Annotated in this window: 108 protein-coding genes and 1 pseudogene (1 of these 109 running past the window's edge); 59 read left to right on the forward strand and 50 right to left on the reverse strand. The window is 40.8% G+C overall.

What is annotated here, in order from left to right; all coding sequences use genetic code 11:
• The first annotated feature begins 113 nt into the window (after positions 1-113).
• Complete coding sequence (locus AC04NP_RS10845) at positions 114-608, forward strand: ATP-binding protein (protein ID WP_482859953.1); 495 nt, start codon at positions 114-116, stop codon at positions 606-608.
• A gap of 69 nt (positions 609-677) precedes the next feature.
• On the opposite strand, the gene AC04NP_RS10850 is transcribed toward AC04NP_RS10845, so the two are convergent.
• Positions 678-914, reverse strand: a complete 237-nt coding sequence (locus AC04NP_RS10850) for a helix-turn-helix domain-containing protein (protein ID WP_482859768.1) — start codon at positions 912-914, stop codon at positions 678-680.
• A gap of 194 nt (positions 915-1108) precedes the next feature.
• Here AC04NP_RS10850 and AC04NP_RS10855 point away from each other — a divergent pair, with 194 nt between their 5' ends.
• A complete protein-coding gene (locus AC04NP_RS10855; RefSeq protein ID WP_482859769.1) occupies positions 1109-1339 on the forward strand; it encodes a hypothetical protein in 231 nt (76 codons plus the stop codon).
• A 76-nt stretch (positions 1340-1415) separates the two neighbouring features.
• Here the strand turns inward: AC04NP_RS10855 and AC04NP_RS10860 are convergent, their stop codons facing one another.
• The 3 genes from AC04NP_RS10860 to AC04NP_RS10870 all read right to left on the reverse strand — a co-directional run bounded on the left by AC04NP_RS10860 (position 1416) and on the right by AC04NP_RS10870 (position 4604).
• Entirely contained in the window at positions 1416-3665 is a 2250-nt protein-coding gene (locus AC04NP_RS10860; RefSeq protein WP_482859770.1) for a T9SS type A sorting domain-containing protein, read from the reverse strand.
• A 404-nt stretch (positions 3666-4069) separates the two neighbouring features.
• Positions 4070-4291, reverse strand: a complete 222-nt coding sequence (locus AC04NP_RS10865) for a hypothetical protein (RefSeq protein ID WP_482859771.1) — start codon at positions 4289-4291, stop codon at positions 4070-4072.
• Between the two features lie 19 nt (positions 4292-4310).
• Positions 4311-4604, reverse strand: coding sequence for a helix-turn-helix domain-containing protein (locus AC04NP_RS10870; RefSeq protein WP_482859772.1), 294 nt, complete (start codon positions 4602-4604; stop codon positions 4311-4313).
• Positions 4605-4749: 145 nt separating this feature from the next.
• Here AC04NP_RS10870 and AC04NP_RS10875 point away from each other — a divergent pair, with 145 nt between their 5' ends.
• On the forward strand, positions 4750-5325 hold the full coding sequence (locus tag AC04NP_RS10875; RefSeq protein ID WP_482859773.1) for a hypothetical protein: 576 nt from the start codon (positions 4750-4752) through the stop codon (positions 5323-5325).
• 183 nt (positions 5326-5508) lie between these two features.
• On the opposite strand, the gene AC04NP_RS10880 is transcribed toward AC04NP_RS10875, so the two are convergent.
• Positions 5509-5754, reverse strand: a complete 246-nt coding sequence (locus AC04NP_RS10880) for a helix-turn-helix domain-containing protein (protein ID WP_482859774.1) — start codon at positions 5752-5754, stop codon at positions 5509-5511.
• Positions 5755-5881: 127 nt separating this feature from the next.
• Here AC04NP_RS10880 and AC04NP_RS10885 point away from each other — a divergent pair, with 127 nt between their 5' ends.
• Together AC04NP_RS10885 and AC04NP_RS10890 are read left to right on the forward strand one after the other, a co-directional pair.
• Positions 5882-6160, forward strand: a complete 279-nt coding sequence (locus tag AC04NP_RS10885; RefSeq protein ID WP_482859775.1) for a hypothetical protein — start codon at positions 5882-5884, stop codon at positions 6158-6160.
• 160 nt (positions 6161-6320) lie between these two features.
• Positions 6321-6962, forward strand: a complete 642-nt coding sequence (locus tag AC04NP_RS10890; protein ID WP_482859776.1) for a hypothetical protein — start codon at positions 6321-6323, stop codon at positions 6960-6962.
• A gap of 6 nt (positions 6963-6968) precedes the next feature.
• On the opposite strand, the gene AC04NP_RS10895 is transcribed toward AC04NP_RS10890, so the two are convergent.
• The gene (locus tag AC04NP_RS10895) at positions 6969-7376 is read right to left on the reverse strand and encodes a DUF6146 family protein (protein ID WP_482859777.1); all 408 of its coding nucleotides are present in this window, start codon (positions 7374-7376) and stop codon (positions 6969-6971) included.
• Positions 7377-7538: 162 nt separating this feature from the next.
• Between AC04NP_RS10895 and AC04NP_RS10900 the strand changes: the two genes are divergently transcribed.
• A complete protein-coding gene (locus AC04NP_RS10900) occupies positions 7539-10778 on the forward strand; it encodes a PQQ-dependent sugar dehydrogenase (protein WP_482859778.1) in 3240 nt (1079 codons plus the stop codon).
• Positions 10779-11007: 229 nt separating this feature from the next.
• Here AC04NP_RS10900 and AC04NP_RS10905 read toward each other — a convergent pair whose 3' ends face one another.
• Both AC04NP_RS10905 and AC04NP_RS10910 read right to left on the reverse strand, forming a co-directional pair.
• A complete protein-coding gene (locus AC04NP_RS10905; RefSeq protein WP_482859779.1) occupies positions 11008-12579 on the reverse strand; it encodes a solute:sodium symporter family transporter in 1572 nt (523 codons plus the stop codon).
• Positions 12580-12735: 156 nt separating this feature from the next.
• Entirely contained in the window at positions 12736-12963 is a 228-nt protein-coding gene (locus AC04NP_RS10910; RefSeq protein ID WP_482859780.1) for a hypothetical protein, read from the reverse strand.
• Between the two features lie 68 nt (positions 12964-13031).
• Between AC04NP_RS10910 and AC04NP_RS10915 the strand changes: the two genes are divergently transcribed.
• From AC04NP_RS10915 to AC04NP_RS10930, 4 genes and pseudogenes are all read left to right on the forward strand, one after another.
• Positions 13032-13238 (forward strand): hypothetical protein, encoded by a 207-nt coding sequence (locus tag AC04NP_RS10915; RefSeq protein WP_482859781.1) that lies wholly within the window; start codon positions 13032-13034, stop codon positions 13236-13238.
• A 476-nt stretch (positions 13239-13714) separates the two neighbouring features.
• On the forward strand, positions 13715-14314 hold the full coding sequence (locus tag AC04NP_RS10920) for a hypothetical protein (RefSeq protein ID WP_482859782.1): 600 nt from the start codon (positions 13715-13717) through the stop codon (positions 14312-14314).
• A gap of 46 nt (positions 14315-14360) precedes the next feature.
• Positions 14361-14450 (forward strand): annotated as a pseudogene (locus AC04NP_RS10925) (hypothetical protein); the annotation flags it as partial.
• Positions 14447-14695: an ankyrin repeat domain-containing protein gene (locus AC04NP_RS10930; RefSeq protein ID WP_482859783.1), complete on the forward strand. Its 249-nt coding sequence runs from the start codon at positions 14447-14449 to the stop codon at positions 14693-14695. The pseudogene AC04NP_RS10925 and the gene AC04NP_RS10930, both read left to right, overlap by 4 nt.
• Here the strand turns inward: AC04NP_RS10930 and AC04NP_RS10935 are convergent.
• Both AC04NP_RS10935 and AC04NP_RS10940 read right to left on the reverse strand, forming a co-directional pair.
• A complete protein-coding gene (locus AC04NP_RS10935) occupies positions 14673-17552 on the reverse strand; it encodes an FAD-binding and (Fe-S)-binding domain-containing protein (protein WP_482859784.1) in 2880 nt (959 codons plus the stop codon). The genes AC04NP_RS10930 and AC04NP_RS10935 overlap by 23 nt on opposite strands.
• A gap of 325 nt (positions 17553-17877) precedes the next feature.
• A complete protein-coding gene (locus AC04NP_RS10940) occupies positions 17878-18366 on the reverse strand; it encodes a thioredoxin family protein (RefSeq protein ID WP_482859785.1) in 489 nt (162 codons plus the stop codon).
• A gap of 171 nt (positions 18367-18537) precedes the next feature.
• Between AC04NP_RS10940 and AC04NP_RS10945 the strand changes: the two genes are divergently transcribed.
• Positions 18538-18762 carry a hypothetical protein gene (locus AC04NP_RS10945; RefSeq protein WP_482859786.1) on the forward strand — a complete coding sequence of 75 codons (225 nt, stop codon included), beginning with the start codon at positions 18538-18540 and terminating at the stop codon, positions 18760-18762.
• Between the two features lie 5 nt (positions 18763-18767).
• Here the strand turns inward: AC04NP_RS10945 and coaE are convergent, their stop codons facing one another.
• The 8 genes from coaE to AC04NP_RS10985 form a co-directional block, all read right to left on the reverse strand.
• On the reverse strand, positions 18768-19388 hold the full coding sequence (gene coaE / locus AC04NP_RS10950; RefSeq protein ID WP_482859787.1) for a dephospho-CoA kinase: 621 nt from the start codon (positions 19386-19388) through the stop codon (positions 18768-18770).
• The gene (locus tag AC04NP_RS10955) at positions 19378-20358 is read right to left on the reverse strand and encodes a YbbR-like domain-containing protein (protein ID WP_482859788.1); all 981 of its coding nucleotides are present in this window, start codon (positions 20356-20358) and stop codon (positions 19378-19380) included. Before AC04NP_RS10955 ends, coaE begins: the two co-directional genes overlap by 11 nt.
• Positions 20359-20372: 14 nt before the next feature.
• The gene (gene yajC, locus AC04NP_RS10960) at positions 20373-20693 is read right to left on the reverse strand and encodes a preprotein translocase subunit YajC (RefSeq protein WP_482859789.1); all 321 of its coding nucleotides are present in this window, start codon (positions 20691-20693) and stop codon (positions 20373-20375) included.
• 17 nt (positions 20694-20710) lie between these two features.
• Entirely contained in the window at positions 20711-21262 is a 552-nt protein-coding gene (locus tag AC04NP_RS10965) for a DUF1573 domain-containing protein (protein ID WP_482859790.1), read from the reverse strand.
• Between the two features lie 67 nt (positions 21263-21329).
• Complete coding sequence (locus AC04NP_RS10970; RefSeq protein ID WP_482859791.1) at positions 21330-22331, reverse strand: isocitrate/isopropylmalate dehydrogenase family protein; 1002 nt, start codon at positions 22329-22331, stop codon at positions 21330-21332.
• 3 nt (positions 22332-22334) lie between these two features.
• Positions 22335-22640, reverse strand: a complete 306-nt coding sequence (locus AC04NP_RS10975; protein WP_482859792.1) for a YtxH domain-containing protein — start codon at positions 22638-22640, stop codon at positions 22335-22337.
• A gap of 10 nt (positions 22641-22650) precedes the next feature.
• A complete protein-coding gene (nusB, locus tag AC04NP_RS10980) occupies positions 22651-23814 on the reverse strand; it encodes a transcription antitermination factor NusB (protein WP_482859793.1) in 1164 nt (387 codons plus the stop codon).
• A 59-nt stretch (positions 23815-23873) separates the two neighbouring features.
• Positions 23874-24977: a Glu/Leu/Phe/Val family dehydrogenase gene (locus AC04NP_RS10985; protein WP_482859794.1), complete on the reverse strand. Its 1104-nt coding sequence runs from the start codon at positions 24975-24977 to the stop codon at positions 23874-23876.
• A 148-nt stretch (positions 24978-25125) separates the two neighbouring features.
• On the opposite strand from AC04NP_RS10985, the gene AC04NP_RS10990 reads away from it, so the two are divergent.
• A complete protein-coding gene (locus tag AC04NP_RS10990) occupies positions 25126-26913 on the forward strand; it encodes an ABC transporter ATP-binding protein (RefSeq protein WP_482859795.1) in 1788 nt (595 codons plus the stop codon).
• A gap of 8 nt (positions 26914-26921) precedes the next feature.
• On the opposite strand, the gene AC04NP_RS10995 is transcribed toward AC04NP_RS10990, so the two are convergent.
• From AC04NP_RS10995 to AC04NP_RS11010, 4 genes are all read right to left on the reverse strand, one after another.
• Entirely contained in the window at positions 26922-27446 is a 525-nt protein-coding gene (locus AC04NP_RS10995; protein WP_482859796.1) for a hypothetical protein, read from the reverse strand.
• A 106-nt stretch (positions 27447-27552) separates the two neighbouring features.
• Positions 27553-28209 (reverse strand): hypothetical protein, encoded by a 657-nt coding sequence (locus AC04NP_RS11000; protein ID WP_482859797.1) that lies wholly within the window; start codon positions 28207-28209, stop codon positions 27553-27555.
• A 128-nt stretch (positions 28210-28337) separates the two neighbouring features.
• Entirely contained in the window at positions 28338-30104 is a 1767-nt protein-coding gene (locus tag AC04NP_RS11005; RefSeq protein WP_482859798.1) for an ABC transporter ATP-binding protein, read from the reverse strand.
• Positions 30105-30207: 103 nt separating this feature from the next.
• Positions 30208-30978 (reverse strand): class I SAM-dependent methyltransferase, encoded by a 771-nt coding sequence (locus AC04NP_RS11010; protein ID WP_482859799.1) that lies wholly within the window; start codon positions 30976-30978, stop codon positions 30208-30210.
• A 102-nt stretch (positions 30979-31080) separates the two neighbouring features.
• On the opposite strand from AC04NP_RS11010, the gene AC04NP_RS11015 reads away from it, so the two are divergent.
• On the forward strand, positions 31081-32319 hold the full coding sequence (locus AC04NP_RS11015; RefSeq protein WP_482859800.1) for a GWxTD domain-containing protein: 1239 nt from the start codon (positions 31081-31083) through the stop codon (positions 32317-32319).
• Positions 32292-33119, forward strand: coding sequence for a 23S rRNA (guanosine(2251)-2'-O)-methyltransferase RlmB (gene rlmB, locus AC04NP_RS11020; protein ID WP_482859801.1), 828 nt, complete (start codon positions 32292-32294; stop codon positions 33117-33119). Before AC04NP_RS11015 ends, rlmB begins: the two co-directional genes overlap by 28 nt.
• Before the next feature lie 140 nt (positions 33120-33259).
• Here rlmB and truA read toward each other — a convergent pair whose 3' ends face one another.
• On the reverse strand, positions 33260-34006 hold the full coding sequence (gene truA / locus AC04NP_RS11025; protein ID WP_482859802.1) for a tRNA pseudouridine(38-40) synthase TruA: 747 nt from the start codon (positions 34004-34006) through the stop codon (positions 33260-33262).
• 120 nt (positions 34007-34126) lie between these two features.
• Between truA and AC04NP_RS11030 the strand changes: the two genes are divergently transcribed.
• Positions 34127-34630 carry a DUF4293 domain-containing protein gene (locus AC04NP_RS11030; protein ID WP_482859803.1) on the forward strand — a complete coding sequence of 168 codons (504 nt, stop codon included), beginning with the start codon at positions 34127-34129 and terminating at the stop codon, positions 34628-34630.
• A 56-nt stretch (positions 34631-34686) separates the two neighbouring features.
• On the opposite strand, the gene AC04NP_RS11035 is transcribed toward AC04NP_RS11030, so the two are convergent.
• Positions 34687-35322 carry a hypothetical protein gene (locus AC04NP_RS11035; RefSeq protein WP_482859804.1) on the reverse strand — a complete coding sequence of 212 codons (636 nt, stop codon included), beginning with the start codon at positions 35320-35322 and terminating at the stop codon, positions 34687-34689.
• Positions 35323-36191: 869 nt separating this feature from the next.
• Between AC04NP_RS11035 and htpG the strand changes: the two genes are divergently transcribed.
• Positions 36192-38081 (forward strand): molecular chaperone HtpG, encoded by a 1890-nt coding sequence (gene htpG, locus AC04NP_RS11040; RefSeq protein ID WP_482859954.1) that lies wholly within the window; start codon positions 36192-36194, stop codon positions 38079-38081.
• A gap of 208 nt (positions 38082-38289) precedes the next feature.
• The gene (locus AC04NP_RS11045) at positions 38290-39105 is read left to right on the forward strand and encodes a toxin-antitoxin system YwqK family antitoxin (RefSeq protein WP_482859805.1); all 816 of its coding nucleotides are present in this window, start codon (positions 38290-38292) and stop codon (positions 39103-39105) included.
• Between the two features lie 19 nt (positions 39106-39124).
• On the opposite strand, the gene AC04NP_RS11050 is transcribed toward AC04NP_RS11045, so the two are convergent.
• On the reverse strand, positions 39125-39475 hold the full coding sequence (locus tag AC04NP_RS11050; RefSeq protein ID WP_482859806.1) for a YraN family protein: 351 nt from the start codon (positions 39473-39475) through the stop codon (positions 39125-39127).
• Between the two features lie 145 nt (positions 39476-39620).
• Between AC04NP_RS11050 and pgi the strand changes: the two genes are divergently transcribed.
• Positions 39621-41273: a glucose-6-phosphate isomerase gene (gene pgi / locus AC04NP_RS11055; protein ID WP_482859807.1), complete on the forward strand. Its 1653-nt coding sequence runs from the start codon at positions 39621-39623 to the stop codon at positions 41271-41273.
• A 133-nt stretch (positions 41274-41406) separates the two neighbouring features.
• On the opposite strand, the gene AC04NP_RS11060 is transcribed toward pgi, so the two are convergent.
• Both AC04NP_RS11060 and AC04NP_RS11065 read right to left on the reverse strand, forming a co-directional pair.
• On the reverse strand, positions 41407-43845 hold the full coding sequence (locus AC04NP_RS11060) for a TonB-dependent receptor domain-containing protein (protein WP_482859808.1): 2439 nt from the start codon (positions 43843-43845) through the stop codon (positions 41407-41409).
• A 287-nt stretch (positions 43846-44132) separates the two neighbouring features.
• A complete protein-coding gene (locus AC04NP_RS11065) occupies positions 44133-45158 on the reverse strand; it encodes a hypothetical protein (protein WP_482859809.1) in 1026 nt (341 codons plus the stop codon).
• Between the two features lie 32 nt (positions 45159-45190).
• Between AC04NP_RS11065 and AC04NP_RS11070 the strand changes: the two genes are divergently transcribed.
• The 4 genes from AC04NP_RS11070 to recO all read left to right on the forward strand — a co-directional run bounded on the left by AC04NP_RS11070 (position 45191) and on the right by recO (position 49358).
• Positions 45191-45514: a 2Fe-2S iron-sulfur cluster-binding protein gene (locus AC04NP_RS11070; protein ID WP_482859810.1), complete on the forward strand. Its 324-nt coding sequence runs from the start codon at positions 45191-45193 to the stop codon at positions 45512-45514.
• Positions 45515-45735: 221 nt separating this feature from the next.
• A complete protein-coding gene (locus tag AC04NP_RS11075; RefSeq protein WP_482859811.1) occupies positions 45736-46344 on the forward strand; it encodes a thymidine kinase in 609 nt (202 codons plus the stop codon).
• Between the two features lie 31 nt (positions 46345-46375).
• Complete coding sequence (gene porZ / locus AC04NP_RS11080) at positions 46376-48667, forward strand: type IX secretion system anionic LPS delivery protein PorZ (RefSeq protein ID WP_482859812.1); 2292 nt, start codon at positions 46376-46378, stop codon at positions 48665-48667.
• 1 nt (position 48668) lies between these two features.
• On the forward strand, positions 48669-49358 hold the full coding sequence (recO, locus tag AC04NP_RS11085) for a DNA repair protein RecO (RefSeq protein WP_482859813.1): 690 nt from the start codon (positions 48669-48671) through the stop codon (positions 49356-49358).
• A 359-nt stretch (positions 49359-49717) separates the two neighbouring features.
• Here the strand turns inward: recO and AC04NP_RS11090 are convergent, their stop codons facing one another.
• Complete coding sequence (locus AC04NP_RS11090) at positions 49718-51427, reverse strand: Na/Pi cotransporter family protein (protein WP_482859814.1); 1710 nt, start codon at positions 51425-51427, stop codon at positions 49718-49720.
• Positions 51428-51598: 171 nt separating this feature from the next.
• On the opposite strand from AC04NP_RS11090, the gene AC04NP_RS11095 reads away from it, so the two are divergent.
• The 8 genes from AC04NP_RS11095 to chrA all read left to right on the forward strand — a co-directional run bounded on the left by AC04NP_RS11095 (position 51599) and on the right by chrA (position 59385).
• A complete protein-coding gene (locus AC04NP_RS11095) occupies positions 51599-52543 on the forward strand; it encodes a PstS family phosphate ABC transporter substrate-binding protein (protein ID WP_482859815.1) in 945 nt (314 codons plus the stop codon).
• A gap of 69 nt (positions 52544-52612) precedes the next feature.
• A complete protein-coding gene (gene pstC / locus AC04NP_RS11100; protein ID WP_482859816.1) occupies positions 52613-53491 on the forward strand; it encodes a phosphate ABC transporter permease subunit PstC in 879 nt (292 codons plus the stop codon).
• On the forward strand, positions 53484-54341 hold the full coding sequence (gene pstA, locus AC04NP_RS11105) for a phosphate ABC transporter permease PstA (RefSeq protein WP_482859817.1): 858 nt from the start codon (positions 53484-53486) through the stop codon (positions 54339-54341). Before pstC ends, pstA begins: the two co-directional genes overlap by 8 nt.
• A 32-nt stretch (positions 54342-54373) precedes the next feature.
• The gene (pstB, locus tag AC04NP_RS11110; RefSeq protein WP_482859818.1) at positions 54374-55126 is read left to right on the forward strand and encodes a phosphate ABC transporter ATP-binding protein PstB; all 753 of its coding nucleotides are present in this window, start codon (positions 54374-54376) and stop codon (positions 55124-55126) included.
• Positions 55127-55326: 200 nt separating this feature from the next.
• Positions 55327-56565 carry a Na/Pi symporter gene (locus tag AC04NP_RS11115; RefSeq protein ID WP_482859819.1) on the forward strand — a complete coding sequence of 413 codons (1239 nt, stop codon included), beginning with the start codon at positions 55327-55329 and terminating at the stop codon, positions 56563-56565.
• Between the two features lie 73 nt (positions 56566-56638).
• Positions 56639-57094, forward strand: coding sequence for a DUF4399 domain-containing protein (locus AC04NP_RS11120; RefSeq protein WP_482859820.1), 456 nt, complete (start codon positions 56639-56641; stop codon positions 57092-57094).
• A gap of 118 nt (positions 57095-57212) precedes the next feature.
• The gene (locus AC04NP_RS11125; RefSeq protein ID WP_482859821.1) at positions 57213-58184 is read left to right on the forward strand and encodes an isopenicillin N synthase family dioxygenase; all 972 of its coding nucleotides are present in this window, start codon (positions 57213-57215) and stop codon (positions 58182-58184) included.
• Between the two features lie 25 nt (positions 58185-58209).
• The gene (chrA, locus tag AC04NP_RS11130) at positions 58210-59385 is read left to right on the forward strand and encodes a chromate efflux transporter (RefSeq protein WP_482859822.1); all 1176 of its coding nucleotides are present in this window, start codon (positions 58210-58212) and stop codon (positions 59383-59385) included.
• 61 nt (positions 59386-59446) lie between these two features.
• On the opposite strand, the gene AC04NP_RS11135 is transcribed toward chrA, so the two are convergent.
• The gene (locus AC04NP_RS11135; protein WP_482859823.1) at positions 59447-60358 is read right to left on the reverse strand and encodes a S66 peptidase family protein; all 912 of its coding nucleotides are present in this window, start codon (positions 60356-60358) and stop codon (positions 59447-59449) included.
• Positions 60359-60484: 126 nt separating this feature from the next.
• Here AC04NP_RS11135 and AC04NP_RS11140 point away from each other — a divergent pair, with 126 nt between their 5' ends.
• Both AC04NP_RS11140 and AC04NP_RS11145 read left to right on the forward strand, forming a co-directional pair.
• Positions 60485-61525: a zinc-binding dehydrogenase gene (locus AC04NP_RS11140; protein WP_482859824.1), complete on the forward strand. Its 1041-nt coding sequence runs from the start codon at positions 60485-60487 to the stop codon at positions 61523-61525.
• A 443-nt stretch (positions 61526-61968) separates the two neighbouring features.
• Complete coding sequence (locus AC04NP_RS11145; protein ID WP_482859955.1) at positions 61969-63801, forward strand: ABC transporter ATP-binding protein; 1833 nt, start codon at positions 61969-61971, stop codon at positions 63799-63801.
• 312 nt (positions 63802-64113) lie between these two features.
• Here the strand turns inward: AC04NP_RS11145 and AC04NP_RS11150 are convergent, their stop codons facing one another.
• The 3 genes from AC04NP_RS11150 to AC04NP_RS11160 form a co-directional block, all read right to left on the reverse strand.
• Entirely contained in the window at positions 64114-67563 is a 3450-nt protein-coding gene (locus AC04NP_RS11150; RefSeq protein ID WP_482859825.1) for a PKD domain-containing protein, read from the reverse strand.
• Positions 67564-67756: 193 nt separating this feature from the next.
• Positions 67757-68980, reverse strand: coding sequence for a glycosyltransferase family protein (locus tag AC04NP_RS11155; protein ID WP_482859826.1), 1224 nt, complete (start codon positions 68978-68980; stop codon positions 67757-67759).
• Positions 68977-69924, reverse strand: a complete 948-nt coding sequence (locus AC04NP_RS11160) for a glycosyltransferase (RefSeq protein WP_482859827.1) — start codon at positions 69922-69924, stop codon at positions 68977-68979. Before AC04NP_RS11160 ends, AC04NP_RS11155 begins: the two co-directional genes overlap by 4 nt.
• Positions 69925-69945: 21 nt before the next feature.
• On the opposite strand from AC04NP_RS11160, the gene AC04NP_RS11165 reads away from it, so the two are divergent.
• Positions 69946-71205: a glycosyltransferase gene (locus AC04NP_RS11165; RefSeq protein WP_482859828.1), complete on the forward strand. Its 1260-nt coding sequence runs from the start codon at positions 69946-69948 to the stop codon at positions 71203-71205.
• Positions 71206-71393: 188 nt separating this feature from the next.
• Here AC04NP_RS11165 and AC04NP_RS11170 read toward each other — a convergent pair whose 3' ends face one another.
• The 6 genes from AC04NP_RS11170 to AC04NP_RS11195 all read right to left on the reverse strand — a co-directional run bounded on the left by AC04NP_RS11170 (position 71394) and on the right by AC04NP_RS11195 (position 78008).
• Positions 71394-72371, reverse strand: a complete 978-nt coding sequence (locus AC04NP_RS11170; protein ID WP_482859829.1) for a glycosyltransferase family 2 protein — start codon at positions 72369-72371, stop codon at positions 71394-71396.
• Positions 72368-73321 (reverse strand): NAD-dependent epimerase/dehydratase family protein, encoded by a 954-nt coding sequence (locus tag AC04NP_RS11175; protein WP_482859830.1) that lies wholly within the window; start codon positions 73319-73321, stop codon positions 72368-72370. Before AC04NP_RS11175 ends, AC04NP_RS11170 begins: the two co-directional genes overlap by 4 nt.
• 410 nt (positions 73322-73731) lie before the next feature.
• Positions 73732-74529, reverse strand: coding sequence for an FkbM family methyltransferase (locus AC04NP_RS11180; RefSeq protein ID WP_482859831.1), 798 nt, complete (start codon positions 74527-74529; stop codon positions 73732-73734).
• A gap of 17 nt (positions 74530-74546) precedes the next feature.
• The gene (locus AC04NP_RS11185) at positions 74547-75767 is read right to left on the reverse strand and encodes an ABC transporter ATP-binding protein (protein WP_482859832.1); all 1221 of its coding nucleotides are present in this window, start codon (positions 75765-75767) and stop codon (positions 74547-74549) included.
• 14 nt (positions 75768-75781) lie between these two features.
• On the reverse strand, positions 75782-76600 hold the full coding sequence (locus tag AC04NP_RS11190) for an ABC transporter permease (RefSeq protein ID WP_482859833.1): 819 nt from the start codon (positions 76598-76600) through the stop codon (positions 75782-75784).
• A gap of 61 nt (positions 76601-76661) precedes the next feature.
• Entirely contained in the window at positions 76662-78008 is a 1347-nt protein-coding gene (locus AC04NP_RS11195) for a hypothetical protein (RefSeq protein WP_482859834.1), read from the reverse strand.
• 89 nt (positions 78009-78097) lie between these two features.
• Here AC04NP_RS11195 and AC04NP_RS11200 point away from each other — a divergent pair, with 89 nt between their 5' ends.
• Complete coding sequence (locus AC04NP_RS11200; protein ID WP_482859835.1) at positions 78098-79174, forward strand: glycosyltransferase family 4 protein; 1077 nt, start codon at positions 78098-78100, stop codon at positions 79172-79174.
• Between the two features lie 202 nt (positions 79175-79376).
• On the opposite strand, the gene AC04NP_RS11205 is transcribed toward AC04NP_RS11200, so the two are convergent.
• Positions 79377-79853 carry an Lrp/AsnC family transcriptional regulator gene (locus tag AC04NP_RS11205; RefSeq protein ID WP_482859836.1) on the reverse strand — a complete coding sequence of 159 codons (477 nt, stop codon included), beginning with the start codon at positions 79851-79853 and terminating at the stop codon, positions 79377-79379.
• A gap of 887 nt (positions 79854-80740) precedes the next feature.
• Between AC04NP_RS11205 and AC04NP_RS11210 the strand changes: the two genes are divergently transcribed.
• From AC04NP_RS11210 to AC04NP_RS11220, 3 genes are all read left to right on the forward strand, one after another.
• Positions 80741-80914, forward strand: a complete 174-nt coding sequence (locus AC04NP_RS11210; RefSeq protein WP_482859837.1) for a hypothetical protein — start codon at positions 80741-80743, stop codon at positions 80912-80914.
• Positions 80915-81021: 107 nt separating this feature from the next.
• Positions 81022-82407 carry a tetratricopeptide repeat protein gene (locus AC04NP_RS11215; RefSeq protein WP_482859838.1) on the forward strand — a complete coding sequence of 462 codons (1386 nt, stop codon included), beginning with the start codon at positions 81022-81024 and terminating at the stop codon, positions 82405-82407.
• Between the two features lie 99 nt (positions 82408-82506).
• Positions 82507-83817, forward strand: a complete 1311-nt coding sequence (locus AC04NP_RS11220) for a tetratricopeptide repeat protein (protein WP_482859839.1) — start codon at positions 82507-82509, stop codon at positions 83815-83817.
• A gap of 103 nt (positions 83818-83920) precedes the next feature.
• Here the strand turns inward: AC04NP_RS11220 and AC04NP_RS11225 are convergent, their stop codons facing one another.
• Positions 83921-84136 (reverse strand): ATP-binding protein, encoded by a 216-nt coding sequence (locus tag AC04NP_RS11225; protein WP_482859840.1) that lies wholly within the window; start codon positions 84134-84136, stop codon positions 83921-83923.
• On the opposite strand from AC04NP_RS11225, the gene AC04NP_RS11230 reads away from it, so the two are divergent.
• Positions 84110-84352, forward strand: coding sequence for a hypothetical protein (locus AC04NP_RS11230; RefSeq protein WP_482859959.1), 243 nt, complete (start codon positions 84110-84112; stop codon positions 84350-84352). The two genes, AC04NP_RS11225 and AC04NP_RS11230, sit on opposite strands and share 27 nt — an antisense overlap.
• Positions 84353-84361: 9 nt before the next feature.
• On the opposite strand, the gene AC04NP_RS11235 is transcribed toward AC04NP_RS11230, so the two are convergent.
• The 4 genes from AC04NP_RS11235 to AC04NP_RS11250 form a co-directional block, all read right to left on the reverse strand.
• A complete protein-coding gene (locus tag AC04NP_RS11235) occupies positions 84362-84871 on the reverse strand; it encodes a helix-turn-helix domain-containing protein (protein WP_482859841.1) in 510 nt (169 codons plus the stop codon).
• Between the two features lie 573 nt (positions 84872-85444).
• Positions 85445-85960: a helix-turn-helix domain-containing protein gene (locus AC04NP_RS11240; RefSeq protein ID WP_482859842.1), complete on the reverse strand. Its 516-nt coding sequence runs from the start codon at positions 85958-85960 to the stop codon at positions 85445-85447.
• A gap of 342 nt (positions 85961-86302) precedes the next feature.
• Entirely contained in the window at positions 86303-87460 is a 1158-nt protein-coding gene (locus AC04NP_RS11245; protein WP_482859843.1) for a PH domain-containing protein, read from the reverse strand.
• Between the two features lie 90 nt (positions 87461-87550).
• Positions 87551-87967 (reverse strand): VOC family protein, encoded by a 417-nt coding sequence (locus AC04NP_RS11250; protein ID WP_482859844.1) that lies wholly within the window; start codon positions 87965-87967, stop codon positions 87551-87553.
• A gap of 75 nt (positions 87968-88042) precedes the next feature.
• On the opposite strand from AC04NP_RS11250, the gene AC04NP_RS11255 reads away from it, so the two are divergent.
• From AC04NP_RS11255 to gldJ, 5 genes are all read left to right on the forward strand, one after another.
• Complete coding sequence (locus tag AC04NP_RS11255) at positions 88043-88945, forward strand: patatin-like phospholipase family protein (protein ID WP_482859845.1); 903 nt, start codon at positions 88043-88045, stop codon at positions 88943-88945.
• Positions 88923-89543 carry a class I SAM-dependent methyltransferase gene (locus AC04NP_RS11260; protein WP_482859846.1) on the forward strand — a complete coding sequence of 207 codons (621 nt, stop codon included), beginning with the start codon at positions 88923-88925 and terminating at the stop codon, positions 89541-89543. The genes AC04NP_RS11255 and AC04NP_RS11260 overlap by 23 nt, the downstream gene beginning before the upstream one ends.
• A gap of 76 nt (positions 89544-89619) precedes the next feature.
• Complete coding sequence (locus tag AC04NP_RS11265) at positions 89620-89880, forward strand: hypothetical protein (protein ID WP_482859847.1); 261 nt, start codon at positions 89620-89622, stop codon at positions 89878-89880.
• Between the two features lie 343 nt (positions 89881-90223).
• Positions 90224-91660, forward strand: coding sequence for a pyridoxal phosphate-dependent decarboxylase family protein (locus AC04NP_RS11270; RefSeq protein WP_482859848.1), 1437 nt, complete (start codon positions 90224-90226; stop codon positions 91658-91660).
• Between the two features lie 659 nt (positions 91661-92319).
• A complete protein-coding gene (gene gldJ, locus AC04NP_RS11275) occupies positions 92320-93516 on the forward strand; it encodes a gliding motility lipoprotein GldJ (RefSeq protein WP_482859849.1) in 1197 nt (398 codons plus the stop codon).
• A gap of 174 nt (positions 93517-93690) precedes the next feature.
• On the opposite strand, the gene AC04NP_RS11280 is transcribed toward gldJ, so the two are convergent.
• Positions 93691-94374, reverse strand: coding sequence for a ComF family protein (locus AC04NP_RS11280; RefSeq protein ID WP_482859850.1), 684 nt, complete (start codon positions 94372-94374; stop codon positions 93691-93693).
• A gap of 135 nt (positions 94375-94509) precedes the next feature.
• Between AC04NP_RS11280 and AC04NP_RS11285 the strand changes: the two genes are divergently transcribed.
• Positions 94510-94860, forward strand: a complete 351-nt coding sequence (locus AC04NP_RS11285; RefSeq protein WP_482859851.1) for a hypothetical protein — start codon at positions 94510-94512, stop codon at positions 94858-94860.
• A 1217-nt stretch (positions 94861-96077) separates the two neighbouring features.
• Positions 96078-97256 (forward strand): FG-GAP repeat domain-containing protein, encoded by a 1179-nt coding sequence (locus AC04NP_RS11290; RefSeq protein ID WP_482859852.1) that lies wholly within the window; start codon positions 96078-96080, stop codon positions 97254-97256.
• 104 nt (positions 97257-97360) lie between these two features.
• Here the strand turns inward: AC04NP_RS11290 and AC04NP_RS11295 are convergent, their stop codons facing one another.
• Together AC04NP_RS11295 and ettA are read right to left on the reverse strand one after the other, a co-directional pair.
• On the reverse strand, positions 97361-98020 hold the full coding sequence (locus AC04NP_RS11295) for an FkbM family methyltransferase (RefSeq protein WP_482859956.1): 660 nt from the start codon (positions 98018-98020) through the stop codon (positions 97361-97363).
• A 1181-nt stretch (positions 98021-99201) separates the two neighbouring features.
• Positions 99202-100881 (reverse strand): energy-dependent translational throttle protein EttA, encoded by a 1680-nt coding sequence (gene ettA, locus AC04NP_RS11300; RefSeq protein ID WP_482859853.1) that lies wholly within the window; start codon positions 100879-100881, stop codon positions 99202-99204.
• A 387-nt stretch (positions 100882-101268) separates the two neighbouring features.
• Here ettA and AC04NP_RS11305 point away from each other — a divergent pair, with 387 nt between their 5' ends.
• Complete coding sequence (locus AC04NP_RS11305; RefSeq protein ID WP_346761274.1) at positions 101269-101490, forward strand: DUF2795 domain-containing protein; 222 nt, start codon at positions 101269-101271, stop codon at positions 101488-101490.
• A 70-nt stretch (positions 101491-101560) separates the two neighbouring features.
• Here the strand turns inward: AC04NP_RS11305 and AC04NP_RS11310 are convergent, their stop codons facing one another.
• Positions 101561-102259: a 2-C-methyl-D-erythritol 4-phosphate cytidylyltransferase gene (locus AC04NP_RS11310; protein WP_482859854.1), complete on the reverse strand. Its 699-nt coding sequence runs from the start codon at positions 102257-102259 to the stop codon at positions 101561-101563.
• Between the two features lie 48 nt (positions 102260-102307).
• Positions 102308-103354, reverse strand: coding sequence for a tRNA preQ1(34) S-adenosylmethionine ribosyltransferase-isomerase QueA (queA, locus tag AC04NP_RS11315; RefSeq protein WP_482859855.1), 1047 nt, complete (start codon positions 103352-103354; stop codon positions 102308-102310).
• 129 nt (positions 103355-103483) lie between these two features.
• Here queA and AC04NP_RS11320 point away from each other — a divergent pair, with 129 nt between their 5' ends.
• The gene (locus AC04NP_RS11320; protein WP_482859856.1) at positions 103484-104737 is read left to right on the forward strand and encodes an ABC transporter permease; all 1254 of its coding nucleotides are present in this window, start codon (positions 103484-103486) and stop codon (positions 104735-104737) included.
• A gap of 97 nt (positions 104738-104834) precedes the next feature.
• Here AC04NP_RS11320 and recA read toward each other — a convergent pair whose 3' ends face one another.
• Entirely contained in the window at positions 104835-105863 is a 1029-nt protein-coding gene (recA, locus tag AC04NP_RS11325) for a recombinase RecA (protein ID WP_482859857.1), read from the reverse strand.
• 191 nt (positions 105864-106054) lie between these two features.
• Between recA and AC04NP_RS11330 the strand changes: the two genes are divergently transcribed.
• The 12 genes from AC04NP_RS11330 to tsf all read left to right on the forward strand — a co-directional run.
• Complete coding sequence (locus AC04NP_RS11330) at positions 106055-107083, forward strand: aminopeptidase (RefSeq protein ID WP_482859858.1); 1029 nt, start codon at positions 106055-106057, stop codon at positions 107081-107083.
• Between the two features lie 116 nt (positions 107084-107199).
• Positions 107200-108009: a DUF3108 domain-containing protein gene (locus AC04NP_RS11335; RefSeq protein WP_482859859.1), complete on the forward strand. Its 810-nt coding sequence runs from the start codon at positions 107200-107202 to the stop codon at positions 108007-108009.
• 170 nt (positions 108010-108179) lie between these two features.
• Complete coding sequence (locus AC04NP_RS11340) at positions 108180-109427, forward strand: redoxin domain-containing protein (protein WP_482859860.1); 1248 nt, start codon at positions 108180-108182, stop codon at positions 109425-109427.
• An 11-nt stretch (positions 109428-109438) separates the two neighbouring features.
• Complete coding sequence (locus tag AC04NP_RS11345; protein WP_482859861.1) at positions 109439-110128, forward strand: response regulator transcription factor; 690 nt, start codon at positions 109439-109441, stop codon at positions 110126-110128.
• Between the two features lie 31 nt (positions 110129-110159).
• Positions 110160-111182, forward strand: a complete 1023-nt coding sequence (locus AC04NP_RS11350; protein ID WP_482859862.1) for a sensor histidine kinase — start codon at positions 110160-110162, stop codon at positions 111180-111182.
• A gap of 305 nt (positions 111183-111487) precedes the next feature.
• Complete coding sequence (locus AC04NP_RS11355; RefSeq protein WP_482859863.1) at positions 111488-111742, forward strand: hypothetical protein; 255 nt, start codon at positions 111488-111490, stop codon at positions 111740-111742.
• The gene (locus tag AC04NP_RS11360) at positions 111723-111848 is read left to right on the forward strand and encodes a hypothetical protein (protein WP_482859864.1); all 126 of its coding nucleotides are present in this window, start codon (positions 111723-111725) and stop codon (positions 111846-111848) included. The genes AC04NP_RS11355 and AC04NP_RS11360 overlap by 20 nt, the downstream gene beginning before the upstream one ends.
• A gap of 249 nt (positions 111849-112097) precedes the next feature.
• A complete protein-coding gene (locus AC04NP_RS11365; protein ID WP_482859865.1) occupies positions 112098-112811 on the forward strand; it encodes an RluA family pseudouridine synthase in 714 nt (237 codons plus the stop codon).
• Between the two features lie 133 nt (positions 112812-112944).
• Positions 112945-113388, forward strand: a complete 444-nt coding sequence (rplM, locus tag AC04NP_RS11370; protein ID WP_482859866.1) for a 50S ribosomal protein L13 — start codon at positions 112945-112947, stop codon at positions 113386-113388.
• Between the two features lie 11 nt (positions 113389-113399).
• Positions 113400-113786 carry a 30S ribosomal protein S9 gene (gene rpsI, locus AC04NP_RS11375; protein WP_482859867.1) on the forward strand — a complete coding sequence of 129 codons (387 nt, stop codon included), beginning with the start codon at positions 113400-113402 and terminating at the stop codon, positions 113784-113786.
• 21 nt (positions 113787-113807) lie between these two features.
• Positions 113808-114683: a 30S ribosomal protein S2 gene (gene rpsB, locus AC04NP_RS11380; protein WP_482859868.1), complete on the forward strand. Its 876-nt coding sequence runs from the start codon at positions 113808-113810 to the stop codon at positions 114681-114683.
• Positions 114684-114805: 122 nt separating this feature from the next.
• A protein-coding gene (tsf, locus tag AC04NP_RS11385) for a translation elongation factor Ts (RefSeq protein WP_482859869.1) crosses the window boundary here: on the forward strand, positions 114806-115343 show its 5' portion. The gene runs 296 nt beyond the window's last position; the window shows 538 of its 834 coding nt (coding positions 1-538); it begins with the start codon at positions 114806-114808; the stop codon falls past the right edge of the window.

Below are 115343 nucleotides of genomic sequence, written 5' to 3' on the forward strand. Positions count from 1 at the left end.
AGGTGACGGTAATTGTAGTGCTAAGCTTATATGTAATATATTTGAAAGTACTAGTTTACATAATATTTTAGTTTACATAATCTATAGTTCATAAAAATTATACCGGGCCAGGTATCCAGCTTATTGTATATGACAACAAAATTGTCCTTTGGAATCCAGGTCGTCTGCCGGATGAATTGAGCGTTGAAATGCTTAAAGATAAACACCCATCATATCCCCGTAATAATAACATGGCCGAGGTTTTTTTCAAAGCCGGTTATATTGAGGCCTGGGGACGTGGAATTTTCATGATTATGGATACATGCCGTAAAGCCGGGCTACCAGAGCCAGCTATTGAAGAAGTAGCAGGTGGCATTCAAATTACTTTCTTGAAAAACACGCTCCCAGGAGAATACTTCAAAAAGTTTAAACTAAATGAGCGACAAATAAAAGCGTTAGAATTTGTAAAGGAGAAGGGAAGTATTACTAACACTGCCTATCAAACAATTAATAATACAACAAAAAAAACTTCTACCAGGGATTTACAGGACTTAGTTGAAAAAGGTTTGTTAGAAAAATCAGGAACAACGGGAAAAGGGACTTTTTATACCGCATCTAAGCGGAAGTAAAGGGGACATAGGAGACATAAAGGGGACATAAAGGGGACATCGTGTATTCAGCCAATAAGTCACAAATTCTCAGTAGTTTCCAGCTTCCAGGGTAGCTTTTAGACGGGTGACCAGGTATTCGGCTTCAACATTTAACGCCTTAGCGAGTTCGAGCAGTGTTTTTATCGTGGGTTGGCGAAGACCCCGTTCGTACATGCTAATGGTTTGAACATCCAGGTTGCAATATCCTGCAAGTTGAAGTTGTGTTATATCCTGTTTCTCCCTTTCCTCCTTCAACACAATGCCGAAAGCCTGTTTTATGGTCATGGACGAAACTAGCTATCCGGCAGATTAATTTACTAGAACTATAGTATGAGTTATTGTGATTTTTAGTTATATTAGACTATTAAATATTATTATTTAAATAAATGAAGTTTAAAATTTTTCCTTTTAAATATAGTGGATCTTTGATTTAACCAGGCCCGGCCATTAGTGCCGGGTCTGAATTTTTACCAGGAAATATGAACAAAAACAAATACTTACATCAAGGGAACCTTGAATTATTGAAAGATGCTTACGAGGTTCAAAATTATTATTGCCTCTTGCTGAAGAGGAGAGTTTCCAAAGAGGCCGGTACTTACGAAAAAAGCAAATATTACCAGGACATGTTGGAGGTCATTAGCAGTACTGACGAACTATGCAGCCACGTAAAAAATCTCAGGAAAATGGGTTTATTACAACCCGAACCCTGATCCCCCGAGATAAGTAACACGGGGCGACAATGCGTTTAAACAGAAAAGGGGAGCCTGGTGCTCCCCTTTTCCCTGGCTACTCTCTTTCTACCACTATTCGCCGGGTTAAGATTCCATCCCGGTAAATTATCTTAAGTATATAATGCCCTCCTGGTAAACTCCCCGTATCAAGATGAACCTGCCTGTTTGAAGTACTGATAGTAGTTACCCTTTCGCCGTAATTGTTATACAGCTCAATGGAGTAGGGTCCGACATCCCTTGCTTGACCTGTCTGCTCCACGGTCAGAGTCCCGGTACTTGGATTAGGATATTGATTAAACAATTCAACACCTGGGGAAGTTACCGCACTGAAACGGCGGCAAGGAAGAGGATAGGCTGTAAAACCAGTAAAACCACTGGAACCACATCCGTTGTTTACATTAACTTCCAACGGGCCACCCGCAGGTTGACTTGAGGATGGAGTCAACAATCTTATGGTATTGTCATTTTGAGATACAAATATCCAGTTACTCGGGTAATTCCAGCTATAAGTGTACCCGGGCTGATGACCCAGGGGAACCTTGGCAGTGTAAACATATTCCGTGCCACGACATACGCCGGCAGTCCCCAAAACGGTAATTTGGCTTGTCCTGAATAGTCCAGCCTGGACGTCCTTGGAGAATGTAGCAGTTGTACTGCAGAGACCAGTGTCTACATTTGATATGGTAGCAGTAATCGTTCCTGTTCCATTTCCAGAGCCTGCGTATCTTACCGAAACAGAACTGTGCGTTGAGGAAACAATGGTAAGGTTAGGGGTAGTACTCCATACAATGTTATGAGGTGCATTGGTCAAACTGAATGTCCTGGTGGTATTACAAACGACAAAAACATCATCCTGAAAGAAGTATGGGGCATTGATTGTATTAGTTGTTGTCACATTAGGATCAATGGTAAGCCAAATACCTAATAGTTCATCGTTGTCTATAAACAGATTACCATCCTGATCGGAACCATTCCAAGAAACATCTAACCGCCCACTCCAACTAATTGTGGGTGCGCATCCGGTACGAGCACCCGTCAAATGGCCCACCACTCTTCCGTTTTGATCAAATGTTGGTCCTCCCGAAAATCCACCTTCACCAGTACCGGAATTGACTGAAAGTTGCCAAAGGCTCCCTCCAGGATAAGCAACTAAAATCCCACTGCATCCCGTACCAAGGCCAACAGGATTATTATTGGTTAGGGCATTATTGTAGGTAGAAACTTTCATTACATCACCTGCAGGATGACCAATATATGCGCCTGATGTTGGTACGTTATTGCCTCGATCCCATCCCAAATACTTCATACCAGTGTTAACATCTCCTCTGCGTCTCTGGGTCATTTCAACCAGTATTGCGTCCGAGGGGAAATGTCCGGCTCTAAATGTACTTCCCTGAAAGGTAAAGTAAAGACTGGGATTTGGCTCGCTGACCGGGCAGGCAGGACTTTTATACTGAAAGCGAAACATCCAATCTTCAACCTGGTTAATTTCACCATTGCTCAGAACTCCATTGGAAAAGTCACCTTCGCTGCAGGGATCTGTCATATTGGTACTAATGTCAGCGCAATGAAAGGCGGATAAAATGTTGGGGGTGTAGTCCTGGCAGCCATGGTTAAGTAAGCTTCCGGAGCATATCCGGGTATAGTCTGCCAAGAGTATCATGGCCACACCGTCTGACTCATCCTGCCAATTGCTACCTTCGGCAGAACAATTTATATCATTATTACACGACTGGGCATCACCAAAAAATGCCAGTTTATAACCATGAATGACTTTGGAAACTTCCAATACACTTTTGTTTTTGCTAGCCTTGGGCTCAAGTAACTCCAGTATAATAGATTGTCCGTAGATCAGATCGGAACTGAACTTTCCGGAGGGTGTCATATCCCTGGAAGTAACCGGACCATATATGACAGTTCTTTCTTCATTATAAATGTACAGCTCACCGTTTCCAGGTATGAACAGTTTTTTAAAAATAAGATTAAGGGAGAGGGCCTTCTTCGATGTAATTTGCAATTTCCAGATCCTGGCACCTTCCATGTCATGCCATTCCCCTGAGTTGGCCAGGTTGTAATTGACATCTACCGCTTTCCCAAACCTGTAAGGCATTCCGGATCCTTTTTCTTTTTCATCATCCCTCAAAACCTGTGTGAGGTCAACATTTAATTCTTTTTTTGCTTTGACCTTTTCAGTACTGAAAACTCCTTTTTCAGCAATTTGGCTGGCCTTGAAAATCCTGGTCGGCACCTGTGCGGTGGTCCCCAATGGTACTAGGAAGATAAAACAGAGGTATAACTTTTTCATAACTGGAAGGTTTAATAGGTGAAAGGTTAATTATTGAATTTTAAAATCCACCAGCAGATCAAAGGGCATGAAGTGTTTATTTTCAATTCGTAGTGAATGGGTGAAAGAGGAAAATAACCATCAACCAAGCTTCATCAACCGTTAAACACAAGGTCTTTATATCTGACTTCAAATTTATGATGTTAAATCTGATTTAGCAACTATCAAACCTGACTCACAAAACGAAGGAATAATCTTCACCAACATCAGTATTCACCCACCCACCTTGCTTTTGTAAAACGTGCTTATTTTAACGTTGTACCAGCCCAGTTCGTTCACCGGCATTTGCTAATGCCGCATCTTTGAAGGGAGCATTGCCCGGGAAGAAATAAGCCAGGTTTAGCATGAAAGTGGGGAATTCACTCTTAGGCAATAAATTTCAATAAAGTAGCTACCAACCCATTAGCGATTATGCCGCCTACAATCCATTTCACAAGGTCGTATTTAGCTTTGGTTACTACTGCTTCTACGTTTTCCTTAGTCGCTAATTCAGAATGCGTATCTTCAAAAATTTCGGCAATCACCCGGGCTTGTTGTTCTGAAAATTTTACGCTTTCTAATCTTGTAAGTATCTCTGTTGTTTTCATTCAATGTTATATTTTTCTATCAATTCCCACTTGGAGAAGATTCAATTTTCACACTATCACTACCGTCCATGAGCTCAGCCAGTCCATGACTTGTTCCTGATTCACCGTTGTTTACTTTCGCCACAAGTTCATTAACACCCAGCCCCTGCAGATACTTTAAAAAATTGCCAATTGTATAATTAGTCTGTCCTTTTTCAATTGCAATGATCTGGTTGCGTTTTAACCCGCACTTAAAAGAAAGGGCATCTTGTGAAAGATTCCTTTTTTTACGAAACATCTTAAGGCGTTGGCCGATGGATTTTCTGTCGAACATAATGCAAAGGTAGTAAAAATAAGGGAGTGTTACAATAAATGAACGTAACAGTATTATAACCTTTGGAGAGGGGGGAGAAAAAACACCTCATCGCTGAAGCCGGTGAACTTACTCATCCACAAGACCCGGAAAAAGGTTATGCCGCATGGCGTTCCTGCTAATGGCTCAGTCAGATAAACGGGAAGTATTCGAATGGCTCCTTCGCGAAAAGATCATCGATGCGCGAACGGGCTGCCATAAAACTTCGCTGCTTAGCCAGGCTATTGAGTGGGACGAGCCGGAGCTCGTGAAGCTTTTGTTACAACACATGCCGGCTCCCGGAGAAAAACACGAACCGGTACAATCAATGCCTTATACCCCTACCAATGTGGAAGAAAGCATTATTTATACTATCCGCTTGAATGCGTCACAATGCTTTTTTGAATTGGTCAAAACACATGATTTCGATCCTACCCGGCTCCCTGTTGATGATGTAAGGTGGATAGAAGGCCTCAAAATTCAACAATGGTTCTTGGAAAAAGGTCTAAAACCGGAATCTGTCAATCATTTTCATAACTTCCTGCAAAATGCCCTCATGGCAGGAGATAACAAACACTTTCTCGAGTTATTGAATGCTTACGATACCAAAGACGTGAGGGTTGTCGGAGAAGAGATGATTTGTTTGCGAGGAAAGCTCAGGTATAATCATTACACAAAAACTGCCAAACATTCTCTTTTTTAAAAAATTGCTTTCGGTAAGGAAACATTCAGAGACCTGTAAAGGTAACCAGACCAAACCAGTTGTTTGAGTATTTGTTTTTCCAGGTGCCTCTATTTGGCTCAAAGGCTAACTTAAAATGTTTTTTTACGGTCCGGATGGGCCGTATTTGATTTTGAGCCAAACTTCAGATCATTTTTCTGCAATTTACAAAGTAGCCAGCTTTACTGTCTGCTTCAGATGACCGCAGACGTACTCCAGTAGTGCACAAGGATCTGCTTCAATAGCCACGGCGATCTGGTATAACTCATCGGCCCGGAGCTTGGTTGCCGTATTAATAGAAAGTTCACTTAGTCTTTGCTTGCTGATTCCGGTTCTTCGTGATATCTGGGACTTGTTCACAGCTCTTTTGTTCAGGTATTCGCCCAATTTGGTCAATTTTTGTTCCGCCATAGTTTTAATAGTTAAAAATCATAATCTGTATAATTATATAGGTTTTTTGGACTAACATGAATATTTTCTTTACAAAAATTTTTAATAGTCAATATTTTATGTATATTTGACACGAATATTATTAAAGATGATTGAGTATAATCAAAAAACGAATCAATTAAGCATCAAAATTCCGATTTCGGGAATACATGAATTATATGCCTACCAAAAAAGTATCCTGGCGGTATTGAGTCACATAGAAATCGACGATTGCAGTCCGGCTTTTCTCGAAAATCTAAAGGCAGTCTACCGGCTTTTAAACCATCTCACCATTGACCCGGCGTTTTTATCTGAGCATAGTGAACTTTTTCCCGAACACAGCGACTTGCACAAAAGACACCTTCAGGAAAAAGCCAAAGAGCCATAAGAGCATGTCTGCCAAAACGTTGCAGACACGTCGGCATTGACGGCTTTTCCACCAAAAAGGCCAATGTGCCCTATAAATTGAATCCGGCTTACTGAGGCAGGATCAGCTTACATTATTAACCAGCTCAATCAACCGGCAAAAAGGTATACACGCAATTTTCATGAATTTACAAGCTTACATTTTTAGCCAACAGAGATGGTGGTATACAGTACTGATTTCGCCCCTGCTGTTTTCCTTTTGCCAAAGCACCACGTCAACAGAGGATACTGAAACCGAAGAGGCGACACCGGAATTTCATTGTGACCCGGATTACTTCGATTTTACCTTTGGGGAAGTCTCCTTTAAATCAAACCCAAAGGACTCGATACCACTAAAATGGGAGTATTTTAATGATGAAAGGTATGACCATGATAATTTTGATATGGATTGTGAGTGCCCGGAATTTCTCATTGACGAGGATGACGTGCATTACTTCTCTTTTTTTCTGCATCCGGAGCAAGACCTGCAGATAACCATCCGCAAATATTGGGTCAACTGGTCAGGGCATGAGTTTCACACCGGAGGTTATGACTTTAACGCGAAAAAGCTGTTTGAAAACCCCAGGATACGGTTTCAGCTCACTGATAAAAAGACCGGGTGCCAATATCTGACAAAACAGGGCCGGATCTATATCAGGCATTTTAGATTTGAAAAATGCATAAAAGCGGAACTTACTGCCGAATTGGAAAGTCAGGATTGTGGTATGGTGGTTCTCAAAGGAACATTTAACGCCAATTATACCGGGCTTACCCGTTCTGAATAAAACCGGCTAATTAGGAAAGGTATAGCGGGGCCCATATTTTTGATGCATGAACTTAAAGTAATAGAATAGTTTATAGTTTAATTCTATGCCATAATCGATTGTAAAATCATAATTGATGATTTCTGTAAACGGGCTTCGCCGCCTGTGTCTGAATGCTGTCACTTTATCATTCCAGTCTGACACATAAATTCTGTTTTTGGTTTCATAATAGGATTTAGTGTAAAATCCTATGGGCCGGGCATTGGTAACCATCCAGCTTTCAAAGCCAGGCTCATCCACAATGAGTTCATATTGCGGTGCTTCTTCCTCTCTTGGCCCCACAATATTACTGTCCTGTACATAGAACCTCGATGGACCTGTACCCACACATCCAGTCATAAAAACCAGTAACCAAAAGCTTAATAAATACTTCATATCATTCACCGCTTCACGCTATTACAAAAGTGAAGCTTTGGCATGAATTAAACAATGATTGAAATCACCATCCTGAGCAACAACCCTCCACTTTTGTGCATTTTGTCATACCTACAGGTCATATAATTACTTATTTTTGCAAGGTATTATTATGCTTTAGTTATGTTTAAAAGGGGTTGTTACGCTTTCGGGAGTATTTTGTTAAAGTTATTTGTTTTTACCGTTGCTTTATCCATTTTCTATGCATGTGGCACCGGTGAGGTCGTCAGGACAGAAAAACGTGTATTATTGGTGAGTCAACCGGCAGGCAACTCATCAGTAAACACCGGGCAATGGAAAAAAGTGATGATGGAAAATAAGGGGGACCTGTTAATTTACCATGTCAATAATTTTGACAGCATTCCTGAAGATAGCATCAAACAATACAGTGCAGTGTTATTCTTTGGGCTTCAGCCACAGCAATTTAACAAGCAGCAACAGGCGGAGGTACAACGCTATGTACAGGCAGGGGGTGGTTTGATACTGATTAATCCTGAAACCAATCATCAATATTACTGGCCCTGGCTCGATGGCATGAGCCAGGCTTTTAAAGCAACCACCGTACAAAACAGCAAAAACCTTGTAAACGATGAAGACCCGGGGTATGGGCTAAAACACTATGACGGAGGCCGTGTTGGCTTCATGTACGTTGAGGACAACGCTACACTATCGGCCGAACTGAAAGATCAACTGTTTAAAAACCTCGAATTCGTTATAGGCGACAATACTTACAACTACGAAAATGCCCGCACCGGCAGGGCGCCTTCGGAAATGAGATTCGTAAAAAAGGTATTGGACGATCAGGTAAATGAACCAATGGATATGACCATTTTACCGGATGAAAAAGTGCTTTTTATTGAAAGGGAAGGGGCTATCAAATTGTATAACCCCCAAACCCGGTCTACCAAACAAGTGGATCGCTTCGAGGTAACGACAGCGGGCAATTATGAAGATGGCATGCTTGGAATTGCCCGTGATCCATTGTTTGAATACAACAATTGGATTTACATTTATTACTCACCGGTCGATCCGGTGCAAAAACAAAATCTTTCACGATTCAAATTCGTGGGAGACTCCCTCATCAGATCCACAGAAAAAATCGTACTGGAAGTGCCGGTGCAAAGGGAAACTTGCTGTCATTCGGGAGGAGGTATTGTGTTTGACGACCAGGGAAACCTTTATCTTTCAACAGGTGATAATACCAGCTCCAAAGAATCAGATGGTTACTCTCCGCACGATGAGCGGCCGGGAAGGGGGCCCTTTGATGCGCAGAAATCTTCTTCCAATACCCACGATCTCAGGGGCAAGATTCTTAAGATCACCCCTACCGCCGACGGCGGTTATACAATACCGGATGGCAATCTGTTTCCAAAAGACGGTTCAAAAGGACGGCCGGAGATTTATCTGATGGGGTTGCGTAATCCATTCCGTTTTACCGTGGATCCTTACACAAACTTTGTGTATTGGGGAGATGTGGGCCCTGACTCGGGACGTGATAGCAGGCTCGGCCCTCAAAGCTATGATGAATTCAATCAGGCTCGTGAACCCGGATTTTATGGCTGGCCTTATTTTGTGGCAGATAATAAGGCTTATCCCAAACTTGACTTTGCCACCGACAAGATAGGGCCCGCCTGGGACCCTGAGCGTCCTGTTAACAATTCACCCAACAATACAGGAAATACCATATTGCCGCCAGCCCAAAAACCTATGATCTGGTATCCCTATGGCAGGTCCGATGAATTCCCAATGCTGGGCAGGGGTTCGAGAAGCGCGATGGGTGGGCCTATCTTTTACACAAAGCGGTATGATCAAAATTCAAAAGTTAAGTTTCCGGAATACTATAATGGAAAATGGTTTATATACGATTGGGCACGGAGTTGGATAATGGTAGTAACCATGGATGAAAACCATGACCTGGCAAGTATCGAGCCCTTTCTCTCCGGGGTACGATTCGACAAGCCCATTGATATCGAATTTGGACCGGATGGGGCTATGTATATACTTGAATATGGAGCTAACTACTTTACCGACAATGACGATGCCCGGCTTTCAAAAATTGAATACAACCCCCTCAACACAGCACCTGTTGCCATAGCCACTGCCGACAAGCTGGTGGGTGCGGCGCCCCTCAGAGTCAGCTTTTCAGCCCACAAATCATTTGACTACGATGCCGAAGATTCCTTGAGCTATGCATGGCTGTTTACCGGTGAAAATGAGGAGCATAGCAATGGCATCAGTACTGATTTTACCTTTGAAACACCCGGAAGCTACATCGCTAAATTAATTGTAACGGACTCTAAAGGTGAGTCCGAGACGGCCGAATTGAAAATTGAGGCAGGCAATGAAATGCCGGTCATTGCGATTAACTTTTCAGGTAACCGGTCTTTTTATTTCGGCAGCAGTACCATTAATTATGAGGTCAAAGTAAATGACAAGGAAGATGGCTCTACGGAAGGCCGGCAAATTGCAGCCAGCGACGTAGGCATACAATTCAGTTATCTGCCTCATGGCAAAGATCTGGCACTATTGGGACCGGAGCAGTTTTCCATTCCTTCACCATTTACCAAAGGCAAAAACCTGATTGAAAACAGTGATTGCCGATCTTGTCATTCCAGGGATCAGCAGTCAATCGGGCCGACTTATCTGGACATTGCCGAAAGATACCAGGGCGATAAAAATGCCATTGATTACCTTGGCAAAAAAATTATTGAAGGAGGCAATGGAAACTGGGGACATAGCCTGATGGCTGCCCACCCCCAACATACGCTTGAGGAAACGGGTGAAATGGTAAGGTATATACTCTCTTTGCCTGGTGAGGGGGAGAAGAACACAGGAGGCCTGCCACTTACAGGTATTGTGGAAACCAAAGCCCCTACCGAACAGGAGGAAGATGGTGCCTATGTGTTCAGCGTAACTTACCAGGACCAGGGCAGTGGTACAATTAGTCCGCTAACTGCAAGGAAATCTATCCTTCTCCGTCATCCTAAAAAACAGGCGGAGGATTATGATGAAATCTCAGGAGCTAAAAAAGAAAGGCCCGGCGGAGGCAACTTGTCATATGTCAAAACTTCAACGAAGGGGAGCTATCTGACCTTTCATCAAATCGATTTGTCCCAAATTAATACAATGACTTTCCACACAAGATCGAACACCGCCTCCCATATCAGTGTAAGAACCGGTAACAGCGAGGGCATTAAGGTAGGTAACATTCTCATTGAACCTGCCCATGACCAGAGCTGGAAACCCAAAACACTAAACATTAATCCGACCGAAGGTATTCATGACATCTACATTGTCTTTGACGGACCAGTGGAAGATCAGCATTGGTTTATGTCATTGGACTGGATCAGATTTGGGCGATGAGCGTGTTCTAAGACAAATGTAAACAAGTAAGGGCTATTTTTTTATAAGTAGGCGCGATGGAGAATGGGCAATTGACAGTTGAAAATTGACAATCATTTTAGGGTATGCACCCTTGGTTCCGCGATGATGAAATCATTGTATCCTCTTATCATTGAGGGTATGGGATAGGGCAAGCTTCGGTGGTTTTTGTGTAAGGTTTTCAACAAAGTTCTTTGTGTGTCTTGGTGTGTTAACTCAACAGCAAGTAAATCAAAATAGTAATTATCACCAATCCTATGGCCATGTGCCGGGTATACCGCCAGGGCGTAAGTTCTACCTTTCCGGCATCGGCGGGCTGGTAAAAGTTTTTATTCGGATAAAAGTAGGAGACGAGGTACATCACCCCTATGTTTAGCAAAAACTCTATTCCCCAGATGTGAACAAAGTGCAGGTCAATCTCAAGAATAAAAGTTGTGATGAGATAAAAAGCCATGCCAGTAATCAGGGCTACCTTGGCGGCCATTGCCGAAATGTCTTTAAGAAAAAACCCCGCCAAAAGAACAGAGGCTATAGGAATAAAAAATATGCCATTTAATTGCTGCAACAGTTGATACAACCCATCAGGGGCATTGGCCATCATCGGCGCTACCCGGATCGCAACAATCGCCAGGACTGCAGAAGTTACCCGGCCTATCCATACCAACCTTTTTTCACTGGCATGTTCGTTTATATGCCTTTTATAGATTCCCACACTAAACAGCGTAGCCGCACTGTTAAGTACGCTGTTGAAAGTACTAAGCACCGCACCCATGACTACCGCGGCAAAGAAGCCAACCAAGCCGACCGGCAACACTCTTTTTACCAGCTCCGGATAAATATGATCCTGATTGTTATAATAGCTGTCCTGAAAATAATAGAATCCGATCACCCCGGGTAAAATGATAATTAATGGGACAAGGATTTTAAAAACACCGGTCAGTAGTAAACCTTTCTGTGCCTCCTTCAAATTGGCAGCCCCTAACGCACGCTGAACGATGGCCTGATTCATACACCAAAAATAGAGCTGATTAATAATCAACCCGGTAAACAACACCTCAAAAGGCATAACCGAATCAGGCGCTCCCATTACATTGAACTTATCCGGGCTATGTTCATATACGCTTACCAGTCCTCTCCAGATATTGTTATCTCCAATGTCCAGGAGCGCGAAAACCGGAACGAGCAGCCCTCCAATCAATAAACCGTAACCGTTGATGGTATCGGAAAATGCCACGGCCTTCAACCCTCCGAAAATGGCATATACCGAGCCAACTATGCCAATCACCAACACTGTCAGCCGAAGTCCCCATGTATTGTTAACATTCAACATGGCGGATATGTCAAAAATACTTTCCATATTAATAGCCCCTGTGAATAAAACTATTGGCAACAAGGTCACCACAAAGGAAATGATCAGAAACAGGGCAACTAATGTACGGGTTATGCCGTCAAACCGGTACTCCAGGTATTGCGGAATGGTGGTAAGGCCCATCTTGAGATACCTGGGCACGAAATAAACCGCACAAACCACCAGCGCCAGTGCTGAAGTCACCTCCCAGGCAATGACAATAAATCCATTTCTGTATGCGGCGCCATTCATGCCTACTAAATGTTCAGTGGAAATGTTGGTAAGCAACATCGAACCGGCAATGATTACGCCTGTGAGACTTCTTCCCCCTAAAAAATAACCGTCAGATGAGTTGAGTTTTTCCTTCCGGAGTCTGTACCAGGAATAAATGGCCACAAATCCAGTGAAAGCCAGAAATGAGAGGAGTTTTAACATGCTGGAGTTAATTTATTAAAAAATTCATCCACAGAAAAATTAACAGGTAAAATTACCAATCAGTCTGAAAGCCGAGTCCCGGGCCGGGGGTATTGATTTACGTTTTCCGGTGCCTCGTGCCTCTATCGGTAGTCCATGAAACAAATTTCACCGAAGTCATAGTATGACTTTGCGCCATGCCATGACTGCTTTCTGAGCATTAGCCGGAGAAATCATTAAAAACCAAGTACCGGAAATTAACCAGGTCCGTTCAAATAACTGACGAGATAAAAAGCTTATCAGCCGGTCTACCTGGGATTCACTAAGCTTTTCAAGGGCCTGATCAATTTCTTCCTGTTGGACTATCGGGTTTTCTGAATCCGGATCACTGTGGTAGGCTAACAATTTAGTACTATCTACGTCCAATTCAAAAGAACAACACAAAAATCAATGATTGCCAAACCAAAAACGGCGTGAAATTTCAGCAAAAAAAATTAAGAGATGTAGCGGGCTTTTACCTGCGCCTGATATTAGGTTTCACTTTACTATCAGCCCTGGCAGCAGGTGAGTCGGCAAAAAGGATATTCGCCCTAGGTGCCTGGGAGGAATCCCCTTATTTTTCTGAGGAAGAAAAGGCCGTTTTAAAACTTACAAAAGAGATTACGCCCATCTCGGATTAAGGGGTATCGGATGACGTCTACGGCAGGGTACGGAATTTGTTCGGGGAACAGTATCTGGCACATCTCATACTGGCCATCGACACCATCAATAGCTGGAACCGGATTGTTATTTCCACAAGACTAGGGCCCGAATAATTTCCCCATGAACTGCAAAGATCGATGGCAGGAATTGCAAGAAAGATCAGCCTTTAATAAATTTGATCATGTTGTTTGTAAAAAGGGTCCTTTGCGGGCCTCTTTTCGTCAAACGCCGAATGAATATAAAGGAAGTTTAGAAGGAACAAGACCTGCTTCTAAAGCCAGGTAATGAAACCTTTGACCAGATTGATTCTTACACAAGCCCGATGAGGTTCTTTTCGGTCTGATTCCTCAATTAATAGAAGGGCTGATTAAACTTAGGGGACAAGTTATTTGTAGTATCATTGGAGCTTTCCGCTGTTTCATGATTTTTTTGGTGGTACTAAAACAGAAGAACTATGAGGATCTTAAAAACTTTTTTCGTGGCAGTATTAATAAATCCGTGTTTTGATGCGTGGTCGTTCCAAAGTCAAAATAACTCATGGTACCTGGGAAAAATTAAACTTAAAGACAGCACCACTCTCTCCGGGAGGATAAATTATCAATTGAAATACAACGTTTTGATGCATAAAAGCCAAGGGCAGACCAAAACATATACCGCCAACATAGTAGATTATTTCGAGGTGCAGGACAAGGACTTCAAAAAAGTAAAACGCTATCATTCCATACCGGTAAAAATCAGGGAGAATAAAGTCATCCCGGAATTTTTTGAGGTGATTATCCGGGGCAACATGACTTTGCTTAAAAGGGAAGTGCAGGTGAGAAAAAGAATGGGAAAAAGGACTGTTGTCAGCACCGTGGACCGTTTTTATTATATGGATAGGTCCGGATTCGTTCAAAATCTGGTGCCTACGAAAAAGAATATCCTTAAATTAATGGAGGCCCACGCCCAGGAAGTGAATGAATTTATGGAAGACCTCGATCTTAATCCCAGCAAATCGGCTCACCTGAAACAACTATTTATATTCTACAACAGCCTGAGCCAATCTTCCGGCTGAGTTCGCTAATTCAGGTGTCCATCCTTTTACGAATAAAAAGGTATTTAAAGTGGAAACGGTAAAAAACTGTCTGACGATCACGTATTCGTGTGGTATGTACGGTTATTCAGGCGAAAACGGGATCCACGACGCATGAAATACCTTCAGGAAAACCGTACGGTTTCTTTGATCAACGCAGCGGCTAACGGTGACCTGGACGAAATTAAAAGACTTCAGGCCATGGGTGTGGATCTCAACCAGGCAGATTACGACGGAAGGACAGCCCTCCACCTGGCATCTACAGGAAATCAGTTGGATACAGTAACATACCTGAAGGATCGACTGCCCCGAACATTAGTCCGCCCCTTCCGGGTAGTAATCATTCAGGCACCCTTGGCCTGACTTTCACTGTTTCTACCCAATGCTTTGCTTCCACGCCGGTAAAGTGCTTAATCTGGTGCCTGCAACTAAAACCGCAGGCCACAATCGTATGATCGGCTTTCAGCTCATTTATAGCGGGGAACAAAACCGAAGCTCCAATTTTTTCCGAAAGGTCATAGTGTTCCTTTTCGTAACCAAAAGAGCCTGCCATTCCGCAACATCCCGATGGTATTTCCATAGCTGTGCCCCCTGTTTTATCATAAACAGCCATCATGGCACCTGTTCCATATAATGCTTTCTGATGGCAATGGCCATGTACGGCAACCTGACTGGCTGTTGACTCAAAAACCACATCCAGTTCACCCGATGCAAGGGCCTGCGCAAGAAATACATCGATCATCATTACTCCTTCTTTCAACTGCTTTCCCAACGTCTCGTCATCCAGCAGGTCCGGGAGATCATCGTTGAGCGCAGATGCACAGCCAGGATCGCAAACTACAACTTTCAGCCCCTGGTCGAGGTATTTTTTCAGGGCTGTAGCCGTTTTCTCCCCTTCCTGCCGGGCCTCTCTCAAAAACCCATGTGATATCCTGGGGCGCTGGCAACAACCTGCATTGGCAATGATCACCTCATAACCGCACGAGTTCAGCAATTGCAAAGCGGATCTGCCGATTTCCGGTTCGTGAAAGTTAAGATAGGTATCTGCAAACAATACCACTTTCCTGTTACCCCGGTTTTGCCCGTTAACATTTTTTTTGACCCAATGCATAAAAGGTTTACTGGCATAGGCCGGTAACGTTCTTCTTTTGTCAAATCCCGCCAGCTTTTCGAGCATAACACGAAACAGACCGGTGCGTTGTATTATGTTGACAACACCTGCTTTCCAGCCACCGATTTTAGCAGCCATTTTTGTAGAATCCCTGATTAGCCTGTCCCTCAGGGTGGTGCCATGGCTGTCATAATATATCTGCAATGTATCACTTTTCATTTTGGCCATATCTACATTGCTGGGACATTCGGATTTGCAGGCCTTGCAGGACAGGCAAAGATCCATCACCTCATGCAGCCGTTCACTCGCCAGCCCCGCATCATCGAATTGATTGGACATAGCCATCCTCAAAGCATTGGCCCTACCACGGGTGGAATGTTCTTCATCACGTGTGGCTTTAAAGCTCGGGCACATCGTACCGCCTAATAATTTCCTGCATTCCCCCACTCCCGTACACATGTGTACCGATCCTGCGAATCCGTTTTCTTCACGGTAATGATAGGCTGTTTTAACAGGTTCATCTTTGTACTGAGCCCCATAGCGAAGGTTTTCCTGAATACCCTGAGCCTCCACAATTTTTCCGGGATTCATCAGGTTATCAGGATCGAACAGTTGTTTTACCTGCAGGAAGGCCCCATAAAGTTGTTTCCCAAAAAAAGCCTGATTGTAGGCACTTCTTACCAAACCATCTCCATGTTCGCCACTCCATGAACCTCCATACTCCACCACCAGCCTGAAGGCATCGTCTGCAATATTTTTCAACTTTTCTATGTCCTCTTCCTGCCGCAGGTCCAGAATCGGCCGTACATGGATCACTCCAACGCTCGCGTGAGCATACATAGCAGCTTCAGCTCCGTGCTTTTTACATACTTTTAACACCCTGTCGATGTATTCCGGCAAATTTTCCTGCGGAATACCAGCATCTTCTATAAAAGGCAGCGGTTTCTTTTCACCCTTCAGACCAAGCATCAAACCCAGTCCTTTTTTTCGCACCACCCATACATCATCATAAGGTTTACCCTCAGGAAATAGCGGATAGGCATACCCGAGCCCTTTCGCCTTTTGATCCGCAATCATAGCTTCTGCCCGACTCATTACCTCCTCCCGTGTTTTCCCGTAGAATTCCACAATCAGTATGGCTTCGGGATCGCCTTCTATAAAATGGCAATGCCGTTGGGTAGTAAGATTCTTTTTGCTCAGGGTTATCACAGTGTCATCCAGAATCTCTACCGCTGAAGGCTTAAATTCAAGTATTGGCGCCACTGCTCCTATGGCCTCTAATAGCCGGGCATAGTGGACAACACAAACGGACTTAAACTTTGGTAAGGGCTCAAGGTTAAGCTTAAATTCCAGCGATGTGGCCAGCGTCCCCTCACTACCACAAATAAGCTTACTCAAATTCCAGTTACCATTATAAACAAACTCATCAAGGTTATAACCCCCGACCCTTCTCATCACCTTGGGAAACTTTCGCTCGATTTCTTCCCTATGTGCTTCAATAATTTGTTGAAAGCCTGTATAAATCTCCTCCTCACGCTTTGTTCTTCCTTCATTTTTGTTGACTTCGTCTTTTGTAAGCTCCCTGAAATGCAAACCGGTACCATCTGCCAGCAAAACTTTGGCTTCAAGGACATGGTCTATCGTTTTGCCGTACAAGATACTTTTAGTGCCAGAGGAATTGTTGCCTACCATACCTCCTACATTGGCCCTGCTGCTGGTAGCCGGATCGGGGGCGAAATGCAACCCATGTGGTGCCAGGGCCGCGTTCAGGTCATCCCTTGCCATTCCCGGCTGTACCCTCACCCATCTGTCCTTCACGTTTAGCTGTATAATTTCCTGCATATATTTGGAAAAATCCAATACCAATGATTTACCGACAGTTTGTCCGGCAAGGCTTGTCCCACCTCCCCTCGGTAGAATCGACACACGATGCTCCCTGGCTAGCGCCACCGCTGTTTTCACATCCTCCTCATCCCTGGGCAAAACAACCACCACAGGCCTGATTTGATAAATGCTGGCGTCTGTAGCATACATGCCCAATGAATATTCATCACTTAATACATCCCCTTTGATCCGGTGCGCCAATGCTGTTATTAAATCCTTACTCATAAATGAAATGAATTTAAGATTTCCAATTTAGTTTTCAGTTAGACCCGTCCCTCTGTCCGACAAGGTGGTAACTTCAGATTCACCACTGTTTGCTTATCAGCCATCGCCCCACCCCACAATCTTCTATAAATTTAGCGGATAAATTATTGATCTGGTATTAAAACCGGGTTTTAATGGGGCATAGAGCACTTGTTTATCTTATCCGATCTTGATGTGAGGATAGTTGAGAATCGAATGAGTGGCGCAAAAAAATGCAAAGACTAGCAATATCACCTTTTTGGGCGGGTGATCTGATGCAGGCCGGTCATGGGGTTTTACCCTGTAATCAGAAAGCCGTCAGCGTTTTTTCTACATGAGCTAAGAAACCTGAGGCGCCATCCTTTTTATACTCGGTACGAAGCAACACATTTTCGTTTTTGTCGATCACCAGTACCAGCGGAAAGTGGCCTTGATTATTAAACTTTTCCGCCAGGGTCTTATTGTGTTTGGCCTGCTCGACGTTAAGAAGGTTCTTTTTGTGTTTAGGAAAATCCAACCTTAACAAAATCAGGTTTTCTTTGGCGAATGATTTAAAGGCTTCTTGCTCAAATACATCCCTGGACAATTCGATGCTGGGTCTGCTCCAGTCAGAACCTGAGAAAAATATTAAAATGTGTTTGTTTTCTACCTTCGCCTTGTTTTTGGCCAGCATATAATCTGTCATCCAAATGTTCCCGTTGGAGATGGTCTCGGTAGCCGGACGGTTGCTGATGTAAATTAATAATATGGCAATCAAGCCGAGTATCTTGAGTACCAGGTTTCCCTTACGGTCCATGAGTCAGTTTCCCTTTGGTTGTTTGCGATTAAAATCAACGCAAGAATAATATCTGAAAACGGAATAAGCAATTATTTTACATCAATAATTCATTTTTATTTATATTTATCTTATCAAATGCGCGTTTACCCTATAAAAGTTAATCAAATGTCACCTCCTTTGTTTAATAGTATGTCATTAAACGAAAAAATCAACCTGTTATACAGGGAGGGAACTTTTATTGTCGCTATCAGATATTACCGCTACAAAATTAATCTGTACCTGCTGAATAATTTTTATGTGGAAGTATTTTACAATCACAAGCTGGATAAAATCGAGAAGATAGAACTACTTAAAATATCCAGCAAACGAATCAAATTTTACACCGATCAGATCCGCTTACCTGAAAACCTTTGAAATTTCTATTCAACCTGCTCAGGCGCCATGGCGAGAAATTGTTCATGCAGCTTTAGTACCTGCGGCATCACCAGGGTGCGGTCATCATTGATTATGGTATAATCTGCCATTTCCCTTCTTTGCCGGTCGCTGAATTGACTGGCCATGATTGCGTCGATGTCTTTGGCTTCCCGGTGTGGATCTCTTAATAGTACTCTTCTTTTGCGCAGTGTGGCCGGGGCATCTACATTGATGACTTTATCTAAGTCTTTGTAAGAGCCAGCCTCAAACAACAAAGCAGCTTCCTTGATTAAATAGGGGGATCCGTTATTTTTTTTTACCCACAATGCAAAATCTTCCCCTACCCTAGGGTGGACCAATCCATTTAACAGGCGGCGCTTTTCTTCATTGTCAAAAACAACTGAAGCCAGAAAAGCGCTGTTGATAATATGGTCTTCCAGATAAGCATCCGTGCCAAAGTGTTTTTTAATCGCTTCTATCAGCACCCGGTCATGCGCCATTAACCATTTGGCCCGTTCGTCGGCGTTATAAACTGGCATTCCAAGGGATTGAAAAACCCTGCATATCATGCTTTTACCAGCACCAATCCCGCCAGTTACGCCGATCAAAGGGGGATCATTTTCCATAACTTACCTTGATAGACCGGGGTGAAAAATTTACATCTGTCACGTGATCGGACAAGATTTCTAATTCCAGTAATATGGTGGAATCATTGGCGCTGATAGCAGAAAAATCGGCAGTTACCCGGAATTGGCTTCCGTTGATTTGTCCCTGGTTTTCCAGCACCGCCATATAGTCAATGTTGACCGTCGAGTCGCTGACAGTCAAATTGGGCTGGTCCGGAAATTTTATCCATTCAATAGGCAACCGGCTTTCTTTTCTAACAAATTCCGATACCTTGAAATTTACAGATACCTTTCCAGGGTAATAGGTAACAAGCGGTAATTCCAGGACATTGGCATCGATTCTGTCATTAAATTCCGAGTCAATGTCATCTTCGTCAATTTCCAGCTCCATCCTGACCGGCAGGTCATCGATAATGGACTTGGGCCCTGCAATTAAAACGGAGTCCGGTCTGATGCGTATCTGCGTGGTGATCCGGTGGTTATTCTCAAGGCCTATACGCAAACTGTCAACAAATACCTTAAGTTTTTTACTTATCCTTCTTTCGATATTGATAAATAAAGTATCATCAACTATATAGTTTACTTTCAGATCACTTAACTGTGGTTCTATGATGGGCAAAAGAGAGCCCCTGGTGAGAAATTTGGTATCTACCGGCGCGGAAAGTTCAATTTTGATCGGTTCGTAATTAAACCAAAAAGTTTTTCTGAATAATATCCATCCCCTGCCTGAGACATCTATAGCAATTCTCTCCGGTGGTGATTTTACAATGATCAGGCTATCATTGGGATTATTGAAGTTAAACCTGATCGGGTAATTAATGACTGTCGTATAGTCATTTTTGTTCAATGCATTAAAAAACCAGAATGTAGTGGCAGCAATCACACAAAGTACTACCACCTTCCAGTCTTTGGTATTTTCGGTTGTAAGTGATCCCCCCAGCCAATTAATTATTTTTTTTATTGTTTCCAAAGGGGTATTTCCAATTAAGTTTTCTTAGCGTAAGTCTTGCTGTTTTCAAAGGAAATTGAAGACTTATCGAATTTGATTTTTGCCCCTTTATCCACCTCAATGATGACAAAATCTTTCTCTATGGCGAATACTTTTCCATGCATACCGCCAATAGTCACGACATTATCGCCCTTTTTAACTGTTTCAAGAAAATTTTTCTGATCCTTCTGTTTTTTTTGCTGGGGCCTCAGCATGAAAAAATAGAAGATCAGGATAATACCGCCAAAAAGAATAGCGTTTCCCATCCAGGCGTTTGGCCCGCCCGATGAGCTTTGCAACAAAATATAGGTTAACATAGGTAGTTTGTTTTGTATTATTTTCTGACAGGTCCGTCCGGTAATTCCTGTTTAGGGTTAACCGTACCTTTCAGTTTAATTCTGGTCACGTTAGGGTTAGTGTTGGCCCTGATTGTAATCACCGGGCTTTGAACTCCACTTTTATTTTTACTGTCAAACCGTACCCCGATTTCCCCTACACCGCCGACTGGAATGGGATCGGTGGGCTTTTTAGGAACGGTACATCCGCAAGAGGCTGTAGCACTTTGGATGATAAGCGGGGCTTCTCCGGTGTTGGTAAACTTGAATGTATGCTCAATAATCTTACCTGCCTCGATGGTTCCAAAATCATGTTCTTCTTCTTCAAAATCGAAAGCGCCCAGGGGCCCATCAGGGGTGGTTTCCGTATCTACGTTGGCTGCTAAAGTGGTAGGACTTTGGTTTTGCTGTGCGCTGCTACCCCCATTCTCCAGTTCCTTAATTCGCTCTTCTAACGCCGCTATTTTCTCTTCTTGTTTGCTGTTGGTGCATGATGTCATTGCTGCTACGGCAAAAGTTACTAACACACCTATATTCATTAACTTTTTCATGATTTGAAATATTAATTTAACTTCGATTTTCTCTTTCGCTAATATCAAAATTAGCCATTAATAAACATTATTTTAACTTTTTTATAATATTTTGAGTAAAATCAGTGGTACCGGCCCTGCCTCCCAGGTCAGCAGTACATTCGTCTCTGTTAGCGAGTGTACTGTCCAGTGCCGCACTGATAGTGTCATGATAATCAGTTAGCTTTAGGTAGTTAAGCATTAAAAGGGCAGATCGGATGACTGCCGTAGGGTTAGCAATATTTTTACCGGCAATATCGGGGGCCGAGCCGTGGACGGCTTCAAATATGGCGATATCATCTCCAATGTTGGCACCGGCGACAAGTCCCAGCCCGCCAACAAGTCCCGCACACAAATCGGATAAGATGTCTCCAAAAAGATTAGTGGTCACCACCACGTCAAATTGCTCAGGCTTGATCACTAGTTGCATACACATATTATCGATGATCTTGTCATCAGTAACAATATCAGGATAATCTTTTGCGACCTCCATGCCAGCATCCAGAAAGATTTTTCCAATGTGTTTTAGGATGTTGGCTTTGTGCACCAGGGTTACTTTTTTTCTTTGATTGTTTTTGGCGTAATCGAATGCCGCCCTGATGATCCGCATACTGCCATCTTTGGTAATCCTGGCAATAGAGTCTGCCATCTCCAGCCGCGGGTCATAGATTTCAAGGCCGGAATAGAGTCCTTCTGTATTTTCCCTGAATAATACCAAATCCACATCCTCGAACCGGGAATTTACACCCGGCGTACTTTTGCATGGCCTTAAATTTTGATAGAGGTCAAACATTTGCCTCAGTTGCACATTGATGCTTCTGAACCCTTCCTTCACCGGTGTGGTAATGGGGCCTTTTAAAGCCACCTTGTTGGTGTCGATAGAATCGACCAGCGTCCCCGGAATAAGCTCTCCTGTCTCATCCAGGGTCGTTTGTCCGGCATTTTGTTCTTCCCACTGTACCGGAACCTTTGCCGCCTGAAAAATATCCTTAACCGATTGAATTATTTCCGGACCTATGCCATCGCCCTTTATGAGCGTCACAGTCTTCATTATCTAATCTTTATCCTCCCCTTTGATCTGGTCTATCAGTTCATCTACGTCATGTAGAAGTTTTTCTGCTTTTTCTTTTGCGTCACTCACAACTCTTTCTCCTTTACTCTTAGCCAGGGACTCAGCCTCGTGCCTGCCGTTGATAATGTCATCCAGAAGGTCTTCGAGCCTTTCTTTATATTTATCAAGGGTATATGACAACCGGTCTCTGGTATTGGACCCTTTATCGGGTGCATAAAGTATACCCAACAAGGCGCCCGTTGTGGCCCCGGCTAAAAATGCTAAAAAGGTATTACTTGATCTGCTCATAGTATTTTAATTATTTGTTATCGATTAAACCTCTCCCGCTCTTCTTTATAACTCCCTCTGAAACCAGTTTGTTCGCCAGGCTGTCGAGCAATCCGTTTACAAATTGCTTGCTTTTTGGCGTACTGTAACGTTTCGAAATTTCTATGTATTCATTGATGGTTACTTTAATCGGTATGCTGGGAAATTTAATCATTTCACAAATAGCCATTTTCAAAATAATTTTATCCATCATTGCCAATCGATGAATATCCCAATTTTTTGATTTCTCCGCAACCAACTTTTCAAAATCTTCATCATTTTCAATACTGCTTACAAACAACTCTTCAAAAAACGCCTTATCATCCTCCCAATTGTATGAAAGAGGACTTATTTCCAGGGTCCATTCCTGTTCACCGCTTGATTCCACCGACTTGATAGTCTTTTGAACCATACTTTTTACCGCCGCTTTGTTTTCTTCCCAGCTCAGATCCAATTCTTCGAACAACGCATTGATGACATCATTCTTAAATATCTGATTCTTAACTATAAAGGTAAGAATCTTCCTGTCATCTTCAATACCCGGCTGCTTCAGGGTCTTGTAAGCTGCATATTCAGGCACTTCATTAATAATCTCCCTATACCAGGAAAGCACATCCTGATGATGATTCTTCCAGGTAATATTTTTTCTGATTATCATATTCTGTAACGGCTGGTGGGCCATTATTGCCTTGATAATCCGGTTGTTCTGAAGGTTCTGACAAACAAATTTCGCCGGGTTCTTGAAGTATTTGCCAGAAGCTATTTCCGCAAATTCCGTTAGCAGGGCCAATACCATCAGGTAGCGGTCTACCACTTTTTCCGCTTCAGTGATCATGTTGCTCCGTAAGGCCCTCATGTCTTTTTTAAGACTGTTTTGATAAGATACATAGACCTCATCCACCGCCTCTCTGATAGCTTCCGCGGTCACGTTGTTAGCTGTACTTTCATTGTTTTCAAGCCTTTTCTTAAGGGCTTCCTTCGCTTCCAATCCATTTTGCCTCAACGCATCCCGGTTTTGTCCTTCGGCCAAATAGGACTCCTGCAAAAAGTGTTCTTCAATCTGTTTCAGTGCAATCTCATAGTTTGCCAGCTTGCATTGATTGTAGGCGTATAAATTCTGCGCTACTTTAATTCTTAACGATCTCCGGTTCAGCATGGCAGTTTTTTAAAGAAAGATTTCAGTTTTATCAAATCAAACTCAGTGTCGTATTTCAGCTAGAAAGCCAGCTTAACCTTGCCCATAGCCAATATTCTCTGCAAGGCCAGCTCAAGTGCCGCCTCGTGGGTGGTAATGTTTTGTTTTTCCGCCGTATTTAAAATGTTATTGGTAATGTCGTAAATTTTCTCAGCTTGTTTATACACTTTTTCCCGTTTGTATTCCCCAATATATTCTGCATAGCAATTCATAACACCCCCCGCATTGATGAGAAAGTCAGGAGCGTATGTAATGCCCTTTTCTTTTAACATTTTGCCATGTTTTCTTTCATCGGCCAATTGATTGTTGGCTGCTCCTGCCACTACCCGGCATTTCAAACGTGACAAAGTATCACTATTAAGTGTTGCTCCAAGCGCACAAGGAGCATAAATATCCATGTCGAGGTCATACAGATCCTGCTCAGGAACAACTACCGCGCCGTGTTCCCTTGCCACATGGTCCAGTTTTTCCTCATCGATGTCCGAAATACAGACCTTGGCATTTTCTTTTTTGAGGTATTCTACCAGATAAGTACCTACCTGGCCTACACCCTGCACTGCAACTTTCTTACCTTCCAGACTATCAGTGCCATAAACCTTTTTTACTGCCGCTTTCATGCCCATGTAAGTGCCAAAGGCTGTCACCGGCGAGGGATCACCCCCTCCACCCAACACCTCGGGAAGGCCAGATACGTGATGGGTTTCCATCGCCACATATTCAATGTCCGATGTTTTCATATTTACATCTTCTGCCGTTACATAACGGCCGCTCAGACTCTCGATAAACCTACCGAATCGCCGAAACAATGCTTCTGATTTAATCACCTTGGCATCACCGATGATAACGGCCTTTCCCCCGCCCAGATTAAGGCCAGAAATGGCATTTTTAAAGGTCATTCCCCTGGAAAGCCTTAAAACATCTTTGAGGGCTTCTTCTTCTGACTGGTAATTCCATATCCTGGTTCCACCCAGAGAAGGGCCCAATACCGTATTGTGTATTCCAATAATAGCCTTTAAGCCGGTAGGTTCATCATAACAATAAACAACCTGCTCATGGCCTAGTTTTGACACCTGATCAAAAACTGACAATTTATCTACTTTTTCAATTGTGTTTACTTCCGACATCTAATATGTTTTTGGGTTTGATGTAACAACGCCTCCCAGGGCTCGAATTTGTGGCAAAAATATCGCAAATTTTTCATTTATTTGTCAGTATCATCAATTTATTCAACACGGTAAAACAATTTACCATCATAGCCGTTTTTAGTATCTAGTGAAAGAACTCAGCCACCTCAATAAGTATTTGATCAAATACAAATACCACCTTTTTTTTGGTATTTTGTTTATCGTGATTTCCAATGTCTTCGCTATCCTTCCTGCCCAAATTGTCAGGTATTCTGTAGATATTATCAGCAATGAACTTAGCTTATATGGAATTTTAGAGGGTTTAAACACCCAAAGTATCTTCGCTGATTCATTTGCTGTCAACGTCTTTATATGTGGTTTGGCTATTGTCATTATGGCACTGCTGCGAGGGCTCTTCCTCTTTTTAGTCAGGCAAACGATCATTGCCATGTCCCGTCATATTGAATACGATCTTAAGAATGAAATTTACCACCATTACCAGACTCTGCCTTTAAGTTTTTACCGCAAACACAACACAGGTGATCTAATGGCCAGAATTTCCGAAGATGTAAGCAAAGTAAGGATGTACCTGGGGCCGGCTATTATGTATGGGCTGAATTTGCTTTCTATCTTTCTGATGGTTATTCCTATTATGTTGTTGGTCAATGTGAAATTAACCTTATACGCTCTAATTCCCTTGCCAATTCTTTCCATAAGCATTTACTATGTAAGCAATATCATCAACCGTCGCTCTGAGGAAATCCAGCGAAGCCTGTCAAGCCTTTCCACATTTGTGCAGGAAGCCTTTTCAGGGATAAGGGTATTAAAAGCGTTTGTCAGAGAATCTTATTCAATGGATGCATTTACCAGGGAGAGCGATGACTACAAGAAAAAATCCCTGGGGTTAACCTTCGTCAACTCCCTGTTTATGCCATTGATTATGGGATTGATAGGCCTTAGCATTATATTAACCATTTTCGTTGGAGGTATCGAGGTCATAAATGGTTCCATAACTTTTGGGAATATCGCCGAATTCATACTTTATGTAAACATGCTGACCTGGCCTGTGACAGCACTTGGCTGGATTACCAGCATCATTCAAAGGGCAGAAGCGTCACAGGGCAGAATCAATGAGTTCCTGAAGACAAAAAACGATATTGTCTCGGAAAAAAATCTTTCCCAGCCTATCGAGGGAGCCATTACTTTTGATAAGGTTAACTTTATTTATGAAGATTCAAATATTCACGCACTGAAAGATGTCAGCTTTGAGGTGAAACCGGGAGAGTCGGTGGCCATTATAGGGACTACCGGTTCAGGCAAAAGTACTATTGCCAATTTAATCTGCAGGATGTTTAATGTAACCAATGGGGAGATCACCATCGATGGCCACAATATAAAAGATTTTAGCCTGGCCTCACTCCGGAGCCAGATCGGTTACGTTCCCCAGGATGTATTTTTGTTTTCGGAGTCCATTAAAGAGAACATCGCTTTTGGCGCGGAGGGGGTTAACGAGGAAAAGGTTTTGCAAGCATCAAAAGACGCCGATTTGTTTGATAACGTCACGCAATTTAAAGAGGGCTTTGAGACTGTTTTGGGAGAAAGGGGAATCACATTATCAGGAGGACAAAAACAAAGGGTGTCTATTGCACGGGCTTTAATCCGGGAGCCGAGGATCCTGATTTTGGATGATAGCCTCTCGGCAGTGGATACAAAAACCGAGAATGCCATCCTGAACAACCTGCAAAAAATTATGGTGGGCAGGACATCTATCATCATTTCGCATCGCGTGTCTTCAGCTAAACTGGCCGATAAGGTACTGGTACTGGATGATGGCAAAATCATTGAAAAGGGTACCAATGAATCACTGCTGGCACAAAATGGGGCTTTCAAGGCATTGTATGACAAACAGTTGCAGGGGGATGAAGTAGAAGACTAACTATTTCCTTATTGCAGCAAATAGTCTATTTCGATGGCGTTATCGGAAAAGTATTTCTCAACAAAAATCTGCTGCAATTTTAAATTGTTTTTTTGGGCATAGCGGTCCACTTTTTCTTTGATTTCCGCAGGATTAGGGGTAACCAACCGGTGTCCGTCAAACCGGGCCTTCACCGCACCGTTACTGTTAAAGGCTTTGTATTCCATGCCTGCAGGAACTTTTTCAGGCTTCATCCCAAGCAATATCCCGGTGAAACATTCAATGCTGTCTCTACCATGTTCGGCATCTTTAAAGTACAAGATAGCGAGTGTGCCATCGACCTGCTTATCTTCAATCCGTTTTTTAGCTGAAAGGAACATATCCTTCAGGGTGTCACTTTCAATTTGCCCGGTAAACCTGTTACCGACCATATGATATACGTCTTCCGAAATGACCGATATTTTAACTTCTCTTAAACCTCCGAGATAAGCATAAGTGACAAGACAAATGGTGAAAAAAACGGCAACCCAGATAATAGTTCTCCTTTGATTCATGGATAGTTTTGATTGGAGCCCAAAGAAAAATAAAAAGTATGAGGAAAGCCAGCAGAAAGGGCTTTTAGGCTTTTATTATTTAATCAAATTGTATTATTTCCGGAAACTAAAAGTTATAACGTATCCCCAAACCTCCAAAAAACTGCGAGTCCAGACCACCGTTATTGATATCCCCAAAGACACCGATTTCCGCAAACGAACTCATGGTATGATAAGGTATGACGTACTCTACGCCCACAGACAGCTCAGGGCCCAGGGTGATATAAGGATCGTCAATGGAAGATACATTGGCACTCGGCGGGTTGGCATTGAAAAACTCAAAAACGTAATGGATCTCAAAATACCTGATTTGCCCACCGGCGGCAACATACCAGTCCAGGCCGTCGTAATTGGGGAAATCAACGTGATATACCCATCTCAGTTGTCCTGTATAAAGCTTTCTGATTTCATGACCCAGATATTCGGTTTCGTCAAAAGGCAGCTCTATTTCAGTGTGGAAAGCCTGTTCATTGGCCTGATCATGCAATCCGGGAAACGTGCGTCCTGCTACCAACTCCACTGCCAGACGTTCCGGAAAATATAGCTTGGCGGTGATACCATACGGATCACCAATTCTGGCTCCGAGGCTAAAATTCAGGTCCTTGCCACTCTCAATCGGACATACCACCTTTTTTAATTTTTTCCCTCCGCTCCGCATTTGGGCCTGAACTGTATGGATGCCGGTTAAAAAAATGATTAAAACAATGAATTTTGCACTTTTCATGGAATCCGGATTGATATAACATGCAATTTCATTATTCGCAGGCAGAGAAACAGTTGAAAAAGGAGGCAATTAGTACCTTGGTAATTAACAGGGTGGATTGTGATGTTTGTTACGGGATGGCTGCCGGTCTATTTTACAAGTTCCTTGTACTGCATATTGTAAAGTTGGGTGTAATAACCATTTAAAGCCAATAATTCATCATGGCTGCCGCTTTCCTTTATTTCACCTTGATCCAGTACCAGGATTTTGTCAGCTTTTTGAATGGTGGACAAACGATGGGCTATTACGATAGCTGTGCGACCTTTCATCAGGTTTTCAATAGCATGCTGAATCAGCTCTTCGGTTTCGGAGTCCACTGATGAAGTCGCTTCATCCAGTACAATGATGGCCGGGTCATAAACCATGGCCCTCACAAATGAAATTAATTGACGCTGCCCTACCGAAAGTGTTGCTCCGCGCTCCATAACATTGAAATCAAAGCCTCCGGGAAGTCTCTCAATAAATTTTCTCGCACCTACCAGGTCTGCGGCTTCTGTTACCTTTTGCCTGCTGATGGACAAATCACCTAAAGTGATGTTCTGGTAAATGGTGTCTGAAAAGAGAAAAACATCCTGTAGTACGGTACCGATATTTCTCCTCAACGTATTAAGGTCATATGCTCCGATTTCGATGTCGTCTATTTTGATTTTACCTTTATTGATGTCGTAAAACCTGTTCAGGAGGTTAATCACTGACGATTTACCCGCACCAGTAGCGCCCACGAGGGCCAATGTTTCTCCTGGTTTCACTTCAAAGGAAATGTCCTTCAGCACATAGTCTTCTTTTTCATAGGCCAGCCAAACATTCTCAAAACTTACCCTTCCAGCTATTTTATCAGGGGTTAACTGGCCATTATTGACAATATGATCCTGATTATCCAGCAACCGGAGTATTCTGTCGGTACTGACAATTCCTAGCTGGAGGGTATTAAAACGGTCAGCAATCATCCGGATAGGCCTGAAAAACATCTGAATAAACATGATAAATTCTATCAGGATGCCGAGCGTAAGTGTGTCATACATCACTCCCCTCGCACCATACCAAACCAACAATCCAATTCCGGCAGCCTGGATTACTTCAGCCACGGGATAATACACCGAATAATACAATACCGATTTTAAGTTCGATTTTTTATGTTCCCGGTTGATTTTTTGAAATTTTTTGTATTCTCTTTCTTCACTATTAAAAATCTGCACCACACTCATTCCCGTGATATGTTCCTGTACAAAGGAGTTGAGATTTGCCACTGCATTTCTCACTTCCGTGAATGCACCTTTGATTTTCTCTTTGAAAATATAGGTGCTGATAATCAGCAATGGCAACGTCGAGAGACAAACCAGCGTTAGTTTCCAGTCGACAATCAACATAGCCGCCACAATAAAAAACAATTGCAGCAGATCCCCGGCCATGGCGGCTATCCCCTGACTAAAGACGTCAGAAAGCGTTTCAACATCTGACACATTTCGCGTGACCAATCTGCCGATGGGTGTACGGTCGAAAAATCTGAGGCGAAGCTTCAACAGATGCTCATAGAGTTGAATTCTGATATCCCGGATCACATATTGTCCTATCCAGCCCGAAAGATAGGTATGCGAATATTGGACAATGGCCTGTAAGACAAGAAGCCCCACCAATAGGATGGTCATATTGATCAGCCCCTGCAAGTCCCCCACAGCAATATGGTTGTCAACGGTAAATTGGATCAGTATTGGCCTGGCAGGTGCCAGCACCGCTACCATGAAAGTAAGGAATATCAGGAAAATAAACCTCCCTTTATAGGGCCTGACAAATTTAAACAGCCTTTTCAGTATGTGGAGATCAACTACCTTGCCACTTTTTTTTTCCTTTTCCGGCATAAAAATTCCATGGAGTTATATCATCAACGGAGTTATAGATTCAATTATACGTGAAGCTAACCTTTTAGTATGACAAATTATCAGATAATTTGTTTGCAGGCACTTACTTTTGCATAATGCAAAACAGGTCCAGATTTTCAGGATTGTTATCTTCAAAAAGATAATTTTCATGGGAAATATCTGTAACTAGTCGATTGTTAGAATTTTTTAATCTATTTCTGTTGAATCGATTCAGCAACTCATAGGGGATTTTCAACACACTGGCAGGCAACAGGTACTGAAGGTTGAAAATATCAAATCGTGTGATCTTTTCTACCGATCTTTTATTCATTTCATAATACTTCATCACCTTTCGATCACCCGCTATACCTTTCATGATTACGTCGGAAAAGATACCCGAGGCCAGATCTTCCAATCCCTGTGCGGTATACTCCCTGATATGCCAGGGATTCCTTGAAAGCGTTTTCTCGATATTAGGTGTTGTAATCATGGCCTTTCCTCCTGGTTTTAAAACCCGGTGGATTTCTTCCAGAAACCGGCGGTCATCTTTTATATGCTCGATCACCTGAAAGCTTACCACTGTATCAAAACTATTATCAGCTATTTCATCCATCGGCGGGATGGTGGCATTGATAAACTCTACATTTTTGTAGATACAGCTCAGGTGTTCAATCGTTTCTGTGATTTTATCCAGAGCAACATAGCGCCGGCAACAGGATGATAAAAGGCTGATACCTCTCCCTTCGCCACATCCTATTTCCAGCAAATCACCATTAATCAAATCCCTGGCAATAATATAAGCCTTTAAGAGGCGTTGATGTATAGGATTATCAGATGGTATCTTATCTGAGGTAATTTCCGTTGTATAATTCATCGTGACCTTAAAATAATGTGCAAATTTAATCGAATAAAAATATTTTTTTGAGTTCCCGGTTGATTTCTTATTTTTAACGCTGTTTTTCGTATAAATGATTATATGGAAAAGAAAAAACTTCCGAATCGCTATTTACCTATATTTCTGTCTGTCATCTGTGGGTTATCATTTGTCACCGATCGTGTGATAGCACAAGATATTTCCAAAACCAACCTTGCCCATATCTATGATTTCAAAGCGGAGGCTCGCATTAAATATACTGTTGTATCCAATGATCCCGAAACCATTATTTATTTGCAAGTAACAACAGACGATGTCGCCGATTTCATGGATGATTATACAATTGGCTACCAGGTTAAAAACAGCTATGATAATCAGCAGCCTCCTTTTAATATGCTTAACACCGGGCATATTCTGTTCCGCGATGAAGATTTGATTTTCAAGATCACCCTACCGGTCACAGCCGATGAGACGCTCTGTGTTATCAAAATTACCAATACAGGAACCAGAAGAGATTTTTACTATGACATCCCCGTTAGAAATAAATCGAGCTTTAAATATGCACGGTTTTATCTCGTGCATGCCAATGATGACAAACCCGTGTTCAAACCATATCTGCCGGTGGGCAGTCAGGTAAAATTTACCTCGCCTCAATCGCCGGACAAAATCTATGGCTTCAAATACTCAATCGATTTTGATGCCGCCCTGCCTCCCATGGCCGTCAACAAAGAACCGGTCAATAAGTCGATGACCATTGACTCCACTTTTCAAATAACACCGGGGCAGTCACTGACCCTGATGAAAGAGGGACTGTATTTTTTTCAGGATGATACTACCTCCCTTGAAGGCCTCGCGCTTCGTGTGACCAATCAATATTACCCCAAACTGGCCCGTGTTGAAGATTTAGCGGCCCCGATTATTTATTTAAGTACCCGGCTGGAATACAGAAGCCTTAATAACGCTGAAAACAAAAAGAAAGCCATAGACAGTTTCTGGCTGAAAATCGCCGGTACCCGGGAAAAGGCAAAAAGAATTATCAGAAATTATTATCGAAATGTAGCGTCAGCCGATATATTATTTACGAATTACAAAGCTGGCTGGAAGACGGATAAAGGTATGATTTATATAATATACGGCCCCCCGGAAGAAGTGTACCGGAATGAGTTTGAGGAAATATGGGTATATGAGCGAAGTGAAACCACATCGCGGCTAAGATTTACCTTCACCAAGGTTAAAAGTATATTTACAAAAGATCATTACGATTTGAGAAGGGATAGAGGTTATGAAAAATTCTGGTACAGAACCATCGACTTATGGAGAAAAGGAAGAAAGGGCATATAAAGGAACGGGGCGGGAGAAGGAGTAACTATAAACCCGAAAACGGATTAGGAGGCCAGGAAAAGCCGGAAATAGTTTTCGGGACCAGGGCTATCATCGAAACCATCCACGCGGGAAAGGAAATCGAAAAATTACTCATTCAGAAAGGTTTGGGTAACGAACTTACGCGGCAGTTGTTGCAACTGGCCGGTGATCACGCTGTTCCTGTTATCAGGGTTCCCTTACAAAAGCTCAACGGCATAACGCGAAAAAACCATCAGGGAGCCGTATGTTTTCTTTCTGCTATCCGTTACGCCTCACTAGACCATGTGGTTACAAGCTGTTTTGAGCAGGGCAGGTCGCCGTTACTGGTTATGCTCGATCGTATTACAGATGTCCGGAATTTTGGAGCCATCGCCCGCACCGCCGAATGTGCCGGGGTCGATGCCATTATTATTCCCAGCAAAGGCAGTGCCCAGATCACCGGGGATGCCATGAAAACATCAGCCGGCGCTCTGAATTTTATCCCCATTTGCCGGGAAGGGAATATGAAAGATACCATTCGCTATCTCCGGGACAGCGGCATTGATGTGATGGCCTGTACTGAAAGAGCCGGGGACTATCTCTATGAAAAAGATCTGGAACAACCACTGGCTATCCTGATGGGTTCTGAGGAAAACGGCATTTCTCCTGAGTACCTGAAACTCTCATCAAGCCAGGCCAGAATTCCTATGAAAGGAAAAATTGGATCCCTTAACGTTTCTGTGGCTACAGCGGTGGCAATTTACGAAGCAGTACGACAAAGAACCACAAGCGGAACATGACTGTTACACCACTCAAGAATCCGCCAGTATTTCTATTTTATCGCCGGAAACCTCTGTGCCTCTTTGTGTCTTGGTGCCTCCGTGGTGAAAAATGGTTAACCACGGAGGCACCAAGACACAAAGAGACACAAAGTGGTTTTTTAGCTTAAATAGAGGTTTGGGGGATAACTGACTTTAGTGAGGAAAAGGCCGTGGGCAGGGACTGATCTGCCAGCCTTTTTCCGGTCTTTTGCCTCAATGATCCGGACAAAGTCATCCTGACTGATCCGTCCGGTCCCTACATCCAGGAGTGTACCTGCCACCGCCCTGACCATGCCCCTTAAAAACCGGTTAGCCGCGATATGAAATATGAGCGAATCCCCCTGCCGGACCCATTCGGCATGTTCAATGAGGCACTCAAAATGATTCACCTCAGTTTTTACCCTTGAAAAGCTTTCAAAATCATTGTATTGCCGCAATACGCCGGCAGCCTGATTCATCGCCGCCAGATCGGGATCACTTCTGAAGTAATAGCTTGTGTAGTGCAAAAAGGGATTTTTTTGCCGGTGCATATGGTATTCATAGCCCCTTAACAAAGCGTCAAATCGGGCACTGGCATCATTTTTTACCGGCCGGACAGCATCAATGCTGATGTCTGCCGGAAGCAGGCTGTTTAATTTAAATCGCAGATCTGTTTTGTCTATGGGATCTTCAAAGTCAGCATGAAAAACCTGGCCGGTAGCATGCACACCCGTATCTGTTCTGCCACTACCAACCGTCGTTACAGGCTTACCGAAAATCGTGGAAAAGGCCTCATTAATTACCTGCTGAACACTTACGGCATTTTTTTGTATCTGCCACCCATGATAGTTCCGGCCATGATAAGATACCTGAAAAAAATAACGCATAAAATCAGTTTACTCTCACGCAAAATTAAAATTTATGGACCAAGGATTGGGCATCAATTCTTTTATTTTGCTAATATTTGTGTTTAAATTGATATTGAAAATCTTTTTAACCAAATACGTATGTTACAAAGAGTACAAACCATTTTTTTGTTATTAGTAGCCATCAGCATGATATTAATGCTATTTTTTCCTATTTGGGAAAAAGAAGCCAGGGGACAGGACCAGGGAGGACGGATAACACTAGACGCATTTCAACAAAAATTTGTACAAGCCAACACCCATGGAGACAATAACAATACCGGGGAAGCAGAAAGCAAACCTACTTTTTACATAGCTATTCTTGCGATTTTAGCTGCTTCTGTTGCCACTATTTCAATATTTAAGTATGATAACCGACTGACCCAAATAAAGCTCGGCGCCTTGAATGCATTGTTGATTGCCAGCGTCATGGGAACATCACTTTACATGACAATGAATAGTGAAAAAATCATCGATCCAATGATGCAGGGCAGTTATCGAATAGGTTTTTTTATGCCGGTGGCTGCATTGATTTTTAACCTGATGGCCAACCGTTTTATCAGGAGAGATGAAAAACTGGTTAAATCCGTAGACCGATTGAGATAAAAAAAGGCTGTATTCCGGGTGAATACAGCCTCTGTTAACAAATTTAAAAAGACTAATTATTTTTTCACATTCACATTGTAGTAATAAGCATAGTTTTTCGACGTAATCGCCATTGAGTAGGCCCCCTCTTCTAACCGGGATAAGTTGAAAAGTTTGCCAAAAGACTCCTCCTCAATGCGACTCTCCTGATGCAGCAGATGTCCCTGCTCGTCATAAAACTTTACTGTAACTGGTGTATCCAGACGGTTTTCAAATCTCAAAGCAATTTTTTCACCCGGCACTTTCAGGATTGACTTGGTAAATGCCATGGTTTCTGCTGTAGCAAACTTTAGATTTCCTTGCACCAGTGAATCTTCACTGACATTAATTACTTTTCTGATAAGGCCCCTGTCATTTACCAGGTCAATATAATAGCTGCCTTCTTTGGCAAATGAGAAATCCAACACTTTTCTATATTGATCCTGATTTTTAAAAGTCTCACTAAATAACAGCTCCCCTTGTTCATTCTGAATTTTTACCTGGAACTTTCGGGATTGATCTAAACCTGATACGTTGAACACAACTTTTTTGTTCACATAAGGAATAACATCAACACTGGTTGTTCCCTGAGCGTACGCGGGTAAAATAGTACTTACCCACAAGACTATAGCTACTGTAGCCACAAGTCCTATTCTTTTTTGAGTCATTTTCATTTTCAATAAGTTTTGAAATGAATTAATGACGCAAATGTATCAATGGTTTTGATAAAACAATTACGAATTTTCTAAAATTAAATAAAAATCATTACATATTATCTAAGATAGATTTATTCTGGTTATGAATTTCATATTTTGCTTTAAAAAAAAGGCACTGAAAAGGGTTATAATTCCATTATTCCTACAAAAGTGCCAACCAGGAGGGCAATCTTTGAAATAATTTCAATTGATTTTACGTAATCATTAATCGCCGGATTTCACTGTTTTAAATCATGTAATATTTTGTGGAATTATTTAATAAAAATCATAAATAATTGATAATCAAATTATTAAAAGAGAAAAAAGTATCAAATTGAGCGCGATTGCCAGATAAATTACCAGCTATGGAAGTGATTTTCATAGGGATTTCAAAAAAAATTATGCGTATCGAATGTTTCAACCTCGAAATTCGGTTGACTTTTTTGCCATAATACCAAAACTCTCCATGGCGTTCACCCTCTGTGTCTCGGTGTCTCTCATATAACCTAATTCTTAACCTAGCGCCATCGTCCGTGGCTGTTATAAAACGCCGGAATGTGCCTGCATTCTCATTGCTTCTGCTAAAAACCTTCGTGTCTTGGTGTCTTCATGGTGAAAAATGGTTAACCACAAAGACACCAAGACACGAAGAGTTACAGGGGGTGACTGTCATAAAGGGCCTTTGAAAATGGTAAAGCAGCCAAAATTTCATCTACCATTATGACATGATGTCATTTTGTAACGAAAATGACTATAAAGAAACAAATGGAATAGTATTTGGGGACTCCGGAGTAAATTTGATAGTCAGAACTAAACATTATACAACCATGGAAGAAAAAGATACGATCATGGAAGAAAAAGGTACAATTTCGATACATACCGAAAACATTTTCCCTATCATCAAAAAATTTCTCTACTCAGACCATGAAATTTTTCTGAGAGAGTTGGTATCAAACGCTGTGGATGCTACTCAAAAGCTTAAAAGACTCTCGTCATTAGGTGAAGTAAAAGATGAGCTGGGGGATTTGACAGTGGAAGTGAGCTTTGATGAGAAAAAGAAAACAATCACCGTCACTGACAAAGGGATCGGCATGACGGCCGAAGAAATCAAAAAATACATTAACCAAATCGCTTTTTCAGGTGCCGCAGAATTTGTAGAAAAGTTTAAGGATGCTAAAGACGCCAATGAAATAATCGGAAAATTCGGGCTCGGGTTTTATTCTGCATTTATGGTGGCTGATAAAGTGGAAATCAACTCTTTATCATACCTTGACGCCGCAGCCGCCAAATGGGTTTGCGATGGCAGTACCGAATTTGAAATCACCCCATCAGATAAAACTTCAAGAGGTACGGAAGTAACTTTATTTATTAATGAAGAATCTGCGGAGTTTCTGAATCAGTCACGGCTGGAAGGCATTCTGAAAAAATATTGTAAATTTCTTCCGGTAGAGATAAAATTTGGCACCAAAGAAGAAAGTGTTCCTGACGGAAAAGATAAAGATGGCAATCCGCAATATAAAACAGCAACCAAAGATAACATTATCAACAACACCAGGCCATTGTGGACGGTTTCTCCAAATGAGCTCAAAGACGAGGATTATCTGAACTTTTACCGGGAGTTATATCCATTCTCTGAAGATCCGTTGTTTTGGATTCATCTGAATGTAGACTATCCGTTTAACCTGACAGGCATTCTGTATTTTCCCAAAGTTAAAAATGACTTTGAAGTCCAGAAAAACAAAATACAATTATACTCACGTCAGGTTTTTATCACCGACGAAGTCAAGGACGTGGTACCTGAATTCCTCATGTTGCTGCACGGTGTACTGGATTCTCCCGACATTCCGCTCAATGTTTCAAGAAGTTTCCTGCAGTCTGACAGTAATGTAAAAAAGATCAACTCCCATATCACTAAAAAAGTTGCCGATAAATTGAATGAACTTTTTAAAAAAGACAGGCAGAACTACGAGGAAAAATGGGATGACATCGGATTATTTGTAGAATATGGCATGATTGCAGAAGATAAATTCTATGATAAAGCCAAGGATTTTGCTCTGCTCAAGAATCATGAAAACAAGTATTTTACGCTGGCAGAATATAAAGAAAAGGTGGCGCCCAATCAGACCGACAAAGATAAAAAACTGGTTTACCTGTATGCGACTGATGTTGGTAAGCAGGATACTTACATTCAATCGGCCAAAAAGCGATCATATGATGTGTTGATCATGGACCGTGTTCTGGATAATCATTTTATCAACATGTTGGAACAAAAGCTGGAAAATACCACCTTAAAAAGGGTCGATGCCGACACCGTAGATAAGCTGGTAGACAAGGATGAAAAGGTTGAAAGTGTGTTATCTGAAAAAGAGCAGGAAAAATTAAAGGAGATTTTTGAGAAAGCCATCGAAAAGAAGGAGATCGTATTATCACTTCAGGCCCTGGCTGCCGATGAGATGCCTGTAACCATCACTTTACCTGAATTCATGCGAAGAATGAAAGACATGGCGGCCACCGGTGGAGGAGGTATGGGCATGATGGGCGGTTTCCCGGAAACTTTAAATGTTGTTGTGAACACCAATCACGCACTGGCCTCAAAAATTATTAAAGCCAAAAAAGAAGAAAACAAAATGCAACTGGCAAAACAGGCCTATGACCTCGCCATGTTATCGCAAAATATGCTTAGCGGGAATGATCTGACAAATTTCATTAACCGGAGCGTAGATTTAGCAGCTAGGTAAATAAAAATGAAAATGAAAGGGAGGTGTGGGGCTTCTCTTTCGCTTTTTTGGTTATTGTAGCGCTTTATGGGTGGTAGTGAAGGTGTGTGGTGTTTATACTGTTAAATGATTTGGTTGAAAAAATAAAAACCTTCATATTCACGTTTAACTAGCAACAATATATTTGAAGATGGCGTGCAGGTATTTGGTCTTGGCAATTTTTTTTCTTTTGGTCACTACGCTGGTGGCCGCACAGGAAGGGACCGGATCAGGTGATCCCTTTTCTTTAAGTGAAGAGCAGGCAAAAAAGCCTCTCACTATCGATCTTGCCGGTGAAGATGAATCAGAAGAGGAAGGTGAGGTAAAAAAGAAAAAAAGAAAAAAGAACGTATTTTATGGTATTAAGACCAGGAAATTCTTTGTCAGGACCGGAGCGGGTGAACGAACGATGTTTGAAAGCTTCCACTACCTCAAAGAATATGAACAACCAGATCCGTTTGTCAGGGATATCTATTGGTTTGACTTTGAAAGCAGAAAGATCAAAAAGAACAGAAACATTAACAGAAAAAACGGGGTCATACTCCATGGCCCCTATGAAAAATACACCCTGGATGGAACCATTCTGGAAACCGGAATTTTCTACAAAGGCACGAAACATGGCCGCTGGACACGGTACGATAAAAAAAATATACTTTTAGACAAAAAGAAATACTATAAAGGCTGGCCGAAGGAGTCGATAGTTTCCTACTACGATAAAGACCGGAAAAAACTGAAAGAAATTATTCCGGTGGAATATGGAAAAAAGGAGGGCAACTATTTCTACTTTCACGACAACGGCATGGTAGCTGTGTCAGGAGAGTTTCAAAATGACGAACAGGTCAAAGTCTGGAGGGAGTATTATAAATTTCGCCGGAGGAAGAAAAAGGAAGTACAGTTTAAGCCTGATCCCTGGGATGAAGATTTTCATTCGCACATCATAAAAGAATGGAATGAAAAGGGCGAGCTAATCTATGACCGCCAGGATTATCAAAGAAAAGTTAATTAAATCACCGACAAACAACCCTTCAAAATGCGTCTTTAAGATGCTCTATTTCAGGAGTTTGATCTAACACAATGGCGATTATATCAAATCTGATCTCATTATTCCAGGCCATACGTTCAATGTAGTGGTCGGCAACTTTTAAGATCATCTCCATCTTGTGATGATCGACAGCCGATTCCGGATAGCCAAATTGAATATTACTTCTAGCCTTGACTTCAATAAACACCAATACCGCCTGATGCATAGCGATGATATCAATCTCACTTCTTTTATAGCGATAATTGGTTTCAAGAATTTGATAGCCCTGACGCCTCAGGAAATCCAATGCGATCTTCTCCCCCAGCTCGCCTTTTTGCAAATGACTTTTCATCATGCCATGTCAGTTACGGTTGAAATATGGTTAAGGGGGATATCTGAAATTACAAAAAAAATAACTGAAACAACAATTTAATCCTCAAAATTTAGCGCCGGAATTTTGTAATGTTACTATTTTCGTAACCAAGTAAAATACTGGTGAAATGTTAAAAAAAATTAATCCAACCCAAACACAGGCCTGGCAATCGCTGAACAACCAATACGAAAAAATGAAATCAGTACAGATGAAGGATCTGTTTGCATCCGATCCCGGCCGGTTTAACAGCTTTTCTCAAAAATTTGAAAATATTTTAGTCGATTATTCCAAGAACATCATCGATCAGGAAACATTTAAATTATTGTTGGAAATTGCCGCGGAAGTCGATCTTAAATCAGCCATTACAGCCATGTTTGCAGGAGAGGCCATCAACGAAACCGAAAACCGGGCCGTTTTACACATTGCCCTGAGAAATCAGACCAACCAACCCGTACATTGGGAAGGACAGGATGTGATGCCCGAGGTAAATGCTGTATTGGATCAGATGGAAAAATTCTCTGAAGCCATTATTTCGGGAAGCTGGAAGGGTTACACCGGAAAACAGATAAAACACATTGTTAACATAGGGATAGGCGGATCAGATCTGGGACCAGTAATGGTAACTGAAGCCTTAAAACATTATCAAAAACCGCATATCCGGGTGCACTTTGTTTCCAACGTCGACGGCACACATATCACCGAAACCCTGAAAAAATGCGAACCGGAAACGACGCTTTTCATGATTGCCTCAAAAACTTTTACCACCCAGGAGACCATGACCAATGCGCACTCGGCCAGAAAATGGTTTTTGGCACATGCGCAGGATGATGTGCACATAAAAAAACACTTTGTAGCGATTTCTACCAACCGGAAGGATGTGGAAGAATTTGGCATTGACAGCGACAATATGTTCAGGTTCTGGGATTGGGTAGGCGGGCGGTATTCCTTATGGTCATCGATCGGGTTATCGATTGCCTGCACGATTGGCTTTGACCACTACAAAGATTTGCTGGCCGGAGCCCATGCCATGGACAACCATTTCAAATCATCCCCATTTGATGAAAATATACCAGTTATTCTGGCCCTGGTAGGTATTTGGTATAATAATTTTTTTGGCGCTGAAACCGAAGCCATTCTCCCTTACGACCAGTATATGCACCGTTTTCCAGCCTATTTTCAGCAAGGGAACATGGAAAGCAACGGCAAATACGTGGGTCGTGACGGCCAACCGGTCATCTATCAGACCGGCCCCATCATCTGGGGAGAGCCCGGCACCAATGGCCAGCATGCGTTTTACCAGTTAATCCATCAGGGAACCAAGTTGATCCCCTGTGATTTCCTGGCACCTGCACAAAGTCATAATCCACTGGGCGATCATCACCTGAAATTGCTCTCCAACTTCTTCGCCCAAACCGAAGCCCTGATGAACGGCAAAAGCGAACAGGAAGTAATTGCCGAACTTAAAAACGCCGGAAAATCGAAGGGTGAGATCAGCCGGTTAACACCATTTAAAGTGTTTGCCGGTAACCAACCAACCAACTCTATCCTTTTTGCCAAGCTAACACCCAGAACCCTCGGCAGCCTGATTGCCATGTACGAGCACAAAATATTTGTGCAGGGTGTTATCTGGAACATCTTCAGCTTTGACCAGTGGGGCGTAGAGCTCGGTAAACAGTTGGCCAAAAAGATTTTACCGGAGCTTGAAAGTGAGACATTGATCTCCTCGCACGACGCCTCGACCAATGGGCTGATTAATGCCTACAAAAAGATGAGGGATTAATGCGAATAACACAACCACAGAGCGCAGAAAATAACACATTTACATACGCTCTGTGATTGTGTTTTACAAAACTGTGATCTCAGATTCCTGATAAAGTTTTGTATCAAGTTTCATCATCAGGCTAGAAATCTGGTCAGAAAGTATAGGCCACACTTATTAAATAGTTTCGGGGAGCCCCGGGGAATAATCTCACAAAGCTGTATCCTCCCACCCAATGCGTCTTATCAAATACATTATTGAACGTAAAAGCAACCTTAACTTTATTTACCTTGTAGGATACCCCTGCATCCCATACCATATAGCCCGGCAGTTGCAGGGCATCCTCAAATGTATTGCGCTCTGTAACAAAATTGGAACCAAGGTTAATATTGAGGCCGTCTAAAATACCACGATCAAATCCATAATTTGCAAAAAAACCACCGGAGTGGCGAGGTGCATTTTCTTTGATTTGCCCCTCCTCCGATTCATCAGCGCTCTCTGTGATCTTAGCTTCATTGTAAGCATAGTTAACTGTAAGGCTCAGGTTGGGAGTGATCCGGCCGTTGACATCCAGTTCCACACCTTGCGAACGCTCACCTCCCCGCTGGGTAAAGAGGCCTGTATTAACATCTGTAATCAGAATATTGCTATTCTCAATGGTATAGGCCGCCATGTTCACCGCAAGTTGCTTGTTGAAAAATTCCGCTTTGGCCCCAATCTCCCACATGCTTCCCGTGAGAGGGTCAAATGGTCCTCCTACAGCTTCAACCAAATTATTGGGGTTTTGTGGCTGGAAGCTTTCTGTGTAAGTTCCGTAAAGGTTGATGTTATTGGACAAACTATACACCAATCCCAGACGTGGCAAAAATTTTTCCTGTTGCCTTTCTTCTTCATCCGATTGTTGGTAATTCAACACATCGGTATAAAATTCCTGGCGTAAACCCAATAAGATTTGCAGACGATTCCATTTTATTTGATCCTGGATATAAATACCACTTGTATAAAACCTCGTAGCCGGGCTTTCCCCACGTCCGAGGATGTAATCGCTGGGAAAACCCAGCAAATATGTGGGATCTTCGAGGTTGAAATGCGGGATATTAGGCACTGGATTTCCATTTTCGTCGAAGAAATAATTGCCGGGATTCTGTGGATCATATTCGGCAAGACCACCGTCCCGGGTACGATAAATAGCGCTACTTGCGGTAAAAAGGTTCGCCGAACCAACCGGAGTGACGGATTGAATGAAGTCGAAACCGGCCAATAATTTATGCTCAATATCCCCGGTTGTAGTATTCCACACAAAATAAGTGCTTACATTGTCAGTAATCTGCTTTCTTTCCCGTGCCCCGATGCGCATGCCCATAAGCGTAGGTATTTGATTGCCCAGGCTATCGACTGCAAACTGATTAGAGGTCCGGTGTTCAAATAGATCTTCCTGATAGCGATAACGCATATATGAAGCGTTAAAAGATAAATGATCACTTAATTCATGATTGAGCGAAAGTGTGCTGTAAGCCACATCTGTGGTATGATAGTCATTGACTGCCCCAATGGCAAATGAAATAGGGGTAGAAGTTAAATCCGTACCGGCAGTAGCCCCAAAAATAGGCTGCCCCCGATCCAGCTTTCCATCAAAATTGGTGATGACCAGATCAAAATTTACACGGGTCTTTTCCGTTGGAAGAAAGGAGATAGAAGGCGCCACCATAAAAGATCTAAATTCCTGCAAATCCCTGAAATCATCAGAATTATCATAGGCCAAATTTAATCTGTAAAGCAACGTTTCATTTTGATTTAACGGGCCTGTAAAATCCAATGTGGCACGTGTTGTATTGAAGCTGCCTGTGGTAAAAGAGATAGCCTTTCTTTCGGTAGCTAATGGTTTTTTGGTCACGCGATTCATGGTACCGCCAGGAGATGCATTGCCAAAAACCGCGGAAGCCGGGCCCTTGATTATCTCTACCCGCTCAAGGTTAGCCACTAAAATTTGCGGGCCAAACAATCCTATGACGCGGAGTCCGTTGATCAGCTCTTGCTGTGAACGAAAGCCACGAATTGTAAAATCATTGTAATAGGAAAACTGGTTAATCCCGCTTATATTTTTTACGACATCATTTACCCTGTATGCTTGCCTGTCTGCCATCACCTCTTTCGTTACATAACTGATTGCCTGTGGTACATCCTTCAGTTTCGTGGCGGTTTTTGTGGCGGCAAAGGTGATTTCATTGTCATATTCTGTCTCAACTCTTCCGGTTATCTCTACGGTTTGCAACTGTTGGACATACGCTTTCAGGACAAAATCCACTTTAATGCGCTCACTTTCAGCGATATATATTTCTTTATTTTGCCCTTCAAATCCTATGCCCGATACCACCAATACGTAATTCCCGCCAGGAACATTGCTGATAGTATATGCCCCTTGTATATCTGTCGAAGCGCCATAGCTGGTGTTTTTCAATCCCACGTTGATACCTATCAAAGGCTCACCTTGTTCATTGGTTATTTTTCCCCGAATGGTCCCCTTCGCGTTTTGTGCCGGAGCCTGGTAAATGGCTGTGAATAATAGCAAAACATATAGTAAAACCTGTTTCATGATTTTAATAGATTAAATTTGGTAAGGTTTAATCTTAGAGTTTTTCTAAGCAGCGCAAAATTAGAAAGGGAGGGGCCACTAATCAATCGCTAGTTGTCGGTAAATCTATAATCCCTAGCAGTAGTGTTATTCAGCACTTTCATCAATCTGCTTCAATCGATCTGACCCTATCTTTGGCATTGGTTATGAAGCTTGGGTGCAGGCACAAAAAAGGGAAGGAATTTTTTGGCTTTAAAGGTACTCAAAAAAATAGCATAGAAACGGAGGTATAACTTTTCTTTTTCTTTTCACCCAAACCGTTTATTCAACACCCCTAAAAACTCCACCACTTCGTCACTGTCCATCAGCCAGTCATTCTTTTTGGCGTAGTTGTTAAGGAGGTATTCAATGGCCTGGTCATAGGTGTCTTTGCGTTCGAGTTCTTCGAGGGCTTGATTAAACGTATTTGTGTCCCCGTCGAATAGCTCATTGACGAACATGAATCTTTGATTGATGGTGATATGTTTTTTAATACTTTTTATTTTTTTGTTTTGATGTAACTCCACCAGGGTAGTTCTCTCTGACTCATGGCTTATTTCATCCAGCAGGGTTTTACTTTCCCTGGAAAATCTTTCATTGACTGTTTTAGGTGTTTCGTTGCTGACGGACGTGGTCTTTTTGTGATCGGTTTCCGGGGCGGCTTCTTCATAGAATTTGTTAATATCCAGCGGCGCAACTTTGGAAAACTGGCGTTCATATTCTTCAAAATCCTCCGGGGGTACACTGATATTGCCTATCACCTCATCGAGGTATTGCAGGGCCCGGTCACTGCTAATCTTTTCCTCCCTGGCACTTTCAATTTTCTCCACCAAAGCCAAATGCAAATGTTTATTGATTTTCATGTATTTCACATTTTCTTTCAGCGCAGTGAGCTCAATCTTGTTTTTGTCATACCGCTTGATGTAGTGATAATAATAATCATATGGGGAACATATAAGCAGGATCGTGTCTTTGACGGCATTGAGCAGCAATGGATGAAAATCAGCTTTCTTTATTTTTATGTGTTGAGAAAGCAAGTTCATAAAATTTTCAAGGGCTTGTTTTACCGATTCATGATCATAGTCGAAGTAGGGACTGCGGATTTGCTCGGCTTCGGCCTTCCAGTTTTCGAACAGGTGTTTCAGGATAAAAAGATTAACCTGTTTTACTTCAAAAAAAACCAAAATATCTTTACCCGTAATTACCGCTTTGCCTGAAAAAAATGTCGATACTAAATTATCTGAAAAAGTTTTGCTATAATTTTCAATAGCAGAATGATTTAGTTTACTTTCCATTGATCAACTATTTCTTATAAAGATAGATTTTTATGCCAAAGATAACGATTAGTAATTTGAATCATAAACAAGTCGTTAGCCATAATAACTCAAAAACCGTGCTTAATATTATGCACGAGAATTTCATTGATTGGATGCATGCCTGCGGTGGAAAAGGGAGATGTACCACGTGTAAAATGAAAATCCTGGACGGGCATGATCAGTTGAGCGCTTTATCGGATTTTGAACAGAAAATGCGACAGGCTAGCCGGCTGAATACCGATGAAAGGCTGGCTTGCCAATGTACCATCCGCGGCGATGTCACTGTAGAAGTACCTGAAGCCTGCAAGCTTCCACATGTAAAATATTCCTATTAATACCGGCAAATCGTTGTGTGCTCCCATATAACCTAACGCTTAACCAGGCGCCAGCTTCCACGGCTGTTGCACGATATTTCCGAAAAAATGCTTTGTGCAACACGTACGCTCGCGCTAAGGGGAGCCGGCAAATCGTTGTATACTTCACAGTTAAAAATATTGTCGTTGGCAATGGATTATTTATTACTTTTGGGGAATTTACCAGGTAAAAGATATAATATATGTTTATTGAGCCCCATTTTGGCAGAAAGGGTGAGGGAAAGGGGCCGAAAACAGGCTGGATTGAGGTGATATGTGGATCCATGTTTTCGGGAAAAACCGAAGAATTAATCAGAAGACTTAACCGCGCGTTTATCGCCCAACAACATGTGGAAATCTTTAAGCCTATTGTTGATACAAGATACCATGACCTGGACGTTGTCTCGCATAATGAAAATAAAATCAGATCTACTCCGGTACAATTCGCCAACGACATTTTATTGCTGGCTTCCAACAGTGAAGTGGTAGGCATAGATGAAGCCCAGTTCTTTGACGATCAGTTGGTTGAAGTTTGCATTAAATTGGCCGACAGTGGTAAAAGAGTAATTGTGGCTGGGCTCGACATGGATTTTTCCGGGAGGCCATTCGGTTCCATGCCTGCGCTGATGGCCGTCGCGGAATTTGTCACCAAGGTGCATGCCATATGTGTCATATGTGGTGATGTGGCTTCTTACTCATTTCGCCTGAATCAATCAAAAGAACAGGTATTATTGGGTGAAACGCAAGAATATGAAGCCAGGTGCCGTCGTTGTTTTACTAATGGAATGAGGGAACAAAAGGAGGATCCCTGATGTATTTTTATAATGTTTAAAGAAATAGTTTGTGAAAATCAGTCGTTTACGTTTCACCCTCACTTTTGTCATTAGTTGTTTTTCAGGTCTTGTACAGGCACAAAATGATATCCCCATCGGTACCTGGCGCACACATTTCAGCTACTATTCGGCGGGTAACGTAGCCCTGGCCGGTGACAATATCTATTGCGCATCAAAAAACGGTTTTTTTGTTTACGATACCGAAGAACAAAGCACCAGCATTATTTCCAAAGTGAATGGTTTAAATGATACAGGCATAGGAAGCCTCGCTTACAATCCTTTTAACAACATCCTTGTCCTCGCTTACACAAATGGTAATATAGACCTGCTGCAAGACAACGAGATCAGCAATTTTTCTGTCATCAAAGATGCAGACCTGAGGGGCTCGAAAGCTATCAATGGCATTCATTTCAGGGAAAACACAGCTTATCTGAGTACAGATTTGGGGTTGGTGGTTTTCAATATGGAAAGAGTGGAAATATCAGAAACTTACAGCAACATCGGCCCGGAGGGAGCCGCTATAAGAGCATTCAATAGCACTGTTTTCCGGGACAGCCTGTTTGTTGCCACCGACCTTGGCATTATGTCAGCTTCACTAGACGATGCAGTCAACCGCATCGATTTCAGGAACTGGCGACGTTTTGATAGCTTGTCAGGGTTGCCTGACAGTTCGACCGAGTCGATCAATGCCTGGCAGGGTAAACTGTATACCGCCTTTGACAATGACAGCATTTATCGGTATACCGGTGAACAGTGGGAGGCATTTTCACCGGTTGGGGACCATACGGTACAATCCGCCTGGGCTGATGACAGCCACCTGTTTGTAGTACTGGACAGTAAGCTTTTAAAAATCAACCATCAGGATAATATTTCAGAAATAAGCGGTGGTAACATTATCGCCCCGGAAATGGTCATCACTGATGAAACGGGGAAATTATGGATCGCTGACAGGAAAAACGGCCTGCTGGAGGAATCGAATGGTAGCTTCGATCCGATCATTCCGCAGGGTCCTTTTTCTGATCAGGTGGTTAAAATGAAGGGTTATAATGGAAAAATAGCTGTGGTACCAGGAGGGTATTGGGATGACCTGCCACTGGGAAACACCGATGGCTTTTTTGTATTTGAAAATGGAAGCTGGACTAACTACAACCGTTCCGGCCTTAGCAATACCATCGGCATCCCGGAGGCGTTTGATCTGGTAGATATCGCTTTCGAATCCAGGTCAGGCCTTACTTACTTCGCTTCTTTCGGTTACGGGCTGTTGTCCTGGGACAATGAAAACACATTTGCGGTGATCAATGAGAATACGCCGGGAAGTACGTTAATTAACAGTGACCCATCGGGAAACCTCACCCGGGTATCCAGCCTGGCAGCCGATTTTGATGGCAATCTGTGGCTTTGTAATTACGCTGTAGACCGGCCTCTGCAGGTGCTGAATAATGATGGCGCCTGGGAAAGTTTTCAGCCTTCTCTTAACGCCGCAAGGTTTGCGCAGGAAATAATCATTCCTGCCACCAACCACAAATGGCTCAGGGTAGACCCTGATAAAAACGGTACGATCGTACTTTATGATGACCAAAGTAATTTTACCAGCAGAATCAGCAGGAATGCCAATGAGGGACAGATAGTGAGTAACCTCGTCAATGACATGGTGGAGGACCTCGACGGTCAGATTTGGTTGGGAACCTCCGGCGGGATTGTATACTTTCCAACTTCATTTGAGTTGTTAGAAAGTGATCCCAAAAGTTTTGCTTTAAGACCATTTTTCGAAGGTTTCCCTCTCCTGGGTGACCAGTTTATAACCAGCATTGAAATTGACGGAGGTAACCGCAAGTGGATAGGCACTAACAACGGAATTTGGTTATTTAGCGAAACAGGCGAATCGCAGGTTTTCAGATTTACCACTGATAACAGCCCACTGCCATCTGACGAGATCATTGATATAGAAATCGAAGGCCGGTCAGGTGAAGTTTTTATCGCAACACAAAAGGGTATTGTCTCTTTCAGGAGTACCGCCACCCCGGGCACCGAAACCCACCGGGAGGTAAAAGTTTTTCCTAACCCGCTAACCAGGGATTTTACCGGTACGGTTGGCATCTCGGGACTGGCAAATAATGCTATTGTCAAAATCACTGACATCGCCGGGAAACTTATATTCGAAACCATCGCACAGGGAGGTACAGCCACCTGGGATGGCAGGGACTATAACGGCAGAAGGGCAGCCACAGGTGTTTATTTGATTTTGAGCGCCAACTCCAGTGGCGAAGAAACATTTGTAGGCAAAATTGCAGTAATCGATTGACATGCTTCACAAAACCAAGGGTATCGCCCTCAACTACATAAAGTATAAAGAAACCTCCATCATCGCAAAGATTTATACGGAGGCATTCGGCCTCACCTCATACATTGTCAACGGGGTAAGAAGTAAAAAGGCCAGGCACAAAGTTGCCTTTTTCCAACCTTTGACACTGCTCGACCTGGTTGTTTATCACAAGAAAAATGCTAACCTCAACCGGATATCGGAACTCAAGTGTCCGGAACCTCTGATGGATCTGCCTGCTAAAATCAAAAAATCCAGCATCGCCATTTTTATGACCGAAATCCTGATCAAATCATTGAAGGGAGAAGAGGAAAACCCATCACTGTTTCATTTTCTGTACCAGTCCATTCTTGTTTTGGAACACCTGCCGGATCACCATGAAAATTTTCACCTGCAGTTCATGCTTAAATTATCACAGTTCCTGGGTTTTGCCCCGGCCGATGCCCATGAAATCAACACGCAACTGTCGTCAGCAGGAGCCAAGATTTTTGTTAGTGAGGAAGAGGAAATGGTCATTGACCTTTTTATTGAGCAAAACTATGAAAACACCATAAGCATCAGTAATAGTGTGAGAAGAAAGATACTGGATCAAATCCTGGAGTTTTATAAAATTCATATTGACGCTTTCGGGGAGGTCAAATCGGTGGCTGTTTTGAACGAAGTGTTAAGTTAATCCATCCCCATACGCTATGCCCTTTATGGTTTCTCTTTTCACGACAAAGTTTCCGCAACCAGTGTAATCAAACCTCACATTCAGATAACTTTTCAGCGTATAGAAAAACCCGATTGCGCAAGCGCCCCATCGCTGTTGCACAACATTTTCAACCAAATTCTTTGTGTCTCTTGGTGTCTTGGTGCCTTTCCACGCCAGAGAAGCACAACCGAACCGCTTGCCCTATCCAATGGCCTCAATGATAAGAGAATGCGATGATTTCATAATCGCGGACCCAAAGGTGTATACCCTAAAATAATTGTCAATTTTCAATTGTCAACTGTCCATTTCCAATCGCGTCTAGTTATAAAAAATTGTCCTTACTTGTTTGCATTTGTCTTAGAATACAAATTAAGCTTTTCCCCGACAATACTTTCTGTGACATTTACAATGTGATCACCAAGTCTTTCATAGCCAAAATAAATATCCCTGTACACAATTCCCGTCAGCACCTCGTACCCTGGTTCTACCAGCCGCTTCATCTGGTCTTTCTTGAGGATTTTTTTCAGCCTGTTGATCTCAGTTTCCTTCACCTTGGCCTCATCCAGTGATATTTCTGACTTTTCCTGTTTGAGGTTTTCCATCATCAACTTCAAAGCCTCATCTACTTTTGCCCCCATTTCATTCAGATTATTTTTCTGGTTGTCATTAAACTCCAGGCCTTTTTTATCCATCCGTTCAATATCCCGCGCCATTCTTACTATAATATCCCCCATTCGTTCCAAATCCGTAATGATATCGATCATTCCCTTGACGTCTACTGACTCATCAGGGCTAAACCTTTCTTCAGATACGCGTACCAAAAATGTTGCAATTTGCTCCTCCATTTTATCTGTCAAATCCTCAAGTTTTTGCAACTTTTCGCGCAGCCTGGTTTTTTTCTTGAGTTTATCGGTGGCCGCCAGCTCGGTCAATAACACTGACATTTTGTAAATAATCTTACCAAATTTCTCTATTTCGGCATGCGCCTCGGCCAGTGATAGCTCAACAGAGGTAAGCACCTTGTTGCCAAGATATTCAAGCTTGAATTCCTCATCCTCATCGTCCTCCTCATTCCTGGATTTTACTGTATTGGTTGCCAGTTTTACCAACAATGGAACAAATCCTATCAACAACAACACATTAAGCGAATTAAAAGTGGTGTGAAACGCTGCCAGGGCAAACCTGTTGGCATCGCCATCTGAAGGAGGCGGAAAAACGACAGACAGCAGATCCAGAATATAGGGCATGAGAATTATCATCCAGGTAACCCCCAGCACGTTAAATAACGAATGAATCCGGGCCGACCTTTTGGCCGTGGTATTGGCAACCAAAGAGGCTAATTCAGCGGTAATAGTAGTTCCGATATTTTCGCCCAATACCATAGCGGCAGCAATGTCTAAAGGCAGGCCCTGAGTGGTCAAAACGATCGTTAAAGTCATAGCAGCACTACTTGATTGTACTACGATAGTTAACAAAGTTCCCACACCGACAAACAGCAATCTCGTAAAAAACCCTCCCTGCTGATAGCCATTTAGAAAGTCCAGAACCTCCGGGTTATTTTTGATGTCAGGCACGGCATCTTTTAAAGCCGCCAACCCAAGAAACAAAAGGGCAAAACCAATTAACACCTCGGCCCATTTTTGGGCATTTGCGTTTCTGATAAACATCATCGGGAAGGCAATGGCAATAAGTGGCAAAGCATAATCGGCTATTTTCACTTCAAACCCAATCACAGATACCAGCCATCCCGTAATAGTAGTGCCAATATTGGCCCCCATCATTACGCCTGCAGATTCTACCAGGGAAAGCAGCCCGGCATTGACGAAACTCACTGTCATTACCGTAGTAGCAGAGGAAGATTGTAAAATACCTGTTATGAGAAATCCGGTAAAGACCCCTGTAAACCTGTTGCTTGTCATCGCCCCTAATACTTTCCTCATGCTGCCACCGGCAACCTGCTGAAGCCCCTCACTCATCACCTTCATTCCATAGATGAAAAACCCCAAAGCCCCCAGGATTTTAAATACATCAAAGATTCCAAATTCCATAATATCTATTATTCGTAGTTATGCACGTTGACGGACTTCAATCCTTTTAAACCCCCGAAACTTAAAACTAATTCGCGAAAATAGGAAATTAATAACACAAACTTAATATTAAAGCCTCGCCGTTAAAAACGTGAAACTCTAAATTCGTATAAGCATCTGGCTTAAATTATAATGAAACGTCCGGTTATAAAATTATTGCTACTGCTGCTAAGCATGTTAATGCTAACCCAATGTGGGAGCATTTCGGGGGAATCGACCGGCCTGAAAGGTGAGGTGAGAATTGACGGTTCCAGTACAGTATATCCTATTTCAGAGGCAATAGCAGAGGAGTTCTTATACGAACAACCCAGGGTGAAAATAACTGTAGGTATATCAGGAACCGGCGGTGGTTTTAAGAAATTCATCCGTCGTGAAATCGACATCAACAACGCTTCCAGAAAAATTAAAGAAGCAGAACATAAGGCCTGTATTGACAATGACATTGCATACATTGAATTAATGGTGGCATTTGACGGACTGGTAGTCGTTGTGAATAAAAAAAATGACTGGGTCGACCATTTTACGGTAGAAGAATTAAGGAAAATCTGGGAACCTGCCGCGCAAAATAAAGTTGTCAGGTGGAATCAAATCCGCAGTGAGTGGCCAGATGAAGCGTTTCATCTCTACGGCCCCGGGATAGCTTCAGGTTCTTATGATTATTTCACAGAGGCCCTGATTGGTCAAAGCGGGGCAAGCCGCGGGGATTTTACGGCGAGTGAAGACGATAATGTGTTGGTAAAAGGCATTGCCGGCGACAAAAATGCCATCGGTTTCTTTGGCTTTGCTTATTATGAAGAAAACAGGGATAAATTAAAAGTAATTGGGGTCGATGATGGTAATGGTGTGATAATACCTGGCCTGGAAACGATAAAATCGGGCGTCTACTCACCGTTGTCCAGGCCTGTTTTTATTTATGTAAACGATCAGGCTGCCGGCAGGCCGGCGGTGAGAGAATTTGTAAATTTTTATCTGAATAACGCTGACTCCTTGGTCAGGGAGACGGGTTACATTCCACTTCCGGGCGAGGAATATGAAAATCAAATAAATGCGTTTTCAACTTTTTTCAACCCCAGTTAAACCTTTAGGAATTAAGCACATTGAGAGAGCTTACTAGACTTTGTATTGAATAAATTAAGTTTTTATTCATTGGGAAAATTGAAAGAAAAAATAATAGAGTCCTTACTGGCTGTTAGTGGACTGCTGACTATTCTTACCACCATAGGTATTATCTGGGTACTGTTCTCTGAGTCAATCAGTTTTTTTTCACATGTACCTTTAAGCGATTTTCTGTTTGACACGCAATGGACACCTTTGTTTGTCAACAAACAGTATGGTATTCTGCCACTGGTGTGTGGCACATTTCTCATCTCCTTTATCGCCATTTTGGTGGCTATGCCCATTGGGCTCACTATTGCTGTATACCTGAGCGAATATGCCCCCCAAAAATTCAGAAGGGTTATCAAGCCATTGCTGGAGGTATTGGCAGCAGTGCCCACCGTCGTTTACGGTTTTTTTGCGTTAACGGTCTTAACACCTTTTTTGCAAAAATTCATTCCTGACCTTGGAAGTTTCAATGCACTTTCGGCAGGGATTGTCATGGGCATTATGATCATTCCCCTGGTTTCCTCGCTTAGTGAAGATGCCTTATATGCGATACCGAAATCCCTGCGGGAAGCCTCATACGGCATGGGGGCAACAAGATTCCAAACTGCCTTTAAAGTAGCCGTTCCGGCTGCTTCTTCAGGTATTGTGGTTTCTGTTATTCTGGCCATAGCAAGGGCAATCGGCGAAACCATGATTGTCACTATCGCTGCCGGACAACGCCCCGTCATCACCATAGATCCCAGAGACGCCGTAGAAACGATTACGGCCTACATTGTGCAGGTAAGCTTAGGTGATGTGCAACACGGTTCCCTTGAGTATCAAACCATTTTTGCCGTAGGCATCACATTATTCATTTTCACCTTTATACTGAATAATATCAGCTTTTGGGCAAAGAAAAAATACCACCAAAAATATGAGTAAGGTAAAAATTAACAGGATCAAGGATACAATATTTGAATATGTCGGCATCGGCTCCACATTGATTGGCCTGGTGGTTCTGGCAATATTCATTGGCAATATTCTGGTAGAAGGTTTGGGGAGGATTGACCTGGATTTTTTGATGAGCCTACCTTCCCGAAAACCAGAAAGGGCCGGAATCCTGACCGCCTGGACCGGTACCGCCTGGATTCTGGGACTTACAGCGCTAATAGGCATCCCGCTTGGGGTATCGGCGGGTGTGTATCTTGAAGAATATGGAAAAAAAACACGGCTAACATCGATCATAGAAGTAAATATCGCCAACCTTGCCGGAGTGCCTTCGATCATTTATGGCTTGTTGGGCCTTGAGATATTTGTACGTGTCCTGAATTTTGGCGGAAGTTTACTTGCAGGGGCCTTCACTTTGGCGCTATTGATTCTACCGATTATCATTGTATCTACACGCGAAGCTTTAAAGGCCGTGCCAGACTCCCTGAGACAGGCATCATATGGCATGGGTGCGACCAAATGGCAAACCACCTGGTATCAGGTATTACCTGCGGCATCCGGAGGGATTATGACAGGAATTATCCTGGCACTTTCGCGGGCCATCGGGGAAACAGCCCCGGTTATTGTCATTGGCGCGTTGGCCTATGTGCCCTTTGTGGCACAGACACCCATGGATGAGTTCACCGTACTGCCCATTCAAATATTTAACTGGGTTTCAAGGCCACAACATGCATTCATCACCAATGCAGCCGCCGGCATTATCATCCTGTTATTTCTGACTTTTGTCATGAATGGCATAGCCGTGTATCTGAGAAATAAATGGCAGAAAAAAATTAACTGGTAAAAAAATTATCACCTCGATGTAACAGAACGGAAATGAAACAGATAGAAGCAAAAAATGTCAATGCCTATTACGGTGATAACCATGTGCTCAAAAATATTGATATGGACATTATGCCTAACTCTGTTACGGCATTTATCGGGCCATCGGGATGTGGAAAATCTACCTTTTTACGCATGTTTAACCGGATGAATGATTATATTGACGGTTTCAGAAAAGAAGGCGAGATTTTGATAGACGGGATTGAAATTTACCATAAAAATGTAAAAGTCGAAGAACTGCGACAAAAGGTGGGAATGGTTTTTCAAACACCAAACCCTTTTCCGAAGTCTGTCTACGAAAATGTTGTATACGGATTAAAAGTACAGGGCGTGAAAAATAAAAAAATACTGTCAGAAGTGGTTGAACGGTCATTGACACAAGCTGCCTTATGGGAAGAAGTGAAAGATTCGCTCAATAAGTCGGCCCTGTCATTGTCCGGTGGCCAGCAGCAAAGGCTTTGTATTGCCAGGGCTTTGGCCGTTGAGCCCGGAATTATTTTAATGGACGAACCTGCAGCCTCGTTAGACCCGATCTCAACGGCAAAAATTGAGGAGTTGATAACCGGGCTGAAGAAAAATTACACCATTATCATCGTTACACATAATATGCAACAAGCTACGCGGGTGAGTGACAAAACCGCATTTTTTTATGTAGGTGAACTAATTGAATATGAGCAAACCGCTAAATTGTTTTCAAAACCGGTCAACGCCAAAACTGAAAACTATATAAGCGGAAGATTCGGTTAAGTTTTTAATAATTCTTGCTTTCATGTTGTAACATATCCCTGATACGGGTATCTTCGGATTATGGTATTCAGGTCTGTTTATTATATCTTTTTCTTTTTTATGTTAATTAAATGTTAGTTAAAAATATATTTAATGTTAATCGCGTCTTGTCGCGCTAAAATTTTAAATCCGGCAAATCGTATGTAGCCGTCCGTTATCTGATGCAAATAACGCTGAAAAATATTAAAAGGAGTAAACTACTTATCTATCTCTGGCAGATTTTGCTGGTCAGTATATCTTTGTTGTTCTTCTTTTTTGCCATCAGCCTGATCAGTACAGCTTTCAAAAGTCTCGGTAAGGAAAGTATTGAATCGATCCTTTACACAACGTCAAACCCTTTTATCGCTTTGTTTATCGGCCTGCTCATCACCGCCATTATTCAAAGCAGTTCCACCAGTACTTCCATGATTGTCACTGTCGTGGCCACCGGATCTTTGAGTTTGGAAAACGCTGTTCCCATGATCATGGGGGCCAACGTGGGCACCACACTTACTTCCAGCCTGGTGGCCCTGAGCTTTGTCACCAGTAAAAGGGCCTTCCGGAGGGCCATTTCAGCCGGTGTCATTCACGATTTTCTCAACATACTGCTAACCATTATATTCTTGCCGCTGGAATTGTTCTATGGGTTCTTAACTTTTTTTGCCTCTGAAATCGGAAGAAGCATTTCCATTGTCGAAACAAGTTTTTTCGATACTGTCAATTTGTCATTCATTGATGATTTAACATGGCTGAGCGAAAAGTTTGTTTTTCTGTTTAACAACAGGATATTGCCGGTAATACTTTCATTTATATTGCTTTTTATTTCCATCAAATTTCTATCCTGGATTATTTACCGCCAGCTTATCGGAACATCCAAAAAGAATTTTCAAAATTACTTTTTTAAGAACAGGTTTCAATCCTTCTCATTTGGGCTGATACTCACATCGGCCGTCCAGTCCAGTTCCATTACCACCTCCCTGATTGTTCCCCTCGTAGCCAACCGGAAAATTTCTTTAAGAAATTGTTTCCCTTATATCGTAGGCGCCAATTTGGGAACGACCGTAACAGCTTTTCTGGCTGCGCTGTTTCACAATGAAGCGGCCATCAGCATAGCTATGATACATTTTGTGTTCAATCTGGCTGGCATTCTCCTGTTTTTGATACTTCCTGTCATCAAAGAGGTACCCGTAACGCTGGCCAGATACTTTAGCAGGAAAGTACAACAACACCGGTATGTGGGTTTCGCCTACATCATTTTGTTATTCTTCTTAATACCTTTTACACTTATCTCCTTTAACAAATACAGCATCAGTGAAAAACCAATAAAAACTATTGAACAACAAAAGGCAGAGCGGGACGCAGCTCCCCCACCCTCCACGCAGGATAGTTTTCCTGCCGGAATCCCTCCTTTTTCTCATTAATTTATTGCCTCGATTTCAATCAAAATTGTTTTATTCGTTATATCTTGCGGGTACAAAACTAAATTCATCTACCATGAAAAAAATATTATTTTATATCATAATAATTGTTGTAACCAGTGCCTGCACTTCGAAAACTACAAATGAGACGGCAGCAGAAACTGAGAAAGTTCCGGAAACTGCCGAAAGCAAAGTAGCGCCGGAAGTATTTTTCATATTGCCAAAAAATGGGGATACGGTTTCCTCCCCTGTTAAAATTACGATGGGTGTAAGGGGCATGGAGGTAGAGCCGGCCGGACAGATTAATGAAGGAAAAGGCCACCACCACCTGATCATCAACGGAAGTTATATAGAAAAGGGAAAAGTTGTACCGGCTGATTCAACGCACATCCATTATGGAAAAGGACAAACAGAAGTAGAACTTGAACTGGCACCAGGTAACCACACCATTACCATGCAGTTTGCCGATGGCGTACACGTTTCTTACGGGGAATCTATGAGCCGCACTATCGAAATAGTGGTGGCTGAATAACCGTGATCCGAATCATAAACCCGTATGATAAAATGTGATAATTTTAGTCATTGATTTGATCTGATTTAAAAATATTGTATTTTCAGTTAGCCTAGTTTAACCTTAAAACCTAACGCTGATGTCTGAAATATTATATGATGAGGTTCCATCTTTGGATTTGGCAGACTTCACAGGGGGTGACGTGGAAAAGAAAAAAAGCTTTGTGGCTGCTTTGGGTGAGGCTTACAACAATATCGGATTTGTAGCGATTAAAAATCATGGCTTATCTGACACCCTGACTTCACAGTTATATGCCATTGTAAAAAAGTTTTTTTCCCTGCCAGATGAAATCAAGCAAAAATACGAGCTTTCGGAGCTTTTCGGACAGAGGGGTTATATTGGCAAAGGAAAAGAACATGCCAAAGGCAGAACAACAGGTGATTTAAAAGAATTTTTTCACATTGGGCAGGAGGTAGTGGATGGCGACCCGATCAAGGCTGAATATCCTGATAATATCTGGCCCGGGGAACTGTCTGAAATGGAGGAAGTTGGCATGGAAGCCTATAAAACGCTGGAAAATACCGGCAAACAGATATTAAGAGCCATCGCACTGTATTTGAACCTGGAGGAGCACTATTTTGAAGACAAAGTGCACAATGGCAACAGCATATTGCGTCCCATACATTACTTCCCCATAGAAAACCTGGACGCAGTACCCGAAGACGCAGTAAGAGCCGCAGAGCATGGCGACATTAACCTCATTACTTTACTCATGGGAGCCAGTGCCGATGGATTGCAGGTTTTAAGAAGGGATGGAAAGTGGATCCCCATTACAGCATTGCCAGATCAACTGGTAGTAAACGTAGGTGACATGATGGCCAGGTTAACCAACGACAAATTGAAGTCAACCATTCATAGAGTAGTAAATCCACCAAAAGAATTAATGAAAACCTCCAGGTTTTCTATTCCATTTTTTATGCATCCAAGGTCGGAGATGAATTTGACCTGCCTTGAATCCTGCATAGACGATGAGCATCCAAAAAAATACACGGATATGACTGCAGGTGAATTTTTACATGAAAGGCTGGCTGAAATCGGATTGAAAAAATAATCTAAACGGCTAATCATTCACTGATTTGATTAAAAGAGTCAGGTACTATTTATATTTAAAGGATGTTTTAGTTCTTGCCGTCAGTGCTTTTGGAGGGCCACAGGCACATATAGCCATGTTGTTTGACCTGATGGTCACCAAAAGGCGGTATCTGGATGAAAAGGAGTTAATCGAATTGATTGCCCTTTGCCAGATCCTGCCAGGCCCTACTTCAACCCAAACCATCACGGCCATTGGTTTTAAAATAGGAGGCCCCAATCTGGCCTATCTGACCCTGCTTACCTGGATGCTGCCAGCCGTCACTATGATGATTGTGGCAGGCATTGGTATTTCCTATTTGCAGGAAAACAACATTTCAATTGAGTTTGCCAAGTTTATCCAGCCTATGGCTATTGGATTCGTGGCCTATGCGGCTTACAAAATTTCCACCAAAGTAGTCAATACCGTAACGGGCGTTTTGTTGATGGTGGCTTCTTCAATTGTTTCTTACCTGGCCAGTTCTCCTTTTGTGTTTCCTGCCATCCTGTTACTAGGTGGTGCAATCACCGCCTTCAAATTCAAAAGGCATGATATTGAAGAAAAGCAAAAGCTCGTGATAGACTGGAGGAATTTCTTCCTCTGGGGTGGTGTTTTTATTTTTGCCGCCGGTCTGGGGGCCATTACCCAGTCTAAGATAATTTTGTTGTTTGAAAATTTTTACAGGAACGGAAGTCTCATTTTTGGTGGAGGACAAGTATTAATTCCCCTCCTTTACACGGAATTCACCACTTTAAAAGGTTACCTCACTGATCAGGAATTCCTCACAGGTTATGCATTGATGCAGGCTTTGCCCGGTCCGGTCTTTTCCTTCAGTGCTTTTGTGGGTTCTATTTCTATGAAGGGAACCGGTTTCGGCACTCAGATACTGGGTGGTCTTACTTCCGCAGCGGGAATTTTTCTGCCCGGCACCTTTTTAATATTCTTTATCATCCGGTTTTGGGAAAACCTTAAGAAATACCGCATTGTAAAAGCGTCACTGGAAGGCATTAACGCTGTAAGCTCAGGTATGGTTATCGCCGCCGCGTTTTTGCTATTCAAACCCATCGATCTTAACCTGATTAACCTGGGTGTGGTTGTCGGTACGTTTGGCTTGTTAATGTTCACAAAAATTCCGGCTCCTTTCATCATCATCGCGGGGTTAGCCGCTGGTTTTGCCTTTTAGGTATGACGGGTTGCCGGGTTTCGGGTTTCAGGGTGAAAAGTATGACCCATATATCCACCATTCAATTTTTTTGTCCAAAAGTCAGAATACCACCAAATTTATCCACATTGAGGGCACAATGCCTGGAAATAGGCAAGGCAAGGTTGTTGACATGATGACCTGCGGGGAAGCCACAGCAAACGGGATATCCGTATTCGCTCACATGCTCCATAATGATTTCGCAGGCATTTTTTCCAAAAGCCACCTCCTTCTCGTCCTTCATGTCCGTAAAATGGCCCACAATTAAACCTGCCAGATTTTCAAGCTTGCCGGATCTTTTCATCTGTACCATCATACGGTCGAGCCGGTACAAATATTCATCCACATCTTCAATGAAAAGAATAGCCTCATCAGTCACCAGGTCTGACTCTGTACCTATTGAATGGCACAATATAGAAAGATTTCCTCCTATCAGCTTTCCCCTGGCTATGCCAGGCCGGTTGAGAGGGTGCGGGTTGATAAAATAAGTGTCTGCTTCCCCAAACAAAATCTTTCTAAGGCTTTCGATAGCACCTTCCGTACCATTGCGAGCAAACAATCCGGGCATAATACCGTGTACGCTTTCCATGCCCAGATTATGCAACTGACTTAACATGACAGTCACGTCGCTGAACCCTACCACCCATTTAGGCGATCGTCTTAATGGATTGAAATCAATTCGATCCATCATCCTGGCTGTTCCATAGCCCCCTCTCACACAAAAAATTGCCTTGATTTCCGGATCATTTATGGCTCGTTGTAAATCTGCCGCCCGCTGACCATCCCTGCCCGCATACTGATGGAAAGTTGAAAAAAGATGTCGCCCCAGAACCACCTCCAGGCCCCAGGCCTCGAAAATCTCTATGGCCTTATCAACGTCGTTTTCACCAATGCTTTTGGCAGGTGCCACAATAGCTACTTTCTGACCTCTTTGTAACGGTGACGGTGTTATCATAAATCAATCCCTAAGTTCATAAATATTTCGTAAAAGATAAACCGAAATACAACAAATAGATTTTTTAATTGAATGAATATTAATCAAATTTAACCAACAGTTTATTTTTATAATATAAGCAACCATATGCACTCAAGCCAACCTGTTGACAGAAAAGCGTGGAGGATATCCAAAGCTGGCAACCTTAAAAACCTGGTGCTGACCAAAGAATCGCTCGCCCCTCCCCGGGAGGGTGAGGTACAGGTCGCGGTCAGGGCTATCGGATTAAATTTTGCAGATATTTTTGCGATGTTCGGATTGTATAGTGCCACCCCTGAAGGTAGCTTTGTTCCCGGGTTGGAATATGCCGGTGAAATAGTTGAAACCGGTCAGAATGCAGGGACGTGTCAAATTGGTGACAAGGTGATGGGAGTAACTAAATTCGGCGGGTATACAAATCGTTTAAACATCGATCACAAATATATCGTGCCATTGCCGGCAAACTGGACTTTCGAGGAAGGTGCGGCCTTTCCCGTACAGGCCCTGACAGCTTACTACGCGCTGATCGAATTAGGCCACCTAAAAAAACATCAGACCGTACTCATCCAAAGCGCAGCCGGGGGCGTGGGTTTACTGGCTCATCAAATTGCTAAAAAATTCGATGCTTTTACCATTGGAAGTATTGGCCACAAATCAAAAATACCCATCCTGGAAAAGGCCGGTTATGACCGAATTATCGTCAGAGACAAAAACTTCAAAAATAATCTGGCCGAAGCCCTCGACTCCAGGGAGCTGACGCTGGTGTTGGAATGTGTAGGAGGAAGATTTTTTAAGGACAGCTATCAGGCACTTTGTAAAACAGGCCGTATCATCGTGTATGGTTCTGCCAGGTACGCGCAGTCAGGGAACCGGCCCGATTTTGTTAGGCTGGTATACAAGTATCTTACGCGACCCAAAGTAGACCCTCAGAAGCTGATCGAGGATAACAAGTCGGTGATGGGTTTTAACCTGATATGGTTATATGAAAAATATGACTTATTCAAGCGCGTAGTCGGCGACCTGATGGAACTGCGCCTGGATCCACCATTGGTGGGGCACAGTTTTTCATTGGACGATTTACCTCAGGCCGTCCGGTTATTTCAAAGTGGAAAAACCGTTGGCAAGGTGGTTGTCCGCACAGTGGATTAAAAGTTTTTTCCTGGCTCCATCCGGAACTGTCCAATAAGTTTGATCTGGTCAAGAAATGGCGAATTTTAGTTGGTTTAGCGTTACTTGAATCCTCCCTCGGGGGGACAGGGGGGTGTACTGGTCATTAAAGCAAATAAAATATGTACAAGCCGAAATATAGTACTTATTGGACAGTCCCTAAAATACGGCAGGTTTTCAACTTGTGTGTGATGAAAAATACTTCAGCTACTTCAGGCTTCCGTCAAAACCTGAACCAGATAATAGTTTTTTAGCCTCGAATCCGGCTTTTTTTGGAGTCAACAGGAACTTCTTTAAGCCACAGCATTATCAATTAACCTGTTGATCCTAAATTATTCCCTCATTTTTCATTAGATTTCATATAAAATAGGATTTGACGGGACGCCATGTCGATTTGGAAAAGATTATTTAAATTCAGGGCTTCCATGGAGCCTGCCAGAAGCGGAGGAAAACCACCACTCTCGTTCCGGGAACGATTCAAGGCCCTTAAAAACCTTCCGGAATTTTTCCGGCTGATTTGGCAGACCAATCCAAAAATGGTATTAGTCAATTTGCTGTTGAGGGTGATCCGTGCGGCCATTCCCCTGGTTACGCTTTATATCGCCAAATTAATCATCGACGAGGTCATACGGGTATCGCAATCCGAAACCGAGGAGTCATTGATCTACCTTTTCACCCTGGTAGGCATTGAGTTTTTGCTGGCCATTTTTTCCGATATGCTCAACAGGGGCACTACCTTGCTCGACAGCCTGATCGGCGACCTGTTTGCCAACAAATCCTCTATCCGCCTGATGCAGCATTCAGCCAACCTGGATTTGAACCAATTTGAAGACTCTGACTTTTACGACAAACTCGAACGGGCGAGGCGACAGACGATCAGCCGGTCGATACTAATGACCCAGGTGCTGGGCCAGGCGCAGGACGCCATTACAATGGTATTTTTGGCTGCTGGTTTAATAGCCTTCAACCCCTGGCTCATCGTTTTATTAATGATAGCCGTTATTCCTGCCTTTTTAGGAGAGACCCACTTTAACGAGCGCAGCTATTCGCTCGTCTATAGCTGGACCCCGGAAAGACGGGAACTCGATTACCTCCGGTACACCGGCGCCAGCGACGAAACTGCCAAAGAGGTAAAGATTTTCGGTCTCTCCAAGTTTCTTACCGACCGGTTCAAAGTACTCTCCGACCGATTCTATAACCTGAACAAAAATCTGTCTTTACGCCGGGCCGGTTGGGGCAGTTTTTTTGCCATGCTGGGTAGTGCCGGATACTATGCCGCTTATATCTTTATCATCCTGGACACGGTCAACGGTAATATTACCATTGGCGATCTGACGTTTTTGTCCGGCTCTTTCTTCCGGTTGCGCGCCTTGTTCGAGAGCATACTCAACCGCTTCTCCGGCGTCGCCGAAAATGCCCTGTACCTGCAGGATTTCTTCGATTTTTTCAACCTCGAGCCCAACATAAAAGCCAACAGCCAGGCACTAAAGTTTCCGAACCCCATCCGCGAGGGGTTTGTCTTTGAAAATGTGGGATTCAAATACCATAACACTGACAAATGGGCTGTCAGAAATCTTAATTTCAGCCTGAAAAAAGGAGAAAAACTGGCCCTGGTAGGTGAAAATGGCGCCGGTAAAACTACAGTCGTAAAACTGCTGGCCAGACTTTACGACCCTACCGAAGGCCGTATATTACTGGATGGACGTGATTTAAAAGCATACAATGTGGAAGACCTCAGAAGTGAAACCGGCGTCATATTTCAGGATTTTGTCCGATTCCAGATGACCGCCAACCATAACATTGCCGTAGGAAGGATCGACGAAAAAGACAACCGACCAAAAATAGTACATTCAGCCGAGCAAAGCCTGGCAGATACGGTGATCGACAAGCTTCCTGAAAAATATGATCAAATGATCGGCCGCAGGTTTGCCGATGGGGTGGAACTGTCCGGAGGGGAATGGCAAAAAGTAGCGCTGGGCCGTGCTTACATGCGCGATGCACAGATACTGATCCTCGACGAACCCACCGCCGCCCTGGACGCCCGCGCCGAACACGAAGTATTCCAAAGGTTTACCGAGCTCACCAGGGGAAAAACCGCCGTCCTCATCTCCCACCGCTTCTCCACCGTCAGAATGGCCGACCGCATCATGGTCCTGGACGAAGGCCAGTGCCTGGAAATCGGCACGCATGAGGAGCTCCTGACCAGAGGCGGGCGCTATGCCGAGCTTTTTAATCTGCAGGCCGAAGGATACAGATGAGCAACAGTACGGATAGATATACTTTTGCTTGCTGGTAACACCAGGTAACTTTTGGAGTCCCGGGTGGAAAAAACTATCTCTTCAACAGCCTATTCGTATTGTTGCATGACAAACAAGTAGATAGCCCACCAGGTTATATGGGCCAATATAGGCCACTTATGCTGAAGAATAGGATAACTTAATTTCACTTTCAGCGTGAAGGTTTTAATAAGCAATTAATAATCCTGCTTTTATCTGCCCTTTCAAAGTTTCAATTCTTAATTGAGACCTGAAATAAGTTAAGTTTTTAAGTCAAACTAATATGATGGGTGATTACTTGCTCACAAATACCCTAAAAACCTCCTCGGAGCTGCCATATTGCAGTTTTAACCAATAAATGCCATTACCGATCCCGGTTACATCCACCTGAAATTCATTGAGCCCTTCCGGCGCTTCAGGAATTTCCCGTTCAAGGACTGGTTGACCCATGGCGTTGTGCATAGAAATGTTCACTTTTTGGCTTTCTTCCAAAACCACCCCTACCGTTATCAGCCGATCCGTGGGATTAGGAAATGGATCGATTACGTTTGATTTTTCATTCAAGTTGATGCAATAAGTATTGTTTGTCAGATTCGCCTCTGCAAAAGCTGACTCCGGGAGCGCCAGGGTGGCACAAAGATAAGGGGTGGTGTTACGATTGGTAATGCTAATGTTTAATGGATACACCACCAATTCACCGGGGGCGATGGTTTGTTCCAGGATTTCGGTTACCGATGCCTCACTGCCAATCTCTAAGGCGATCTCAGCTTTATCGACAAACAGGCTGCCATTATTTTTGATGTCAAGAGAAACCCGGGTTTTGCCATCCTGAGATAAGGTAGTCATGCCCTCAATCGCCACATCCATAATCGGCTCAACGATGTTAATTATTTGCCTTGCTGTATCTGCACAGCCGGCGTCAGTAGATGCTATCATTATTACCTCAAAAAGCCCTAAGTCCGTGAAAGTAAAAATCGGGTTAGTGACAGCACTTTTTTCTCCATTACCAAAGTCCCAGTTAAAATTATCTGCTCCCATCGAACTGTTCTCAAAATTCACCATCAATGGAGGTGGTCCTTGCGATACGTCAGTGTTAAAAGCTCCTTCAGGCCGCTCGAGAATAGAGATGCTTTTACTAATTGTACTGACACAGCCAGCTTCAGTTGTAATGGTTAAGCCCACCACGTAATCTCCTGTAGCCTCAAAGGTAAAAACAGGATTAGCATCTGAGGAATTACCCAAATTGCTAAAATTCCACTGGTAAATACCAATGGCATCGCCGGTCACAATACTTTCATCTATAAACCGGACAGCATCATTAACACAAGCATTCTCAGCACCAAAATCAGCTACTGGCAACGGGTTAATCACCACATCTTTTGTAATGATAGCTGTGCAAAAAGTTGAGGAAGTTACAGTTAAACTTGCCTGGTAAGTTCCAGGCAATGCAAAGGTGGCAGTGGGATTCTGTTCTGTAAATACCTGACCGTCGATTTCCCAAAACCGGGAGGTGATGGCAGAGCCATCTATGGTCTCTGACAAGTCTTCAAACTGCGATTCTTCACCCAGGCAAACCTGATCGATAGCAAAGTCAACAGTTGGCCCCGCGATTACATCCACCATCTTTTCCAGGGTCGCAGTACAACCAAAATTAGTGGTGGCAGTTAAACTGACAAGAAAAGAGCCACTGGTTTGGTATATATGTGCCGGATCTTTTTCTGTAGAAGTATTGCCATCCCCAAAATCCCATGCCCAATTGGTAATATTCGCATTAGCGGCGGTAGTTTGGTCAAAAAATTGTGTCGTGCCATTGCTACAGGACAGTTCGTTGATAAATGCTACCTCTGGCAAGGCATATACAGTGACGGTTTGGCCATTGGTTACACTGCAACCCAACGCATTGTCAGCCGTGAGCACCACTGTATAGTCCCCCGGAGCCGCGTAAGTATGGGTAGGGTTAACCAGATTGGAAGTTGTTCCATCGCCAAAATTCCAGGTGTAGCCAGTGATATCTGTGCCAGTGGTATTGTTGGTGAAGGTAATGCTATTATTGAAGCAATCGTTGGCGAATGAGTAGGTAACAGCAGGGCCTTCTACCACATCAACTGAAATAGTTGTTTCTGTGGCGCAGCTAGGAATGGCCCCGGTTAATTTGACATTATAGGTTCCGGCTGAAGAAAAAGCATGAACGGGGTTTTCCTCTGTGGAGTTCTCCCCGTCACCGAAATCCCAGGTCCAGGAGATGATATCGCCGTAATCACCAGGGGTAGTATTCGTGAATAAAAGACCCTGATTGGAACAATTCAAACCCAATGGTAATGTAAAATCCGGAACTGGTTCATCAAAAATTGTAATTTTCTCAAAGGTAGTTTGATTACAGGTATTGGCTGATTCAGCTTGGAGGACAACTTTATAGATGCCGGAGTTAAAATATTGATGGGATACGTTTTGGCCTGTCTTGGTCGGTGATCCATCCCCAAAATCCCAGATCCAATTTAAAACAGTTTGGGAGGGAGTATTATTGGTTGAAGAAAATGAGTTAACAACAGTTAAACATTGATTATCATTTCTATCAAATACTATTTCAGGTGAACTGAGATTAGTAATTGAAACCGTTTTTTTGCTGAAATTGATGGCTTTATTGTCAGGATTATCTGTACCCTTTAAAACTATATCAAAACTTCCTTGACTTGAAAAGTAAATTGACCCGGGGTTTTCATTTTTTAGGTAAGTAATAGAAGCATCGCAAACAGAATCATAAACAATTTTAGTTAGCATATGATCTATATAATGAATTCCTTCTACAAAATAACGGCCACGTTGAAAACCTATATCTAATGCCGTCAATCTTGGAATGTTATGGGTTGCTTGTGATAATATATTCGGAGTATCAGTTGAACTAATATCGTCATATCTCAATAAAATCATAGGATCGTTGAAGTTACCTACCAAAACATACGACTGACTCCCGATCAGGGCTGCTTTTACACTAAAAGGGTTTTGTATACCAGAAAAGGTGAAACTACTTTCTTCAATAGGTTGAGTAAACAAATCATTTCCAAACTTGAGCTTGTGAATTCGATTTGCGTCAAAAGATGCAGCAAATACATACCAATTGTCACAAGTTTTTAATACATCTATCCCAAGAATTGCATTCGCGTGAGTTAGGTTGTTAGTGGAAATAATCTGACCACTTCCAATTGTATTATAAAATGAATTTCCAAAATTGACAATAGTTATATTTTTGCTACCTGTTGAAAGGACTATGTAGATATTTCCACTATCATAAACAGCTTTGACACCTCTGATCTTCGAGCTAATACCGAAATTTCCAAGAGATACGACAGATGGGGTATCATTTTCAATATTCTCTCCCAGTTCCAAAAGAATAAGATCGTTACCAGGATTTGAAATATTTTTAGTAACTAGACAATACCAAAAGTTTCCTACTTTAATTATATCAATTGCTTCTGGTTGATTCAAAAAGCCGCCAGGATTACCTAAATCCACAACTTCAGGGAAGGAATTATCTAAATTATTTCCATAATCCAGTCTAAAGATTTTGCTGGTTCCTCTATTGGTAATAAACCCATACCAATTTTCCCCATCAAATACCAATTTAAAACCTAGAGGCACTGACGCCGATGCAACGTCTGTATTGCCTATTATGGGTGAGGACTCAAAGTCATTCGGACAAAAATCCCATTCAAAATCTGAGACTCCAAAAGACGAGTTGTCAATCAATATGTTTTCATTTATACATCCATTTGTTTGAATGTTAAAATCCACTGTTGGACATTGAGAATAAACTGTATAGGGTAATAGCAATACCACTCCAACAAAAAACCTCACTATCTTCACTACGTTTTTCTTTATGTAAAGCTAGCTTAATATTTTCGATCTTCTTATTACTATTAATTTAAATAACTTACATTTATTAAATTTTATTGAATATTTTGCTATAGAGAGGTTGATAGTTTTTGACTGATCTATCCTTAATGATAAAATTTCTACATCTCTCCCTAATTTTGTGTTTTTCTTGAGAAAGAAATAGATTTTCAATTTCATGCACTGTGGCTAAAAATGAATTTTTTGACATATCTTTTATTGTGAACCCTATTTTGTGTTGAGTGGCAAAAAGATAATCGTCCGAAATTCCCTCTGGTATTATTATTGGCAACCCACATGACCAATATTCACCATCCTTTATTGGGGAACAATAGACTTTACTAGGCTTTTGCCTAACGGCAACAACACCAAAATCCGATGCCGATAGATATGCCGGTACTTCTTCTTTTTTAACAAACTTTATGACAAAATCTTCTTTTATCAAATCCCTTGACTGTATCCAATCAAACAACTTAGACTCTTCTTCACTGGTAAGTAAAAAGAATTTAAACTTTATTTTTGAATTTTCCTTACAAACTCTGTAAAAATCAAATAATTCTGTTTCCATATACATCCCACCAAATTTACCCAGATAAGTCAAAACACATTCATTGTCTCTAATATTATGGTTTCTTCTAATCTGGGCTCTTAATTGGGGATCAAATCTGAATATATTGGTATCTACACAAGAAGGGACTCTATATATTTCACCTTTAATTCCAATATTTTCAAGTTTAGTTATCATTTTATTTGTAGCGGTCAAGATAACTGCACAATTTGCCGCAACCTTTGACTCATATTTTCTCGATAGTTTATACTCCCAAGAATCTTTATTCCAGACACCCGCCTCAACCATGTACTCAGAATGCGGTTCAAAAGTATGCACAATATGAGGTTTGAAGGTAATTGTACTTAAAAAATGCCCAATAATTGCACCAGGAAAACCCTCGGAGTAAATAATTTTTGCATTATACCGCAAAACGAGGAATACTGAAAAAGCTATCCCCCATAAAAAGTCAAAGGATTTTTTCACAAGTTTAAATTTACCTGAATGCCAATAAGTTCTGTACCACAATATATTTTGTGCAAATAGTCTTTTTCTTATTTTGGAAGCCTCCGTTTTAGAAAGTTGAAATCTTTTTTGTTCAAAAGTCAATAAAACAAACTTAAAATTATTGGATTTTGATAATCCTGCAAAATAGGGAAGTACGGCACTTTGGAAAATTGGATCTTTGTAGCTGTAGTATGCAAAAATAAATATTGTTTTAGTCATTCTTTAAAACTTTTAGAAATTGCGGATTTGTAAAGCTTATGAAACCTGGTATTTAGAAACAGTGTCTTCAGTTTTAAAATAAAATATTTATCAATGGGGCTTTTCAAAATGGATAAGATAATCCAACAAAACATCTTAAGGATATTCTTCCTTTTCAAAGAATCCGAAGCTTTGCTTACATATAAAATACTATACCAAGCATTGAGTTCTTTTTTGCTAATATTTTTAATGTGTTTTAGGCTTTTTCGTCGTAAATAGGCATCATGTTTAGCTTTTACGAACCAGTATCTTGATTTTGAAAGGTTTTTTAAAGTTGAGATGCCACCTTCATGGATTCGATATTTGTAAAGTGGTTTGTTAAGAAAATATAAGGTGCAAACTTCTTCTAGTTTATAATACAAATCTTGATCCACCGCTCTTTTAAAGTAAGGATTGATTCCAGTTGTTTTCAGATAACATTTTCTTTTAAAAGTAGCGAAATGAGTTACTCCTTTTCCATAGGTTAAATAGTTTTCATTTTCCGGTATCTTTTCGGCAGCATAAGCCAGTCGCTTGATATTTAAGTCCTCATCACATATATAATGAGATGAGTAAATCAATCCTATATCCGGCCTGCTTTCATGACAATTCTTCATTTCTTCCAAGGCATTAATTTCTAAAGTATCATCGGGGTCCAAATAACCTAGTATGTCACCAGAGGCCATTTTGGCAGCTCTGTGTTTGGTGTAACCACAATTTCCGTTTTTACTATTTATAAATAGCTTTACTCGATGATCAGAACGAGCTATAGATTCAACGATTTCAACCGAATTATCCGTAGACGCATCATCTACAATAATTAACTCCCAATTTTTATAGGTTTGTGCTAAAATACTGTTTATTGCATCTTTTATATATTTGCCATTGTTGTAGTTGGCCATCAAAACTGAAAATGATAAACTCATTGCTTTATATCAAAAATTTACATGAATAGAAAGACGTTGTTCCTGATAACTGCAAGCTATCCTTATGGATCGTATGAAACCTTTCTCGAAAGTGAAATACCAATACTATCAAAAAAATTCAATAAAATTTTCATTATTACAAACTCAAAACCATCAAAGATAATCCGGGATATTCCAGATAATCTACAAATATACTATTTCTCTTATCTGCCAACTCTATCTGAAAAGATTGCAAGTCTAAAGTATTTATTTAACCGTATGTTCTGGAAAGAATTTCATATCATCATTTTCAGGTATAAAATATTTCCAACCTATCAAATTTTATCAACTATATTGACTTCACTTAGAAAAGGTCAAAATTTATGCAATTTTATAATAGGCATAACTAAAAAAGAAAAATTAATCCTGCAAGATACTTTGGGATATTCATATTGGTGCAACAACATGGCAATTGGTCTAGCCTTGTTAAAAAGAAAAAATCCAGAGATAAGGGTAATTACAAGAGGGCATGGATGGGACGTTTATTTTTTTAGAAATAAAATAAACTATCTTCCACATAGGTTTTTAATATTTCAAAATTTGGATAGCATCCATTTTATCTCAGACCATGGATATCAATATTGTTCAAGACTTTTACAAGAAAATTTTCAAGAAAAATTTTTTGTGTCAAGGCTAGGTAGTAAAGATTTGCAGGGAAATATCAAAAAAAGTAGTTTGGATAGCTTTAAATTTATCTCGTGCTCTTCTTTGATTCCACTTAAAAGGGTCGATCTAATTGTAAAGCTTTTATATTCATTAGGTTCCACAGGCATCAATATTAATTGGACACATATTGGAAGTGGTCCATTGTATCAAGATATAAAAAAGGAAAGCGATGAAATAACTATTAAATATCAAAACATTAAAATAACTTTTCTTGGTCAACTATCCAATGAAGAAGTTTTAAACCTTTATCGTAATGAATATTTTGACTTGTTTATTAGTTTGAGTGAATATGAAGGTATTCCTGTATCTATTATGGAAGCCATTTCTGCGGGCACACCTGTTTTAGCAACCAATGTTGGAGGCAATTCCGAAATAGTTGGTAATAAAAGTGGTTATTTGGTCAGTGCCAATCCCACTATTGAAGAATTAGCAGAAAAGGTTCTGAATTTTATCAACCTGTCACCACAAGAAATGGAGGACAAGAGAGTCTATGCTCGTAAAGTATGGAATAAACTTTACAACGCGGAATTAAACTATAAGGATTTTGTAGATGATATTGTAAAATTGTCAGGTTAGCATTTAATGGAAAGGATAACCTGTAGACCAAACCCGAGATATTCGGTAGTCTTCGCTCAAATAACTTATAATCATATGTTTTATATAAATGAAATATCTCAGCCAAAAAGACTTTAAGATATCAAAAAAATGCTTTAAGGTTGTTAATGGGCAATAGCTGATAACGTGGTGACAATTATTGTGGTAATTCAGTTTTTAATAATACCCAGATAAATCAGAAAGAATAATACCAGAGTTTTGTGATTGATGAATTTTAGTGGTTTAATTTGGATTGCTTTCATTGAATATGAAAAGGCAAGCCAGAACATTTTTCGATTCAAATGTGACCACATAAACACCCTGTAAATGTAAGACGGATCCTCTACATACGGTTTATGTTTTTCCATAACAAAATTGATTATGCCAGGAATATCTCCTTTCTCAAGACTGTCCACCCCATCGCCACTTCTCTCAGCTATAAACTTCTGAATTAACGCATAACCATGGAGTTTAAAGGGGTTGAACAATAGATTAGATTTTGATGAGGATTCCGGATATTGTCTGTATATATATAATTTGTCAGGAATATTAATACATTTATACTTTTCCACTATTCTCGAGGTTAAATCGTAATCTTCGTATCCCAAGGAATTAAAAAAATCTCTATATCCCCCTATATCAATCCAAATACTCTTTTTTACAAGAATAGTTGAGCCAGTAAAAACATTCTCATTTTTTATTTTTTTACGGATTTCATTATACTCAGTAGGCTTTTCGTAGGGAATATCTAATTCTTTCCCAGAAACATCAATGTATCTCACAAAGCATCCACACAACCCCAACTCTGGATCATCTTTAAAAGCTTTCAATTGTTTTTCCAATCTATCAGGAGTACACAAATCATCAGAGTCCAGCAAAGTAATGAAATCGCCCTTTATCTTATTAGCCAATCTGTTCCTGGTTCTTAAATAATGTTGATTTACACTATTGTGATAGACCCGAATCCTTTCATCATCAAAAGAGGCTATGACTTCTCTGGTAGAATCTGTGGAGCAATCATCAGCTATAAGTAACTCCCAATTAGCATATGTTTGATTGATAATGCTCCTTATAGCTTCTGCAATAAATTTTTCAGAGTTAAATGAAGTCATTAACACAGACACCAATGGTAATTCATTGTTCATCATGCTTCTTCAATACTTTTACTTTTAAGCATGTCTTTGTAAATGACATTAAGTCCCTCATCGATACCTGTGGAGGGTTTATATCCAATATTCTTAAAAAGTTTCTCTGAGCTACCAAATCGTCTACCCACTTCGTAGTCGTATCTCTTTATTGGTGCATTGATGTAGACAATCTCCGATGATGAATTAGAGATTTCTTTAATCTTATTGGCTAATGTACCAATTGCTATTTCCTCTTCATTTGCTACATTAAAAATTTCAAAACCATTGACTTTTTCGCCAAGCTCTATGGTAGCTTTTACGGTATCATCTATATAGGTAAAATCTCTTGTTTGATTACCATTACCAAAAACAGTAATTGGCTTATTACTAATAGCCTGTTCAAAAAAACGTGGAGTGACCATTCGATTATCCTGTCTTAGTCCATATACATTGAAAAACCTTAGTGCAATCGCATTGATCCCTTTTTCTTCATGTAACGCCCCCAAATAAATCTCATTGTATCGTTTAGCCATAGCATAACTTGTTTTTGGATCAATCATAATGTCTTCAGTAACACTTTTTTCCAGTGCATTATGTCCATAAACTCCACTGGTAGATGCATATAATATTTTTGGTATATTATTTTTAACAGCGGCCTGAGCGATATTTTGCATCCCTACAGCCTCCGTATCCATTGTCTCCACCGGATTATCAGCCACAATATCTACACCTAATATGGCCGCAAAATGCAATATTACATCTGCACCTCGACTAAGTTTTAAAATTTTACTAATATCCCGCACATCCGCATTATGAAATTCAATTTTCTTAAATACATCACTCGGTATTTTGTTACCTCTTAACAAATTATCAACCACTACCACTTCATTTTCAAGTTCAACAAGTTTTTCTACCAAATGACTACCTATGAACCCAGCACCTCCTGTTACAAATATTCTTTTATTTTTCATATTAATATTTATTTTGTAATCGATATTTCAAATTCGGATATTAAAATCTCTTTTTAAATTAACTAAGGTACTACGCTGAAACCGGGTTTTCCTGTTAGATAGTTTCTGCGATATGCATAATTAAAGTATGTTCATTTAAGCTAGCAAATTTCATTAGCACAGACGCTGTTCCAAAAACCTTTATTTTTGTAAATTGGTGTACTTGTTTGGGTAAACCTGGTTTGTAGGAATACCTTTTTAATCATTTCGAATAGGCTAGAGTAACGTCAATTTGGCAAAACCCATGACCCAAAATGAAGTTTTTGTATAGAATTTTTAATCTTTTGATTTTAAGTCTTAGAGCTACTTATTTTATTCATAACATCCTCAAAAATTAAGTTCAACAATTGCATATTCATGTTTACTTATGTCTATACATTTTTGAATTTCCGTATTACTCTATTTAAAAAGGAGCTGGCTTTTTTTGTAAAAAAGTCCTTCATGACAAACCAATTATGTCCGGATACGGAGTAAAAAGATTTATTTTTAGCTATAATCCAACCTCTAATTTCATTTTCACCGACAGTTCTTATCAAAAAATTATTTTTTCTAAGATATTCTTTTAACGTGTTTCTGTTGTGATTTTTATCATCCACCATATCTTCATGAAACAAAATAAGCATCATTTTAATTTTCTTTAGAACTTCTGGAGGCGTAGAAAATACAATACCGAACTCAGCACCTTCACAATTAAATTTTATTAAATCACAAGATTTCAAATCATATTTTTGAAAAAAGGTCTTTAAAGACAATGATTTAACAAGCTCAAATTCGCCAGTAAATTTTTTTGTAATGCTATGTTCCCAGTTTTCCGGACTTAGAAATAACTTCTCTGTTCCATCAGATTTGGAAATTGCTGAATTTACACAAATAATGTTATGTAAGTTGTTTTCTTCAACAGTTTTATTCAAAATGCTGAAAGTATCTTTAGATGCTTCTACAGCATATATTTTTCCATTTGGGGCTTTTTGAGAAGCGATTATAGAAAATGTCCCTATATGAGCACCAATATCAATTAAGTTGACATCATGAGTTAACTTAAAGTCCCGAATTTCCTTGAGAAAGATATCCTGTTCCAGACTGTAAGTAATTACATCCTCATCTGTTGAACCTTTCCTGTAATAAATTTTAATTCCATTATATTCTATTTGCGATAAATCCGAATCCATATATTCCAATTTAAAATTCATGAGAAATCCCAATGGCAATCCACAAAAACGTCACCATGGAACCAACGACCTACATATTTTAGATATGGAGTGCCATTATCCTGTACTGAGATGGGACAAATATACTCTAAGTATTCAATAGCACCGCTATACGGATTGTGTATAGCAGCTAAAAATGAGTATTCGCCGTTAGTCAATAAATTTGCTGGTATTTTTACTATAGCCTTATTTATACATTCAATACCTATTTTATAGTTTTCTAAAGATCGATCTGAAGTAAATATTGCCCTTCCGATATCATTATACACAGAGATACATATGTTCAAATCTCTTACCAACTCTGAGGCGACAAACTCTATATGAAGAAAAATATTCTCATCATGTTTGAAATAACTTTCAGACTGTTGGTTACTATTTGTCGTGTATACTCTTACAATATTATGACTCTTGTCATTCTCTAAACTTTCTTTTAAGTATAAGTTTGACGAAGTTGCTTTATTTGTATAATCCCTAATTACCTCCTGAATGTCACCTTGCTTTTTTACCTTTCCATCTTGTAAAAGAATGCCGTAATCACATAGTTTTGAAACTGCACCCATATTGTGACTAACGAATAGCACACTTCTTCCATTCCCAGTGACTTCATTCATCTTCCCTAAGCATTTTTTTTGAAATTCGATATCGCCTACCGCTAATACTTCATCTATAATTAAAATTTCCGGTTCTAAATGGGCCGCTACCGCAAATGCCAATCTAACCTTCATGCCACTGCTATAATGTTTTACTGGTGTATCAATGAATTTTTCAACACCGGAAAATGTAACAATTTCATCGAATTTGTTTTTAACCTCCCTTCTTTTCATGCCTAGAATAGTACCATTTAAATAAACATTTTCCCTCCCGGTTAATTCAGGATGAAAACCGGTACCCACTTCAAGAAGAGATGAAACTTTACCATTCATTTCGAACCGACCCTTAGAAGGTTCTGTGATCCTTGAAAGTATTTTGAGCAATGTGCTTTTGCCAGCACCGTTATTCCCAATAATACCCATTGCTACACCTTTTTTTAGTGTAAAATTGATGTCATCAAGAGCCCAAAATATTCCTTTTTCAGACGACTTACCTTTTGTAAAGCTCTTAATTCTGGCACTTATGGACTCACGTAGACTTGCACTTCTGGTATTACCAATTTGATAATATTTACTTAATCTTTCAACCTTCACGGCAAATTCTGACATAACAACAAAAGCAATTAAACAATATCAGCTATTATTTTTTCGGTCCTTTTAAAATAAATCAGACCCGAAATGAACAACAAAAAAGCACATACAAAAGAGATATAAACATATTGATTTAAAGGCAAACCGCCTATCAATGACCACCTGAATCCCTCTACAATCCCAGCCATTGGATTTATATAATAATACAATAAATACTTCTCCGGAATTAAAGTACTTGGGTAGGCTATAGGTGTCACATACAGACCCAATTGTACCATAAACGGAACTATATGTTGAAAATCTCTATATCTAATTGTCAAGGCACTTAGCCATACCCCGACACCTAGTGATGCTAACACGGTTAAAAGAATAAATAACAAACTATATAATATTCTTATTGTTGGGGTATAATTGTAATAAAACATTAATACCATTAGAAATAAAAAAGTTATTAAAAAATCTACGAACCCAACAATACCTTTGGAAAATGGAATTATTATTCTTGGAAAATATATTTTTTTTACCATCTCCTGTGCCAAAATTATAGAGCTGCCTGATTGGGCCATTACAAAAGAAAAATAATTCCAGACTGTCATGCCTGCTAATGCAAACAAAGGATAAGGGATACCTCCAGTGTCTACACTGATGGCACGCCCGAAAATTAAAGTTAATATCATTAAAGTGGCAATGGGTTGAATACCTGCCCAAAGGAGGCCAAGAAACGTTTGGGCATATCTAACCCTTAAATCACGATATGAAAGTACATAGAATAGATCCCTATAACTGAGCAATTCCCTGATATTCAATGAAAACGAGCTTTTGTCGGCATCTACAATAATTCTGTTCATCATATTTTTCTAATAGAATGCAAGACTAATTAATTTATTTCAATTTTAGAAGTTCACTAGAGTTTTAATAAAGTCTCACAAGCTTTTTTGTTTTATCTTGATACTTGATAGTTTGAGATAAGTTATGCTGAATGATAAAAAGAGAAAGCAAATAAAAAGGAATCATCGGAATTTTGTAACGTGATAGAGAACCAAAGTTGTAAGTTGAAATACCAGTGGCAAATGCAAAGGTGAGAGCAAAGGTCAAGCAAAACAGTACCTCGGGTTTAAAAACATGTTTTATAATACTTAGGAACCATCTGCTTAATATAGTTTTAATGGTAAAATAGAGGAATATTAATGCTTCCAAAGCTGAAAGAAGCATTAAAGGGTTTTTTACTTCCCATAAGTAGGGTCTAAATAACGCAACATTTATTGCCTGCGGGCCAAGAGTCAATAAGCCAGAGAATGTACCATCCATTTCTCCCAATACATATGTTGATCCTGCGTCACGGCCAGAAAAGAAAGCAATATCATATGCGGTAATCTTGGCTGTAGTTGCTATTTGTTCAAACGAATAGCGAGGATCGTATTGGGATACAGCAATCAAACCGTGATAAGAAATCACAAAAGCCAAAATAATGACAAGGGGCATTATTGTGTATTTCACGAACTTTAATTTGATTAAACTTAGATTTTTTGAAACTACCCAAATTACAATGGATGGTAAAAAACTTAAAAGGATGTATACTTTGATTTTGTAGATAAACCAAAACGAAATAACTAAAATAATTGCATTGATAACCAAGCTTTCTTTCCGAATAAATATTTTATATAAAGTATAGGTTAAAACTCCCAGGCATCCAAAGGTAATCGTATCCTTGAAAATGCCGGAACCCCAAAAAAAGACGGTAGGTATAAACAATATGGCTAGTGCAATTTTTCTATGCAGAGCTGGGTAAAGAAAATAAAAAATCTGATAAAGGGACCAAACGCCAATGTAACATGTAGCCGCGAAAAGAACTGCGATTGATGAGTACGTATTGAATGTAAACAAACCAAAAAAAGCCGCAATACAAACTACCATGTATGAAGCACTGTCATTGTAAAAATGCATTTGGGAGGAATAAATATATGTATCCGGAAAATGAGTACCAGAAGCCAAAAAAATTAATTTAAATGCCTTCATAGGAGATTCAAGGAAGGCTTTCCAAATAAGTTTACTATCATTATAAAAATTGAAAGTATCACCTCCATCATAGTAAAACTGATAGATAAAACCCACAGCTAATGCACCAAAAATTTTTACGGTTAACCCGGGGATGAAATATCTTTTAGTTACATTATCTGTAAATTTTGGTCGAACTAAATATGCTACAACATAAATTATAAGCAAAACAAAAGGTGTAACTATGAAATCTTTACTGGTCATGTCAATCTTTCAATTCCACAAATTTAACCTTCCATTTTATTTATTCTAATTTTAGGGCTAGATTTCAAAGCTGAAAGAATCGGAATTTGATGAAAATAGTTTTCCTGGTCCCTTATCCAACACGCCAAGCCCCCTCCCAGCGTTTCCGCTTCGAACAATATCTTCATTTTTTTAATCATCAGAGGATACGATATGACATTGCTCCTTTTCTTGATGAGGCAACATGGAAAATCTTGTATCAACGTGGGAAGTTTAAGAGTAAATTATGGGGGATAATCAAAAGTCTAATCAAGCGAAAATTCCTGGTGCTTTTTGGGCTTTTTGAATATGACTACGTATTTATTCATCGGGAGGCTGCGCCGGTTGGCCCACCGGTGTTTGAATGGTGGATCGCTAAAGTCCTTAAAAAAAAGATCATATACGATTTCGATGATGCCATCTGGTTGCCCAATACCTCCCAAACTAACCGGTTGGCAGCCAGATTAAAATGGCATAACAAGGTAGGCTCCATTTGCAAATGGAGTTATAAAATCAGTGCGGGAAATGATTATCTGTTTGATTACGCTAGGCAATTTAACAAAAATGTGGTGCTTAATCCAACCACTATTGATACTGAAAACCTCCATAACCCCGTGCTGTACCCGCAGCCAAAGAAACTAGGAAAGCCGGTAATTGGCTGGACCGGGACACATTCTACTTTACCCTATCTGAAGATGCTCGTTCCGATTTTACAAAAACTGGAAAAGCAGTTTTATTTTACCTTTTTGATCATTTCCAATCAACCACCAGATTTACCTTTGAAATCAATTGAATTCCTCCCATGGAATAAAGAAACAGAAATCGAAGATCTCCTTAAAATAGATATCGGGGTGATGCCTCTTTCGGAAGACCAATGGTCCAAAGGCAAATGTGGCTTTAAGGCACTGCAATATCTTTCACTGAATATCCCCGCTTTGGTTTCTCCCGTGGGAGTGAATTCAAAAATTGTTCGTCATGGAGAAAATGGATTTTTGTGCGCCACTGAAGATGAATGGAATGAGAATTTAAAAAAGCTATTAGTCGATATTGACTTAAGACAAAGACTGGGAAGGCAAGGCAGAAAAGACATCATACTCAACTATTCTGTATTAGCCAACCGGGATAACTTTATGCACCTGTATGATTAGTCGTTTAACCGTTTCATATAATAAATCCCATTCACTCCTATCCTCTCTACCAACTCCACTTTAAAACCTTCCAAACTCAATTTATAAAGTACATTTTTAAGCGCATCCGGATAATTGGCATCATAGTAATCATTGATAATAAGATATCTTGGAATATGATGACACACAATATTATTCCATAACCACTGTAAAACCCCACCGGCTATTCGGGGATAGGCAGCACTTTCCTGTCCTTGAAGGTTGACAATATCACCATGGACTGCAGGCTGTCGATAACTTTGATATCACTCACTTTTTCCAGCATCAGCTTTTGATAGGAAGCAATGTCAGTGGCCACGATTTTCAGAATAAAATCGCCGGTGCCGGTAATATGGTGACATTCGATGATTTCGTCAATGTTGCGGATCTCTTTAAGAAAGGTTTCTATATTTTCCTTGTTATGGCCTTTCAACGACACGTGTACAAAAGTGCTGACACCCAGACCAATTTTGGACATGTCCAGTTTGGCGTGGTAGCTGTGGATGATGCCAGAGTTTTCAAGCTTTTTGACCCTTTCCAGTGTTGGCGCAGGTGATAAACCAATCTCCTTGGAAAGCTGGGCATTGGTGATTTTAGCATTGGACTGTAATATTTCTAATATTTTTCGGTCGATTTTATCTAATTTGGAATTTATGGTCATTTTTTTCTTGGGTAACGAAATTTTATTTGGTCAAAGATAAGCATATTTGAGGTGCTTTAAAATAGCAGGGTAGTATTTTACAAAACCTGAATTTTGTCTTGGCCGTTTTCTGCAATCTCCATTTTTCAGGAAAAGCTACGTTTCCGGGAATCGTACAATTACGTTAACATGTGAGTATAAATACTCGCGATAATCGGAATTGCCAGAACCGTCTGACGTCTAAAAACGAACCTTTAAAAAATGCAACTGTTGTTAACACACAAGCATTACGTAAATAAGGTTCGATCTTATTATCGTTCCCTTTTGACACTAGCAAAAAGCAGTACATGATCCGGCTGATTTAATCTAGAAAAATTTAAGGTTGTAATCCAAAAGGCAATACCATATTATTGCAAAAGCCTGAAAGAATGGCTAAAAAAAGCCTGTTAACCTGTTTTTCAGGGGAAAAATTTTCCCTGAAATATGATGTAGGTTATTTACTGAAAACCAGTAAATAAGTAATCGATATACCAAAATTATCGATTAATCGTTCATCAAAGATTGGAAGAAATTTTGTAAAACTGGCTGACAAATATTATTTTGTATATACAAAAAACATGTAAAGAAATAACAAATTCGTTTTTTTTGCCTGTTTTTGACATTAAAACAACAGACTTAGGAGCGAACGGGAGTCCCAAATTAAACTGCTACACCACTTAAAACCTCTCTTATAGACTTCCCGGAATAATTATGCTCAGCCGGCGGGAACATTATGTGTGGAAACAGGCAAAAATGGATTTTGCTCAGGCAAGATCTGCGGTTCTCGGGAAATGATATATTCAAATAATACAATTTAATATTTTAATAATTCAAAAACTATTTTATTAATCAATTAATCTTTAAATGCTATGAAAAAGTTATTCGTAATTATCGCAGTTGTAATGAGTGGTTTTGTTTTTAACGCTTGTACAGAAGAGACCGATGATGTTACCCCACAAATTGAGGTAGAAGAAGTTACAGCGCCAGAACACACTGGTGATGAAGATGAACAGTCCCGGCAAAACAGTTCTGGTCAACCATGATGAAAGCGGGAATTTAATTCCCGCTTTTTTTATTTTAGAATATGTAAAATCGGAATAATTTTATATCTTTTCGATCTAGTTAGAACTTCAGCCAAATCTAAAGCTTTATGAAAAGATTTTGTCTAATATTTATCGTTGTACTTTTTTCTAGTGCTGTAGCGGTGGCTAATGATAATTTGCAAAATCTTCTTGAGAAAATAAATTCCACCGAACAAACAGAAGAAAGACTGGATTTGTATTGGGAAATTTATTTTGAAACCTTAGCGAAGGATTTAGACTTATCTTTCAAATATGCTTTAGAATATAATAAACTTGCTATCTCTTCGGATAGGTTAGATCACAAATCAAATTCATTTTGGGCATTGGCATGGTTAAACAAAAAGTTGGGAAATCTGGATAAGTCTTATGAAAACTACCTTTTGGCAATTCACTGGGGTAGATTGGCCGGGTTGAAGGAAAGAATTGGTGACGGATTCAAAAATATTGGCAATATTTTTAAGGAGGTAAGTGAATTTGATAAGGCTTATCAATACTATTATGACGCGCTAGCTATCTACGAAGATCTAAATCTTAACCCAAAGATTATTAATACATATAGAAGTATAAGCATGGGTAAATGGAAAGAGCAAAATTTCGATGATGCTTTTAAATATGCCGAGCGAGCACTCGCGCTGTCTATTAGGGATCAAAACGATAAATACATCAACATCCTTTACAATTTAGTTGGTATGATTAATCATGAAGCTGGAGATTACAGAAAAGCCAGGGAAATGTATTTCGAGTCAATAAACAACATTGACAGTCTTGTAAATAAATCAAAAATTTTAGGCATAGCATACAATAATATAGGTGAAACATTTAGTAAACAAGGGGATTTTGAAAAAGCACATGCCTATTTCGATAAAGCTCTGAAGGAAAAAAGATTTCTCAATAAACCTAAAACTACCGCCTATACTTTACAAAATTTGGGCAAACTGTATCTGATGAAAAATGACTATAGCCGCGCAACCACTTTTTTAGGAGAATCTATTTCTTTAATGGATGTGAATAAAATAGATGAGGATTTAACCGGGGCTATTGAAGAGATAACCAAGGCCTATGACTCGGCCAACAACCAAGGTTTAAACCTTGATTTATCACCTCTACTGGCTTATAATAAGATTTTATCCAAACAGTTTCGACTTACGCAGCAAATGAGAAAGCAGTTGATAGAACAACACAATCAATATATGCTTGATAGATCCTTTGAAAAACAAGATCTACAAGCCAATATCGGACAACTTCAAAATACTAAATTATATCTTATTTGGGCAGGAGTTTTGATCATTACAGTATTTTTGTTTTTAATTTTTCTTATGAACCGGGCCTTAAAAAGGGCGCAACGTAAATCCCAGGAGATTGTTGAAACACTAAACCAGATGAAGGGAGTGCTAGGAAAAAGTTTTCAACGAATGTTGGAGGATGATACTTTTACAATAACAACGAAAAAATAACAGTTGGCTTTTAACTCATAAAAGTTAAAAATAACTGAGACCCCCAAATTTTATTTTTCGAGCTAACCAGGGTTTAATATAGTCTAAATTTCAATGCTCATGAAATTTTTTATTGCTTTGGCCAGTTTAACTTTGGTTAATATCAATTTCCAAAAACCAGCATCATTTAAACAGGAAGACAGTTTGTATCAGGCTTACAAAAGTGCCAGGTACCCAAAAGATAAAATGCCCATTTTAAGGAAGTTGGGCAAATTGACACTTGATTATGATCTGAAAAAGTCCCTGGAGTTTACCGAAAGCTACCTGAAAATTTGTGAGGAATTTGGAACAGATCAGGACAAGGCAGATGCATATTGGATGATGGCTTGGGTAACGGGTAGTTTAGAAAACGATAACGTTGCCCTGGAGTACTATTTAAAAGCCAAGACTTATTATCTTAGACAGGGTGAAGACTCAACAATTGCCAATATTTATAACAACATAGGCACTATTTTTATGAATGCTAAGAAGTTCGAAAAAGCCAGAAGTTATTTTTTCCAATCCATCAAAATAAACCAGCGTTTCAACGATTTATCTAAGCTTACCAGAAATTATTTTAACCTTACGTTATGTGAGATGAGAGATAAAAATTATGACCAAAGTCTTATATATTTAGATAAGGCTACGGAATATGCAAATGAACTATCATCTTCTGAACGGGTGAATGATTTGATCAACTTGAAAGGAATTATTTATTATTATCAAGAGAATTATTCTACAGCCAGAAAGTACTATTTCCAGGCCATTATACATATAGATTCGGCTGAAAACAAAGCCCGCCGGCTTGGTATGGCTTATAATAACATAGGTGAAACTTACAGGGAAGAAGGTGATTACCAAAAAGCATCGGAGTATTTCGAAAAAGCCATGGTCTTTAAAAAGCAATATGCTAACCCCGAATCAGTTGCCAGCACGCTTATTAATATAAGCAAACTTGCACTTCTTCAAAATCAACCTGAAACAGCTATTGCTTTTTTGGAAGAAACCTTTAACATTTTAGACAATGATCGTATGTATCCCAAACTAAAAGAAGCCTCTGAATTATTGGTTGAAGCTTACAAAAATAAAAAACATTTTAGTCCGGAAGATTTCAATAAAATACTTAATTTGAATAAAGAATTTATCGATTACATTGATGAGCTTAAACTTGAAAAAGATCAGAAGGTAACTACTCTGATTGTTGACCATGGCGAAATTAAAGAAGAAGCCCAGTATCTCCAGAAAAAAGAAAAAAGCATTCAAAAACGATCGCTGTGGATAATAGTCATTGCCGTAGTTGTAGTTTTGGGACTACTTATCTTGCTGTATTACCGTGAAAAAAGGTTTAAAAACTTTATAAAGCAGATGTGGGAGGATATCAGGGATGTCTAAAGTTGTGATGAGGTTGAAAAAGTGTAATAGAATCTCCATTAGATAAAAATGAACTAGCACTAAAAAGGCCTTTAAGCCTGAATTAGGTTAAATAAGACATGTGTTACCAGCAAGTAATAATGCAAATTTTTCGGCAAGTTGTCATGTACAGAAAATGGAAAACAGCGATGTACAAATTTCCAGGCTCAAAAATGGTTTTACGGTGCTGCATGCGATAACTATTCCCTTGCAGTTTTATAATCTCACATCTATACAGTATCCTGTCCAGCAATGCGGTTGTTAGCACCTTGTCTTGCAATATTGCAATACCTCGGCCCATTCTTTTGGGGCTTTGTTTGTGGTAATGATCAATGATGAAATGAAAGAAGAAGCCCAATACCTCCGGAAAAAAGCAAAAAACATTCGAAACCGGTCATTCCGGATAATAGTTATCGCTGCAGTGCTGGTTTTGGGACTCCTTACGCTGTTGTATTACCGCGAAAAAAGGTTTAAAAACTTTATCAGGCAAATGTGGGACGATATAAAGGATATTTAGTAATTATTGCTATCTGCCCAGATAAGTCTCGAACTTCTCGCGCAGATCAAATAACTTTTCCTTGGTCCGGATATTATCGTCCTTTAGGCGGGTAACCTCTTTTAACAATTGATCGATCAAATCATATTGTTCTTCCAGAACCTCAATCAATTCCTGGCGGCTGAGTATCTTAACATTAACCCTTGGAATATGTAAAAATGGTTGAAGATCCAAATGCTCAGCCTTCAACTGTTCCAGACGTTCTTCCTTTGAAAGTTCAGCCGCCAATTCTTCTTTTTTCTCTTCCTCCTCCTGCTTTACACCGAGCAACATATCAACCGAGATATTTAAAATTGACGCAATAGTCGGTACCAACCCAAGGGATGGCAGGGTGATACCATTTTCATAATTGGAAATAACGTTATGCCTTAGTTTTGCACCAGTTAATTCGTTGATGCGTTCTGCCAGTACAGTCTGGCTCATACCCATACCCTTTCTTAATCTTCTGAGATTATTACCGAAGAAATTATTTTTTTTCATTACCGGAGGATTATTATTTAGATTTTATTTGACATATATGTTAATTTTTATTAACATTGCATCATATTTAACGTTCATTTTGGTGAATATACAAATTTTATGACATATATGTATAAAATAAATGTAAAATTACATTAAAGAGCTTTGGGGAGGGTCTCCTTTTAATTTCCGTAACCTTTAATAGTGCATTTTTTAACAGCAAATCTCAATTCATGATCCCGATCCTCCCCATATTTATAATCTGACACTATTAACCACTCGACCATAGTTCAAGCGTTTCATGATCCAGGAAAAATATCTTTACCCTAACCCCAAAAACCAACTATATGTCTCTCAGCTTAGTTTAAGTTCAAATGTATCGCAGGTTGAAAGAACCATCAGCGTTAAATATAAGGGTTTTAATGATATTTTGGAAATCAAGATAATAAATTCCCTCCTGTGGTTTCAATTCGGAAGGAAAGCGGGCTGTTATTAAAATAAAGAAGGAGTCTTAAAAGTGGTGGGTTAATGAAAAGTCTGTACTTTACCACCCCTTTGTTGATGCAAAGGAAAAATGGAGATGAATCTATTAGCCTATTGGTCGAAACCGGTGATCCGGCTGCTCAGGTAAATAACCAAATCTTTCAATCGCATAAGCTCCTCCAGCAACTGATCAGAGACCTCATACTGCTTTTTCAGTTCGGCACGCAAATCCTCTTCCGAAAGATCTTTTAAATCCTTTCTCTCCAGCTTTATCTTGGTGATCGCGTTAAGATCAAGGGTAGTCTCAACGGTCTCGTTCACGATTTTGTGGGCGATAACGGGAGAGTCATCTTTCCTGATCCGTGAAGCCAAATCATGCCGACGCTCACCATGAAATAACTCATCAATGGTTACCTCCAGCAGAACAGCAATGTATGGAATAATTCCTACAGCCGGGAAACTTGTACTGGTTTCGTAATTGCTAATGGTGTTCTTTCTAACGTTCAATCCGGTAAGTTCGTTTAATCTGTTGGCAAACAACTCCTGACTCAGACCTCGTTTTTTCCTGAAATGCCGGAGGTATCTTCCAAATTTTTCGAACTTTTTAGGGCTAAAATGTTCGGACATCTTGATTTATTCGAATTAATTGTATAATATAGTGCTCGTAAATGTTTTATCAAAATAGATATAAAATTGTTCTTTTCCAAAAATATAAAAATTAGAATACTGAAAAAGAAAATTTAGATAAACAGCACATAATAAAAGACAAATATATCTTATACATATTTAAACCTTAAATTTAAAGAAATTTCCATAGCTGTTTTTTTTAATTTGGGACTCTTGAAGAAAAGCAATTCGGCGCCAGCCGGTATTGTTTTTCTTCTTTTTTTATCACAGAAATCGGATAATTATTCCCTTATTTCTTGATTCCTGCAAAAAAGGGTTTTAGTACAATTCAAAGATTTCTGATTATTGTTTTATTTTCGATTTGATCCCGTTTATGTGGTTCAATAGTGCTTTTTGCCAGTTTTCCGCAGCATCCCAGGTGTCTCCCAAATAGACTTCCCCTGAAAAAATATGTTTTATATAATATTTGTAAACGGGTCGATGAGCCCGAAGCGTAACAAGCTCCGGCTTGCCTCCTGATGACTTCATAGTGCTATTATCGGTAACATTTTTATCACTTTTATAATTAAGCAACTTATGGATCACTTTACCACTTGTGTGCAGGTAATATAAAATAAACTGGTAGCCTTGATCCCTTAATTTTTTTTCGTCAATGTCCTCTCCTACAAAACCATAAGCAAAAGGATAGCTTTTCATGATTCCTGCCAGTTCAAGACTATCGACTTTCCAACGTTGTTGATATGAAAGTATTTTCTCCCTTACCGGATTTGCGGTATTTTCTGTTTCACTTCCCGGTGGAAGCTTTAGCCCCGGAAACACAGGCACTGCGAGTTTATCAAGCTTCAAATCCTGGTTAAAGATTTCAAACCTTTGTTTTTTGATCAGCCTGGTATCCTCAAAAAACTCAGGGAAGTCTGCCATTAAAAAGTTAGTCCGTCTCTGGCCACTGTTTCCTATCGCCCGCCTGTAATCGCCCAAAACCTTTTGCAGATCCCGGTTCTCAGACTTCCAGGCATTTTGGCCATGATCCATGAAAGTGCCTTGTTCATTAAATTTAGTGACAGTAAGGCGGATGGAACCCTGCTGGTTTTCTATGATCAAAATATTTTTGACCTCCCTTTTCAGCAAATCCTCGGCAAAATAACGTTGCGTTTCCGGCCCGGCAAATACGTCATAGATGTTGTAGTACCCAATAACGTCAGTGCCTGTCCTTACCATCATTTTGTGCACCTCTGTAGATAGATCCTTCCAGGCAGTCCTGTTCGTGTTTTCATTTTCGACCAAAACAAAGGCAGCGCTTCTGGCAGATACAATGTCTTCGGGGATTTCCTGGTTGTAATTAAAAACCCTGAGGTGCAACACAGGCCCGCCATTGTCGGCCATTGCCCTGTTGTAGCCCTGGATAAAACCGATAGTTGCCAATAAAACAACTGTCAATGCATATTTGCCATACCCATTTGCAGGTCTCCTGATGTTAAAGCCAGCGTTTTCATTCATCATCACAAAACTAATACATAGGCCCGAAGCCGAAGTTGTTTAAATATGCTAAAAGAATACAGGTGGATCAACCGGATACTTAAATTCAAGGTTTTAGGTGGCGAAAATACGGGATTTATCTTTAAACGATTTAAATTCCAGCGCATTGCCACTGGGGTCATAAAAAAACATGGTCGCCTGCTCACCGGGTTGTCCTTTGAATCGAATATAAGGTTCAATCACAAAGCTAATTTTTTTCTCCTTCAGCCGATCCGCCATATCATGCCACTGTTGCCATTCCAGGATGGCACCGAAATGCCTTACCGGTACCTCCTCACCATCTACCGGATTGGTAGCCGGTTTTTGCAACTCCTCTGGCTTCAGATGTGCTGTGACCTGGTTGCCAAAAAAGTCAAAATCAATCCATCGATCAGAGGTGCGGCCGATTTTACAGCCTATCAACTCCTGGTAAAACTTCCTGGTAACATCCAGGTCTTTGACCGGAAAAGCAAGGTGAAACGGACTTATCATTTTTTTAGATTATAGGTACCACAATTGATAAAGCAAAGTTAATTAAATAATTTAGCAAAAATCACAATAAAATTAATGAGTAAACCAGTTTCTCTTGTGTTAAGCAGCGGCGGGGCCAGGGGCATTGCTCAGATTGGCGTTATTGAAGGCCTGATTAACGAGGGTTTTGAAATCAAATCCATTGCAGGTTCCTCCATAGGCGCCTTTGTGGGAGGTATGTATGCCCTGGGAAAACTGAATGACTACAAGGAATTTGTGTGTAACCTCGACAAACTTGACGTTTTTAAACTTATTGACTTCACTTTCAGTACCACAGGATTTATCAGGGGGGAAAGGGTTATCAGTGAATTAACCAAACGGCTCGATGATGGAAACATCGAAGATTTCAAAATTCACTATGCCGCGGTGGCCACCGACATTCTTAACAACGAAGAGATAGTCTTTGAAAAAGGAAGCCTTTTTTATGCTTTAAGGGCCTCCACCGCCATCCCGACCGTGGTAAAACCTATCCGTACCGAAGGCCGCTTGCTGGTAGACGGGGGGGTGCTTAATCCTATTCCCATCAAATATGTTAAAAGAACACCGGATGATTTATTGGTGGTGGTCAATGTAAACGACAACGCACCTTACACAAGGCCACCCTTTCAAACCAAGCAGGAGAAAAAAAGGGAATCCGATATTTTAAAAAATGTAAGCCAGTTTATGGAGAGGTGGATGGACTTATATCCTAATAAAAAGTCAGCCCCAAAAAAGCTGGGATTTTTTGACCTCATGAATCGCTCTTTCGATCTGATGCAGGACCAGTTGAGTACGCTTATCCTGGACAGGTACAAACCGGATATCGTTGTCAATGTATCACGCAAAGTATGTGGCACCTTTGAGTTTTACCGGTCTAAAGAATTGATTGAACTGGGCAGCAGGGCCTTTCGGGAAAGCCTGGAAAACTACCGGAATAATGAATGTACAAACGCTCAATAAAGCGCTGGGAAATATCGATATTTACCTCCTCGATCAAATTCTGAAGGGCAGGTACGAAAAAGGGAATAAAATCCTGGACGCAGGTTGTGGGGAGGGAAGGAACATGATTTATTTCCTAAATAATCAATTCGATGTCTTTGGCATTGATAAAAACGAGTCGGCGCTGAATATGCTCAGATTCCTGACACGCTCCATTGATCCCTCGTATGATCAAACACGGATTTCCATCGGAAACATTGACAAGCTTCCACATGAAGACTGGTTTTTCGACCACATTATATGCAGCGCTGTCTTACATTTTGCTCAAAATGAAAGCCATTTTGAGGCTATGATAAGGGAGCTGGTACGGGTACTTAAACCAGAAGGCAGTATTTTTATTCGCATGGCTTCCAACATAGGCCTGGAAAACAAAGTCATCGCCCTGGCCAACCATCAATATGAGGTCCCGGATGGCAGTATCCGATTCCTGCTAACAAAAAAACTGTTGGGAAAACTCTTGGAAACGCATCCTCTGACCCTGGTTGAACCACTGAAAACCGTAAATGTCGAAGACCGGCGTAGTATGTCCAATCTCGTGTTGAGAAAGCTTAACAGTTAGTATTTGTTTCTCATAAAACTAATGCTTACCTTCTTGTTTGTTAGTAAAATTCAATTCACTTATAGCATCTCATTTTATGGAAGATTTTAATAGCCAACAAAATGAAGCCCCGATTTCAGTGGGCGATTGGGTAGTGACCATTTTGGTTACTGCGCTGCCAATTATCGGCATTGTTATGCTTTTTGTCTGGGGATTTGGGAGTGGTACACCTGTAAGCAAAGCCAACTATGCCAAAGCAGCTTTAATATGGCTTGCTATATCGATCGTTTTAAGCTTCCTGATATTTGCCTTGTTTGGCACTGCATTGTTTATGGGGGCGATAGAAAACGGTTATTGATTTTTGGTGAAGGCACAAAATGGAATGAAACATTATTTTATGCCTCTCTGTTTTTACATTAGGTACAATCGGAAGTAACTTTGTTGGAAGCCATATTATCGTCCTTATTTCGGGCCGGTCTCGTGCGAAAGATTAATACGGAAGCACTGGCTCGGCTTTTGTAAGGCCTGGATAGGGTAATCAGAAGCATTTGACGTTTTATTTTCCTAATAAATATGAGCTAAAAACTCCGTACTATAAAATCCTGGTCAAAGACATGGACCAGGTATAGGATTGGCAAGAGCCACGGTCGCATGCGCCAGGTTGGGAATCCAGTCATATGAAAGGTACAAATATTAACCATATGAATATAAAAGAATTTGAATCAGAGGCAGAAAAGGTGGTGGGCTGGATGGCCTCTTATTTTGAAAACATCGAAGATTTTCCAGTAAAAGCCCAGGTTAAACCGGGCGAGATAAAAGCTGGTATTCCAGCCTTTCCGCCCCCACAAAGTGAAGCATTTGACGATATTATGCAGGACTTCAGGGAGAAAATTCTGCCGGGAATGACCCATTGGCACAACCCGAATTTTTTTGCCTATTTTCCCGGAAATAAAAGCAAGCCTTCTGTTCTGGCGGAAATGATCACTGCTGCCATGGGGGCACAATGTATGAGTTGGATTACGTCACCGGCAGCCACAGAACTCGAAGAACGCATGATGGAATGGCTCCGTGACATGATCGGATTGCCCGGAGATTTCACAGGTGTCATTCAGGACACTGCTTCTACGGCTACATTGTGCGCCATCCTTACGGCAAGGGAGAAAGCCACCAACTTCAGCATTAATAAACACGGCTTTTACGGCCAAAAAAAGTTCATTGTTTACAGTTCGGAGGAGGTACATTCTTCCATAGATAAGGCCGTGCGCATTGCAGGCCTTGGTAGCGAGAATCTTAGAAAGATTACTGTAGACAAAGATTTCGCCATGATTCCGGAGGCGCTGGAAGACACAATCCGCCTGGACATCGACAAGGGGTATCAGCCCCTATGTATAATTTCTGCTTTTGGCACCACCGGAAGTACAGCCATCGATCCCGTGGCTGCTATCAGTGAAATTTCGAAAAAATACAATATCTGGCACCATGTAGATGCCGCCTACGCCGGTACGGCGCTGATCTGTCCTGAATACCGGGAACTGGCGGCTGGCGCCGATAAAGCAGACTCTTTCGTTTTTAATCCGCATAAATGGATGTTTACGAATTTTGACTGTACCGCCTATTTTGTCAGGGACCCCGAGGCCCTTGTAAACACTTTCTCTGAAACACCTGAGTACTTGCGCACAGGAGAAGACAACGAGGTTAACAATTACCGTGATTGGGGCATACAGCTTGGGCGCCGATTCAGGGCTTTGAAACTATGGTTTGTGATTAGAAATTTTGGGGTGGAAGGTCTCCGGCAAAAACTGCGGGGACATATGCAAATAGCCATTTGGTTAAAAGAACAAATTGAGGGAAGCGATGATTTTGTATTGATGGCTCCGGTTCCCCTTAATTTGGTATGCTTCAGGTACCAGCCGGACAGGTCTTTAAGTCAGGGAGAATCAAACGCCCTCAATGAAAAGTTAATGCACATTTTAAATGACAGCGGTAAATTATTCATGAGCCACACCAAATTGAACGGTTTTTTTACATTACGAATGGTGGTAGGCAATACAGATGTCAATGAACAGCATGTCCATCAAGCCTGGGATTTGATTCGAAAGACTGCCAGGTCGCTTAATATTTCAGTAATAACTGATTAGGAATTAGACCATGAGGGAGGCAATGGTCCGGGAAAAAAGTGTTGACATCAAAAAACATCCAAAATATCTTTTAAATAAGAAAAATCTTTAATGAGGATGGCGGAATTGCCATCAAAAGCCGGGATTGAAACCTGTTAGCGGGCCTTCAATACGCTACCGGTTAACTGCTATGGTTGTACAATGGTGATGTGAAGCCAGGCTTCAAAAAGTAAAGGTTTATTGGATCTTTGCGGGCCTCATTATTTTTATCCGGAAAAAATTCCTGTCTTCAATTAAAAAGTAAGCGGAAGATTATGTTTAAAGCCTGTCAAACTTTATTTTTGTTAGGTGTGTTAATTATTTTGTAACTCAAAAAACCAGGTATTTTACACAATAAAACCATCATTTCCTGATTTATATAAGTGTAGTGTGTGTTTCTGGTTGTGATGAGCCTTCAATTTGTTTCTTCAAAGACATGATCGAAGGCGTCAAAAAATATTAAAATACCTGGGAATATTACATCTATTGGATTTAAGATATTAATCGAAATTAAAATCCCCCAATAAATAAGAAATTTGGGTTCGCTTAAATAATAAAAATCATCCCGGAGTGCTCCAGGATGTTACAAGATTGTTTTACAGTAGTTGTTATTTTTAGATTGAATAAAATTTAAACAGGTTATGAACAAAATAATGAGCTTATTAAAAGGCGCATTCCTTGTTGTGTGTATTTTGTCCTTTCTTTCCTCATGCAAAAAAAGTCGCCCTACTGCTGAAAACCCTGGTGGTATCAGTACAGCTACAGGTTTGGAATATAACAGTGATGGAGGATTTCAGGTAAGTGACTATCAGGGACAACCTGAAGGACCCAACCTGGTTTTCATCGAAGGAGGCCGGTCCGTATTGGGATCTTTTGAGGAAGATATTATGAATTCAAGAGACAACATTGAAAGAACAGTGACGGTTGCCTCTTTTTATATGGACGAAACCGAGGTAAGTAATATTCATTGGCTGGAGTATCTATATTATGTAAAATTAGACTCATCCCGCGAGTTTTACCAATCGGCCTTACCCGATACCACTGTATGGACTAGTGATCTTGCTTTCAATGATCCTTACAGAGAGCATTATTTAAGATATCCCGGTTTTAGATATTATCCGGTAGTAGGGGTAAGCTGGATCCAGGCCAATGACTTCTGTAAGTGGAGAACCGCCATGGTAAACCTCAAGCTGGCTGAGGATGCAGGCATAGAGATTCCCGCAGAGTCCGGCGGAAGGATTGCCCTTGAAAGTGGCGTGGTGCTACCTGATTACAGGCTTCCTACAGAAGCTGAGTGGGAATATGCGGCACAAGGACTTATTGGAACTCAGTGGCTGGACGAAAATCAAACACACCAAAGGGTCTATCCATGGGACGGCCACGCTGTAAGAAATCCTTATGGCAAGAAAATGGGTTATTTCCTGGCTAACTTCAAAAGAGGACGGGGTGACTATGCAGGTATCGCAGGTAAACTCAATGATGGTGCAATGATCACTGCTTATGCTTACGAATTCCCTCCCAATGATTTCGGATTATATCACATGGCAGGAAATGTAAACGAGTGGGTGCAGGATGTATACAGACCACTTTCTTTCCAGGACATGGATGACCTTAACCCTATCAGGAGGGACGGTATCCTGGATGAAGCTGAAAAATATTATGATTACGAAAACTACAATTCCTTAATAAACGACAAAGTAAGGGTTTATAAAGGAGGATCCTGGAAAGATGTCGCCTACTGGATGTCGCCAGGTACCAGAAGATTTTTAGAGCAAGACTCTTCGACTGCTACAATCGGTTTCCGTTGCGCTATGATCAGGGCAGGATCCAACTACTAAGATTCAGGAAATTATTTAAGCGAAGGAACCCTGGCGTTGAACGTTGGGGTTTTTTGTTGGGGTGAAGTGGTAGTGGAGGAGTTAGGATTCAGGGATCTACAAGATTGGGAGAAAGGTAGTTAGGATTTGGGGGAGTGGAGTCAGGGGAGAGTAGGCAGATCTTTGGATAATGGTTTAGATGGCTGCGGCCAGGGTTGCGAAGCTGACTGTTTTGCAACCTGCTTCGAGGAGAGGGTGGGCACAGGCTTCCAGAGTGGCGCCGGTGGTAAGGACATCATCTATGACCAGAATATGTTTGCCTGATACCAGTTCGGGCTGTTTTACCGCAAATATGTTGTGGACATTCTGCCACCTTTCCAACCTGTCCTTTTTTTTAGCCTGGCTCGTGCTTTTCGCTATTCTGGCTAACACCCGGTTTGAGCAGGGGATTTTACAAGCTGTCGCAAAACCCTTAGCTACATACTCGCTTTGATTGTAACCCCGTTTCCTTCGCCTGGATTTGTGCAAAGGCACAGGAACAATCAAATCAACATCGTTCAATTTACCCATCCTGATCAATTCACAGGCAAACCACCTCCCCAGCAACTGGCCCAATTCCGGGTAATTATCGTATTTAATGCTATGCAACACTTTTTGCGTTATCCCGCCTTTAATAAACTTCAAATAACTAAATACTTCATTTACCTTAACTTTGCCATAAAACCGCAACATCAAGGGATTGTCAGCAGCCAAATGGTAATTGGTAATCGGTAAACGGGCATGACAATACGTACAAAGGAGTCTTTCCTGGCGAATTAAAGCCTGCCCACAGGCGAGACAACAACGGGGAAAAATCAAGTTGAAAAAATCCTTTATCATCAGATATTCATTTGGTTTAAAAAAATAGCACCTATATTTGTTCAGGCTAAAATTGTATTCCCGGGAGGGGGAGGTATTAGTACAGTAATACCCTAATTTAAAAAAAAATAAGAAAAAAAGAACCGGAAGGAAGCCATGTACAAAAAAGATCTGGAACTGGAAAGAAGCTGGCAAAGGTTGTTAAACGAGCTGAAAGAGGTTATCGGCAAAAAACCAGCCGACCTTAACAGTGTGTTATTTTTAATCGGAGTGCAGGAATTAGGTAAGGGAAAAAGGTATTTTTCAAAAGAAGAAAAACAGGACCTGATGCATATCGCTATTTGTAAGGTATTGAGTTACTCAGGTTTTTATGAGTTGGAAGGCTTGGATGAGGAAGGGTGGCCACATTGGAAGCTAAAGAAAAAACTACCCAACTTTGATTTGCTGGAGCAGGAAAAATTATTAAAAATGCATGTAATCGAGTACTTTGAAAACGAATTCAACTGATTTTTTCATTAACTTTTTATTTTTTTAGATTAGTCAACCACAAAGCGGATGCTCAGATGACCTACTGCAAACAATTTTGGTTATACGCCCAGTGTAGGAATCAAAGGCAATAAAATCGTTTACGTGGGGAACAGTAATCCATAGATTCTACAACAGGCTCTTCTTCGCAGGATGTTTAAAGTATTAAAAACAGAACATATAAACGTAGATAAATTTTGAGATCGACTCGGCATCCTACAAGTTTTTCGTCCTGGTTGAAATCAGTAAAAATACGAACCTTTTTTATATAAGGGCAAGGCAGATCCAACTCACTATTGATACCATATAACAGGTTGAAAACCGGGGAAAAACAGAGGCAGACAAGGAGATTATCTACCGGGGTAATATTTTTTTATCCCCCCTATGAGTAATAAACAGTGGCATCAGGATCTCCTCATGATCCCCTACAAACTGGTGGTGACCAAGGTAAATCGATGTAATGGACAATTAAACGCTTTTACAGGAGAAGTATGCTTTTACTCAGGCATGTTCACCAATGATACACAAATGTCCACTTGTCCATCAAGTGGTTGATTTCTACAATGAATAAGGGGCACACAGGAGGTAGTTGGACATCCTTAAAAATGATTTTTGCCGGAATCACATACCCTTTTCAACATTGGATCAAAATACCGTTTAGCTGCTGCTTACAGCGATTTGCAAAAATTTATATGATCACCTCATCCAAATCCTTTACACTAAAGTAGCCAGACTTCGACCAACCGATCGACCGAAAAAAATTGATCTTCCGCTTCATCTGCATCCTGGTCAAATGTATCAAATCGGCCAGTACCATGAAGCTAAGAGTCAAGGGACACATTGATTTTGAAACGTAAACGCCCCCACCCAGCCCATGAAGAACTATAAATCATAAGGGCACCAAAAAATAAGCTATGGATAACCCCATGGTGCTTTTATTCTTAAAAAACAGGGCTAATCAAGCAAATTTCTCCAACTGAACTTGAACTTAACAATGTTTGGAAAGCAAAAATATGATTCGTGATTATACTTTAGACTTTCAACTGTATATACTCACTACCCTTTTCCTGAATTTCGGCCAAACCTGCAGATTTAAGGTACAAACTAGAACTAGATAGGTCACTTCAGTTGATCTTTACCTCCTGGTAATAAAAGCAGGAATAAAATAAGCTGGTAACGGAAGATATTTAATTGTTTTGATGAAAAAAATCAATTTAGTTCTTCCAGCGCTTCTGTTAGCATTGAGTTGTCAAGAAGATGTGGATCTTCAGACTTCCAATGATACCCAGCTAGTTTCAGAGGATAACTATGCTGTTTATTTAGATGAGCAAGGCAATAAGGTGCCCCTAAATAACGCTGAGATTGATAGTATATTAAATGAATACAAAAATCAGCAAAGTGTGAAAAATGGACGGTTTAATGGCCATAATTTGAGTGTTTTTATTGATATAGACGGTACTTGGGCCCCAAGAGCATGGACTTTTGTGGGAGATTTTAATGGAGATGGAAGGGAAGATTTTGCCTCTCTTTCCGGAAATCAGGCCCTTATGAAACTTGGCCAAGGTAGCCCACCTGATAGTTATACCAATTTTACCAGTGCAACCTGGATCACTAATGGTGTATACGGCGGCGCCGGTTATACTTTTGCAGGAGATTTTGATGGTAACGGCCGTAGCGATATCGTTTCCTTCGATGGTGGTCTTGCATATGTCAAGCTAAATATGTCCGACAATAACTTTTCGAATAGAACCTTGAATGTTGCTGATTCATGGGGTGGCAGTGGCTATACCTTCGCTGGTGACTTTAATGGTGATGGATTGGATGACATCGCATCCCTAAACGGAACGGATGTTTATATAAAAGAATCGTCAATGTCAGGTGGTAACTTTCACTTCGAAAGTAGGACTGAGAGTACCAATGGACAATATGGTCCGTCGAACTATACGTTTGCTGGCGATTTCAATAATGATGGTAGGGATGATATTGTTTCGCTTGACGGGCCCGATGTTTTGATAAAGGTATCAGAATCGTCAGGAAATTTTACGAATACCTCACGTGCTTATGTGCCATTAACTCTTAATAATTTCCTTGTACCGTGGGGAGGAGATTTTGTCTGGCAAGGTGATGAAAACGGAGATGGTTACGATGAATTTATTTCAGCTTATGCTGGTAGTTATCTGTGGCAGAGGCAATATCTGCCATCGTTCTCACCACTTCTATATCGGAATCCCACAGTAGGTTGCCATAATTGTACCGGGCCTGTTACCGCAACATTTAATGTGTGGAGTAGTGCAGGCTGGGAGTGGATGATGGATATAAATGGAGATGGTACTGATGAACTGATAACAATTATAAACGGCAGAGCTTACCTGCATTAATTTAGCAAAATTTAATTTGATAACGGCCATTCTTTTAGGGTGGCCATTTTTTAATCAGCACCTCCGATAAGAGAGCATCTCACTCGATTGCAGACAGTTAATATTTACTCAAACACAAAGTTGTTACAATAGTTTTTCATGTCATTTGTATTTTGATATTTGCTTAAACTAAAGTTTGCTAAGGGAATACGATTTAAGCCATGTATGAAATGCCCTTTATAGCCCAAGGATTCCATGAACTCAAATGTTTCTAGTACTCTTTCTTGTCCAACATGCCCAGCTTCAATTTCAACAATAATTTTCGGTTTGTATTTTTTTAATGTGTCCACACCTCCCTGAAAAATTTTTAGCTCATTTCCTTCAACATCAATTTTTAAAAAATCTGGTTTAATGTTATATTGGTTGCAGTAAAAGTCTAATGTTTCAGTCGATACAGTTTCGGTTGCAATAAACCCGGGATGTTTTATTTTCTCAACGATTGTCGCCCCTGGTGAAGACTCTTTGCTTACTTTATTTGTTGGAACATAAAGTGTCACTGTCTCTTTAGGATCTGATAATGCCAAATTTTCAATTGTCAAATTTTCCCACTTGAAGAGTGCTTTAATATTGGTGATATACTGATGAAGATTAGGTTGTGGTTCAAAAGCGAAAACCGTGCCTTTGCAACCCACTTGCTTTAATATGAAGTATAAATAACCAGCTTTATGTGCTCCAATGTCAAAAACTGTTTGTCCTTTTTTGATTGCAGAGAAAATGTAAGCGATCCCTCCTCTATCATTTTTGTATTTGTATTTATTTGCTCTTTAGCATAGTTTAACACTCTTAATGAGCTTCATATCAATATCGATTTTTATTTAATTCTAAGCAACGACCGTCCTGTCCTTTGTCAAAACGGTATCAAACAGATTTTAGGGCTTCTGTTTTTTTGTTCAAATTGGCGATTTGTTTCTGTGGTTCTTTTACTTTTAATTTTCTTTATTGGTCTAAGCTTTCGTACATAATAAGAGGATTGTATTGTTGTGCGTAAGCTAACATATTCCAGATAATTATCGTCGGACTTCTGGTGGTGGCTGAAGATTGCTAATGATCTCCCTTATCAAATGCATGTCATTTAAATTATTCTATAATATTAGTGCTTGCCTTAAAGTAACCTTTAATCGGTTGCTCCCATCAGGTGTTCTATTTGAACAAGACCTTGCCTCCGGATATTTTATTGTTAGGAGAACAATGTAGCCATGAAGTAATCAGTTTGACTAAATTAAACTTTTTAATTTCTTCTCATCCCAGTTCACCTTTAGAGTAGCATAAATTGAAAAGCTTACCATTACTATGATATTTTCTTTTGCGCTTATTTTTCTTTTCAGATTATCCTGCGTGCTTTTTATTCCAATAACATTTTTCGGGAAAGGTTTCCTTTGACATTTGACTTTAACTTATCAGAAAATATAAATGGTGTCTAAGGTAATCTCTAAGGTTTAATTGAGCTTATTTTTATGTTTTTCGAACTTAATAAGATATTTGCCTGCTCTGTTTCAAAATACCTTTGCCTTAATAAATAGCAACAAAAATATAAATTATGAAAATATTGAAAATTAAGCAAAAAATATTTTTGATGATAGTCACTATGGGTAGCATTTCAACTATCGATCTGTAGGCTCAACTTCCTAATGTGTTATCAATAAAAAGTCCGGGATTGTATCCCGGAGGATTGGTTTATGACAATACCTCCGGGGCTTTTTATACTTCTTCGGTAGAGGGTCGTGAAGTTTAACCCCATATTAATTAAATAAGCTACCAACTTGATTCATAGGCTAGATTGCCTATTTTGAAAACTTATCTTTATTCTAAGATGAATTTTTTTAATTTCAGTTAGGGCCCGGTGGCTAGCAGGTATCGTCCTTACCAATACACCATATCCTGAAAAAAAGAAGAGTTATTATCAATCTTAGATCATTTTTTTATACCTTATCCTTTTCGGACCCCCAACCCCCAATCGTTTCTTTCGGTTTTCTTCATAATCGGAATAATTGCCCTCAAACCAATAAACAATGGAATCACCTTCAAAGGCCAGGATGTGGGTGGCGATCCGGTCGAGGAACCACCTGTCGTGGGATATGACAACAGCACATCCGCCAAAATTTTCCAGGGCCACTTCCAAAGCCCTCAATGTATTGACATCCAGGTCGTTGGTAGGTTCATCCAATAAAAGAAGGTTAGCCCCTTTTTTTAAGGTCAGGGCGAGGTGCACACGGTTTCTTTCACCACCGGATAATACGCTTACCTTTTTCTCCTGGTCCGATCCACTAAAGTTAAACTTGCTTACATAAGCCCTTGAATTGACTTGCTTACCTCCGAGTTCAATCAACTCGTTTCCCGCTGAAATGGTTTGCCATACGGTTTTGTCGGGGTCCAGTATATCGTGGCCCTGATCAACATATGCTATATCTACTGTACTGCCCACTTCAAATGTGCCACTATCAGGTTTTTCTTTACCAGTGATAAGGTTAAACAGCGTGGTTTTTCCAGCACCATTTGGCCCTATAACACCTACAATGCCACCCTGCGGCAATGAGAAGCTAAGGTTTTCGAATAGCAATTTGTCGCCAAAGGATTTGGATACTTTGTCCACCTCGATCACTTTATTACCTAACCTGGACCCTGCCGGGATAAACAATTCGAGTTTTGCCTCCTTTTCCTTGCTTTCCTCCCCGACCAATTTATCATAAGCCGTCAATCTGGCTTTGGCCTTGGCCTGCCTGCCCTTTGGCGTCATTCTTATCCATTCCAATTCACGCTCCAAAGTTTTCTGACGCTTCGACTCGGTCTTTTCCTCTTTGGCCAGCCGTTCTCTTTTCTGTTCCAGCCAGGATGAATAATTGCCTTTCCACGGAATACCTTCCCCCCTGTCCAGTTCAAGTATCCAGCCAGCGACATTATCGAGAAAGTAGCGGTCATGGGTTACAGCGATGACTGTGCCTTTGTATTGTTGCAAATGCATTTCCAGCCATTGTACCGATTCGGCATCGAGATGGTTGGTAGGTTCATCCAATAGCAGCACATCAGGTTCCTGCAATAGCAAACGACATAGCGCCACCCTTCTTTTTTCACCCCCCGACAGGTTTTTTATTTTTGCCTCCGAAGGCGGTGTTCTTAAAGCATCCATCGCTTTTTCCAGCCGTGTATCCAGTTCCCAGGCATTATGATGATCGAGTTTTTCCTGGACCTGCCCTTGCTTTTCGATGAGTTTTTCCATAGCATCGGGATCTTCAATAACTGCCGGATCGGCAAATTTCTCATTGATTTCCTCAAATTCACGAAGTAAATCGACAATTTCCTGTACTGCTTCCTCTACTACTTCCTTTACTGTTTTGTTGTCGTCAAGCATTGGCTCCTGCTCCAATAATCCAATAGAGTAACCCGGGGAAAATACCACTTCGCCCTGATGTTCCCTGTCAATACCAGCTATAATCCTGAGCAGGGACGATTTCCCTGAACCATTCAAACCCAACACACCAATTTTAGCGCCATAAAAGAAAGAGAGGTATATATTTTTTAGTACAGTTTTTTGTGGAGGGTAAGTTTTTGTTACCCCGGCCATCGAAAATATTATCTTTTCGTCACTCATTTACGTAGTAATTGATGCAAGATTTATAATAAATTACAGGTTGTTTTAGCACTTACTGCTAAAACCAGGCTCAAATATGATAATATTGTTTGGTAAATAATGTTAATAACTTGATTTTATTAAAATCTTTTATTAGTATTTATTATGAAAGTTGATCATTTGACAAGCTGGTATTGAATTTTTTGTGACCATTTTTGCTTAATAATGATACAATCAAAGAGGTAAATTCCTCCGGGAATACAGGTTTTTCAATTAAAATTATTGACTTACTATCCGTAGGGTTACATTTTCTAACGTTGTAATATAAAAAAGAAAATAACATTTGTTTTTTTAATTTAAATTCTATTTTTGCACGAAATTTAAGTACGAACAAAGGAGGGATAAACTATGTATTGGACATTAGAATTAGCATCCTATCTTGAGGATGCCCCATGGCCCGCTACAAAAGATGAGTTGATTGATTATTCAATCAGAATGGGGTGTCCGTTGGAGGTCGTTGAAAATTTACAGGAACTCGAAGATGATGGTCAGCCCTATGAAAGTATCGAAGAGATATGGCCTGATTATCCGACAAAAGAAGACTTCTTCTTTAACGAAGATGAATATTGAAGATTAAAATTTGATATTTATATTCAACGCAAGGCATTTAATTGTTTGAAACATTTAAATGCCTTTTTGATTACGTACCTGAAAACTTCCGGCTTATCCTTTCATGCATCAGGCAGTTGGCTATCGTCAAATCTTCAGGGGTAGTGATTTTTATGTTTTCATAACTTCCTTCAAAAAGTGATATTTTATGGCCTGCCCTTTCTGCCACACTGGCATCATCGGTCAGGGCGTTATCCTCGTTAATCCTGTAAGCTTTTTTTATCAATGATATATCAAAAGTTTGTGGCGTTTGAATTAGCCTGAATCTGGAGCGATCCATGGCAACGGTAGCGTCCTGATCCGTCATTCTGATAGACTCTTTTAATCTCACTGCCGCTATGGCGGTTTTGTGTATCGAAGCCAGGTTAAAGGACGCCGCGATAATGGGTTTGTCAATAAGGGGCCTTACGCCATCATGAATAGCTACTAATCCCTGACCGGGTAACTTTTCCAACCCTCTTTTTACGGATTGGAACCTGGTTTTACCCCCGGACTGTAGTTGAAGCGGAATTTTAAATCGATGTTTTTCACATAAGTTTTTCCAGGTGTCAAAATCATCACCGGGTAATACCAAAATAATATTAAGCAGGGGGGAATAATCGTAAAAAGCCTTTACTGTATGCATCAACACCGGCAAGCCACAAATTTCCAGAAATTGTTTGGGTAACTCACTTTTCATTCTCTTGCCTGTACCACCGGCTACAATAATGGCATATTCGTCACGTTTCATCGCCGAAGGAGTAAGTTACTTGCCAAATGTTTTGGTTTATTGAAGTGGCTAAATTATCAACATAGCATCCCCGTAGCTATAAAATTTATATTTCTCTTTGATAGCTACTTTATAGGCCTCCATAATCAGGTCATAACCACCAAATGCGCAGGCCATCATAAACAAGGTAGACTCGGGCATGTGGAAATTACTAATCAGGGCATTGCAAATCTTAAAGTCATAAGGTGGAAATATGAATTTGTCGGTCCATCCTTCATTGGCTTTTAGCAGATTATTGGCCGAAACCGACGACTCAAGGGCCCTCATAGAGGTAGTTCCCACAGCACATATTTTCTTTTTTGTCTTGATGGCGCGGTTAACCATATCGACAATTTCCTGCCCTACCCTGAAATTTTCGGAGTCCATTTTATGTTTGGTCAGATCTTCGACATCCACCGGCCTGAAAGTACCTAACCCGATGTGCAATGTTATCTTGGCAATATCAACACCCTGAATTTCCAGCCGCTTTAACAACTGTTTGGTAAAATGTAACCCTGCCGTAGGAGCAGCCACCGCGCCGGTATGTTCCGCATAAATGGTTTGGTAACGTTCCCTGTCCTCCGGTTCTGCCTTTCGTTTGATATACTTTGGCAGCGGGGTTTCACCGAGTGTATCGATCATTTTGTAGAATTCCTCGTTTGAGCCCTCATACAAAAACCTGATCGTTCTTCCCCTTGAAGTGGTGTTATCAATCACCTCAGCTACAAGATCACCGTCTCCAAAATACAATTTGTTCCCTACCCTGATCTTCCTGGCGGGGTCTACCAGCACATCCCACAAAAACATTTCCTTGTTTAATTCCCGTAGCAGGAAGACCTCAATCTTAGCACCTGTTTTTTCCTTATTGCCATATAATCTGGCCGGAAATACCTTGGTGTCGTTCATCACCATCACATCACCATCTCCAAAATACGCGATAAGATCTTTAAAAATTTTATGCTCTATTTCTCCGGTATCTCTTTTTACAACCATTAACCGCGATTCATCCCTATTTTCTGCCGGATATAAAGCAATTAAACCGGGTGGCAAATCAAACTTGAATTCGGATAATTTCATATTTAATATTACGGTATTAAATAACCTTTAAATTAAAAAATTTTTGAAGTGCGCAAATCTAGTGATTTGTTTTTAAAAATGTAAGTAATTTTACTTTTTATCATCTTTGTACCCAATAATGAATAACTGTTGAAAGTTTTAAAGCTCATACTGGAAAGTTTCAAATTTGCCATGAACGCCCTCAAGGTAAACAAACTCAGGACCTTGCTTTCACTGGCCGGGGTAACTATAGGAATCTTTGCCATTATTTCCGTTTTTACACTGGTCGATACCCTTGAACAAAGCATCAAACAAAGTTTCGATTTTCTTGGCACCAATGTGATAAATGTCGAAAAATGGCCTTACGGATTGGGTGGTGGGGAATATAAATGGTGGGAGTTTCTGAACCGGCCTCATCCTGATTACAAAGAGTATGAATTTGTCAGGGATAAAGTTGAAAACGCGGTGGGCGTGTCTATTTATGCTGTCCGGGGCAATCAAACTTATAAACAGGGGAATAACAGCACTTATTACAACTTTCTGTTAGGGGTAAGTTATGATTACAATGAGGTGTTCGACGTGGAAATTGAAGAGGGCAGGTATTTTACCAGACAGGAGGTTGAAAGCGCCAGGCCGGTCGCCTTAATCGGAACCAACGTGGCTGCCGATCTGTTTCCTAATATCGATCCTATCGGCAGGGAGTTTTCCATTCGCGGCAAAAAATACACAGTGGTGGGGGTGACAAAAAGGGAAGGTGACAGCTTTATCGGGGGGCCAAGCAAAGACGACGCATGTCTGATCCCTTATAAATCATTTATTAAAATGTACTACAGTGGGCGCCGGAGAGGAATCGGCAGTAAAATAGCCCTCAAAGGAAGAGAAGATGACATCGGACTGGTGGAGTTGGAAGCAGAATTGCGTGGTATTATGCGAAGCAAAAGATCCCTGAAACCCAAAGACAAAGACAATTTCGCCCTCAACCGAACCGAAGCCATTGCCAACGCGATCAGCGGTGTATTTGACGTTATTGGCGTCGCCGGTTGGATTATCGGTGGTTTTTCCATATTGGTTGGGGGGTTCGGTATTGCCAATATCATGTTTGTATCCGTGAGGGAAAGAACCAATATCATTGGCATTCAGAAATCACTGGGCGCTAAAAACTATTTTATTCTTTTCCAGTTTTTATTTGAAGCCATTTTTTTAAGTCTTATCGGTGGTTTAGTAGGACTTTTCCTGGTTTATTTAATCACCCTGATCCCTATGGGAAGTCTCGAGCCTTCGCTTAGTTTGAAAAATATGACCCTGGGTTTGGGCGTATCGGCCCTGATAGGTACGGCTTCCGGAATTATTCCCGCAGCCATCGCCGCCCGTATGGATCCTGTAGAAGCCATCAGGACAGCTTAAACTTTTCGTACTCCAACCATAGTATGGCTCCAAACCATACTATGACGCTAATAAGTATATATAGCCACACAAAAGTCCTCTGCCACGCCTTAATCTTCTAATCTTCAGTAGCTACAGGTTCTTCCACTTCTTCTCCTCTCACTTTGGCTTTAATTTTAATTTCAAGCTCTTCCGTCAATTCAATATTATCCATCAACAGCTTTTTCACAGCATCACGGCCTTGTCCTAATTTATCCCCATTGTAAGAAAACCAGGAGCCTGACTTCTGCACAATGCCTAATTCCACCCCTAAATCCAGAATCTCCCCTACTTTTGAAATGCCTTCACCATAGATAATATCAAATTCCACCACCTTAAATGGAGGTGCTACTTTATTTTTTACCACTTTAACCCTGGTTCTGTTTCCCAGGATATTGTCAGCGCTTTCCTTTATTTGTCCGATCCGACGGATATCTAATCGAACGGAGGCATAAAACTTCAGGGCATTTCCACCGGTAGTGGTTTCCGGATTACCAAACATTACCCCTATCTTTTCTCTTAACTGGTTAATGAAAATGCAGGCACAGCCCGATTTATTGATGGCCCCGGTTAACTTCCGCAGGGCTTGTGACATCAACCTGGCCTGTAAACCCATCTTACTTTCACCCATTTCCCCCTCTAATTCCCCTTTCGGAACCAAGGCTGCCACAGAATCAATAACAATAATATCAATAGCACCCGACCGGATCAGATGTTCGGCTATTTCAAGTGCTTGTTCACCATTGTCAGGTTGTGAAATCAGAAGATTCTCGGTATCAATGCCTAACTTCTCGGCATACACCTTATCAAATGCATGTTCCGCATCTATAAAAGCTGCCAATCCGCCGGCTTTTTGCGCTTCTGCTATACAATGCATGGTAAGCGTGGTTTTACCGGATGATTCCGGACCATATATCTCCACTACCCTACCCCTGGGAATTCCACCTACGCCTAAGGCTATATCAAGGCCGATAGACCCGGTTGGAATAGCCGGTACATCAACCACCATCTCATCACTTAATTTCATGATGGTGCCTTTTCCATAGGTTTTTTCCAATTTATCAATGGTTAGCTGGAGGGCTTTTAGTTTTTCTGAATTATCACTCATATCCTTACATTTGAGAAATTGTATTTTGTGAATTTACTATGATTGCAACCAATTAACAAATGAGGGGGAAAGTATTTAAAGAAGTTTTTCAGATTTTGAATTTCTGTCTGACAACTATCTTTTGCCCGTAAAAATATGGTTTTTTTTGTGATTTAAATACTTAAAAGCCAATAAAATGGCTATTGTTTTTTATGAGTAGAAAAAAAATGCTTTATAGCTTCATATTGGTTGTATCAGCTTTGATTATCTGGCAATGGCCATTGCTGTATTATGCTTACGTACAAGCAAAAGGCCAGTGGCATGTCGTCACTGATACCCGGGAGGTCGATGATATGCTGAACGACCCGCAAACGCCTGACTCCATTAAATTTAAACTCCAACTTGTCCGGGAGGTTAAAAGTTTTGCTGTAGACTCGCTGGGTATTAACCCAACTGATAATTATACCAGTGTATTTGACCAAAAAGGCAAACCTATTCTATGGGTGGTAACAGCTTGCCCGCCTTTTGAAATGAAGGCAAAAGAATGGTCGTTCCCATTCATCGGATCCTTTTCTTACAAAGGTTTTTTCAGATATGAAATGGCTGAAGAAGAAGAAAAAAAATGGAAGGACCAGGGTTTCGATACTAATATCCGCACCACAGGCGGATGGTCTACCCTCGGATGGTTCAGAGACCCTATCTTATCTAATATGCTGAACCGAAAGGCCGGGGCTCTGACAGAGCTTATTATTCACGAGTTAACACACGGCACCTTGTTTGTGAAAGACTCAGTGCAGTTTAACGAAAACCTGGCGACATTTATCGGCACAAAAGGAGCAGAGATTTTTCTTACACAAAAATTCGGGGTGAACTCACCTGAGTTTATCACCTATATGCAGGACAATGAGGATAGTGAAAAGTTTACCAATTACATACTGGCAGGAGCCATTGGCCTCGATAGTTTGTATCAGACCTTCGGCAACCTGCCAGACCATGAAAAGATTGACAAAAAGCAGGGCTTCATCCAAAAAGTTTTTGACAACATCGACACACTCAGCCTCCACAGAAAAGCTGATTATGCAAGGTATTATGAAAACTATGAGGCCAATAACACTTTTTTCATGTCTTACCTCAGGTACAGGGAAAAGCAGGGTGATTTTGAAAAAACCTTCCGGGAAGAATTCGGTGGTGACTTAAAAAAATACCTCCTATATCTAAAATCTCAATATCCTTCACTTTAAATTTGGAATAATTTTTGAATCTTTGCAAAAGGTTCACCTTTTGTTTAAAGCAAAGTCTTTATAATTAAATTGTTAATATATATCTTGAATGGCATAACAAGCCTTTTTTAAATTTCATGAAAATTAAATTAGGTTCCATGTTGCTCACCCTCCTGATCAGCTTGCTTATGCAAAGTGATGAGAACGACTATCGCCAAATTCAAAATAACAGCTTTAATGTGGGGGAAAAACTGGAATACAGAGTGCACCTGGGCTTTTTAAGCGGGGCATATGCTACCATAGACATCGGCGAAACCATCTACACCATCAATGAGCGGCCTTGTTTCAGGATAAACATACACGGGAGAACGGCCGGGGTAATTGATTTGTTTTACAAGGTACGGGATACATGGGGTTCATATCTGGATACAGCCGCTATTGTGCCACAAAGGTTTTACAGATATATCAGGGAAAATAAATACAGAAAAAATGAAATCGTCGATTTTGACCATTTCAACGATTCTGCAACCGTAGCCAGGTTAGATAAAAAAACCATGAAGTTAAAGGAGAAAGTAAACTTTCCCATATCTAACAATGCTCAGGACCTGGTGAGTGGTGCCTTTTACCTGCGTACCATGGACCTGAATAAAAAGAAAAGGGGGGATATGATTTATATCAAAGGTTTTTTTGACGATGAATCCTATAACATAAAAATAAAATACCTGGGCACTGAAAAACTTAAAACAAAAGTCGGAACCTTCGAAACCCATGTAATGGCCCCCATGCTTCCTGAAAACAAGCTTTTCAGGGGAAAAGAAGCGATAAAATTGTGGTTATCGAAAGATAACAATAAAATCCCCCTTAAGATACAAGCTGAAATGTTTGTAGGCGCTGTTGAGATCGATATCAAGAGCTATGAGAACCTGAGAAACAAAGTCTACCAATAACTTACAATGTATTAAGAAATTGTTAACCGCTTTTTAATAATACCAATTCTGGCTAATTTTGATTTAAATCCGGAACATTAAATATGGTTCAGAGGCTTTTTGTAATCATTTTGTTAGTTTTAATTTGTTTTCACACCGCGATGGCCCAACCTGTGGTCATACATGCGAAATTGGATAACATTAACAACAATCAGCCTGTTTTTATCTATCGTCTTTTTGGACCTGAGTCTTTAAAAGTTGATTCGACCATTGCCATTGACGGCCTGTTCTCTTTCCAATATCCGGATGGTCTACCTCGTGGGTTTTACAAAATCGGCGTTGATGAAAATAAAAGTGTCACCCTTATTCTTGGCCGGGAAAGTTTCAATATGGAGGGGGATTTAAGCCAGCCGTTGTCGATACAATATGAAAACTCTGCTGAAAACAAGCTGTTTAAAGAATTTGCCGCATTCAACAGGCATCTGCAGATGACCAATCAGAAAATCATTCAAAAAGCACAAATTATCAGCATTTCTGGGGAAAAAGATAAGGAATCAAACCATTTTCAAAACCAGATAGACTCACTGAAACGGGAACAAGCTATATTCTACCAAAAGCTATCTGACGAAAACCCCGGCTTGCTTATCAGTAAAATAGTACGAACCTTTATACTTCGTACAGATCTGAGTAAAGAGACATTTTTCAGCGCTGAAGAGTTGTCGGACATTGAATTCACCCGTGGAGATATGCTTTTGGGAAAAATTAACCAATACTATCAGCGCTATGTACCGAGAAACATTGAGGGCTGGCTGGCTGCTGCCGATCAGTTGGTGGCAAAAACCAAGGCCGGAAGTGCACATCGTGAAGTAATTTATTTATCCCTGATAAGCCTGTTCATGAAAGGCGCCCCTGATAACCTGTGGGATGTGGCAGACAAATATGGCAATGACTTTCCCCAATCAAAACATTACCTCGACCTGGTCTCCACATGGCCTCCACCGGCGCCAAGAGTCGGTGAGCAGGCACCGGATATCATATTACCTGACCAGCATGGGGTCATACAAAAGCTTTCAGCCCTCAGAGGCAGTTATGTCCTGGTAGATTTCTGGGCCTCGTGGTGCGGGCCTTGCCGGAGAGAGAACCCTAATGTCGTCAGGGCGTATCTTAAATTTAAGAAATACGGTTTTAAAGTTTTGGGTGTATCACTCGACCACAATAAAGAAAAGTGGCTTGCGGCGATCGAAAAGGATCAGCTTATGTGGGGGCACATTTCCGACCTTAAGGGATGGAAAAGCGAAGGGGCCGTCAAGTATCGGGTAAGAAGCATTCCCGCATCGTTTCTGGTTGATCCCCAAGGAAAAATAATTGCCAAAAACCTAAGGGGGCCGGTTTTGGATTCCACCCTGGAAAAACTATTAATTAATGCATCAAAAAACTAACTCGAATAAAAATGTCTGAAAAGCGAAATTTCAAAGTGTTGATAGTTGATGACGAAGAGGATATCCTTGAATTGTTAAAATACAACCTTGAAAAAGAAGGTTATCTTGTGAAAACGGCACTCGATGGCAGAGAAGGTGTGAAAATTGCCAAAAAATTTATTCCTGACCTTATCTTACTGGACATCATGATGCCCAAGCAGGATGGCGTAGAAACCTGCCGTCAGCTCAGGGAAATCCCTGACTTGAACGGAACTTATATAACATTTTTGACCGCCCGGTCGGAAGAATACTCCGAAGTAGCTGCCTTTGAGGTGGGAGCCGATGACTACATCACCAAACCCATTAAGCCACGAGCCTTAATGAGCCGTTTAAAGGCCTTGTTTAGACGAGAGGGCATGAAAAAGGATGATAAAGATATCATTGAAATTGGTGGATTGTCCATTAACAGGACCAGTTATACGGTCAACGTCAACGATAAGCCGGTTACCTTGCCCAAAAAGGAGTTTGAATTGCTTTATTACCTCGCGCAAAATCCGAATAAAGTCTTTAACCGTGATGAACTGCTGCAAAACATATGGGGAACCGATGTGTATGTACTGGCGCGCACAGTTGATGTCCATATCAGGAAAGTCAGGGAAAAAATCGGTGAAGGATTTATTTCCACGGTAAAGGGTGTAGGGTATAAATTTCAATTGAATTAGTATCTTAGTACTAATTTAAAGAAAACATACAGTGAATTCCAGGGGACTTGCCTTGCTTTTGGCAGCTTCAATTTCTATCGTCACTACGGCCTTTCTGTCGTTGCTTAATGTAGAGGTAGATGCTTTGATCGTAACTTTTGTTATTGCATTCTCATCTTCCTACCTGCTTATTCATATCATTCTCAACTTTTTGATTTTTAATGAAATCAAAAAAATACAAAGTGATGTAAAAAAACTTAATAAGAAAGAAATTGAATTTGAGAACACCGGAAATTTCAACCCTCTGAACCCATTGAAGCGGATACAGGAAGAAATTCATGCTTATGCGGTTTCCAAACAGGAAGAAATAGACCAGTTGCGAAAAACTGAAAATTTCCGCAGAGAGTTTATTGCTGACATATCGCATGAATTGAAAACACCCATTTTTAGTGCCCAGGGGTTTGTCCATACCCTGCTGGATGGTGCCATAGAGGATAAAAAGGTCAGACAAAAATTCCTCAAAAAAGCAGCTAAAAGCCTGGATGGTCTGGATGTGCTGGTACAGGATCTGCTTACTTTGTCGCAAATGGAAACCGGACAGATCAAAATGCAATTTGAACGGTTCAACATATTTGCTGTGGTCAATGAAGTGTTTGAACAATTGGAGGGGGAGGCCGAAAAGAAAGAAATTGATATGGGCTTTGCTGAGTCCACCAGCCCGCAGGTTTTTGTGGTGGCCGATCAGCAACGAATTTACCAGGTTATGGTTAATCTTATTTCCAACGCCATAAAATACACTAAAAAGGAAGGCTCCGTCAGGGTTAGTTTTGAAGAAAGAAAAAAAGATGTTGTGATCGCTGTTTTTGACAATGGCCGGGGCATTCCTGAGGAGGATATCAACCGCATCTTTGAAAGATTTTACAGGGTGGAAAAAAGCCGGTCCAAACATAAAGGGGGAACGGGGCTTGGCCTGGCTATTGTAAAACACGTGCTGGAAGCCCACGACACAAAAATCGAGGTAAAAAGCGCTGTAGGCGAAGGGTCGACTTTCAGCTTTGCATTGCCCGCAGCCTGATTTTTTTACGCCTTCATTCCTTTTTTAAAAGGTAATCTAATACCCAACAAAAAGTATTGACCATCTGATAATCAATAGCTGGCGCCAAAGTCATGCTCTGCTGTGCAATGATTAATCGCAAAGACACACATGCTGGTAATTATTATGATTTTCCCATTCGACATAAGTAAGAAATCGCCAGTACCTTCATAACATTAATCCAGATTTAATCTAAATCGATATAATTAATCTTTTGTTAATTTTTCTATAATTAAAGATTAATATTTAATGTGGAAATTTGTAGCGTGGAAAGTATGATTATGAAAATGTCCCATACAACTGAAAATGGAGCCATCCGTCACGTACGGTCATGGTTAAAAGATAAACTGATCAATTGGGAAAGCTACGAATCACTGGAGTGGTCAGACGTGGTGCAGGTGAATGTCCCTCCATACAAGTATGTGGTTTACCACAAATTCAACCACAAAAATGATAAGGGTTATATGAATCGGTGCAGTGTAACTTTTTATCTCGACAAGAGCGGACATGTGGTGAATTTCCATGAATGGAGTAACTCCTGAATTGAGTTTGAGAGTGGGGGTGAGTGTGGGGGTGAGTGTGAGTGTGGGGGGTGAGTTTTGGGGACTGGAGGGGGGCAAAACGGGGGTAGGCAATCGTCTTAGTTAATATCTATTGCTTTTCCTGAAAATATATTTGGATGGAATGATGTTGGGTTTTGAAGATATTAGACAATACGAAATGGGTGAATAAGCATGAGGGTCGTAGGTGTGTGTTTTGAGCCGGAAGGGGTGTTTTGTTTGATGGGTGGTTGGTTTTCTATGTAATTTGAGGGAAAGCATAGGGGTGGGCTAATATTTCGAAGGGAGTGGAGTGCACATTACCCTAATTTAATCTGACTTTTGTAGTTTTGCCCTTATGGGTAAATTAAAATTCGAGGAGCTGATTCTTTTTGAGAATGACAATTACATAGTTATCAACAAACCTGCCTTTGTAGCCAGTCTTGATGACCGGAATGATGAGATCAACATATTAGGTCTTGCTAAACGATATAATCCCCAGGCTCAGCTATGCCACCGGCTGGATAAGGAAACCTCCGGAGCATTGGCCATTGCAAAAAAACCGGAGGCATACCGGGCGCTTTCCCTGCAATTTGAAAAACGGGAAGTGATTAAGGAATATCATGCCGTCGTGGAGGGCATCCATAGTTTCAACAATCTGACTATTGATGCGCCCATATTTATGTCAGGAAAAGGTACAGTCAGAATAGATAATCAACGTGGTAAGATGTCGAGCACTACCGTTAATACGCTCAAAGCCTTCAGGGTTCATACATTACTGGCGTGCTTTCCTCATAGCGGAAGGATGCACCAAATCAGAATACATCTCGCTTACCGTAAAGCCCCGATCATTGGTGACCTTATTTATGGAGGGCGTCAGTTCTACTTGTCAAGCATCAAAAAACACTACCACCTGAAAAAAGGCACAGAAGAATTGCCACTCATTAAAAGAATTGCATTGCACGCCAGACAACTGGAATTCAAGGACCTTACCGGTAAAGGCTTGAAGATTGATGCAGATTATCCAAAAGATTTTTCGGTTTTATTGAAACAGCTTGAAAAAAACAGATGAATCGGAAATACTTCCATCTACATCGAAAAGGCAATTATTTTTATTCTGATATTGCATTTCAAAAAATAAGCCTCTATCTTTGTGTCCCTTTTTAGAGGAGTGTAATATATATAATATTGATAATATAAAAAGAGTGGACACTTTAAGCTATAAGACTATCTCTGCCAACAAGCAGACTGTTGATAAGCAATGGGTAATTGTAGATGCCGACTCCAAGGCGCTGGGCAGGTTGGCGAGTGAGGTGGCAAAAATCGTCAGGGGTAAAAACAAGCCAGGGTTTACACCTCACGTCGACTGCGGAGACCACGTAATCGTTATTAATGCGGACAAGATTAAGTTGACCGGTAAAAAGTGGGATCAAAGAGTATATCTATCATATACCGGCTATCCCGGCGGACAGAAACAAACTACACCAAGACAACTAAAAGCGAAGTCCTCTACCTTGTTGGTAGAAAGGGCGGTAAGGGGGATGCTTCCTAAAAACAGGCTGGGAAGGAAGATATTCAAAAATTTGCATGTTTATGAAGGTGCTGAGCATCCTCATGAAGCGCAACAACCAAAAGAAGTTAAATTCTAAAAATAAAGTTAATGGACGTCGTTAATTCAATTGGTAGGAGGAAGACATCAGTAGCCAGGATCTATCTTAAGCCCGGAAAAGGAGAAATAACTGTCAACGACAAGTCACTGGAAACTTACTTTCCCACGGAAATATTACGGGTGGTAGTAAAGCAACCGTTGACCAAGGTGGAGGGAGCCGCTGATTATGATATCAACATCAATGTAGGCGGTGGTGGATTTAAAGGTCAGGCCGAGGCAGTCAGGTTGGCTATTGCCAGGGCTCTTTGTGAGGTAAATCCTGAATTCCGCAGCCCTTTGAAATCAGAAGGTTTCCTTACCAGGGACCCCAGAATGGTTGAACGGAAAAAATATGGTAGAAGAAAGGCCAGAAGAAGATTTCAATTTAGTAAACGATAATATAACAATCATCACTTTTAAATGGGTAATTTAAAATACAATGACTTACTGGATGCTGGTGTTCATTTTGGGCACTTGACGAGAAAGTGGGATCCTAAAATGGCACCATATATCTTTATGGAAAGAAATGGTATCCATATTATCGATCTTAATAAGTCGCTTGTTTGCCTCGAAGAAGCATCCAACGCAATCAAGCAGGTGGTACGTTCGGGAAGGAAGGTCATGTTCGTCGCCACCAAAAAACAAGCAAAAAAACTGGTCGCTGAAGAAGCACAAAGATTAAAAATGCCCTTTGTTACTGAAAGATGGCTGGGTGGAATGCTCACCAACTTCAGCACTATCAGAAAGTCTTTGAAAAAGTTGTCTTCCATCGAAAAACTGATGAAAGATGAGGCTTACCAAAATCTTGCAAAAAGAGAAAGGTTAATGGTAAGCAGGGAGAAAACCAAGCTGGAAAGAATTCTTGGCGGTATATCGGACTTGACCCGTCTTCCGGCAGCTTTGTTTGTAGTGGATATCAAACGCGAACATATTGCTGTTAAAGAAGCTCAGAAACTAAATATTCCGGTTTATGCCATGGTTGACACCAACTCCAACCCGGAACTGGTAGATTTCCCAATTCCCGCCAATGACGATGCTTTCAAATCCATTAGCCTGATTGTCTCTCAAATAGGTAAAACCATAGAACAGGGGCTTATGGAAAGAAAGAAAGATAAGGATGAGGCCAAGCTAAGACAAGAGGAGGAAGCAAAAATCAAGATGGACAGCCGGGCCGGCAAAGAGACCGGAACCGTAGAAGCACGGTCCGCTCAAGTTGTCGAGGTAGAAGCTGATGCCCCCGCCCCCGGAGCAAAGGAAAATGTGGCACCAGAGGGTAAGGAATCAGGCAAAGCATAAAAATACAGATCAGATATCATCACGTGATACAGATTGAACATCGTTGACTATTCCGGTGTTCAATTTTTGTTAGCAACTAATTCAAATTACCTATTCGTACATAACAAAATTTAACTAACACAATGGCTATTACGGCGCAAGAAGTCAATAAACTGAGACAACAAACCGGGGCTGGTATGATGGACTGTAAAAAAGCACTTACCGAAGCTGCCGGAGATTTTGATAAAGCAATAGAGATTTTAAGAAAAAAAGGACAGAAAGTTTCTGCTTCCAGGTCTGACAGGGAAACCAGCGAAGGCTCTGTATTTATTAAAACCGCTGAAGGGGGCAAAGAAGCCACGTTAATAGCCCTTAACTGCGAGACAGACTTTGTAGCTAAGAATGAGGAATTTTTAGCACTTGGACAAGGTATTGTGGAAATAGCTGCTGTCAATAAGCCTGCCTCAGTCGAAGAATTAAAAAACCTTCAACTGGCAGACCTGTCTGTTTCTGAAAAAATCATTGAATTGATCGGAAAAATCGGTGAAAAAATTGAAATCAGCGCCTATGAACGTATTACTGGTGAACAGGTAGTACCCTACGTACATGCAGGTAATAAGCTAGGTGTATTGGTGGCTTTGAAAGGTGTTAATGGTGATGATGAAACAGAGGCAGGCAGAA

The organism is Agaribacillus sp. DX54 (assembly GCF_056858335.1).

What these genes read in the sequence shown, in the direction of transcription:
- AC04NP_RS10850 (WP_482859768.1), bottom strand. Translation starts at nt 914, where the DNA reads ATGACCATAAAACAGGCTTTCGGCATTGTGTTGAAGGAGGAAAGGGAG.
- AC04NP_RS10855 (WP_482859769.1), top strand. Translation starts at nt 1,109, where the DNA reads ATGAACAAAAACAAATACTTACATCAAGGGAACCTTGAATTATTGAAA.
- AC04NP_RS10860 (WP_482859770.1), bottom strand. Translation starts at nt 3,665, where the DNA reads ATGAAAAAGTTATACCTCTGTTTTATCTTCCTAGTACCATTGGGGACC.
- AC04NP_RS10865 (WP_482859771.1), bottom strand. Translation starts at nt 4,291, where the DNA reads ATGAAAACAACAGAGATACTTACAAGATTAGAAAGCGTAAAATTTTCA.
- AC04NP_RS10870 (WP_482859772.1), bottom strand. Translation starts at nt 4,604, where the DNA reads ATGTTCGACAGAAAATCCATCGGCCAACGCCTTAAGATGTTTCGTAAA.
- AC04NP_RS10875 (WP_482859773.1), top strand. Translation starts at nt 4,750, where the DNA reads ATGGCGTTCCTGCTAATGGCTCAGTCAGATAAACGGGAAGTATTCGAA.
- AC04NP_RS10880 (WP_482859774.1), bottom strand. Translation starts at nt 5,754, where the DNA reads ATGGCGGAACAAAAATTGACCAAATTGGGCGAATACCTGAACAAAAGA.
- AC04NP_RS10885 (WP_482859775.1), top strand. Translation starts at nt 5,882, where the DNA reads ATGATTGAGTATAATCAAAAAACGAATCAATTAAGCATCAAAATTCCG.
- AC04NP_RS10890 (WP_482859776.1), top strand. Translation starts at nt 6,321, where the DNA reads ATGAATTTACAAGCTTACATTTTTAGCCAACAGAGATGGTGGTATACA.
- AC04NP_RS10895 (WP_482859777.1), bottom strand. Translation starts at nt 7,376, where the DNA reads ATGAAGTATTTATTAAGCTTTTGGTTACTGGTTTTTATGACTGGATGT.
- AC04NP_RS10900 (WP_482859778.1), top strand. Translation starts at nt 7,539, where the DNA reads ATGTTTAAAAGGGGTTGTTACGCTTTCGGGAGTATTTTGTTAAAGTTA.
- AC04NP_RS10905 (WP_482859779.1), bottom strand. Translation starts at nt 12,579, where the DNA reads ATGTTAAAACTCCTCTCATTTCTGGCTTTCACTGGATTTGTGGCCATT.
- AC04NP_RS10920 (WP_482859782.1), top strand. Translation starts at nt 13,715, where the DNA reads ATGAGGATCTTAAAAACTTTTTTCGTGGCAGTATTAATAAATCCGTGT.
- AC04NP_RS10930 (WP_482859783.1), top strand. Translation starts at nt 14,447, where the DNA reads ATGAAATACCTTCAGGAAAACCGTACGGTTTCTTTGATCAACGCAGCG.
- AC04NP_RS10935 (WP_482859784.1), bottom strand. Translation starts at nt 17,552, where the DNA reads ATGAGTAAGGATTTAATAACAGCATTGGCGCACCGGATCAAAGGGGAT.
- AC04NP_RS10940 (WP_482859785.1), bottom strand. Translation starts at nt 18,366, where the DNA reads ATGGACCGTAAGGGAAACCTGGTACTCAAGATACTCGGCTTGATTGCC.
- AC04NP_RS10945 (WP_482859786.1), top strand. Translation starts at nt 18,538, where the DNA reads ATGTCATTAAACGAAAAAATCAACCTGTTATACAGGGAGGGAACTTTT.
- coaE (WP_482859787.1), bottom strand. Translation starts at nt 19,388, where the DNA reads ATGGAAAATGATCCCCCTTTGATCGGCGTAACTGGCGGGATTGGTGCT.
- yajC (WP_482859789.1), bottom strand. Translation starts at nt 20,693, where the DNA reads ATGTTAACCTATATTTTGTTGCAAAGCTCATCGGGCGGGCCAAACGCC.
- AC04NP_RS10965 (WP_482859790.1), bottom strand. Translation starts at nt 21,262, where the DNA reads ATGAAAAAGTTAATGAATATAGGTGTGTTAGTAACTTTTGCCGTAGCA.
- AC04NP_RS10970 (WP_482859791.1), bottom strand. Translation starts at nt 22,331, where the DNA reads ATGAAGACTGTGACGCTCATAAAGGGCGATGGCATAGGTCCGGAAATA.
- AC04NP_RS10975 (WP_482859792.1), bottom strand. Translation starts at nt 22,640, where the DNA reads ATGAGCAGATCAAGTAATACCTTTTTAGCATTTTTAGCCGGGGCCACA.
- nusB (WP_482859793.1), bottom strand. Translation starts at nt 23,814, where the DNA reads ATGCTGAACCGGAGATCGTTAAGAATTAAAGTAGCGCAGAATTTATAC.
- AC04NP_RS10985 (WP_482859794.1), bottom strand. Translation starts at nt 24,977, where the DNA reads ATGTCGGAAGTAAACACAATTGAAAAAGTAGATAAATTGTCAGTTTTT.
- AC04NP_RS10995 (WP_482859796.1), bottom strand. Translation starts at nt 27,446, where the DNA reads ATGAATCAAAGGAGAACTATTATCTGGGTTGCCGTTTTTTTCACCATT.
- AC04NP_RS11000 (WP_482859797.1), bottom strand. Translation starts at nt 28,209, where the DNA reads ATGAAAAGTGCAAAATTCATTGTTTTAATCATTTTTTTAACCGGCATC.
- AC04NP_RS11005 (WP_482859798.1), bottom strand. Translation starts at nt 30,104, where the DNA reads ATGCCGGAAAAGGAAAAAAAAAGTGGCAAGGTAGTTGATCTCCACATA.
- AC04NP_RS11010 (WP_482859799.1), bottom strand. Translation starts at nt 30,978, where the DNA reads ATGAATTATACAACGGAAATTACCTCAGATAAGATACCATCTGATAAT.
- AC04NP_RS11015 (WP_482859800.1), top strand. Translation starts at nt 31,081, where the DNA reads ATGGAAAAGAAAAAACTTCCGAATCGCTATTTACCTATATTTCTGTCT.
- rlmB (WP_482859801.1), top strand. Translation starts at nt 32,292, where the DNA reads ATGGAGAAAAGGAAGAAAGGGCATATAAAGGAACGGGGCGGGAGAAGG.
- truA (WP_482859802.1), bottom strand. Translation starts at nt 34,006, where the DNA reads ATGCGTTATTTTTTTCAGGTATCTTATCATGGCCGGAACTATCATGGG.
- AC04NP_RS11030 (WP_482859803.1), top strand. Translation starts at nt 34,127, where the DNA reads ATGTTACAAAGAGTACAAACCATTTTTTTGTTATTAGTAGCCATCAGC.
- AC04NP_RS11035 (WP_482859804.1), bottom strand. Translation starts at nt 35,322, where the DNA reads ATGAAAATGACTCAAAAAAGAATAGGACTTGTGGCTACAGTAGCTATA.
- htpG (WP_482859954.1), top strand. Translation starts at nt 36,192, where the DNA reads ATGGAAGAAAAAGGTACAATTTCGATACATACCGAAAACATTTTCCCT.
- AC04NP_RS11050 (WP_482859806.1), bottom strand. Translation starts at nt 39,475, where the DNA reads ATGATGAAAAGTCATTTGCAAAAAGGCGAGCTGGGGGAGAAGATCGCA.
- pgi (WP_482859807.1), top strand. Translation starts at nt 39,621, where the DNA reads ATGTTAAAAAAAATTAATCCAACCCAAACACAGGCCTGGCAATCGCTG.
- AC04NP_RS11060 (WP_482859808.1), bottom strand. Translation starts at nt 43,845, where the DNA reads ATGAAACAGGTTTTACTATATGTTTTGCTATTATTCACAGCCATTTAC.
- AC04NP_RS11065 (WP_482859809.1), bottom strand. Translation starts at nt 45,158, where the DNA reads ATGGAAAGTAAACTAAATCATTCTGCTATTGAAAATTATAGCAAAACT.
- AC04NP_RS11070 (WP_482859810.1), top strand. Translation starts at nt 45,191, where the DNA reads ATGCCAAAGATAACGATTAGTAATTTGAATCATAAACAAGTCGTTAGC.
- AC04NP_RS11075 (WP_482859811.1), top strand. Translation starts at nt 45,736, where the DNA reads ATGTTTATTGAGCCCCATTTTGGCAGAAAGGGTGAGGGAAAGGGGCCG.
- recO (WP_482859813.1), top strand. Translation starts at nt 48,669, where the DNA reads ATGCTTCACAAAACCAAGGGTATCGCCCTCAACTACATAAAGTATAAA.
- AC04NP_RS11090 (WP_482859814.1), bottom strand. Translation starts at nt 51,427, where the DNA reads ATGGAATTTGGAATCTTTGATGTATTTAAAATCCTGGGGGCTTTGGGG.
- AC04NP_RS11095 (WP_482859815.1), top strand. Translation starts at nt 51,599, where the DNA reads ATGAAACGTCCGGTTATAAAATTATTGCTACTGCTGCTAAGCATGTTA.
- pstA (WP_482859817.1), top strand. Translation starts at nt 53,484, where the DNA reads ATGAGTAAGGTAAAAATTAACAGGATCAAGGATACAATATTTGAATAT.
- pstB (WP_482859818.1), top strand. Translation starts at nt 54,374, where the DNA reads ATGAAACAGATAGAAGCAAAAAATGTCAATGCCTATTACGGTGATAAC.
- AC04NP_RS11115 (WP_482859819.1), top strand. Translation starts at nt 55,327, where the DNA reads ATGCAAATAACGCTGAAAAATATTAAAAGGAGTAAACTACTTATCTAT.
- AC04NP_RS11120 (WP_482859820.1), top strand. Translation starts at nt 56,639, where the DNA reads ATGAAAAAAATATTATTTTATATCATAATAATTGTTGTAACCAGTGCC.
- AC04NP_RS11125 (WP_482859821.1), top strand. Translation starts at nt 57,213, where the DNA reads ATGTCTGAAATATTATATGATGAGGTTCCATCTTTGGATTTGGCAGAC.
- AC04NP_RS11135 (WP_482859823.1), bottom strand. Translation starts at nt 60,358, where the DNA reads ATGATAACACCGTCACCGTTACAAAGAGGTCAGAAAGTAGCTATTGTG.
- AC04NP_RS11140 (WP_482859824.1), top strand. Translation starts at nt 60,485, where the DNA reads ATGCACTCAAGCCAACCTGTTGACAGAAAAGCGTGGAGGATATCCAAA.
- AC04NP_RS11145 (WP_482859955.1), top strand. Translation starts at nt 61,969, where the DNA reads ATGGAGCCTGCCAGAAGCGGAGGAAAACCACCACTCTCGTTCCGGGAA.
- AC04NP_RS11155 (WP_482859826.1), bottom strand. Translation starts at nt 68,980, where the DNA reads ATGACTAAAACAATATTTATTTTTGCATACTACAGCTACAAAGATCCA.
- AC04NP_RS11160 (WP_482859827.1), bottom strand. Translation starts at nt 69,924, where the DNA reads ATGAGTTTATCATTTTCAGTTTTGATGGCCAACTACAACAATGGCAAA.
- AC04NP_RS11165 (WP_482859828.1), top strand. Translation starts at nt 69,946, where the DNA reads ATGAATAGAAAGACGTTGTTCCTGATAACTGCAAGCTATCCTTATGGA.
- AC04NP_RS11170 (WP_482859829.1), bottom strand. Translation starts at nt 72,371, where the DNA reads ATGATGAACAATGAATTACCATTGGTGTCTGTGTTAATGACTTCATTT.
- AC04NP_RS11175 (WP_482859830.1), bottom strand. Translation starts at nt 73,321, where the DNA reads ATGAAAAATAAAAGAATATTTGTAACAGGAGGTGCTGGGTTCATAGGT.
- AC04NP_RS11180 (WP_482859831.1), bottom strand. Translation starts at nt 74,529, where the DNA reads ATGGATTCGGATTTATCGCAAATAGAATATAATGGAATTAAAATTTAT.
- AC04NP_RS11185 (WP_482859832.1), bottom strand. Translation starts at nt 75,767, where the DNA reads ATGTCAGAATTTGCCGTGAAGGTTGAAAGATTAAGTAAATATTATCAA.
- AC04NP_RS11190 (WP_482859833.1), bottom strand. Translation starts at nt 76,600, where the DNA reads ATGATGAACAGAATTATTGTAGATGCCGACAAAAGCTCGTTTTCATTG.
- AC04NP_RS11195 (WP_482859834.1), bottom strand. Translation starts at nt 78,008, where the DNA reads ATGACCAGTAAAGATTTCATAGTTACACCTTTTGTTTTGCTTATAATT.
- AC04NP_RS11200 (WP_482859835.1), top strand. Translation starts at nt 78,098, where the DNA reads ATGAAAATAGTTTTCCTGGTCCCTTATCCAACACGCCAAGCCCCCTCC.
- AC04NP_RS11205 (WP_482859836.1), bottom strand. Translation starts at nt 79,853, where the DNA reads ATGACCATAAATTCCAAATTAGATAAAATCGACCGAAAAATATTAGAA.
- AC04NP_RS11210 (WP_482859837.1), top strand. Translation starts at nt 80,741, where the DNA reads ATGAAAAAGTTATTCGTAATTATCGCAGTTGTAATGAGTGGTTTTGTT.
- AC04NP_RS11215 (WP_482859838.1), top strand. Translation starts at nt 81,022, where the DNA reads ATGAAAAGATTTTGTCTAATATTTATCGTTGTACTTTTTTCTAGTGCT.
- AC04NP_RS11220 (WP_482859839.1), top strand. Translation starts at nt 82,507, where the DNA reads ATGAAATTTTTTATTGCTTTGGCCAGTTTAACTTTGGTTAATATCAAT.
- AC04NP_RS11225 (WP_482859840.1), bottom strand. Translation starts at nt 84,136, where the DNA reads ATGGGCCGAGGTATTGCAATATTGCAAGACAAGGTGCTAACAACCGCA.
- AC04NP_RS11235 (WP_482859841.1), bottom strand. Translation starts at nt 84,871, where the DNA reads ATGAAAAAAAATAATTTCTTCGGTAATAATCTCAGAAGATTAAGAAAG.
- AC04NP_RS11240 (WP_482859842.1), bottom strand. Translation starts at nt 85,960, where the DNA reads ATGTCCGAACATTTTAGCCCTAAAAAGTTCGAAAAATTTGGAAGATAC.
- AC04NP_RS11245 (WP_482859843.1), bottom strand. Translation starts at nt 87,460, where the DNA reads ATGATGAATGAAAACGCTGGCTTTAACATCAGGAGACCTGCAAATGGG.
- AC04NP_RS11250 (WP_482859844.1), bottom strand. Translation starts at nt 87,967, where the DNA reads ATGATAAGTCCGTTTCACCTTGCTTTTCCGGTCAAAGACCTGGATGTT.
- AC04NP_RS11255 (WP_482859845.1), top strand. Translation starts at nt 88,043, where the DNA reads ATGAGTAAACCAGTTTCTCTTGTGTTAAGCAGCGGCGGGGCCAGGGGC.
- AC04NP_RS11260 (WP_482859846.1), top strand. Translation starts at nt 88,923, where the DNA reads ATGAATGTACAAACGCTCAATAAAGCGCTGGGAAATATCGATATTTAC.
- AC04NP_RS11265 (WP_482859847.1), top strand. Translation starts at nt 89,620, where the DNA reads ATGGAAGATTTTAATAGCCAACAAAATGAAGCCCCGATTTCAGTGGGC.
- AC04NP_RS11270 (WP_482859848.1), top strand. Translation starts at nt 90,224, where the DNA reads ATGAATATAAAAGAATTTGAATCAGAGGCAGAAAAGGTGGTGGGCTGG.
- gldJ (WP_482859849.1), top strand. Translation starts at nt 92,320, where the DNA reads ATGAACAAAATAATGAGCTTATTAAAAGGCGCATTCCTTGTTGTGTGT.
- AC04NP_RS11280 (WP_482859850.1), bottom strand. Translation starts at nt 94,374, where the DNA reads ATGATAAAGGATTTTTTCAACTTGATTTTTCCCCGTTGTTGTCTCGCC.
- AC04NP_RS11285 (WP_482859851.1), top strand. Translation starts at nt 94,510, where the DNA reads ATGTACAAAAAAGATCTGGAACTGGAAAGAAGCTGGCAAAGGTTGTTA.
- AC04NP_RS11290 (WP_482859852.1), top strand. Translation starts at nt 96,078, where the DNA reads ATGAAAAAAATCAATTTAGTTCTTCCAGCGCTTCTGTTAGCATTGAGT.
- ettA (WP_482859853.1), bottom strand. Translation starts at nt 100,881, where the DNA reads ATGAGTGACGAAAAGATAATATTTTCGATGGCCGGGGTAACAAAAACT.
- AC04NP_RS11305 (WP_346761274.1), top strand. Translation starts at nt 101,269, where the DNA reads ATGTATTGGACATTAGAATTAGCATCCTATCTTGAGGATGCCCCATGG.
- AC04NP_RS11310 (WP_482859854.1), bottom strand. Translation starts at nt 102,259, where the DNA reads ATGAAACGTGACGAATATGCCATTATTGTAGCCGGTGGTACAGGCAAG.
- queA (WP_482859855.1), bottom strand. Translation starts at nt 103,354, where the DNA reads ATGAAATTATCCGAATTCAAGTTTGATTTGCCACCCGGTTTAATTGCT.
- recA (WP_482859857.1), bottom strand. Translation starts at nt 105,863, where the DNA reads ATGAGTGATAATTCAGAAAAACTAAAAGCCCTCCAGCTAACCATTGAT.
- AC04NP_RS11330 (WP_482859858.1), top strand. Translation starts at nt 106,055, where the DNA reads ATGAGTAGAAAAAAAATGCTTTATAGCTTCATATTGGTTGTATCAGCT.
- AC04NP_RS11335 (WP_482859859.1), top strand. Translation starts at nt 107,200, where the DNA reads ATGAAAATTAAATTAGGTTCCATGTTGCTCACCCTCCTGATCAGCTTG.
- AC04NP_RS11345 (WP_482859861.1), top strand. Translation starts at nt 109,439, where the DNA reads ATGTCTGAAAAGCGAAATTTCAAAGTGTTGATAGTTGATGACGAAGAG.
- AC04NP_RS11355 (WP_482859863.1), top strand. Translation starts at nt 111,488, where the DNA reads ATGTCCCATACAACTGAAAATGGAGCCATCCGTCACGTACGGTCATGG.
- AC04NP_RS11360 (WP_482859864.1), top strand. Translation starts at nt 111,723, where the DNA reads ATGAATGGAGTAACTCCTGAATTGAGTTTGAGAGTGGGGGTGAGTGTG.
- AC04NP_RS11365 (WP_482859865.1), top strand. Translation starts at nt 112,098, where the DNA reads ATGGGTAAATTAAAATTCGAGGAGCTGATTCTTTTTGAGAATGACAAT.
- rpsI (WP_482859867.1), top strand. Translation starts at nt 113,400, where the DNA reads ATGGACGTCGTTAATTCAATTGGTAGGAGGAAGACATCAGTAGCCAGG.
- rpsB (WP_482859868.1), top strand. Translation starts at nt 113,808, where the DNA reads ATGGGTAATTTAAAATACAATGACTTACTGGATGCTGGTGTTCATTTT.